General features: G+C 71.6%; 101 protein-coding genes and 1 tRNA gene (1 of these 102 only partly in view). 62 read left to right on the top strand and 40 right to left on the bottom strand.

The window, feature by feature from the left end; genetic code table 11:
• The first annotated feature begins 10 nt into the window (after positions 1-10).
• From ftsW to ACIP94_RS01550, 9 genes are all read left to right on the top strand, one after another.
• Complete coding sequence (gene ftsW / locus ACIP94_RS01590; protein ID WP_402417999.1) at positions 11-1,372, top strand: putative lipid II flippase FtsW; 1,362 nt, start codon at positions 11-13, stop codon at positions 1,370-1,372.
• Between the two features lie 6 nt (positions 1,373-1,378).
• Positions 1,379-2,476, top strand: a complete 1,098-nt coding sequence (murG, locus tag ACIP94_RS01585; protein ID WP_402417997.1) for an undecaprenyldiphospho-muramoylpentapeptide beta-N-acetylglucosaminyltransferase — start codon at positions 1,379-1,381, stop codon at positions 2,474-2,476.
• A gap of 81 nt (positions 2,477-2,557) precedes the next feature.
• Positions 2,558-3,343 carry a cell division protein FtsQ/DivIB gene (locus tag ACIP94_RS01580; protein WP_402417995.1) on the top strand — a complete coding sequence of 262 codons (786 nt, stop codon included), beginning with the start codon at positions 2,558-2,560 and terminating at the stop codon, positions 3,341-3,343.
• Positions 3,344-3,621: 278 nt separating this feature from the next.
• The gene (gene ftsZ / locus ACIP94_RS01575) at positions 3,622-4,815 is read left to right on the top strand and encodes a cell division protein FtsZ (protein WP_402417994.1); all 1,194 of its coding nucleotides are present in this window, start codon (positions 3,622-3,624) and stop codon (positions 4,813-4,815) included.
• Entirely contained in the window at positions 4,812-5,540 is a 729-nt protein-coding gene (pgeF, locus tag ACIP94_RS01570) for a peptidoglycan editing factor PgeF (RefSeq protein WP_402417992.1), read from the top strand. The genes ftsZ and pgeF overlap by 4 nt, the downstream gene beginning before the upstream one ends.
• Before the next feature lie 6 nt (positions 5,541-5,546).
• A complete protein-coding gene (locus ACIP94_RS01565) occupies positions 5,547-6,266 on the top strand; it encodes a YggS family pyridoxal phosphate-dependent enzyme (protein ID WP_402417991.1) in 720 nt (239 codons plus the stop codon).
• Between the two features lie 129 nt (positions 6,267-6,395).
• Positions 6,396-7,037, top strand: a complete 642-nt coding sequence (locus ACIP94_RS01560) for a cell division protein SepF (RefSeq protein WP_402417990.1) — start codon at positions 6,396-6,398, stop codon at positions 7,035-7,037.
• Between the two features lie 48 nt (positions 7,038-7,085).
• Positions 7,086-7,376, top strand: a complete 291-nt coding sequence (locus tag ACIP94_RS01555) for a YggT family protein (RefSeq protein ID WP_234515022.1) — start codon at positions 7,086-7,088, stop codon at positions 7,374-7,376.
• A gap of 52 nt (positions 7,377-7,428) precedes the next feature.
• The gene (locus tag ACIP94_RS01550) at positions 7,429-8,634 is read left to right on the top strand and encodes a DivIVA domain-containing protein (protein ID WP_402417988.1); all 1,206 of its coding nucleotides are present in this window, start codon (positions 7,429-7,431) and stop codon (positions 8,632-8,634) included.
• A 205-nt stretch (positions 8,635-8,839) separates the two neighbouring features.
• Here the strand turns inward: ACIP94_RS01550 and ileS are convergent, their stop codons facing one another.
• A complete protein-coding gene (gene ileS, locus ACIP94_RS01545) occupies positions 8,840-11,977 on the bottom strand; it encodes an isoleucine--tRNA ligase (protein WP_402417986.1) in 3,138 nt (1,045 codons plus the stop codon).
• A gap of 627 nt (positions 11,978-12,604) precedes the next feature.
• On the opposite strand from ileS, the gene ACIP94_RS01540 reads away from it, so the two are divergent.
• From ACIP94_RS01540 to ACIP94_RS01515, 6 genes are all read left to right on the top strand, one after another.
• Positions 12,605-14,503: a TraR/DksA C4-type zinc finger protein gene (locus ACIP94_RS01540; RefSeq protein ID WP_402417984.1), complete on the top strand. Its 1,899-nt coding sequence runs from the start codon at positions 12,605-12,607 to the stop codon at positions 14,501-14,503.
• 80 nt (positions 14,504-14,583) lie between these two features.
• Complete coding sequence (gene lspA / locus ACIP94_RS01535) at positions 14,584-15,261, top strand: signal peptidase II (protein WP_402417982.1); 678 nt, start codon at positions 14,584-14,586, stop codon at positions 15,259-15,261.
• Positions 15,262-15,314: 53 nt separating this feature from the next.
• Complete coding sequence (locus ACIP94_RS01530) at positions 15,315-16,259, top strand: RluA family pseudouridine synthase (protein ID WP_402417981.1); 945 nt, start codon at positions 15,315-15,317, stop codon at positions 16,257-16,259.
• A complete protein-coding gene (locus ACIP94_RS01525; RefSeq protein WP_402417980.1) occupies positions 16,256-16,723 on the top strand; it encodes a GNAT family N-acetyltransferase in 468 nt (155 codons plus the stop codon). Before ACIP94_RS01530 ends, ACIP94_RS01525 begins: the two co-directional genes overlap by 4 nt.
• 86 nt (positions 16,724-16,809) lie before the next feature.
• Entirely contained in the window at positions 16,810-18,396 is a 1,587-nt protein-coding gene (locus ACIP94_RS01520; RefSeq protein WP_402420292.1) for a Na+/H+ antiporter, read from the top strand.
• A gap of 119 nt (positions 18,397-18,515) precedes the next feature.
• The gene (locus tag ACIP94_RS01515) at positions 18,516-19,256 is read left to right on the top strand and encodes an SDR family NAD(P)-dependent oxidoreductase (RefSeq protein WP_402417979.1); all 741 of its coding nucleotides are present in this window, start codon (positions 18,516-18,518) and stop codon (positions 19,254-19,256) included.
• A 12-nt stretch (positions 19,257-19,268) separates the two neighbouring features.
• Here ACIP94_RS01515 and ACIP94_RS01510 read toward each other — a convergent pair whose 3' ends face one another.
• Complete coding sequence (locus tag ACIP94_RS01510; protein WP_402417977.1) at positions 19,269-20,477, bottom strand: mechanosensitive ion channel family protein; 1,209 nt, start codon at positions 20,475-20,477, stop codon at positions 19,269-19,271.
• Positions 20,478-20,581: 104 nt separating this feature from the next.
• Between ACIP94_RS01510 and ACIP94_RS01505 the strand changes: the two genes are divergently transcribed.
• On the top strand, positions 20,582-21,151 hold the full coding sequence (locus ACIP94_RS01505) for a dienelactone hydrolase family protein (RefSeq protein WP_402417976.1): 570 nt from the start codon (positions 20,582-20,584) through the stop codon (positions 21,149-21,151).
• Positions 21,152-21,169: 18 nt separating this feature from the next.
• On the opposite strand, the gene ACIP94_RS01500 is transcribed toward ACIP94_RS01505, so the two are convergent.
• The 4 genes from ACIP94_RS01500 to ACIP94_RS01485 all read right to left on the bottom strand — a co-directional run bounded on the left by ACIP94_RS01500 (position 21,170) and on the right by ACIP94_RS01485 (position 25,885).
• On the bottom strand, positions 21,170-22,831 hold the full coding sequence (locus ACIP94_RS01500; protein WP_402417974.1) for an alkaline phosphatase D family protein: 1,662 nt from the start codon (positions 22,829-22,831) through the stop codon (positions 21,170-21,172).
• Positions 22,832-22,923: 92 nt separating this feature from the next.
• Positions 22,924-23,733, bottom strand: a complete 810-nt coding sequence (locus tag ACIP94_RS01495) for a thioredoxin domain-containing protein (protein ID WP_402417972.1) — start codon at positions 23,731-23,733, stop codon at positions 22,924-22,926.
• A 72-nt stretch (positions 23,734-23,805) separates the two neighbouring features.
• Complete coding sequence (locus tag ACIP94_RS01490; RefSeq protein WP_402417971.1) at positions 23,806-24,492, bottom strand: hypothetical protein; 687 nt, start codon at positions 24,490-24,492, stop codon at positions 23,806-23,808.
• Between the two features lie 67 nt (positions 24,493-24,559).
• Entirely contained in the window at positions 24,560-25,885 is a 1,326-nt protein-coding gene (locus tag ACIP94_RS01485) for a DUF2252 domain-containing protein (RefSeq protein ID WP_402417969.1), read from the bottom strand.
• Between the two features lie 320 nt (positions 25,886-26,205).
• Here ACIP94_RS01485 and dnaE point away from each other — a divergent pair, with 320 nt between their 5' ends.
• On the top strand, positions 26,206-29,745 hold the full coding sequence (gene dnaE / locus ACIP94_RS01480) for a DNA polymerase III subunit alpha (RefSeq protein WP_402417967.1): 3,540 nt from the start codon (positions 26,206-26,208) through the stop codon (positions 29,743-29,745).
• A 111-nt stretch (positions 29,746-29,856) separates the two neighbouring features.
• Here the strand turns inward: dnaE and ACIP94_RS01475 are convergent, their stop codons facing one another.
• Entirely contained in the window at positions 29,857-30,039 is a 183-nt protein-coding gene (locus ACIP94_RS01475) for a hypothetical protein (RefSeq protein ID WP_402417965.1), read from the bottom strand.
• Between the two features lie 225 nt (positions 30,040-30,264).
• Here ACIP94_RS01475 and ACIP94_RS01470 point away from each other — a divergent pair, with 225 nt between their 5' ends.
• The 4 genes from ACIP94_RS01470 to ACIP94_RS01455 all read left to right on the top strand — a co-directional run bounded on the left by ACIP94_RS01470 (position 30,265) and on the right by ACIP94_RS01455 (position 34,196).
• Complete coding sequence (locus ACIP94_RS01470; RefSeq protein WP_402417963.1) at positions 30,265-31,479, top strand: NYN domain-containing protein; 1,215 nt, start codon at positions 30,265-30,267, stop codon at positions 31,477-31,479.
• Positions 31,480-31,590: 111 nt separating this feature from the next.
• On the top strand, positions 31,591-32,562 hold the full coding sequence (locus tag ACIP94_RS01465; protein ID WP_402420289.1) for an ABC transporter ATP-binding protein: 972 nt from the start codon (positions 31,591-31,593) through the stop codon (positions 32,560-32,562).
• A gap of 91 nt (positions 32,563-32,653) precedes the next feature.
• Entirely contained in the window at positions 32,654-33,472 is an 819-nt protein-coding gene (locus ACIP94_RS01460; RefSeq protein ID WP_402417961.1) for an ABC transporter permease, read from the top strand.
• Positions 33,473-33,506: 34 nt separating this feature from the next.
• Positions 33,507-34,196 carry an AAA family ATPase gene (locus tag ACIP94_RS01455; protein WP_402417959.1) on the top strand — a complete coding sequence of 230 codons (690 nt, stop codon included), beginning with the start codon at positions 33,507-33,509 and terminating at the stop codon, positions 34,194-34,196.
• Between the two features lie 214 nt (positions 34,197-34,410).
• Here the strand turns inward: ACIP94_RS01455 and ybaK are convergent, their stop codons facing one another.
• From ybaK to ACIP94_RS01435, 4 genes are all read right to left on the bottom strand, one after another.
• Positions 34,411-34,911, bottom strand: coding sequence for a Cys-tRNA(Pro) deacylase (ybaK, locus tag ACIP94_RS01450; RefSeq protein ID WP_402417957.1), 501 nt, complete (start codon positions 34,909-34,911; stop codon positions 34,411-34,413).
• Positions 34,912-34,937: 26 nt separating this feature from the next.
• Positions 34,938-35,678 (bottom strand): LON peptidase substrate-binding domain-containing protein, encoded by a 741-nt coding sequence (locus tag ACIP94_RS01445; protein ID WP_402417955.1) that lies wholly within the window; start codon positions 35,676-35,678, stop codon positions 34,938-34,940.
• A gap of 11 nt (positions 35,679-35,689) precedes the next feature.
• Positions 35,690-36,727: a hypothetical protein gene (locus tag ACIP94_RS01440; protein WP_402417953.1), complete on the bottom strand. Its 1,038-nt coding sequence runs from the start codon at positions 36,725-36,727 to the stop codon at positions 35,690-35,692.
• A gap of 254 nt (positions 36,728-36,981) precedes the next feature.
• A complete protein-coding gene (locus ACIP94_RS01435) occupies positions 36,982-38,562 on the bottom strand; it encodes an oxidoreductase (protein WP_402417951.1) in 1,581 nt (526 codons plus the stop codon).
• Positions 38,563-39,245: 683 nt separating this feature from the next.
• Here ACIP94_RS01435 and hisD point away from each other — a divergent pair.
• From hisD to hisF, 8 genes are read left to right on the top strand one after another with little or no spacing between them, the layout of a single operon-like run.
• Positions 39,246-40,571 carry a histidinol dehydrogenase gene (gene hisD / locus ACIP94_RS01430; protein WP_402417950.1) on the top strand — a complete coding sequence of 442 codons (1,326 nt, stop codon included), beginning with the start codon at positions 39,246-39,248 and terminating at the stop codon, positions 40,569-40,571.
• Positions 40,568-41,677, top strand: a complete 1,110-nt coding sequence (locus tag ACIP94_RS01425; protein ID WP_402417948.1) for a histidinol-phosphate transaminase — start codon at positions 40,568-40,570, stop codon at positions 41,675-41,677. The genes hisD and ACIP94_RS01425 overlap by 4 nt, the downstream gene beginning before the upstream one ends.
• Complete coding sequence (gene hisB, locus ACIP94_RS01420; protein WP_402417946.1) at positions 41,674-42,267, top strand: imidazoleglycerol-phosphate dehydratase HisB; 594 nt, start codon at positions 41,674-41,676, stop codon at positions 42,265-42,267. The genes ACIP94_RS01425 and hisB overlap by 4 nt, the downstream gene beginning before the upstream one ends.
• Positions 42,268-42,271: 4 nt before the next feature.
• Positions 42,272-42,436: a hypothetical protein gene (locus ACIP94_RS01415; RefSeq protein ID WP_402417944.1), complete on the top strand. Its 165-nt coding sequence runs from the start codon at positions 42,272-42,274 to the stop codon at positions 42,434-42,436.
• On the top strand, positions 42,427-43,074 hold the full coding sequence (gene hisH, locus ACIP94_RS01410) for an imidazole glycerol phosphate synthase subunit HisH (RefSeq protein ID WP_402417943.1): 648 nt from the start codon (positions 42,427-42,429) through the stop codon (positions 43,072-43,074). Before ACIP94_RS01415 ends, hisH begins: the two co-directional genes overlap by 10 nt.
• A gap of 3 nt (positions 43,075-43,077) precedes the next feature.
• Entirely contained in the window at positions 43,078-43,800 is a 723-nt protein-coding gene (gene priA / locus ACIP94_RS01405; RefSeq protein WP_402417941.1) for a bifunctional 1-(5-phosphoribosyl)-5-((5-phosphoribosylamino)methylideneamino)imidazole-4-carboxamide isomerase/phosphoribosylanthranilate isomerase PriA, read from the top strand.
• A gap of 16 nt (positions 43,801-43,816) precedes the next feature.
• Positions 43,817-44,209, top strand: a complete 393-nt coding sequence (locus tag ACIP94_RS01400) for a RidA family protein (RefSeq protein ID WP_402417940.1) — start codon at positions 43,817-43,819, stop codon at positions 44,207-44,209.
• Between the two features lie 25 nt (positions 44,210-44,234).
• The gene (gene hisF / locus ACIP94_RS01395; RefSeq protein WP_402417939.1) at positions 44,235-44,990 is read left to right on the top strand and encodes an imidazole glycerol phosphate synthase subunit HisF; all 756 of its coding nucleotides are present in this window, start codon (positions 44,235-44,237) and stop codon (positions 44,988-44,990) included.
• A gap of 81 nt (positions 44,991-45,071) precedes the next feature.
• Here hisF and ACIP94_RS01390 read toward each other — a convergent pair whose 3' ends face one another.
• Positions 45,072-45,707, bottom strand: coding sequence for a TIGR03085 family metal-binding protein (locus tag ACIP94_RS01390; RefSeq protein WP_402417937.1), 636 nt, complete (start codon positions 45,705-45,707; stop codon positions 45,072-45,074).
• 82 nt (positions 45,708-45,789) lie between these two features.
• Between ACIP94_RS01390 and hisI the strand changes: the two genes are divergently transcribed.
• The 11 genes from hisI (at position 45,790) to lgt (ending at position 55,242) form a co-directional block, all read left to right on the top strand.
• Positions 45,790-46,194, top strand: coding sequence for a phosphoribosyl-AMP cyclohydrolase (gene hisI / locus ACIP94_RS01385; RefSeq protein WP_402417935.1), 405 nt, complete (start codon positions 45,790-45,792; stop codon positions 46,192-46,194).
• Positions 46,195-46,205: 11 nt separating this feature from the next.
• Positions 46,206-47,693: an anthranilate synthase component I gene (locus ACIP94_RS01380; RefSeq protein WP_402417933.1), complete on the top strand. Its 1,488-nt coding sequence runs from the start codon at positions 46,206-46,208 to the stop codon at positions 47,691-47,693.
• A 282-nt stretch (positions 47,694-47,975) separates the two neighbouring features.
• Complete coding sequence (locus tag ACIP94_RS01375) at positions 47,976-48,614, top strand: TIGR02234 family membrane protein (protein ID WP_402417931.1); 639 nt, start codon at positions 47,976-47,978, stop codon at positions 48,612-48,614.
• A 163-nt stretch (positions 48,615-48,777) separates the two neighbouring features.
• Positions 48,778-49,026 carry an HGxxPAAW family protein gene (locus ACIP94_RS01370; protein WP_402417929.1) on the top strand — a complete coding sequence of 83 codons (249 nt, stop codon included), beginning with the start codon at positions 48,778-48,780 and terminating at the stop codon, positions 49,024-49,026.
• A 138-nt stretch (positions 49,027-49,164) separates the two neighbouring features.
• Positions 49,165-49,623 carry a DUF2752 domain-containing protein gene (locus tag ACIP94_RS01365; RefSeq protein ID WP_402417928.1) on the top strand — a complete coding sequence of 153 codons (459 nt, stop codon included), beginning with the start codon at positions 49,165-49,167 and terminating at the stop codon, positions 49,621-49,623.
• Positions 49,624-49,799: 176 nt separating this feature from the next.
• Positions 49,800-50,609, top strand: a complete 810-nt coding sequence (gene trpC / locus ACIP94_RS01360) for an indole-3-glycerol phosphate synthase TrpC (protein ID WP_402417926.1) — start codon at positions 49,800-49,802, stop codon at positions 50,607-50,609.
• Between the two features lies 1 nt (position 50,610).
• The gene (gene trpM / locus ACIP94_RS01355; protein WP_402417924.1) at positions 50,611-50,877 is read left to right on the top strand and encodes a tryptophan biosynthesis modulator TrpM; all 267 of its coding nucleotides are present in this window, start codon (positions 50,611-50,613) and stop codon (positions 50,875-50,877) included.
• 154 nt (positions 50,878-51,031) lie between these two features.
• The gene (gene trpB, locus ACIP94_RS01350) at positions 51,032-52,318 is read left to right on the top strand and encodes a tryptophan synthase subunit beta (protein ID WP_402417922.1); all 1,287 of its coding nucleotides are present in this window, start codon (positions 51,032-51,034) and stop codon (positions 52,316-52,318) included.
• On the top strand, positions 52,315-53,130 hold the full coding sequence (trpA, locus tag ACIP94_RS01345) for a tryptophan synthase subunit alpha (protein WP_402417921.1): 816 nt from the start codon (positions 52,315-52,317) through the stop codon (positions 53,128-53,130). The genes trpB and trpA overlap by 4 nt, the downstream gene beginning before the upstream one ends.
• A gap of 139 nt (positions 53,131-53,269) precedes the next feature.
• The gene (locus tag ACIP94_RS01340; protein WP_402417919.1) at positions 53,270-54,046 is read left to right on the top strand and encodes a DsbA family protein; all 777 of its coding nucleotides are present in this window, start codon (positions 53,270-53,272) and stop codon (positions 54,044-54,046) included.
• 119 nt (positions 54,047-54,165) lie between these two features.
• The gene (gene lgt, locus ACIP94_RS01335; RefSeq protein WP_402417918.1) at positions 54,166-55,242 is read left to right on the top strand and encodes a prolipoprotein diacylglyceryl transferase; all 1,077 of its coding nucleotides are present in this window, start codon (positions 54,166-54,168) and stop codon (positions 55,240-55,242) included.
• Positions 55,243-55,315: 73 nt separating this feature from the next.
• On the opposite strand, the gene ACIP94_RS01330 is transcribed toward lgt, so the two are convergent.
• Genes ACIP94_RS01330 through ACIP94_RS01305 form a run of 6 tightly spaced genes read right to left on the bottom strand, consistent with a single transcriptional unit; the run spans position 55,316 to position 62,195 of the window.
• Positions 55,316-56,161, bottom strand: a complete 846-nt coding sequence (locus tag ACIP94_RS01330; RefSeq protein ID WP_402417916.1) for an HpcH/HpaI aldolase/citrate lyase family protein — start codon at positions 56,159-56,161, stop codon at positions 55,316-55,318.
• Positions 56,158-57,345: a CaiB/BaiF CoA transferase family protein gene (locus ACIP94_RS01325; RefSeq protein ID WP_402417915.1), complete on the bottom strand. Its 1,188-nt coding sequence runs from the start codon at positions 57,343-57,345 to the stop codon at positions 56,158-56,160. Before ACIP94_RS01325 ends, ACIP94_RS01330 begins: the two co-directional genes overlap by 4 nt.
• Entirely contained in the window at positions 57,342-58,703 is a 1,362-nt protein-coding gene (locus ACIP94_RS01320; protein ID WP_402417914.1) for an ADP-ribosylglycohydrolase family protein, read from the bottom strand. Before ACIP94_RS01320 ends, ACIP94_RS01325 begins: the two co-directional genes overlap by 4 nt.
• On the bottom strand, positions 58,691-59,860 hold the full coding sequence (locus ACIP94_RS01315) for an ADP-ribosylglycohydrolase family protein (protein WP_402417912.1): 1,170 nt from the start codon (positions 59,858-59,860) through the stop codon (positions 58,691-58,693). Before ACIP94_RS01315 ends, ACIP94_RS01320 begins: the two co-directional genes overlap by 13 nt.
• On the bottom strand, positions 59,857-60,999 hold the full coding sequence (locus ACIP94_RS01310) for an ADP-ribosylglycohydrolase family protein (protein ID WP_402417911.1): 1,143 nt from the start codon (positions 60,997-60,999) through the stop codon (positions 59,857-59,859). Before ACIP94_RS01310 ends, ACIP94_RS01315 begins: the two co-directional genes overlap by 4 nt.
• A complete protein-coding gene (locus ACIP94_RS01305) occupies positions 60,996-62,195 on the bottom strand; it encodes an ADP-ribosylglycohydrolase family protein (protein WP_402417909.1) in 1,200 nt (399 codons plus the stop codon). Before ACIP94_RS01305 ends, ACIP94_RS01310 begins: the two co-directional genes overlap by 4 nt.
• Positions 62,196-62,465: 270 nt before the next feature.
• Here ACIP94_RS01305 and ACIP94_RS01300 point away from each other — a divergent pair, with 270 nt between their 5' ends.
• The 3 genes from ACIP94_RS01300 (at position 62,466) to ACIP94_RS01290 (ending at position 69,609) form a co-directional block, all read left to right on the top strand.
• Entirely contained in the window at positions 62,466-63,197 is a 732-nt protein-coding gene (locus ACIP94_RS01300; RefSeq protein WP_402417907.1) for a VIT1/CCC1 transporter family protein, read from the top strand.
• A 360-nt stretch (positions 63,198-63,557) separates the two neighbouring features.
• A complete protein-coding gene (gltB, locus tag ACIP94_RS01295; protein WP_402420286.1) occupies positions 63,558-68,153 on the top strand; it encodes a glutamate synthase large subunit in 4,596 nt (1,531 codons plus the stop codon).
• On the top strand, positions 68,146-69,609 hold the full coding sequence (locus ACIP94_RS01290; protein WP_402417905.1) for a glutamate synthase subunit beta: 1,464 nt from the start codon (positions 68,146-68,148) through the stop codon (positions 69,607-69,609). Before gltB ends, ACIP94_RS01290 begins: the two co-directional genes overlap by 8 nt.
• Positions 69,610-69,736: 127 nt before the next feature.
• On the opposite strand, the gene ACIP94_RS01285 is transcribed toward ACIP94_RS01290, so the two are convergent.
• Positions 69,737-70,648 carry a rhomboid family intramembrane serine protease gene (locus tag ACIP94_RS01285; RefSeq protein WP_402417904.1) on the bottom strand — a complete coding sequence of 304 codons (912 nt, stop codon included), beginning with the start codon at positions 70,646-70,648 and terminating at the stop codon, positions 69,737-69,739.
• Between the two features lie 146 nt (positions 70,649-70,794).
• On the opposite strand from ACIP94_RS01285, the gene ACIP94_RS01280 reads away from it, so the two are divergent.
• The gene (locus ACIP94_RS01280) at positions 70,795-71,514 is read left to right on the top strand and encodes a vWA domain-containing protein (RefSeq protein ID WP_402417902.1); all 720 of its coding nucleotides are present in this window, start codon (positions 70,795-70,797) and stop codon (positions 71,512-71,514) included.
• A gap of 21 nt (positions 71,515-71,535) precedes the next feature.
• Here ACIP94_RS01280 and ACIP94_RS01275 read toward each other — a convergent pair whose 3' ends face one another.
• Both ACIP94_RS01275 and ACIP94_RS01270 read right to left on the bottom strand, forming a co-directional pair.
• On the bottom strand, positions 71,536-72,492 hold the full coding sequence (locus ACIP94_RS01275) for an acyl-CoA dehydrogenase family protein (protein ID WP_402417901.1): 957 nt from the start codon (positions 72,490-72,492) through the stop codon (positions 71,536-71,538).
• On the bottom strand, positions 72,492-73,628 hold the full coding sequence (locus ACIP94_RS01270) for an acyl-CoA dehydrogenase family protein (protein WP_402417899.1): 1,137 nt from the start codon (positions 73,626-73,628) through the stop codon (positions 72,492-72,494). The genes ACIP94_RS01275 and ACIP94_RS01270 overlap by 1 nt, the downstream gene beginning before the upstream one ends.
• A gap of 111 nt (positions 73,629-73,739) precedes the next feature.
• Between ACIP94_RS01270 and ACIP94_RS01265 the strand changes: the two genes are divergently transcribed.
• Genes ACIP94_RS01265 through ACIP94_RS01255 form a run of 3 tightly spaced genes read left to right on the top strand, consistent with a single transcriptional unit; the run spans position 73,740 to position 76,373 of the window.
• A complete protein-coding gene (locus ACIP94_RS01265) occupies positions 73,740-74,525 on the top strand; it encodes an SDR family oxidoreductase (RefSeq protein WP_402417897.1) in 786 nt (261 codons plus the stop codon).
• Between the two features lie 42 nt (positions 74,526-74,567).
• Positions 74,568-75,179 (top strand): TetR/AcrR family transcriptional regulator, encoded by a 612-nt coding sequence (locus ACIP94_RS01260; RefSeq protein ID WP_402417896.1) that lies wholly within the window; start codon positions 74,568-74,570, stop codon positions 75,177-75,179.
• Positions 75,180-75,215: 36 nt separating this feature from the next.
• Positions 75,216-76,373: an acetyl-CoA C-acetyltransferase gene (locus ACIP94_RS01255; protein WP_402417894.1), complete on the top strand. Its 1,158-nt coding sequence runs from the start codon at positions 75,216-75,218 to the stop codon at positions 76,371-76,373.
• A gap of 262 nt (positions 76,374-76,635) precedes the next feature.
• On the opposite strand, the gene ACIP94_RS01250 is transcribed toward ACIP94_RS01255, so the two are convergent.
• From ACIP94_RS01250 to ACIP94_RS01235, 4 genes are read right to left on the bottom strand one after another with little or no spacing between them, the layout of a single operon-like run.
• Entirely contained in the window at positions 76,636-77,697 is a 1,062-nt protein-coding gene (locus ACIP94_RS01250) for an NAD(P)H-dependent flavin oxidoreductase (protein ID WP_402417892.1), read from the bottom strand.
• Positions 77,697-78,452 (bottom strand): CoA-transferase subunit beta, encoded by a 756-nt coding sequence (locus ACIP94_RS01245; RefSeq protein WP_402417890.1) that lies wholly within the window; start codon positions 78,450-78,452, stop codon positions 77,697-77,699. Before ACIP94_RS01245 ends, ACIP94_RS01250 begins: the two co-directional genes overlap by 1 nt.
• The gene (locus ACIP94_RS01240; RefSeq protein WP_402417888.1) at positions 78,449-79,393 is read right to left on the bottom strand and encodes a CoA transferase subunit A; all 945 of its coding nucleotides are present in this window, start codon (positions 79,391-79,393) and stop codon (positions 78,449-78,451) included. Before ACIP94_RS01240 ends, ACIP94_RS01245 begins: the two co-directional genes overlap by 4 nt.
• Complete coding sequence (locus ACIP94_RS01235; protein WP_402417887.1) at positions 79,394-80,137, bottom strand: enoyl-CoA hydratase family protein; 744 nt, start codon at positions 80,135-80,137, stop codon at positions 79,394-79,396.
• Positions 80,138-80,277: 140 nt separating this feature from the next.
• On the opposite strand from ACIP94_RS01235, the gene ACIP94_RS01230 reads away from it, so the two are divergent.
• Entirely contained in the window at positions 80,278-81,012 is a 735-nt protein-coding gene (locus ACIP94_RS01230) for an SDR family oxidoreductase (protein ID WP_402420284.1), read from the top strand.
• A 205-nt stretch (positions 81,013-81,217) separates the two neighbouring features.
• Entirely contained in the window at positions 81,218-82,129 is a 912-nt protein-coding gene (locus ACIP94_RS01225) for an SDR family oxidoreductase (protein WP_402417885.1), read from the top strand.
• 264 nt (positions 82,130-82,393) lie between these two features.
• On the opposite strand, the gene ACIP94_RS01220 is transcribed toward ACIP94_RS01225, so the two are convergent.
• Together ACIP94_RS01220 and ACIP94_RS01215 are read right to left on the bottom strand one after the other, a co-directional pair.
• Positions 82,394-83,137: an ankyrin repeat domain-containing protein gene (locus tag ACIP94_RS01220; protein ID WP_402417884.1), complete on the bottom strand. Its 744-nt coding sequence runs from the start codon at positions 83,135-83,137 to the stop codon at positions 82,394-82,396.
• Positions 83,138-83,240: 103 nt separating this feature from the next.
• Complete coding sequence (locus ACIP94_RS01215) at positions 83,241-84,137, bottom strand: hypothetical protein (protein ID WP_402417882.1); 897 nt, start codon at positions 84,135-84,137, stop codon at positions 83,241-83,243.
• Positions 84,138-84,367: 230 nt separating this feature from the next.
• On the opposite strand from ACIP94_RS01215, the gene ACIP94_RS01210 reads away from it, so the two are divergent.
• The 8 genes from ACIP94_RS01210 (at position 84,368) to pyk (ending at position 94,986) form a co-directional block, all read left to right on the top strand.
• Positions 84,368-85,147: a S1 family peptidase gene (locus tag ACIP94_RS01210; RefSeq protein WP_402417880.1), complete on the top strand. Its 780-nt coding sequence runs from the start codon at positions 84,368-84,370 to the stop codon at positions 85,145-85,147.
• Positions 85,148-85,415: 268 nt separating this feature from the next.
• The gene (locus ACIP94_RS01205; RefSeq protein ID WP_402417878.1) at positions 85,416-85,766 is read left to right on the top strand and encodes a chorismate mutase; all 351 of its coding nucleotides are present in this window, start codon (positions 85,416-85,418) and stop codon (positions 85,764-85,766) included.
• A gap of 262 nt (positions 85,767-86,028) precedes the next feature.
• Positions 86,029-86,586, top strand: coding sequence for a response regulator (locus ACIP94_RS01200; protein ID WP_402417876.1), 558 nt, complete (start codon positions 86,029-86,031; stop codon positions 86,584-86,586).
• Between the two features lie 247 nt (positions 86,587-86,833).
• Positions 86,834-89,344 (top strand): aminopeptidase N, encoded by a 2,511-nt coding sequence (gene pepN / locus ACIP94_RS01195; RefSeq protein WP_402417874.1) that lies wholly within the window; start codon positions 86,834-86,836, stop codon positions 89,342-89,344.
• A 216-nt stretch (positions 89,345-89,560) separates the two neighbouring features.
• Positions 89,561-90,925, top strand: a complete 1,365-nt coding sequence (locus ACIP94_RS01190; protein WP_402417872.1) for a pyridoxal phosphate-dependent decarboxylase family protein — start codon at positions 89,561-89,563, stop codon at positions 90,923-90,925.
• Entirely contained in the window at positions 90,922-92,346 is a 1,425-nt protein-coding gene (locus ACIP94_RS01185; protein WP_402417870.1) for a lysine N(6)-hydroxylase/L-ornithine N(5)-oxygenase family protein, read from the top strand. Before ACIP94_RS01190 ends, ACIP94_RS01185 begins: the two co-directional genes overlap by 4 nt.
• A gap of 300 nt (positions 92,347-92,646) precedes the next feature.
• Positions 92,647-93,363, top strand: a complete 717-nt coding sequence (locus ACIP94_RS01180) for an SIMPL domain-containing protein (RefSeq protein WP_402417868.1) — start codon at positions 92,647-92,649, stop codon at positions 93,361-93,363.
• A gap of 186 nt (positions 93,364-93,549) precedes the next feature.
• Positions 93,550-94,986, top strand: coding sequence for a pyruvate kinase (gene pyk / locus ACIP94_RS01175; RefSeq protein WP_402417867.1), 1,437 nt, complete (start codon positions 93,550-93,552; stop codon positions 94,984-94,986).
• A 50-nt stretch (positions 94,987-95,036) separates the two neighbouring features.
• Here the strand turns inward: pyk and ACIP94_RS01170 are convergent, their stop codons facing one another.
• Entirely contained in the window at positions 95,037-95,798 is a 762-nt protein-coding gene (locus tag ACIP94_RS01170) for a transcriptional regulator (protein ID WP_402417865.1), read from the bottom strand.
• A gap of 107 nt (positions 95,799-95,905) precedes the next feature.
• Positions 95,906-95,979, bottom strand: a tRNA-Leu gene (locus ACIP94_RS01165).
• Positions 95,980-96,082: 103 nt separating this feature from the next.
• Here ACIP94_RS01165 and ACIP94_RS01160 point away from each other — a divergent pair.
• On the top strand, positions 96,083-96,733 hold the full coding sequence (locus ACIP94_RS01160; protein WP_402417863.1) for an ANTAR domain-containing response regulator: 651 nt from the start codon (positions 96,083-96,085) through the stop codon (positions 96,731-96,733).
• Between the two features lie 79 nt (positions 96,734-96,812).
• Here the strand turns inward: ACIP94_RS01160 and ACIP94_RS01155 are convergent, their stop codons facing one another.
• The 9 genes from ACIP94_RS01155 to ACIP94_RS01115 form a co-directional block, all read right to left on the bottom strand.
• Positions 96,813-97,529, bottom strand: a complete 717-nt coding sequence (locus ACIP94_RS01155) for an ABC transporter ATP-binding protein (protein ID WP_402417861.1) — start codon at positions 97,527-97,529, stop codon at positions 96,813-96,815.
• The gene (locus ACIP94_RS01150; protein ID WP_402417859.1) at positions 97,526-98,437 is read right to left on the bottom strand and encodes an ABC transporter ATP-binding protein; all 912 of its coding nucleotides are present in this window, start codon (positions 98,435-98,437) and stop codon (positions 97,526-97,528) included. Before ACIP94_RS01150 ends, ACIP94_RS01155 begins: the two co-directional genes overlap by 4 nt.
• A 5-nt stretch (positions 98,438-98,442) precedes the next feature.
• Entirely contained in the window at positions 98,443-100,269 is a 1,827-nt protein-coding gene (locus tag ACIP94_RS01145; protein ID WP_402417857.1) for a branched-chain amino acid ABC transporter permease, read from the bottom strand.
• A gap of 5 nt (positions 100,270-100,274) precedes the next feature.
• Positions 100,275-101,207 carry a branched-chain amino acid ABC transporter permease gene (locus ACIP94_RS01140; RefSeq protein ID WP_402417856.1) on the bottom strand — a complete coding sequence of 311 codons (933 nt, stop codon included), beginning with the start codon at positions 101,205-101,207 and terminating at the stop codon, positions 100,275-100,277.
• Between the two features lie 112 nt (positions 101,208-101,319).
• Positions 101,320-102,552 carry a branched-chain amino acid ABC transporter substrate-binding protein gene (locus tag ACIP94_RS01135; protein WP_402417854.1) on the bottom strand — a complete coding sequence of 411 codons (1,233 nt, stop codon included), beginning with the start codon at positions 102,550-102,552 and terminating at the stop codon, positions 101,320-101,322.
• 287 nt (positions 102,553-102,839) lie between these two features.
• Positions 102,840-103,469, bottom strand: a complete 630-nt coding sequence (locus ACIP94_RS01130) for a Tat pathway signal sequence domain protein (RefSeq protein WP_402417852.1) — start codon at positions 103,467-103,469, stop codon at positions 102,840-102,842.
• Positions 103,466-103,888 (bottom strand): hypothetical protein, encoded by a 423-nt coding sequence (locus ACIP94_RS01125; RefSeq protein WP_402417851.1) that lies wholly within the window; start codon positions 103,886-103,888, stop codon positions 103,466-103,468. The genes ACIP94_RS01130 and ACIP94_RS01125 overlap by 4 nt, the downstream gene beginning before the upstream one ends.
• A 54-nt stretch (positions 103,889-103,942) precedes the next feature.
• On the bottom strand, positions 103,943-104,431 hold the full coding sequence (locus tag ACIP94_RS01120) for a PaaI family thioesterase (RefSeq protein ID WP_402417849.1): 489 nt from the start codon (positions 104,429-104,431) through the stop codon (positions 103,943-103,945).
• Between the two features lie 54 nt (positions 104,432-104,485).
• A complete protein-coding gene (locus ACIP94_RS01115; protein WP_402417848.1) occupies positions 104,486-106,765 on the bottom strand; it encodes an FdhF/YdeP family oxidoreductase in 2,280 nt (759 codons plus the stop codon).
• A 261-nt stretch (positions 106,766-107,026) separates the two neighbouring features.
• Between ACIP94_RS01115 and polA the strand changes: the two genes are divergently transcribed.
• Complete coding sequence (gene polA, locus ACIP94_RS01110; protein WP_402417847.1) at positions 107,027-109,753, top strand: DNA polymerase I; 2,727 nt, start codon at positions 107,027-107,029, stop codon at positions 109,751-109,753.
• A 202-nt stretch (positions 109,754-109,955) separates the two neighbouring features.
• Here polA and ACIP94_RS01105 read toward each other — a convergent pair whose 3' ends face one another.
• Positions 109,956-110,810 (bottom strand): DUF4184 family protein, encoded by an 855-nt coding sequence (locus ACIP94_RS01105; RefSeq protein WP_402417846.1) that lies wholly within the window; start codon positions 110,808-110,810, stop codon positions 109,956-109,958.
• A 269-nt stretch (positions 110,811-111,079) separates the two neighbouring features.
• Between ACIP94_RS01105 and ACIP94_RS01100 the strand changes: the two genes are divergently transcribed.
• The 3 genes from ACIP94_RS01100 to ACIP94_RS01090 all read left to right on the top strand — a co-directional run bounded on the left by ACIP94_RS01100 (position 111,080) and on the right by ACIP94_RS01090 (position 114,150).
• Entirely contained in the window at positions 111,080-112,825 is a 1,746-nt protein-coding gene (locus tag ACIP94_RS01100; protein WP_402417845.1) for a lytic transglycosylase, read from the top strand.
• Between the two features lie 145 nt (positions 112,826-112,970).
• Entirely contained in the window at positions 112,971-113,105 is a 135-nt protein-coding gene (locus ACIP94_RS01095) for an SPW_0924 family protein (protein WP_402417843.1), read from the top strand.
• Between the two features lie 52 nt (positions 113,106-113,157).
• Positions 113,158-114,150: a DUF3068 domain-containing protein gene (locus ACIP94_RS01090; protein WP_402417842.1), complete on the top strand. Its 993-nt coding sequence runs from the start codon at positions 113,158-113,160 to the stop codon at positions 114,148-114,150.
• On the opposite strand, the gene ACIP94_RS01085 is transcribed toward ACIP94_RS01090, so the two are convergent.
• Positions 114,140-115,343, bottom strand: partial view of an ATP-dependent RNA helicase gene (locus tag ACIP94_RS01085; RefSeq protein WP_402417840.1) — the 3' portion only. Its footprint extends 1,349 nt past the window's final position; only the last 1,204 of its 2,553 coding nucleotides appear in the window; its start codon lies beyond the right edge, outside the window — the gene reads right to left on this strand; the stop codon is at positions 114,140-114,142. The genes ACIP94_RS01090 and ACIP94_RS01085 overlap by 11 nt on opposite strands.

The following is a 115,343-nucleotide window of genomic DNA, read 5'->3' as shown; positions in this document are numbered from 1 at the left end:
GTGAGCCTCGATGTCAAGCAGCCGTACGAGCCGTCCGCCCGCCCAGCGCACCTCCAGGCGGCCCTCCGCCGCCCGCACCACCCGGCGTGAGAGTCCCGTCACCCGGCTCGTCACGCGGGCCCGTCGCGCCTGGGACCGGCCGCTCACCGCGTACTACCTGATCCTCGGCGGCAGTCTGCTGATCACCGTGCTGGGCCTGGTGATGGTCTACTCGGCCTCGCAGATCACCGCGTTGCAGATGTCGCTGCCCGGGTCGTACTTCTTCCGCAAGCAGTTCCTCGCGGCCTCTCTCGGCGCCCTGCTGCTGCTCCTCGCGTCGCGGATGCCGGTGAAGCTGCACCGGGCGCTGGCCTACCCGATCCTCGCGGGAGGCGTCTTCCTGCTGGTCCTGGTGCAGGTGCCGGGGATAGGAGTGGCGGTCAACGGCAACCAGAACTGGATCTCCCTCGGCGGCTCCTTCCAGATCCAGCCCAGTGAGTTCGGCAAGCTCGCCCTGGTGCTGTGGGGAGCCGATCTGCTCGCCCGCAAACAGGACAAGCGGCTGCTCACACAGTGGAAGCACATGCTGGTGCCGCTGGTCCCCGTGACCTTCATGCTGCTCGGGCTGATCATGCTCGGCGGGGACATGGGTACGACGATCATCCTGACCGCGATCCTGTTCGGTCTGCTGTGGCTGGCGGGGGCGCCCACCCGGCTGTTCGCCGGGGTGCTGACCGTCGCCATGGTGCTCGCCGCCATCGCCATCGAGACCAGTCCGCACCGCTTGAACCGGCTCGCCTGCATCGGCGCCACCGACCCCGGACCGAACGACATCTGCTGGCAGGGCGTGCACGGCATCTATGCGCTCGCGTCCGGCGGAATCTTCGGTTCCGGACTGGGTGCCAGTGTGGAAAAATGGGGTCAACTGCCCGAAGCGCACACCGACTTCATCTTCGCCGTCACCGGTGAGGAACTGGGTCTCGCGGGGACACTGTCGGTGCTCGCCCTCTTCGCGGCTCTAGGCTATGCGGGTATCCGCGTGGCCGGACGCACGGAGGACCCCTTCGTGAGGTATGCCGCGGGAGGCGTGACGACCTGGATCACCGCACAGGCGGTGGTCAACATCGGTGCGGTGCTCGGTCTGCTGCCGATCGCCGGCGTCCCGCTCCCGCTGTTCTCCTACGGAGGATCCGCCCTGCTGCCGACCATGTTCGCCATCGGGCTGCTGATCGCCTTCGCGCGCGACGAACCCGGTGCGCGGGCGGCGCTTGCGATGCGGCAACCTCGCTTTGGTAGAAAGCGGGCGGGAGGCTCCGGGTCTGACCGGGGGCCTCGGAGATGGAACACGATGCGACGGCGTGCCTCCGCGGCGCGCTCGTCCGGAGAGCGGTGAATTTCGGTGCATGTCGTACTCGCCGGTGGGGGGACCGCCGGCCACATCGAGCCCGCGCTCGCCCTCGCGGACGCCCTGCGCAGGCAGGATCCGACCGTGGGGATCACGGCCCTGGGCACGGAGCGCGGCCTGGAGACCCGGCTCGTACCCGAGCGGGGCTATGAGCTCGCGCTGATCCCCGCCGTCCCCCTGCCACGCAAGCCGACCCCCGAGCTGATCACCGTTCCCGGGCGGCTGCGCGGCACGATCAAGGCGGCCGAGCAGATTCTCGAGCGCACCAAGGCGGACGTCGTCGTCGGCTTCGGCGGCTATGTGGCGCTGCCCGGCTATCTGGCCGCCAAGCGCCTCGGCGTGCCGATCGTGATCCACGAGGCCAACGCCCGGCCCGGCCTGGCCAACAAGATCGGCTCGCGGTACGCGGCCCAGGTCGCCGTCTCCACGCCGGACAGCAAGCTGCGCGACGCCCGCTACATCGGCATCCCGCTGCGCCGCTCCATCGCCACCCTGGACCGCGCCGCCGTGCGCCCCGAGGCCCGCGCCGCCTTCGGGCTCGACCCGAACCTGCCGACGCTGCTGGTCTCCGGCGGTTCGCAGGGCGCCCGCCGGCTCAACGAGGTGGTCCAGCAGGTCGCCCCGTACCTCCAGCAGTCCGGTATCCAGATCCTGCACGCGGTCGGCCCGAAGAACGAACTGCCGCAGGTGCACCAGATGCCGGGGATGCCCCCCTATGTGCCGGTACCGTATGTGGACCGGATGGACCTCGCGTACGCCGCGGCCGACATGATGCTCTGCCGCGCGGGCGCGATGACCGTCGCCGAGCTGTCCGCCGTCGGGCTCCCGGCCGCCTATGTCCCGCTGCCGATCGGCAACGGTGAACAGCGGCTGAACGCTCAGCCGGTGGTCAAGGCCGGGGGCGGACTGCTGGTCGACGACGCGGAGCTGACGCCCGACTGGGTCCAGCAGAACGTGCTGCCCGTGCTGGCCGATCCGCATCGGCTGTACCAGATGTCCCGTGCCGCCAGCGAGTTCGGCCGCCGGGACGCCGACGAGCTGCTCGTCGGCATGGTCTACGAGGCGATCGCCTCGGCACGGGCCGCCCGCTGATCCGGGGTACGTGAGGGGCGAGTGAGCCCAAGGGGTATGTGAACGCCCCGGAGGCCGACACGGCCAGGAAGAGGAGGGCGCGTGGCCGGACCGAGGACCGCCGAGCGTGACAGGCGGCAGCAACGGGAGTCCGGCCCGCCCTTTCCGCCCCGTCTCGGGCGACTCCGTCGCCTTCGTATGCTCATCATCCTTTTGGTTCTGCTGCTGTTGGCGGGCGGCGGCTCCATCTGGCTGCTGTACGGCTCCTCGTGGCTGCGTGTGCAGCGGGTCTCCGTCTCCGGGACGCGGGTGCTGACCCCGGCGCAGGTGCGCGGGGCGGCCGGCGTGCGGCTCGGCGCGCCGCTGATCTCCCTCGACACCGGTGCGATCGAGGCGCGTCTGCGCCGTCGGCTGCCCCGGATCGACACCGTGGACGCCGTCCGTTCCTGGCCCCACGGAATCGCACTGAACGTGACGGAGCGTACTCCGGTCCTCCTCATCCGGGACGGTGCGAAGTATGTCGAAGTGGACCGGGAGGGCATGCGGTTCGCGACGGTGGCACAGGCCCCGAAGGGGGTCCCCGCGCTGGAACTCGCCCCGCCCCCGTCGTCCGGCCCCAGGCGCTTCGGCACCGACCGGCTGGTGCGCGAGGCGGTCCACGTGGCCCAGGCCGTCCCGGCCGCCGTCGCCCGCCAGACCCGCACCGTGAAGGTTCGTACCTTCGACTCCATCTCCCTGGAGTTGGGTGACGGCCGGACCGTGCTGTGGGGCAGTGGCGAGAAGGGCCGTGCGAAGGCGGTGACTCTGACCGCACTGATGAAAGCCGCGCCCCGCGCCCGGCACTTCGACGTCAGTGTTCCCACCGCCCCTGCGTCATCGGGGAGTTGACGCACATCAGCGCAGGCCAGCACCCTGGTTGGGCACTGCTACGGCTGATCACATAGGGTGAAAAGAAAAACGGGAGGTTCGGCGTGTTCGTTGAACGCGCGCCACTTGTCGACTTAGTGTCCTGTTCGGAAGAGTCCAAGGAACAGACACACTGGTAACCCTAAACTTCAGGGTGAGGGTTCGGGTCGGCGTTCGGACCGTCCCATTCGGCATCTGCCGTCGGACCGCGGGGCACCCGTGGGCGACGGCAACGTAATTCGAGGCGAGAGGCCTTCGACGTGGCAGCACCGCAGAACTACCTCGCAGTCATCAAGGTCATCGGTGTCGGCGGCGGTGGTGTCAATGCCATCAACCGGATGATCGAGGTCGGTCTCAAGGGCGTCGAGTTCATCGCCATCAACACCGACGCGCAAGCTCTGTTGATGAGCGACGCCGACGTCAAGCTCGACGTCGGCCGCGAACTCACCCGCGGACTCGGTGCCGGCGCCAATCCGGCCGTCGGCCGCAAGGCCGCCGAGGACCACCGCGAGGAGATCGAGGAGGTCCTCAAGGGGGCCGACATGGTCTTCGTGACGGCCGGTGAAGGCGGCGGCACCGGCACCGGCGGCGCGCCCGTCGTGGCCAACATCGCGCGCTCCCTCGGCGCCCTCACCATCGGTGTGGTCACGCGCCCGTTCACCTTCGAGGGACGCCGCCGTGCCAACCAGGCCGAGGACGGCATCGCCGAGCTGCGCGAAGAGGTCGACACCCTCATCGTCATCCCGAACGACCGGCTGCTGTCCATCTCGGACCGCCAGGTCTCCGTGCTCGACGCCTTCAAGTCGGCGGACCAGGTCCTGCTCTCCGGCGTCCAGGGCATCACCGACCTGATCACCACCCCCGGCCTGATCAACCTGGACTTCGCCGACGTCAAGTCCGTGATGTCGGAGGCCGGTTCCGCCCTCATGGGCATCGGCTCGGCCCGCGGTGACGACCGCGCGGTGGCCGCGGCCGAGATGGCGATCTCCTCGCCGCTGCTGGAGGCGTCCATCGACGGCGCCCGCGGTGTGCTGCTGTCCATCTCCGGCGGCTCCGATCTCGGCCTCTTCGAGATCAACGAAGCCGCGCAGCTGGTGAGCGAGGCAGCCCACCCCGAGGCCAACATCATCTTCGGCGCCGTGATCGATGACGCCCTCGGCGACGAGGTGCGGGTCACCGTGATCGCCGCCGGCTTCGACGGCGGCCAGCCGCCGGCCAAGCGGGAGAACGTCCTCGGCTCGTCCTCGGCGCGGCGCGAGGAGCCCGCGCCGGCGCGTCCCGCCGAGAGCCGCCCGTCCTTCGGCTCGCTCGGCAGCGTCACGCCGAAGGAGGCGCCGGAGCCCGCCCCGGAGCCGGTGAGCGAGCTGCCGGTCACTCCGACGCCGATCCCGCCGTCCCGCACCTACTCGGACAGCGCGGCGGAGGAGCTGGACGTGCCGGACTTCCTCAAGTGATAGGACAGCGCGACACCGCGAGCGGCGCGCACTTCGCCTTCACCGACCGGTGGGGCGGGGTGAGCGCCGCTCCGTACGAGGAGCTCAATCTCGGCGGCGCGGTCGGCGACGCCCCCGAGGCCGTGCGCACCAACCGGGAACTGGCCGCGAGGTCGCTGGGCCTGGACCCCGCTCGCGTGGTCTGGATGAACCAGGTGCACGGCCCGGACGTGGCCGTGGTCGAGGAGCCGTGGGGCCCGAGGCCGGCGCCGGAGGTCGACGCGCTCGTCACCGCCCGGCGCGGCCTCGCGCTCGCCGTGCTCACCGCCGACTGCACGCCCGTCCTGCTGGCCGACCCCGTCGCCGGGGTCGTGGCCGCCGTCCACGCGGGCCGGCCCGGCATGGTGGCCGGGGTGGTCCCCGCCGCCGTCCGCGCGATGATGGACCTGGGCGCCAAGCCGTCCCGGATCCTCGCCCGCACGGGGCCCGCGGTCTGCGGCCGGTGCTACGAGGTACCGGACATGATGCGCGCCGAGGTGGCCGCCGTCGAGCCGGCGGCGCACGCCGAGACGAGCTGGGGCACTCCCGCGGTCGATGTGACCGCCGGCGTGCACGCGCAGCTCGAACGGCTCGGGGTGTGCGACCGGGCGCAGTCGCCGGTGTGCACGCGCGAGTCGGGCGACCACTTCTCGTACCGCCGCGACCGGACCACGGGCCGGCTCGCGGGCTATGTCTGGCTGGACTGATGGGGCATGAGGGATCGTAAGCAGCAAATCTCCGCAAACCTCGCGAAGGTCGAGGGGCGCATCGCGGCCGCCTGCCGGGCCGCCGGGCGCAAGCGGGAGGAGGTGACCCTGATCGTGGTCACCAAGACCTATCCCGCCGACGATGTGCGGATTCTGTCGGAACTCGGTGTCCGTGACGTCGCCGAGAACCGTGACCAGGACGCGGCGCCCAAGGCGGCCGCATGCTCGGATCTGCCGCTTACCTGGCATTTTGTCGGTCAGTTGCAGACCAATAAGGTGCGATCTGTGGTCGGTTATGCAGATTTCGTGCAGTCCGTCGATCGATCGCGGCTCGTCACGGCGCTGTCGAAGGAGGCCGTGCGCGCCGGGCGCGAGGTCGGCTGCCTCATCCAGGTCGCGCTGGACGCGGGCGAGGGCGGACGGGGCGAGCGGGGAGGTGTGGCGCCCGACGGAATCGAAGAGTTGGGCGATCTCGTCGCGAGCGCCCCGGGGCTGCGGCTGGACGGACTGATGACCGTCGCGCCGCTCACCGGGGAGTACGCGGAGCGTCAACGGGCGGCGTTCGAGCGGTTGATGGATTTGTCGACCGCCCTGCGCCGGGCCCATCCGGCTGCAACCATGGTCTCGGCAGGAATGAGTGCGGACCTCGAACAGGCCGTGGCTGCCGGGGCGACACATGTGCGCGTCGGCACTGCGGTACTCGGAGTCCGCCCCGGGCTCGGGTAACGTCGCCAAGAAGTCGGACCACAGCAGAAAATATGGTCATTACCGCTGATAGGCGGGCGAAACGACCTCGTGGATCGCGGGCACTTGGCGGTCGTCAGCCGATCCACCACAGAGCGGAGGACTCAGAGCATGGCCGGCGCGATGCGCAAGATGGCGGTCTACCTCGGCCTCGTGGAGGACGATGGGTACGACGGCCGGGGATTCGATCCCGACGACGACTTCGAGCCCGAGCTCGACCCGGAACCGGAGCGGGACCACCGGCGGCACGAGCCGCCCCGCCCGTCACACCAGACGCTTCAGCCCCAACGGGAAGAATCGGTACGAGTGGTTCAGCCGCCGGCGCAGCGCGATCCGGTGTCCCATTCCCCGTCGCTGCCCGCGGAATCCGGGCGTCCCGCCCGGATCGCGCCCGTGGCATCCATCACACAAGAACGCCAGAGCCTGGAGAAGAACGCACCGGTGATCATGCCCAAGGTCGTGTCCGAACGAGAGCCGTACCGGATCACCACGCTTCACCCCCGGACCTACAACGAGGCCCGTACCATCGGAGAACACTTCCGTGAGGGCACGCCGGTGATCATGAATCTGACTGAGATGGACGACACAGATGCGAAGCGACTTGTCGACTTTGCGGCCGGTTTGGTGTTTGGTCTTCATGGCAGCATCGAGCGGGTGACGCAGAAGGTGTTCCTGTTGTCTCCTGCTAACGTCGATGTCACGGCGGAGGACAAGGCCCGCATCGCAGAGGGCGGGTTCTTCAACCAGAGCTGAGACGCACGACCGGAAGAGCACGGAACAGGGGAGAGGGAAGCACGGATCATGGGCGTGTTCCTGGAGGTTGTCTACATCGCGCTGATGTGCTTCCTCGTCGTGCTTATCTTCCGGTTGGTCATGGACTACGTGTTCCAGTTCGCCCGCTCGTGGCAACCCGGCAAGGCGATGGTGGTCGTTCTGGAGGCCACCTACACTGTCACCGATCCACCGTTGAAGCTTCTGCGGCGGTTCATCCCGCCGCTGCGTCTCGGGGGCGTGGCGCTCGACCTGTCCTTCTTCGTACTGATGATCATCGTCTACATCCTGATCTCCATCGTGGGCAATCTCGCGAGGTGAATGTGGACGATACGGTCTTGCCGACTGCCGATGACTACGTTGAGGTGAAGAGATGCCGTTGACCCCCGAGGACGTGCGGAACAAGCAGTTCACGACCGTCCGCCTCCGAGAAGGCTATGACGAGGACGAGGTCGATGCCTTCCTCGACGAGGTCGAAGCCGAACTGACCCGTCTGCTCCGCGAGAACGAGGACCTGCGCGCCAAGCTGGCCGCAGCGACGCGTGCCGCCGCGCAGAACCAGCAGAACATGCGCAAGCCTCCGGAGCCGCAGGACCAGGGCCAGGGGATGCCTCAGCAGGGCATGCGTGGTCCGGGCGCTCCCGTACCCGCCGGGATATCAGGTCCGCCGCAGCAGCAGATGGGTGGCCCCATGGGCGGCCCGCCCCAGCTGCCGAGCGGTGCCCCGCAGCTGCCTGCCGGCCCCGGCGGCGGTCAGGGTGGTCCCCAGGGGCCCGGCCCGATGGGTCAGGGTCCGATGGGTCAGGGTCCGATGGGTCAGGGTCCGATGGGTCAGGGTCCGATGGGTCAGGGTCCGATGGGCCAGGGGCCGATGGGTCAGGGGCCGATGGGCGGCCCGATGCAGCAGCCGATGGGTGGCCCCATGGGCGGCCCGATGGGCGGCCCCATGGGCGGTCCGGGCATGCCCGGTCAGGGTCCCGGTGGCGACAGCGCCGCGCGCGTTCTCTCGCTCGCCCAGCAGACCGCCGACCAGGCGATCGCCGAGGCCCGCTCCGAGGCCAACAAGATCGTCGGTGAGGCCCGCAGCCGCGCCGAGGGTCTGGAGCGCGACGCCCGTGCCAAGGCCGACGCCCTGGAGCGGGACGCGCAGGAGAAGCACCGTGTGGCAATGGGCTCCCTGGAGTCCGCCCGCGCCACGCTGGAGCGCAAGGTCGAGGACCTGCGCGGCTTCGAGCGCGAGTACCGCACTCGTCTGAAGTCCTACCTGGAGTCCCAGCTGCGCCAGTTGGAGACCCAGGCCGACGACTCGCTGGCCCCGTCGCGCACCCCGGCCACGGCGTCCCTGCCGTCGCCGTCGGCGCCGTCGATGGCTCCGGCGGGCGCGAGCGCCCCGTCGTACGGCGGCAACCAGACGATGGGTGGCGCCCAGGCTCCCTCCGCTCCGTCCTACGGCGGTCAGCAGCAGATGTCCCCGGCGATGACGCAGCCGATGGCTCCGGTGCGTCCGCAGGGCCCCTCGCCGATGGGTCAGGCCCCCTCGCCTATGCGCGGTTTCCTCATCGACGAGGACGACAACTGACGTCCATGCGTCAGCCATAGGTGTCGGCAGCTTTTCAGGGCGGGGCCCCGGATCGAGTGATCCGGGGCCCCGCCCTTGTGCTACGCGCGTTCGGGGTTTTTGCCCCGTCTGTTCGGCCGTGGGAGCGGCTGTGCGTGCGGACACAACGCCGAAGGCCCGGGGCCGCCGGAAAAATCCCGGCGGACCCGGGCCTTCGGGCCGTCCGCTACGCCTTGCGCAGACGGAAGGTGAGGCTCAGGGAGTCGTCGGTGAACGGCTCCCCGTAGGTGTCGTCCGCCTCGCCCTGGACGAAGTCCGTGGCGAGGACCTCTTCCGCGATCAGTTCGGTGTGCTCGCTCAGGGCCGCGATGACCGCCGGGTCCGTCGAGGTCCAGCGAAGCGCGATGCGGTCGGCGACATCCAGACCGCTGTTCTTGCGGGCCTCCTGGATCAGCCGGATCGCGTCCCGGGCGAGGCCGGCCTGGCGCAGCTTCTCGGTGATCTCCAGGTCGAGGGCGACCGTCGCGCCGGAGTCGGACGCCACCGACCAGCCCTCGCGCGGGGTCTCCGTGATGATCACCTCGTCGGGCGCGAGGGTGACCGTCTCACCGTCGACCTCCACCGCGGCCGTGCCCTCGCGCAACGCCAGGGACAGCGCCGCGGCGTCGGCGTTCGCGATCGCCTTGGCCACGTCCTGGACGCGCTTGCCGAAACGCTTGCCGAGCGCGCGGAAGTTCGCCTTCGCCGTCGTGTCGACCAGGCTGCCGCCGACCTCGCTCAGCGAGGCCAGGGCCTCGACGTTCAGTTCCTCGGCGATCTGCGCGTGCAGCTCCCGGTCCAGCGTGTCGAAGCCGGCCGCCGCGACCAGCGCGCGGGACAGCGGCTGACGCGTCTTGACGCCCGACTCCGCGCGCGTGGCCCGGCCCAGCTCGACGAGCCGGCGCACCAGGACCATCTGCTGCGACAGCTCCGGGTCGATCGTGGACAGGTCCGCCTCCGGCCAGGAGGCCAGGTGCACCGACTCCGGGGCGCCCGGGGTCACCGGCACGATCAGGTCCTGCCAGACCCGCTCGGTGATGAACGGGGTGATCGGGGCCATCAGCTTCGTGACCGTCTCGAGGACCTCGTGCAGGGTGCGCAGCGCGGCCTTGTCGCCCTGCCAGAAGCGGCGGCGGGAGCGGCGGACGTACCAGTTCGACAGGTCGTCGACGAACGCCGACAGCAACTTGCCGGCGCGCTGGGTGTCGTAGCCCTCCAGGGCGTCGGTCACCTGGTCGGTGAGCGCGTGCAGCTCGGACAGCAGCCAGCGGTCCAGGAGCGGGCGGTCGGCCGGGGCCGGGTCCGCCTCGCCGGGCGCCCAGCCCGACGTACGGGCGTACAGCGCCTGGAAGGCGACCGTGTTCCAGTACGTCAGCAGCGTCTTGCGGACGACCTCCTGGATCGTGCCGTGGCCTACGCGACGGGCCGCCCAGGGGGAGCCGCCGGCGGCCATGAACCAGCGGACCGCGTCCGCGCCGTGCTGGTTCATGAGAGGGATCGGCTGGAGGATGTTGCCCAGGTGCTTGGACATCTTGCGTCCGTCCTCGGCGAGGATGTGGCCGAGGCACACCACGTTCTCGTACGAGGACTTGTCGAAGACCAGGGTGCCGACCGCCATCAGCGTGTAGAACCAGCCGCGGGTCTGGTCGATCGCCTCGGAGATGAACTGCGCCGGGTAGCGGCTCTCGAACAGCTCCTTGTTCTTGTACGGGTAGCCCCACTGCGCGAACGGCATCGAGCCCGAGTCGTACCAGGCGTCGATGACCTCCGGTACGCGCGTCGCCGTCTTGCCGCAGCCGTCGTGGCGGCAGGCGAACGTGACGTCGTCGATGAACGGGCGGTGCGGGTCCAGGCCGGACTGGTCGGTGCCCGTCAGCTCGGTCAGCTCCGCCCGGGAGCCGACGCAGGTGAGGTGGTCGTCCTCGCAGCGCCAGATCGGCAGCGGGGTGCCCCAGTAGCGATTGCGGGACAGCGCCCAGTCGATGTTGTTGTTCAGCCAGTCGCCGAAGCGGCCGTGCTTGACCGTCTCCGGGAACCAGTTGGTCTTCTCGTTCTCCTGGATGAGGCGGTCCTTGATCGCCGTCGTGCGGATGTACCAGGAGGGCTGCGCGTAGTAGAGGAGCGCGGTGTGGCAGCGCCAGCAGTGCGGGTAGCTGTGCTCGTACGGGATGTGCTTGAAGAGCAGGCCGCGCTGCTGGAGGTCCTCGGTGAGCTTTTCGTCCGCCTTCTTGAAGAAGACGCCGCCGACCAGCGGGACGTCCTCCTCGAAGGTGCCGTCCGGGCGGACGGGGTTGACCACCGGCAGGCCGTACGCGCGGCAGACCTTGAGGTCGTCCTCACCGAAGGCGGGGGACTGGTGGACCAGACCCGTGCCGTCCTCGGTGGTCACGTACTCGGCGTTGACGACGTAGTGGGCGGGCTCGGGGAACTCCACCAGCTCGAACGGACGCTGATACGTCCAGCGCTCCATCTCGGCGCCGGTGAAGGTCTGCCCCGTGGTCTCCCAGCCCTCGCCGAGCGCCTTGCCGACGAGGGGCTCGGCGACGACGAGCTTCTCCTCGCCGTTCGTCGCGACGACGTAGGTGACCTCGGGGTGCGCGGCTACGGCCGTGTTGGAGACCAGGGTCCACGGGGTCGTCGTCCACACCAGGAGCGCGGCCTGGCCGGCCAGCGGACCGGAGGTGAGCGGGAAACGGACATAGACCGACGGGTCGACGACCGTCTCGTAGCCCTGGGCCAGCTCGTGGTCCGACAGACCGGTGCCGCAGCGGGGACACCAGGGGGCGACGCGGTGGTCCTGGACCAGCAGACCCTTGTTGAAGATCTCCTTCAGGGACCACCAGACCGACTCCACGTACTCGGGGTCCATCGTCCAGTAGGCGTCGTCCAGGTCGACCCAGTAGCCCATGCGGGTCGTCAGCTCGGCGAAGGCGTCGGTGTGGCGGGTCACCGACGCGCGGCACTTGTCGTTGAACTCGGCGATGCCGTACGCCTCGATGTCCTGCTTGCCGTTGAAGCCGAGTTCCTTCTCGACCGCCAGCTCCACCGGCAGGCCGTGGCAGTCCCAGCCGGCCTTGCGGGCCACGTGGTACCCGCGCATGGTGCGAAAGCGCGGGAAGACGTCCTTGAAGACACGGGCCTCGATGTGGTGGGCACCCGGCATGCCGTTCGCCGTGGGCGGGCCCTCGTAGAACACCCATTCGGGGCGGCCCTCGGACTGCTCCAGGCTCTTGGCAAAGATCTTCTGCTCGCGCCAGAAGTCGAGCACGGCGTGCTCGAGCGCGGGCAGGTCGACCTGGGCGGGCACCTGGCGGTACTGCGTCATGGATCTTCCTCCGGCGGACGTGCTGCCTTCCGTCGGAGGGACGAGAGCCGGGAATTCGGTGAATTCTCCGTACGCCGTGTGCGGCGCGCTCCCGCGGTACCACCCTCCTTGGCTCCCCGGTGCGCCCTACGCTCCGGTGAGCCCCCTCATTGGGATCGCGATGCCGGTTCTACCGGCCCTGGGAGGTTCCTGGGCGGAGCCCACGGTCCAAGGCTTTCTTCCGGCGGCTCCGGGGTGATCTTCGCGCCGCGCTCGCCCCCGGGCTCCCACCGTCCCCGGGTCGCTCTGGGCTGCGTACGCCGCTACTCGTCCCCATCCACGCTTTTCGCTCCGCCCAGTGTACGGCGCCGCGCGCACGGCGGCCGACCGGTTTTTCCTCCTTCCCGGGCCGGAGGCTGCCGGGGGTGCCGGATGACCCGAATGGCGAGGCGCGGGAATCCGGATCCCGGGGTACCGGTCCCGGCGGATTACCGGGTGGAGAGCGGGGCACAACGGATGCAGGCTCGTCACGCGGCACGCGCGTGGCGGGCGAATCGCTGGCGTGCCCTGTTGCCGCGGGCCAGAAGTCGATTTATCGTCCCAGCACGATTCGCGCGCGAGATCACAATATGTGAAGGGGCCGCGGCCATGGTGGCGAAAAAGACCGCTGTACAGCAGTCGGCATTCGGCGGATCCACGGCTGCGGCTGCCCCCGGCGGTGTGGCGGCCAGGGATGTGAACGGCACGAAGAACGCCCGCAGCGCCTCGGCGAGGCGTACGGCCAGGCCGGTGAAGGCGCTGCGTACCGCTGCCGCCGGAGCCGGGCGCACAAGGACGGCCGCGACCCCGGGGACCGCCGGGAGCGCGACGGCCGCCGGAGTATCGGCTCGCACGGAGGCGGAGGGCGGCGCGGAGAGTGCCCCGGCGGCGGGCACCGCCGGGACGCCGGACACGGCGAAGGCTCTCGTCCACGGGTCTGCCGCCGGGAAGACCGCTGCCATGAGGACGGGCACGACCAAGCCGGGCGCCACGACGGCGCCTCGGGGAACCGCCTCCAGGAGGAAGAACACCAGGGGGAAGGCCGCTGAGGGGGCGGTCGCCTCCGAGGGGGTCGCCTCCGAGGGGCGACCGGAGGAGACGGCCGCGGGGAATGCGGTGGTCGAGGGGGCCGTCGGCAGGAAGTCGGCCGCGGGGAAGGCGGCGGTCAGGAAGGCGGCTGGGAAAACGGCCGCGGTCAAGACCGACGCCGGGGAAACGGGCGTCAAGAAGACGGCCGCCGGGGGAACGGCGCTCGAGAAGACGGCCGCCGAGAAAGCAGCCGGCAAGAAGACGGCCGCCGGGACGGAGGGCGGCAAGAAGACGGCTGCCGGGACGGAGGGCGGCAAGAAGACGGCTGCCGGGAAGACGGGGCCTGGCAAGGCAGTGGCGGGCAAGACCGCGGCAGGAAAGACGGTTGCTACGGAGCCTGCTGCGAAGAAGGCGGCTGCGAAGAAGGCGGCCAAAAAGGAGGCTGACAAGGAAGTCAAGAAGCCGCCCGCCAAGACGGCCGGTGCCCCGCGGTCACGCGCCGGGAAGGCCGTGTCCGCGAGGGAGAAGGCCGGGTCCGGGAAAGCGCCTTCCTTCAAGGCGGCCGGGAAGGCCGCTCCTCCCAAGGGGACGGCCGCCCGGAAACCCGTCGCCGGGAAGGCTGCGGCGAAGACGGTCTCCCCCACCCGGGCGGCCACGGAGAAAGGCGGTCCCGAGCGATCGGCGGCGCGGAAGGCCGCAGCCGGAAAGAGGGCGTCGGCGACCGGCACGGTCACCAGGAAGGCGGCGGGCAGGACCGTCGCCGAGAGGGCGGCGACCGGCGCCGCCACCGAGAAGGCGGTGCTCCGGGAGGCCGCCACCGAGAAGGCGGTGGTCCGGAAGGCCGCCACCGGGAGGGTGGCGGCCAAGGCCGCCGCCGGCAAGGGCGCCGCCGTGAAGGGCGGCGCCGCGAAGAGCACCCCCACACAGAGTGCGGCCAAGAAGAGCACGGCCAAGAAGGCGGGCGCTGGCAAGGCCGCGGAGCAGACGGGAGCCACGACGGTGGTTGCGAAGAAGACTCCTGGCACGGCCACGGCGGCGACGACCCCCACGGCGGTCCCCAAGGCACGGATCGCCGCGGCGGAGCCCGGCGAACTGGCGGTGCGCTCCGGCGAGGCCCCGTGGACCCCCGAGGAGGTCGCCGAGGCACGCGCGGAGCTGGAGAGCGACGCGGCGCGCCTGAGCGGCGAGATCGACGCGTCCGAGCAGGCGCTGGTCGGCCTGATGCGCGACTCCGGGGACGGCGCCGGCGACGACCAGGCCGACACCGGCACCAAGAACATCACGCGCGAGCACGAGATGGCGCTCGCCGCCAACGCACGCGAGATGCTCGAACAGACCGAGCGTGCGCTGGACCGCCTCGACTCCGGCACCTACGGCCTGTGCGAGAACTGCGGCAATCCCATCGGCAAGGCCCGTATGCAGGCATTTCCCCGCGCCACCCTGTGCGTGGAGTGCAAGCAGAAACAGGAACGCCGGTAATCGTGCTTCCTGAACACCGGGTCCCGCCGGGCCGTGCCGTAGTCTCGTCCTCAGTCAGGCACCTAGGTTGAGGGATTCACGTGGCAGAGGCGGAGCGCATCATCGGTACGCCGGATATCCCAGACGCGGCGGGGGCCGGGCCCGAGCAGTCCGGCGCACGGGCGCTGTCCGGCGAGCGATCCGCCCCGGACCCGGCGGGCACGCCCGAAGGAGCCCCGGCGCAGGGTGCCGGCGCGCGGACGCCGGGAGCCGACGCCGCCGAGGCCCCGAAGGGCAGGCGCCGGATGGCGGTCCTGTTCGCGGTCGCCGCCATCGCCTATGTCCTCGACCTGGTCAGCAAGCTGATCGTGGTCGCGAAGCTGGAGCACCACGTGCCGGTCCGGATCATCGGGGACTGGCTGCGCCTGGAGGCGATCCGCAACGCGGGCGCCGCCTTCGGCTTCGGCCAGGCCTTCACCGTGATCTTCACGGTGATCGCCGCCGCCGTGATCGTGGTGATCGCCCGTCTCGCCCGCAGGCTCTACAGCCTGCCCTGGGCGATCGCGCTCGGCCTGCTGCTCGGCGGCGCCCTCGGCAATCTGACCGACCGGATCTTCCGCTCTCCGGGCGTCTTCAAGGGCGCGGTGGTCGACTTCATCGCGCCCAAGGGCTTCGCCGTCTTCAACCTGGCCGACTCGGCGATCGTCTGCGGCGGCGTCCTGATCGTGCTGCTGTCCTTCCGCGGCCTGGACCCCGACGGAACGGTCCACAAGGACTGACCACCGGGGACTTTGGTACGGCGTTGTCGGACCCGTCCGGCATACTCGACGAGGTGAGCACCCTTTCCGAGATCCGTACCCTGCCCGTACCCGACGGCCTGGAGGGCGAGCGCGTCGACGCCGCCATCTCCCGCATGTTCGGCTTCTCCCGTACGAAGGCCGCGGAGCTGGCCGCGGCGGGCAAGGTGCAGGTCGACGGCACCGTGGTCGGCAAGTCGGAGCGGGTCCGCGGCGGTGCCTGGCTCGAGGTGGAGATGCCGCAGGCGCCCGCGCCGGTGCAGGTGGTCGCCGAGCCGGTCGAGGGCATGGAGATCGTGCACGACGACGAGGACGTGGTCGTGATCGTCAAGCCGATCGGCGTGGCCGCACACCCCTCGCCCGGCTGGTCGGGCCCCACCGTGATCGGCGGTCTCGCCGCCGCCGGGTACCGCATCTCGACCTCCGGCGCCTCCGAGCGCCAGGGCATCGTGCACCGCCTCGACGTGGGTACCTCCGGTCTGATGGTGGTGGCCAAGTCGGAGCGCGCGTACACGTCGCTCAAGCGCCAGTTCAAGGAGCGCACGGTCGACAAGCGCTACCACACGCTCGTCCAGGGCCACCCCGACCCGACCAGCGGCACCATCGACGCGCCCATCGGCCGCCACCCGAACCACGACTACAAGTGGGCGGTCACGGCCGAGGGCAAGCCCTCCGTCACGCACTACGACCTGATCGAGGCCTTCCGCTCGGCCTCCCTGCTCGACGTCAAGCTGGAGACCGGGCGCACCCACCAGATCCGCGTCCACATGGCCGCCCACCGCCACCCGTGCGTCGGCGACCTGACGTACGGCGCGGACCCCACGATCGCCAAACGGCTCGGCCTGACCCGGCAGTGGCTGCACGCGGTGCGTCTCGGCTTCGAGCACCCGGCGGACGGACGGTGGGTGGAGTTCGAGAGCCCCTACCCCGCCGACCTGCAGAAGGCGCTGGACAAGGTGCGTGAGGAGAGCTGGGCATGACGGCGGCGTTCGAGGTGCGCCTCGCCGGGGACCCAGCCGACCGCGAGGCGTGCTTCGCGGTCCGCAAGGAGGTCTTCGTGCGCGAGCAGGGCGTCCCCGAGGACATCGAGTACGACGCCTACGACGCCGAAGCCGTCCATGTGCTCGCGATACGGCAGGACGGGGTGCCGCTCGGCACGGGCCGGCTGCTGTACGGGGAGGCGGCCGCGGCGAAGAACGGCGGCGATGCGTCCGTGGGCTCCCTGGGGCGGCTCGCGGTCACCAAGGAGGCACGCGGTCTGGGCGTCGGCGCCGCGCTGGTGCGGGCGATCGAGGACGCGGCACGCGTGCGGGGGCTGGCCGCGGTGGACCTGCACGCGCAGACCCACGCCCTGGGCTTCTACGAACGGCTCGGCTACACGGCGTACGGCCCGGAGTTCCCCGACGCCGGGATACCCCACCGGGCGATGCGACGCCCTGTGTGACCTGGGGCGCCGGGGGCAGCCGACAGGGGTGAGATGGCAGGCTGGACCCCCGCCGTGTGAACGTCGAACCTCCCGGAGCGCTGACCGTGGATCAGTTGGCCCTGTTGCTCCTGCTGCTGCTCGGGGCCGTGATGAGCGTCCCGGTCGGCGACCGGTTGGGGCTGCCCGCCCCGGTGCTGATGACCCTGCTCGGGATCGCGCTCTCGCTGCCCGACTTCGTGCCCAATGTGAACATCCCGCCGCAGCTGATCCTGCCCGCCCTGCTGCCGCCGCTGCTGTACGCGGCGGTGCGCCGGACCTCCTGGCGGCAGTTCGCGGCCAACAAACGGCCGATCTTCCTGCTGGCCGTGGCGCTGGTGTTCGTCACCACCGTGTGCGTGGCCGCCGTCGCGCACACCGTCGTGCCGGGTCTGCCGGTCGCGGCCGCGGTGGCGCTCGGCGCGGTGGTCGCGCCGCCCGACCCGGTCGCGGCGACCGCCGTCGCGGGCCGGCTCGGACTGCCCCGCCGGCTGGTGTCGATCCTGGAGGGCGAGGGCCTGTTCAACGACGTCACGGCGATCGTGCTCTACCACGTCGCGATCGCGGCCGCCGTCACCGGGACCTTCTCGCTGCCGCGGGCCCTGCTGGAACTGGCGCTCTCCGCGGTCGTCGCGCTGCTCGTCGGCCTGGCCCTCGGCTGGGTCGCCAACAAGCTGATCGGCCTGCTCGAGGACGCCACCCTGCAAGTGGGCCTGACGCTGCTGGTCCCGTATGCGTCCTATGTGCTGGCCGAGGAACTGCACGGCTCCGGTGTGCTGGCCGTGCTCGTCACCGCGCTGTTCCTGGCGGAGTACGCCAGAGACCCGGACGATGTGCTGATGCGCCTGGCCGGGCACACGTTCTGGGACGTGGTGGACACCCTGGTCACCGGGGTCGCGTTCGGGCTGATCGGGCTCGAGCTGCACCATGCGATCCGGACCGCGGCCGGGCGGTGGAGCCAGATGCTCGGCTGGGCCGCCGCGATCGTGGCCGTCGTGGTGCTCGTACGGCTTCTGTGGCTGCTGCCCGCGACCTGGCTCACCAAGCGGCTGCACGCCCGGCGGGACTACGACGAGGAGATCCCCACGTCGTGGCGGGAGACCATCGTGATGTGGTGGTCCGGGATGCGGGGCGTGGCCTCCGTGGCGCTGGCCCTGGCCGTCCCGCTGACCATGGACGACGGTTCGCCCTTCCCCGACCGGGACGAGATCGTCTTCATCGCCTTCGGGGTGATCATGGCGACCCTGGTGCTCCAGGGCCTGACGCTGCCGTGGCTGGTGAGGAGGCTGGGCGTACGCGCCGACACGGTCAGCGAGAAGGAGTTCGAACGGAGGCTGGCGATCCGTGCGGCCAAGGCGGCGAAGCGACGGCTGAAGGAGATCGAGGAGGTCGAGGAACTGCCGGAGGAGCTGTCCGAGCAGCTGCTGCGGAGGGCCTTCGACATCGGTGCGCGCATCAGCCCGGATCTGGGGGACGAGGAACGACGGGAGGCGCACCTCCAGCGTGCCCAGCGCCTGAAGAGGCTGCGCAGGCTCCAGGGGGAGATGCTGAGCGCGGCGCGGCACGAGGTGCTCGCCGCCCGCAGCGAACCGGGTGCGGACCCCGAGGTCGTCGACCGGGTGCTGCGCCATCTGGATGTGCGCAGCCTGCGCTGACACCGCCGCATCCGCCCGGCCCCGGCACGGCGACCGCCCCGGCACCGCTCACGGCGACCCGGCGAAAGCCCGGCGGCCGGCAACCGCCCGTCCGCTCCCCGGCTTTGTACGATCGGATCATGGCACGCAACGTGGTGATCAGCGGAGGCGGCACGGGCATCGGGCTCGCGGCGGCGCGGGCCTTCGCCGCCGACGGGGACCGGGTGCTGCTCGTCGGCCGGAGGGCGGAGGTGCTTCAGAGGGCAGAGGTGCCCGGGGCGCTCACCTACGCGGCCGATCTGAGCGATCCGCACGCCGTGCGCGGAGTCGCCCGCCATGTGGCGGACCGGTTCGGCACCGTGGACGTCCTCGTCAACAGCGCGGGCGGCGCCGGGCATCTGGAGCCCGAGGCGGAGGCCCACGACCCGCTCGCGGCGGTCGCGCACACCTGGACCGTCAACTTCCGGCTCAACGTGCTCACCGCCGCCCTGCTCACGGAGGCGCTCAGGGACCGGCTCGCCTCGCCCGGCGGGCGCGTGCTGTTCCTCAGCTCCATCGCCGCCTACCGGGGCTCAGGCAGCGGGGCGTACGCCGCGTCCAAGGCCGCGCTGCACCCCTACGCCTTCGATCTGGCCCGGCAGCTCGGGCGGCGCGGCATCACGGTGAACGTGGTCGCGCCCGGCTATGTCGAGGACACCGGTTTCTTCGGTGGCACGATGGACCCCGAGCGGCGCGACCGGCTCGTCGCGGAGACATCGACCGGGCGCGCCGGAACGCCCGGGGACATCGCCCAGACCCTGCACTGGCTGGCGTCCCCGGGCGCCCGGCACATCACCGCGCAGGTGATCCAGGTCAACGGCGGCGCCGAGCGGGGGCACTGACGGGCCCGCGACTCAGCGCCGGCCGCTCCGTGAGGACTCGTAGGCCTTGCGGAACCGGCCGTCGGGCGGCTCGTGCGCCCCGCGCGCCGGGTCCGCGTGCGGCTCGTGCGCCCCGCGCGGCATGTCCCCGGGGGACTCGTGCGCCCCTCGGGCCGTGTTCTCGGCCCAGGCGTGGTCGTCCCGGCTCGGCGGGGGCACCGCGCTCGCGGTGTTGACCCGGGGCAGCGCGTAGGGATGCTCCTCGTTCAGCCAGCCGATCATCCGCTCGCGGACCTCGACCCGCACCGTCCAGATGTCGTCCGAGTCCTTCGCGGTCATCAGCGCCCGCACCTGCATGGTGTTGGGCGTGGTGTCGGTGACCTGGAGTCCGTAGGCGCGTCCGTCCCAGGCCGGGCACTCGCGCAGGACGTCGCGGAGCTTGTCGCGCATCGCCTTCACGGGCGCGGAGTGGTCGACATGGAAGTAGACGATCCCGGTCATCTGCGCGCCGCCACGGGACCAGTTCTCGAACGGCTTCGAGGTGAAGTACGACACCGGCATGGTGATCCGGCGCTCGTCCCAGGTCCGTACCGTCAGAAACGTCAGGGTGATCTCCTCGACGGTGCCCCACTCGCCGTTCACCACGACCGTGTCGCCGATCCGGACCATGTCTCCGAACGCTATCTGGAGCCCCGCGAAGAGGTTCGCCAGTGTGGACTGCGCGGCGACACCGGCGACGATGCCGAGGATGCCGGCCGAGGCCAGCAGCGAGGCGCCGGCCGTTCGCATCGCCGGGAACGTCAGCAGCATGGCGCTGGCCGCCACCACCCCGACGACCGCCGCCACCACCCGCATGATCAGCGACACCTGGGTGCGCACGCGCCGGACCCGGGCCGGGTCGTGGTGGAGGCGGGCGTAGCGGGAGTACGACGTCTCGACCACGGCGCCCGCGATCCTGATCACCAGCCAGGCGGCGGAGCCGATGAGGATGAGCGTCAGAGTGCGCCCGACGGCCACCCGATGGGCCTCCAGGAGCTTCGCCTGGTCGTAGGAGCCTCTCAGCAGGGCCGCGCACAGGACGAGCTGGTAGGGGATGCTGGCGCGGCGGAGCAGTTGCCACAGCGGTGTCTCGGGATGCCCGGCGTTCGCCTTGCGCAGCAGGAGGTCCGTGGCCCACCCGACAAGCACCGTGAGCACGACCGAGGCACCGACGACGATCACCGGGCGCAGTACGTTCTCCATGCCTTCGCGCCTAACCGGCTGACGGCGTCATGAACCTGTGTCCCGTGTCTCCCTGAGAACCCGCTGTTCACAGCGTTGTCCGTCCCTGCTGGCACCATGGGCTCATGAACATCATCCTCTTCCACTCGACGTACGGACCGCGGCCCGCGGTCAGGGCCGCCGCCGACCGGCTCCGGGCCGCCGGGCACGAGGTGTGGACCCCCGACCTGTTCGAGGGCCGCACCTTCGAGACGGTCGAGGAGGGCATGGCCCTCAAGGACGAGATCGGCAAGGAGGAGCTGCTCAAGCGGGCTGTCCTGGCCGCGGCGCCGTACTCGGAGCGGGGCGTGGTGTACGCGGGGTTCTCGCTGGGCGCGTCCATCGCGCAGACCCTGGCGCTCGGCGACAGCAATGCGCGCGGGCTTCTGCTGCTGCACGGCACGTCGGACCTCGCGCCGAGCGCCTCGGTGGACGGGCTGCCGGTCCAGCTGCATGTCGCCGAGCCGGACCCGTTCGAGACGGACGACTGGCTGAGCTCCTGGTATCTGCAGATGGGCAGAGCGGGCGCGGACGTCGAGATCTACCGGTACGCGGGCGCCGGCCACCTCTACACCGACCCGGGGCTGCCGGACTACGACGAGGAGGCGGCCGAGGCCACCTGGCGGGTGGCGCTCGGCTTCCTCGACAGCCTGTAGGCGTCCGGCCCCCGGGGACTACACCGGGTCGTACGTCCGCTCGACCTTCTGGGTGCCGCTGCGCGTGCGGTACGAGCGCTCCCAGGAGGAGGTGGCGTTCGCGTTGGTGCGGTCGGACAGGACGTAGTAGTCCATCTGCGCGCGCTCGGCGGTGATGTCGAGCACGCCGTAGCCGTGGCGGTCGGTGTCCACCCAGTGGACATGCCGGTTGGCCGCGCGGATGAGGGGCGAGGCCAGCGCCGAGACGGTGCCCTCGGGAGCCTTGACGATGTCGTCGAGGTTGTCGGAGGTCACCGACGTGATCACGAACTCGGTGCCGGCCGACGCGGACAGCGGGTAGGTGCCGGCGTCGATCGGCACGTCGTTGGCCCACGACATGTGGATGTCGCCGGTCAGGAAGACCGTGTTCCTGATCGCGTTGTCCCGCAGATGGGCCAGCAGCTCACGGCGGTCGTCCGTGTAGCCGTCCCACTGGTCGGTGTTGACGGAGATACCGTCCTGCGGCAGCCCCAGGAGCTTGGCGAGCGGCTTGAAGAGGTCCGCGGTGAGGGAGCCGACGACGAACGGCGCGATCATCACCGAGTTGCCGACCAGCCGCCAGGTGGTGTCGGACGCCTTCAGGCCCGCCTTGAGCCAGTCGAGTTGGGCGCGGCCCGTGATCGTACGGTTCGGATCGTCGACCGAGCCGCTGGTGCCGGACACCTGCTGGGAGCGGAAGGAGCGCAGGTCCAGCAGGGAGAGGTCGGCGAGCTTGCCGAAGCGCAGCCGGCGGTAGGTGGTGCCCTCGATCGCGGGGCGCACCGGCATCCACTCGAAGTACGCCTGCTTCGCGGCCGCCTTGCGGGCCGTCCAGGTGCCCTCGGCGCCCTCGGTGTGGTTGACCGCGCCGCCCGACCAGGCGTTGTCGGCGAACTCGTGGTCGTCCCAGATCGCGATGACGGGCGCCTTGTGGTGCAGGGCCTGAAGATCGGGGTCGGTCTTGTACCTGGCGTGCCGGATGCGGTAGTCGGCGAGTGTGATGATCTCGTTCGCCGGGGAGTGCGGGCGGACCACCGTGCCGCGGGTGCCGTACTCGCCGCTCTTGTACTCGTAGATGTAGTCGCCCAGGTGCAGCCAGGCGTCGAGGTCGTTGCGGGCCGCGAGGTGACGGTAGGCGGAGAAGTAGCCCGCCTCCCAGTTGGCGCAGGTCACCACGCCGAAGCGCAGTCCCGGAACGGCGGCGTCGGCGGCCGGGGCCGTGCGGGTGCGGGCGACCGGTGAGTCGGTGCCGCCGGCCGAGAAGCGGAACCAGTAGTCGGTGGCCGGCTGGAGCCCGCGCACGTCCGCCTTGACGGTGTGGTCGGAAGCGGCGGTCGCGGTGACGGACCCCTTGGCGACGATGTTCGTGAGCGCCTTGTCCTGGGCGACGACCCACTCCACCCGGGTGTCCGGGCCGAGCCCGGAGCCGGGTATCGCCTCCGCGGTGGGGGTCACCCGGGTCCACAGCAGGATGCCGTCGGGCAGCGGGTCGCCGGAGGCCACGCCGTGCAGGAAGGCGGGGGCGTCGGAGGCGGCCCGGGCCGGGAGGGCGGCGGCGAGCGGGACACCGATCACGGCCGTCGCGGCGGCGGCCTTGACGACCGTACGGCGGCGCGGGGAGAAGGAGCCGGAGCTCTCGGATGCTCTGAATCGACTGGTCACGGCCGATCAGGTTACTGATCGGTATGCGCAAGAGCGGGCGAACTCCGAAAGTTCGCCCGCTCTTCATGTGGGGGCAGGATTCCTCCTCGGCGTCAGCCCTTGAGGGCCGCGTCCACCACCCTGTTGAAGTCGGCCACCGTCAGGAGCGGGGTGCCGCCGTTGAGCTGCTTGCCGTCCATGACGAAGCCCGGGGTGCCGGTCACCCCGTCCTTGTTCTTGTCGAAGGTCTTCGACATGGCCATCGCCCAGGCGTCGTAGGTGCCCTTCTTGACCGCGTCCTGGAACTTCGTGTTGTTCTTCAGCGCGGGGACCGTGTCGGCGACCTTGATCAGGTAGCTGTCGTCCTTGAACTTGTCGGTCGTCTCGTCCGGGTGCCACTTCGCCGAGTACAGCGCCGACTTGTACTCCAGGAACGCCTCGGGGCTGACGTTCAGCGCGGCGCCCAGGGCGCTCAGCGCGTTCTTCGAGCCCTCGCCGTTGTCATGGCTGTCGATGAACGTGGCGCCGACGTACTGGAACTTGAACTTGCCGCTGTCGATGTCCTGCTTCACGGTCGAGCCGACGGTCTGCTCGAACTCGGCGCACACGGGGCAGCGCGGGTCCTCGTAGACCTTGAGGGTCTTCGGGGCGCTGTCCTTGCCGATGACGACCGTGGTGCCGTTCGTGCCCGTCGTGTTGGCCGGGGCGACGACCTTGGCGCTCTTCGCGGCCTCCCAGTGGCTGGGCTTGTTGTTCTGCACGACGGCGTAGCCTATGCCGCCCGCCGCCGCCAGCACGGCGACGACCGAAGCGGCCACGATGATCTGCCGCTTCGCCTTGTCGCGCTTGGCCTGCCGCTCGCGCTCGATACGCAGCCGCTCACGGGCCGCCGTTTTCGCCGACTGGCTGTTCCGCTTGCTCATGGTGTTCTCCTGTGGGACGCGCACGCTCGTGCGCCGGATACGGGTGAGGGGTGGTCGTGCTCGGGATGCCGCTCAGATCAGAGCGACCGAGCACGGCGGTCCACGCCGTCCCAGGGAGTGCACGAAGAGACGGGTACGCAGCGCGGTGATCCGGGGCGCCGGGCGCGGCGCCCGAGAGACCGGGGCGATCCGTACCGTCACCGCGGCGACCGCGAACAGCAGTGGTCGGAACGTGGTCGCGGCCACCGCGCGCAGCAGCTGGCCCAGCGCCCGCTCGCCGCGGCGCAGCCAGGCGGCGGCCAGCATGCCCACGCTCACATGGGCGGCGAGCAGCAGCCAGGCGGTCGCGGGGTCGGCATGGGCGAGGAGCGCGGCGATCCGGTCGGTACCGGTGCCGCCGGCCGGGCTCAGGGGGGTGCCCAGGGGGCCGCCGCTGCACAGCACATCCAGGCCGACCGAGCGCAGCGGGCCGGTGACCGGGCCGCCCGCCCTGCCGTAGCAGGCGTGCTGGCCGGTGGTGAACACCGTGTCCGCGGTCAGCTCCAGCGGCACCAGCAGGGCCGCGATCTGCCCGAAGCCGCGCTCACGGCCCGCCAGCGCGTACGCGACGACGAAGACGGCGGCGGCTATGACGGCCACCGTCCCCATCGGCAGCGGGACCTCGGACAGCAGCACGTGCGACGCGGTGCCGAGCGTCACGACCAGTGCCGTGAACAGCGCCGCGCGTACGGCTCTGAGGTGGGTCCCGGATATGTCCATAGCAGAGGAGAGTGTGTCATGTGCTCCCGTAAGGGAGCACTAAAGGTTTACTGTGCCGGTCCTTCCGTCACAGACCTGGAATCCGGCCGTTGCGGAACAGGTCCACGAAAATCTGGTGGTCGGTACGCGCGCGTGTCCCGTAGGTGTGCGCGAAGTCCACCAGCAGCTCGGAGAATCCGGCCTCGTCGGCGGCGATCGCCGCGTCGATGGCCCGCTCCGTCGAGAAGGGCACGAGCGACTCGCCGGACTGGTCGTCCGCCGCCGCGTGCATCGCGGCCGTGGCGCGGCCGAGGTCGGCGACGACCGCGGCGATCTCCTCCGGGTCGTCGATGTCGCTCCAGTCCAGGTCCACGGCGTACGGCGACACCTCGGCGACCAGCTGGCCCTGGCCGTCCAGCTCCGTCCAGCCCAGCCAGGGGTCGGCGTGCGCCTGGAGGGCGCGCTGGGAGATCACCGTGCGGTGGCCCTCGTGCTGGAAGTAGCCGCGGATCGCGGGGTCGGTGATGTGGCGGGAGACGGCCGGGGTCTGGGCCTGCTTGATGTAGATCACCACGTCGTTCTCCAGGGCGTCGCTGTTGCCCTCGAGAAGGATGTTGTACGACGGCAGGCCCGCGGAGCCGATGCCGATGCCGCGGCGGCCCACCACGTCCTTCACGCGGTAGGAGTCCGGGCGGGCCAGGGACGACTCCGGGAGGGTCTCCAGATAGCCGTCGAAGGCCGCGAGCACCTTGTAGCGCGTGGCCGCGTCCAGCTCGATGGAGCCGCCGCCGGGCGCGAAGCGGCGCTCGAAGTCGCGGATCTCGGTCATCGAGTCCAGCAGCCCGAAGCGGGTCAGCGAGCGGGCGTCACGCAGCGCGTCCAGCAGCGGGCCCTGGGCGGTGTCCAGGGTGAAGGGCGGGACCTCGTCGCTCTTGGCGCCGGTCGCCAGGGCGTGGACGCGCTCGCGGTAGGCCGCCGCGTAGACCCTGACCAGCTCGGTGATCTGGTCGTCGCCGAGCGCCTTCGCGTACCCGATCAGCGCCACGGAGGCGGCGAAGCGCTTCAGGTCCCAGGTGAAGGGGCCGACGTACGCCTCGTCGAAGTCGTTCACGTTGAAGATCAGGCGGCCCGTGGAGTCCATGTAGGTGCCGAAGTTCTCGGCGTGCAGATCGCCGTGGATCCACACGCGCGAGGTGCGGTCGTCCAGGTAGGGGCCGCCGCGCCTGTCGGCGTCCAGGTCGTGGTAGAAGAGGCACGCCGTGCCCCGGTAGAACGCGAAGGCGGAGGCCGCCATCTTGCGGAACTTCACGCGGAACGCGGCCGGGTCGGCGGCGAGCAGCTCGCCGAAGGCGGTGTCGAAGACGGCGAGGATCTCCTCGCCGCGTTGCTCGGCGCTGAGCTGCGGAACCGACATCGCGGGGTGCCTCCAGGTGCAGGTGGTGCGTGACGTGTGGGGACCGGATCGCCCGTTCCCTTCCAACGGACGACGGTACGCGGAAAGTGCCCGTGTCCCCCGCACGGAGGCACGGACGGCAGCGTCCGTGTCCATCGCGCGAAGGGACGGACGCGCGCTCCGTATCCCTCCGGATGAAGGTACGTGGGGAAGCCCGCCGGGTGTCAGTCCCGAGGCATAGACTTCGACGCTGTCCCCCCAGACTGTCCGCAGCCGGTCGGGCACCTGTCCACATGGGGCGCCCGCCACCGACCACCGCCCCTCAATTGGAGGCCGAAGCCGTGTCAAAGCCGCCGTTCACGCACCTGCACGTCCACACCCAGTACTCGCTGCTGGACGGTGCCGCGCGGCTGAAGGACATGTTCAACGCGTGCAACGAGATGGGCATGACCCACATCGCCATGTCCGACCACGGCAACCTCCACGGGGCGTACGACTTCTTCCACAGCGCGAAGAAGGCCGGAGTCACCCCGATCATCGGTATCGAGGCGTATGTCGCCCCCGAGTCCCGGCGGAACAAGCGCAAGATCCTCTGGGGCCAGCCGCACCAGAAGCGGGACGACATCTCCGGTTCGGGTGGTTACACCCACAAGACGATGTGGGCCGTGAACAGGACCGGCCTGCACAACCTCTTCCGCCTCTCCTCGGACGCGTACGCCGAGGGCTGGCTCCAGAAGTGGCCCCGTATGGACAAGGAGACCATCGCGCAGTGGTCCGAGGGGATCGTGGCCTCCACCGGCTGCCCCTCCGGCGAGGTGCAGACCCGGCTGCGCCTCGGCCACTTCGAGGAGGCCCTGAAGGCCGCCGCCGACTACCAGGACATCTTCGGCAAGGACAAGTACTTCCTGGAGCTGATGGACCACGGCATCGAGATCGAGCGCCGGGTCCGCGACGGACTGCTGGAGATCGGCAGGAAGCTCGGCATCCCGCCGCTGGTCACCAATGACTCGCACTACACCTACGCGCACGAGGCGGGCGCCCACGACGCCCTGCTGTGCATCCAGACCGGCAAGAACCTCTCCGACCCCGACCGCTTCAAGTTCGACGGCACCGGCTACTACCTGAAGTCCACGGACGAGATGTACGCCATCGACTCCTCGGACGCCTGGCAGGAGGGCTGCGCCAACACGCTCCTCGTCGCCGAGATGGTGGACACCACCGGCATGTTCGAGAAGCGCGACCTCATGCCCAAGTTCGACATCCCCGAGGGCTACACCGAGGTCACCTGGTTCCAGGAGGAGGTCCGCCGCGGCATGGAGCGCCGCTTCCCGGGCGGCATCCCCGAGGACCGCCAGAAGCAGGCCGAGTACGAGATGGACGTCATCATCCAGATGGGGTTCCCGGGCTACTTCCTCGTGGTCGCAGACTTCATCATGTGGGCCAAGAACAACGGCATCGCGGTCGGCCCCGGCCGAGGCTCCGCGGCGGGCTCGATCGTCGCCTACGCCATGGGCATCACCGACCTCGACCCCATCCCGCACGGCCTGATCTTCGAGCGGTTCCTCAACCCCGAGCGCATCTCCATGCCCGATGTCGACATCGACTTCGACGAGCGCCGTCGCGTCGAGGTGATCAGATACGTGACGGAGAAGTACGGCGCGGACAAGGTCGCCATGATCGGCACCTACGGCACCATCAAGGCCAAGAACGCGATCAAGGACTCCGCGCGCGTGCTGGGCTACCCGTACGCGATGGGCGACCGCATCACCAAGGCCATGCCCGCCGACGTCCTCGGCAAGGGCATCCCGCTGTCCGGCATCACCGACCCGAACCACCCGCGCTACTCGGAGGCGGGCGAGGTGCGCGGGATGTACGAGAACGAGCCGGACGTGAAGAAGGTCATCGACACCGCCAAGGGCGTCGAGGGACTGGTGCGCCAGATGGGTGTGCACGCGGCCGGCGTGATCATGTCCAGCGAGACCATCACCGAGCACGTGCCCGTCTGGGTCCGGCACACCGACGGCGTGACCATCACCCAGTGGGACTACCCGAGCTGTGAGTCGCTCGGCCTGCTGAAGATGGACTTCCTCGGCCTGCGCAACCTGACGATCATGGACGACGCCGTCAAGATGGTGAAGTCCAACAAGGGCATCGACATCGACCTGCTGGGCCTCCCGCTGGACGACCCCACGACCTTCGAACTGCTCCAGCGCGGCGACACCCTCGGCGTCTTCCAGTTCGACGGCGGCCCCATGCGCTCCCTGCTGCGCCTGATGAAGCCCGACAACTTCGAAGACATCTCCGCCGTGTCGGCCCTGTACCGCCCGGGCCCGATGGGCATGAACTCCCACACGAACTACGCGCTGCGCAAGAACGGCCAGCAGGAGATCACGCCGATCCACCCGGAGCTGGAGGCACCGCTCAAGGAGGTCCTCGACGTCACCTACGGCCTGATCGTCTACCAGGAGCAGGTGCAGAAGGCCGCCCAGATCATCGCGGGGTACTCGCTCGGCGAGGCCGACATCCTCCGCCGTGTGATGGGCAAGAAGAAGCCCGAGGAGCTGGCGAAGAACTTCACCATCTTCCAGGCCGGCGCCCGCAAGAACGGCTACAGCGACGAGGCCATCCAGGCCCTGTGGGACGTGCTGGTCCCGTTCGCAGGCTATGCGTTCAACAAGGCCCACTCCGCGGCGTACGGCCTGGTCTCGTACTGGACCGCCTATCTGAAGGCGAACCACCCCGCCGAGTACATGGCCGCGCTGCTCACCTCGGTCAAGGACGACAAGGACAAGTCGGCCGTCTATCTGAACGAGTGCCGCCGCATGGGCATCCGGGTGCTCCCGCCGAACGTCAACGAGTCGGAGGCGAACTTCGCCGCCCAGGGCGACGACGTGATCCTCTTCGGCCTCTCCGCCGTGCGCAACGTCGGTACGAACGTCGTCGAGTCGATCATCAAGTGCCGCAAGGCCAAGGGGAAGTACACGTCCTTCCCGGACTACCTCGACAAGGTCGACGCGGTGGTCTGCAACAAGCGCACCACGGAATCGCTGATCAAGGCGGGCGCCTTCGACACGATGGGGCACACCCGCAAGGGCCTCACCGCGCAGTACGAGCCGATGATCGACAACGTGGTCGCAATCAAGCGCAAGGAGGCCGAGGGCCAGTTCGACCTCTTCGGCGGCATGGGGGAGGAGCAGAGCAGCGAGCCCGGCTTCGGCCTGGACGTCACCTTCACCGACGAGGAGTGGGACAAGACCTATCTGCTCGCCCAGGAACGGGAGATGCTCGGTCTCTACGTCTCCGACCACCCGCTCTTCGGCCTGGAGCACGTGCTGTCCGACAAGGCCGACGCGGGCATCGCCCAACTCACCGGAGGCGAGCACGCGGACGGCGCGGTCGTCACCATCGGCGGCATCATCTCGGGCCTTCAGCGCAAGATGACCAAGCAGGGCAACGCGTGGGCGATCGCCACGGTCGAGGACCTCGCCGGCTCCATCGAGTGCATGTTCTTCCCGGCGACCTATCAGCTGGTGTCGACCCAACTCGTCGAGGACGCCGTGGTGTTCGTCAAGGGCCGCCTCGACAAGCGCGAGGACGTACCCCGGCTGGTCGCGATGGAGATCATGGTCCCGGACCTGTCGAACGCGGGCACCAACGCGCCCGTGGTGCTCACCATCCCCGCGGTGAAGGTCACCCCGCCGATGGTGAGCCGCCTCGGTGAGATCCTCAGCCAGCACAAGGGCGACAGCGAGGTGCGGATCAAGCTCCAGGGACCGCGCAAGACGACCGTCCTCAGGCTGGACCGCCACCGCGTCAAGCCGGACCCCGCGCTCTACGGTGATCTGAAGGTCCTGCTCGGACCCTCCTGCCTCGCGGGCTGACCGCTCGCGGCGACGGCGTACGCGAGGGGCGCACCCATCAAAGGGTGCGCCCCTCGGTGCATATCCGGGCTCCCCTGGCCACGCGGGGCTTCAGGTTCCCTGATGCGGGCTTCAGTTGTGGCCGAAGCTCTTCTGCTTCTTACGGGCAACGTCCGCGGGGCTGCCCTGGACCTGCGCTATCGGGGACTCGTGGGTCTCCGTGGCGGAGGACCTCTGCCCGTGCTCCTGGGCCTGCTCGGCCTTGGCGGAGCGGTTCTGCGGGCCGGCCTGCTTGCGGTTCTTGTTCTTGGCCATGGTGATCTGCCTCCTGTGGGGGATCTGAGGGCCAGAGTCGGGACCAGATTCACATAGGCTGACAACAGCCGCATGTCGGATAATTACCGTGTGTGACAACGCCTGTTCGCGCGGAGGCATCCCGATCCGCCACGCCGAAGATCGAGTTCGGGCCGTTAACCTCCCCGTGGTCGGGCAGACTCGAAGGAAGCCCGAAGCAAACCTCCCGGAAAGAGGGTGGATCGCGTGGACCGCTGCATCGTCCTGGTGGACGCCGGGTACCTGCTCGGGGCTGCCGCGAGCCTGCTCGCCGGGGAGCCCTCGCGGTCCCGGATCACCGTCGACCACGCCGCCCTCATCCAGGGGCTGCGCGAGCGCGCCGAGTCCGACACGCAACGGCCCCTGCTGCGCATCTACTGGTTCGACGGCGCCCCCGACCGGGTCCCGCAGCCCGAACACCGCAGGCTGCGCGTGATGCCCCGGGTGACCGTGCGGCTGGGTGCATTGACCCGCAGCGACGGGCGCTGGGCGCAGAAGGGCGTCGACGCCGCGATGCACGCCGAGCTGACCGAGCTGGCCCGCAACCGCGCCTGCTCGGACGTGGTGCTCGTCACCGGCGACGGGGACCTGCTGCCGGGCATGATGGCCGCCAAGGAGCACGGGGTCGCCGTACACCTGTGGGCCGTGCAGGCCGCGGACGGGGACTACAACCAGTCCGAGGACCTGGTCGCCGAGGCCGACGAGCGGCGGGTGCTCGACCGAGCCTGGATCACCCAGGCCGTACGCGCCAAGGAGCAGGGCGGGGTGTGCGCGCCCCCGCCGGCCCCCCGTCCGGAGATCGCGGCGATCCTGTCCGCGCCCCTGCCCGAGTCGGCGCTGACGGCCACGACGGACCGCCCCGCCCCGGAGCCGGAGCATGTCGTGGCGACCGCGTCGCGGAACGGCACCCAGGAGCGTGTGCCGGTGCCCAAGGGGGTCCCGACGCCGAAGGACCTGGCCGCGCTGCGCGCACCTGGGCCGCAGACCGCGCAGCAGGCCGCCGGGGCGACGCTGCGCTGGTCCTCCGACAAGGGGTGGGTTGACCGGCCGGTCGCGGCCGAGTCGGCGGAGGCAGCCTCCCTGCCCACGCTGGCGCAGCTGACAACCGCGGAGCAGCGGTGGGCCGACCGGGAGGAGGACATCACCACGGTCGGCGGCGATCCCTACGAGGTGGGGCAGGTGTTCGCCCGGCGCTGGATCGAACGCCTCGCCGACGCCTCCCATCTGGACAGGCTCTCCGGCATGTATCCGCGGGTGCCGCACCGCATCGACGGGGAACTGCTGCGCTACGCGGCGCGCTTCGGCCTCCTCGCCCACAAGGACGACCAGATCGACGAGCAGGACCGGTACGCGATCCGGGCAGGGTTCTGGCGGGAGATCGACCAGCGCACCTCGACGGAACACGCGTCCGGCGGCCAGTAGCGCGCCGACGGCTCGGGCGGGCCCCGAGGGCCGCCCGGCGGCCGCCACCCCTTACCCTCGTCCTTTGTGAACACGCGCACCGCACAGGCACCACGGCAGGACGGCGATGTGGTGTGCGCCGTGCGCGGACTGAGCAAGACCTATCCGGCGGTACGAGGCCGGCGCGGCGCGCCCGGGACGCCCGAGGTGCGGGCCACCGACGGCGTACGGCTGGACGTCCGGCGCGGGGAGGTCTTCGGGCTGCTCGGGCCGAACGGCGCCGGCAAGTCCACCCTCGTACGCCAGCTGACCGGACTGATGCGCCCCGACCGCGGCAGCGTCGAGATCCTCGGCCATGACATCGTGCGCCACCCCGAGCGGGCCGCGCGCATCCTCGCCTACCTCGGCCAGGAATCCACCGCCCTCGACGAGCTGACCGTCTCCCTCGCCGCCGAGACGACGGGGCGGCTGCGGGGCCTCGAACTGCGCCAGGCCCGTGCGGAGCGGGACGCGGTGCTCGACGAACTCGGGCTCACCCCGATCGCCGGGCGGCCGCTGAGGAAGCTCTCCGGCGGTCAGCGCCGGCTCGCCTGCTTCGCCGCCGCCCTGATGGGGGAGCGGCCGCTGCTCGTCCTCGACGAGCCGACCACCGGGATGGACCCCGTGGCACGGCGCGCCGTATGGGCGGCCGTGGACCGGCGGCGGGCCGAGCGCGGCACGACGGTGCTGCTGGTCACCCACAACGTCATCGAGGCCGAGACCGTCCTGGACCGGGTCGCCGTCCTCGACCGGGGGCGGGTCATCGCCTGTGACACCCCGGCCGGGCTCAAGGAGCGGGTCGCGGGCGAGGTGCGGGTCGAACTCGTGTGGCGCGAGCGGGCGCCACTGGAGGTCCCGGAGGTCGCGGCGCTGCGCGCCCGCGCGGTGGAGTCCGGACGACGCTGGTCGCTGCGCATGGCCCCGGAGGAGGCACGCGCGGCCGTCGCCACGGTCACCGGGGGTGCCGCCTTCGCCGCCCTCGACGACTTCACCCTGGCGACGCCCAGCCTGGAGGATGTCTATCTGGCGCTCGGCGGCAGCACCCACGGTCTGGTGAAGGCATGAGCGCCCGGTGCGCCGGGTCCGTATGGAGCGCAAGGGGTGCCGTGTCCGCGGGGGACGGGGCGGCGGCACGAACGAAGAGGAGCAGCACGACGTGAGTGTCGTACCCGCCGGGATTCTGCCCGGCGCCCGGGCGGCGGAGGACGGCGTCCGGGGCGAGGCCGCCCTGGGGCCGCGGGCACGCCTGTGGCCGTCGCTCGCCGCCGTGTACCGGGCGCAGCTCTCCCGGGCCCGGGTCGCGCGGATTCCGCTGCTGTTCGTGGCGACCTTCCAGTCCATCGGCATCATGATCATGATGCGTGGGGTCGTGGACGGCGGGGGCGACGCCCGCTCCGTGGTCGCCGGGGCGTCCGTGCTGGTGGTCGCCTACGTCGGTCTGAATCTGCTGGCGCAGTACTTCGGGCAGCTGCGCGGGAGCGGCGGGCTCGACCACTATGCGACGCTGCCGGTCCCGGCCGCCGCGGTGGTCCTGGGAGCGGCCGGCGCCTACGCGTCCTTCACCGTGCCCGGGACCGTGGTGACCGCGGTCTTCGGATGCGTGCTGTTCGGGCTGCCGTTCGCCCATCTGTGGGTGCTCGCGGCGGTGATCCCGCTTTCCGGGGCCGCGCTGTCCGGTCTCGGCGCCGCGCTCGGGCTGCTCGCGCCGCGTCCCGAACTGGCCACCCTGCTCGGACAGCTGGGTATGTCTGCCGCGCTGCTGCTCGGGGTGCTGCCGGCCCATCGGATGCCGGAGGCCGTCCAGGCCGTACGGGATCTGCTGCCGTCCACCTACGGGGTCGAGGCGTTTGCGCGGACCTTCGGGGGACACCCGGACTGGCCGTTCGTCCTCGGCGACCTGGCCGTGTGCGCCGCGGTCGGAGTGGCCTCGCTGGCCCTGGCGACCTGGGCGTACCGCCGGGCGGCCGTCCGGTGACGCGGTTGACAGACCCGACTGGCAGGATGTGAAGGTGACCGCTCCGTTGACTCCGCCTCCGCCGCCACATGAACAGCCCCCGCACTCTGCGCACGACGGGTGGCAAGCCGTCTTCGCCCCTCCCGGGGCGGGCCCCGCTCCGCACGGTGCCACGGCCCTGTACGGCGCGGACGGACCCGGTATGAAGACCGAACTGCGGGAGGCCGCCGTGATCACGGTGGCCGTCGCGCTCGCCGGGGCGCTGCTCGGGGTGCTGTGGTCGTGGCTCTCGCCGCATGTGCCGCTGGTGGGGGACGTGGTCGACAACGCCTGGGTCGTCTATCTGAAGGACACCGAGGGGGAGCAGGCCATCGGGGTGGACGGCACGTTCACGCTGCTCGCGCTCGGGTTCGGGGTGATCAGTGCGCTGGTCGCCTTCCTGCTGCGCAAGCGGGGCGGGGTGCCGCTGGTCGCGGCGCTAGCCCTCGGCGGGCTGCTCGGCTCCCTGCTCGCCTGGCGGGTGGGCGTCTGGCTCGGGCCCCCGCAGGACGTGCTCGCGCACGCCAAGGCCGTGGGCAAGGGCGTGACGTTCTCCGCGCCGCTGAAGCTGGGCGCGAAGGGGGCGCTGCTGGCCTGGTCGGTGGCGGCCCTGGTGGTGCACCTCGGCCTCACGGCGCTGTTCGGTCCCCGGGACCCGGACCCCTACGCGACGCCGTACGAACCGGCCGCGCCGCCGGTGGCGTAGGCCGCGCACACGGGGGCAGGCGCCCCGCGCGCGGGTGGTCACCCCTGGTGGGGCGCCGGATCAGCCCCGTGAGGCTGCCCGGCGCCGGGTCGGGGCGTGGTCACGCCGGACGGTGGCCGTGATTCGAGTGGCCCTTCTTCGTGCGCCATTTGCGCTTGCGTGTCCTCTTCGACATATTTCCGTACTAGCCGAGGACGGGCCGTTAGTCGAGCGGTCAGGCCCGGCCGATGGGGGCGAGCGTCGCGTCGGTGAGGGCCGCCAGGTCCTGAGGGGACACCTCCACCTCCAGTCCCCTGCGGCCCGCCGACACGCAGATCGTGGTGTGGGACGACGCCGACGCGTCCAGGACCGTGCGCAGCTTCTTGCGCTGGCCCAGCGGGGAGATGCCGCCGCGCACGTATCCGGTCGTGCGCTCCGCCAGGGCAGGGTCCGCCATCGCCGCCCGCTTGCCGCCCACCGCCGTCGCCAGCGCCTTCAGGTCCAGCGTGCCCGCCACCGGGACCACCCCGACCACCAGGGCGCCGTCCACGTCGGCCACCAGCGTCTTGAAGACCCGGTCGGGGGAGACCCCCATCGCCTCGGCGGCCTCCTCGCCGTAGGAGGGGTGGGACGGGTCATGGTCGTAGGAGTGGACCGTGAAGTCCACTCCGGCGGCCGTCAGCGCCACCGTCGCCGGGGTTCCCCCCGGCTGCTGCTTCTTCGCCTTCTTCGCCATCCGGGCCGTTCCTCGAAAGTCGTCTGTCAGTTCAGACTCGTCGGAGCCTGCGTCAGGTCCGACGCCGGCAAGGACGGCAGGTTACGGATGATCGCGGTCTCCGCGCGAAGGAGTTTCAGCTCGTCCCGCAGGCGAGAGGCGGTGTCCGGGGCCTGGAGCAGCCGCTGTTTCGTCGGCGTGTCCAACATCACCGCGGCCGCCACCAGGTAGGACACCACCGCCGGTTCGTCCGGCAGGTCCGCGCCCGTGGACAGGGATCTCTCCCGCGCGCCCGCGAGCCGCTTCTGGTACTGGCGGAACGCCCGCAGCACGCCCTCGGCGAGGGCGCCGGCCTCGTCTCCCGGCTCCTCCGGCAGCTCCTCCAGCTCGGCTGTCAGATAGGGGCCCGACGTGTCCACCGAGAGCAGACGAACGCGTGTCGTGCCCGTAGCGAGCACCTCGAACGTGCCGTCGGCCCGCTCCCGGATCGTCGCCGCGTCCGCGACGCAGCCCACCCCGTGGAACGCCTTGGCCGGGTCGGAGCCGAAGCCCGCCGTGGGCCCGCGCTCGGGCAGGGCCGTGGGATCGGGCATGCCCGGGGCGCTCGCCGCCACCTCGTGGCCGTCGCGGATGGCGACGACGGCGAAGCGCCGCGGTTCGTCCTCGGGGGTCTTCAGCAGATCGCGCATGAGGGCGCGATAGCGCTCCTCGAAGACGTTCAGCGGGAGCACGAGCCCCGGGAACAGTACCGAGTTCAGTGGGAAGAGCGGGAGCCGGACGGTGGTCACGACCGGAAAGCCTAATGGTCGCGGGCGGGCGTGCGTCCGGCGCGTTCACTCCGTGGGAGAACTGGCCCCTTCGCGGGGGCCGCTCTCACCGCCGTCGGCTCCCGGCCAACCGCCGTGCGCAGCTCCAGAAAACGGCCCAGCGGATCGTCCGAGAACCGGTCCCAGGGAAACGAGGTGGCGTACGGGCCGATCAGGCGCAGTTGCGTCAGCGCGTCCGGCCTGCGCCCCAGCGCGACCAGGACGTAGGCGAGGAGATTGCGGACCTCCGCCGGCCGGGGATCGGCGGGCGCGTACCGGGACGACAGCGCGATGGCCCGGTCCGCCGCCGCGTCCAGCCGGTCGCGGGACACCACCGCTCCGCCGTGGTCCGTCAGATACGCGAAGGCCGCGCGCAGGGGCAGGGCCTGCATCAGGGAGCCGGGCGGCGTGTCGTGCGCGGCGGTCTCGGCGAAGTCGAAGCACTCGCCGTGTGAGCCGTGCCAGACGGCCGAAAGATACGCCAGGGCCGCGGCATGGCAGCCGTAGTGGTGCGGCGAGCGGCGCACCGCCTCCCCCCACAGCCGCCCGAACTCGGTGTGGTCCGCGTCGATGCCGCGCGCGTGGTCGAGCGCCACCCGCCACGGCACGGGATCCTTGGGAGCGCGCTCGGCCGCCGCCGTGATCAACGGGCCGACTTCGCGCAGGAGTTCGGCACGGGCGGGTGACTCCCAGCCGCGGGCCACCGCCAGCTCCGCCGCGACGAGCAGCGCGTCCGGATCGTCCGGGGCGACGGCGCGCCAGTGCGCGAACCACTCGCCCCGGGAGCGCGCGAAGGCGGCGAGCCGTGTCACATACCGGTCGCGGTCCTCCCACTCGCCGGTCTCCCGGGTGGCCGTGAGCAGCCTGGCCGCCGGGCCGTGGTCGCCGAGCCCCGCCGCCACCAGCGCGGGGGCCAGTCGCTCGTCGGGAGCGTCGAGCAGGACCTCGTCGTCCGCGAGCAGCCCGTCGACGGGGCGGGGGGACGTGACGGCCATCCGTGTCGGCCGCAGGAGCGTGCGCAGCAGTGCCATGGTGTCGACCATTGAAAAGGCGCAGGTCCGGGCGCGCCAGCACGTTTCCGTAACCGACATTTAGTTGTACTCTCAACAGTCAAGAGTGGGTAAAGGTGATGGTTTGTAGCTGTTGGGCGCCAATGCGGTGGCTGTGTCGATGTCCTGCGGTTTCGCGGGCCCGCGCTCTTGCCGTGGTCCGCTGTCCCGCTGTCGCATGTCCGCATGTCCGCATGTCCGCATGCCCGCATGCCCGCATGTCCGCAGCGCGCGCCTCAGCCGCGCCGCAGCAGCCGGGTCGCCCCCGCCGCGACCGTCGTCGCCAGGACCCAGCCGAGCAGGATGACCACCGCCGCCAGCCACTGCCACGCGCCGCTCAGCTGCCACTGGCCCACCTGGCCGAGGTCGATGACCGGCAGCAGCAGATCCAGGGCGAACAGGGAGGGGTTCCACGTCGGGTGCCCGTCCTTGTTGACCGGCGGATGGCTCGCGTGCGAGAAGGCGAGCGAGGTCGCCGCCCACAGCACCGCCATCCACACCGCCGCACGGCCGGGCCGGTAGCCGTAGGCGACCGTCCAGTCCTGGACGTACCCCCACAGCTTCGCCGCGAGCGGCAGTGTCTCGCGCCGCCGCCGCTGCTTGGCGAGCAGCACCTCGCGGGCGTCCTCGTCTTCCCCGGAGTTGCGCAGTACGGTCGCGAGCCGCTCGTACGGTTCGGGGTTGTACTCGGCGGTCGCCGCCGCCACCCACTCCAGGCGCCGGGCGAGCGGGAAGGCGTCCTGCGGCACGAGGTTCTCGTAGGTGAAGCCGCCCATGTGCAGATCGCCCGGGGCCGGCCAGCTGGTCCACCGGTCGACCAGGCTCACGATCCGCGCGCCCGAGAGAACCACCTTGCCGCGCTCGGGCCGCTCGCCCAGGAAGCGCAGCTCGGGGGCCTGGACCCGGAGCAGGGACAGCTCCTGGCCCTCGTCGAGGACGAACCGGGCCCGGTCCAGGTCCACCGCGTCCCCGAACCGCCCGTCGTCCAGCCGGATGCCGCCCCGGCACTCGAACGGCTGCACCCGTGTGCCGCGCGCGGGTGTGGTGCCGCTGGTCAGCAGGGGGTTGCCGACGCCCGCGGGGGTCAGATACAGCGTCCGCTCGACCGTCAGCTGCGGGGCGTTCAGCGCCAGCCGGGTGTACGGGTTGGCCAGCCGGGCGCCACGCAGGCTCAGCGAGACGCCGACGGTGGCGCTGCGCAGGGACAGCTCGCCGTACGACTCCAGCATCTCGGCCTGGAGGTCCTGCCCGACGCTCAGCCCGTCCGCGGTGATCGAGCGGCCGCGCCGGTCCCGGTAGACGACGGCCTGGTTGAGCAGCAGATCGGTGCCGATGTGCGCGTCGGTGAGCCGTACCCCGCCCTGGAACCGGCAGCGCGGCAGATGCAGATCACCCTCCGTGTGCACCCGTGCCGCCTCCAGGCGCGGCACCGAGCAGTTCACCAGGCGCAGGGTCGTGAAGCGGGCCTCGGGCAGCAGGACCTCCTTCTCGAAGCGGCAGCCCTTCAGCTCCACGAAGGGGACGATCCTGCCGCCCGCGAGATCCAGCACGTCCCTGATCTGCACACCGGTCAGCTTGAGCGAGGACACGCGCCCCGCCAGCGCGGGCGGGCCGTCCAGCAGCAGCCAGGCCACGATGCGCGCCCGGACGCTGCGCTCGGGCCCCCAGGGGTGGCCGCCGTGCGGATCGTCCACGGCGGCGTCCCCGCTGCGCAGGTCGTACGCGCTGCCGTTGCGGAAGGCCTGCCACATGCCCGCCTCCGTGGCGGTGAGGTCGTCCGGCAGGTCCCCGGCGCGGATGCCGGCACCCTCGGTCACGGCTTTCTCCTCCCTCCCCGGCTACTCGCGAGTTTCGTACGACCGTTCATGCCCGCTGGGTGAGGGGCCGAACGCGATAGGTGACGGTGATCTTCCGCATGCCGTCCGAGCCACCGGATCCGGCCATTCCTGGCGGCTCCCGACGGCCGCCAAACCACTCGATCCGGCCATCACCCGCCCGGCGAGCACCGCACCGGGTCCCGGGCCGGGGGGCGCCGGGTGGCCGGACGGTGCACGGCGGGGCGGACAGGCGCGCGCCGCACACGACGGCCCGGCGGGCGGGCGCCGGGGCGGACGGAACAGCGCGCGACGGGCACTGACACACCGTCCCGCCCCTCTGCGCGGACCCGAGGCACCGTCCCGCCCCTCTGCGGAACCGACACACCGTCCCGCCCCCCTCGCGGTCTCGACACGCCATCCCGCCCCCGGCGCGGTGTCGACACGCCGACGTCCCGCAGGCTTGGCGACGGCCCGGGCCGCCCGCCCCGCGGGTGGGCGCGGTGCCCGCTCACCGCGCGCCCGCCGCCGCCCGGCCCAGGTCGTCCTGGGTGCCTCGCCCCTCCGCCGTAAGGAACCGGCCCCGTCGCGCACTTCGCCACGGATTCCGTCCGTCCGCACACGCTCCGTATCAGCCATTGATACGGCCGTCCGCCGTCTCCTCGCCGTCTGAGAGAATTGGCCCTGTGATCTCCCGAATCGACCTGCGCGGCGACGCCCTTCCCGAGGGCCCCGCCCTGCGTGACCTGCTGCCCCGAGCCGACTTCGACGTTCAGGCCGCCCTGGAGAAGGTGCGTCCGATCTGCGAAGCCGTGCATCATCGCGGCGACGCGGCGCTGATCGACTTCGCCGAGAAGTTCGACGGTGTGCGTCTGGAGTCGGTGCGGGTGCCGGCCGAGGCCCTCAAGGACGCGCTGGAGCAACTCGACCCGGCCGTGCGCGCGGCCCTGGAGGAGTCCATCCGCCGCGCCCGGCTCGTTCACCGCGCGCAGCGCCGCACCACGCACACCACCCAGGTGGTGCCCGGTGGCTCGGTCACCGAGAAGTGGGTGCCGGTCGAGCGCGTCGGGCTCTACGCGCCGGGCGGCCGGTCTGTCTACCCCTCGTCCGTGATCATGAACGTGGTGCCCGCCCAGGAGGCCGGGGTCGAGTCGATCGCGCTCGCGTCCCCCGCCCAGGCCGAGTTCGACGGGCTGCCGCACCCGACGATCCTCGCCGCGTGCGCGCTGCTCGGCGTGGACGAGGTGTACGCGGCCGGTGGCGCGACCGCCGTCGCGATGTTCGCGTACGGCACCGAGTCCTGCCCGCCCGCCGGCATGGTCACCGGCCCCGGCAACATCTGGGTCGCCGCCGCCAAGCGCTACTTCACCGGCAGGATCGGCATCGACACCGAGGCCGGTCCCACCGAGATCGCGATCCTCGCGGACGACACCGCCGATCCGGTGCACGTGGCCTCCGACCTGATCAGCCAGGCCGAGCACGACCCGCTGGCCGCCGCCGTCCTGGTCACCGACTCGGTGGAGCTGGCCGACGCGGTGGAGAAGGAACTCCGGCCGCAGGTGGAGGCCACCCGGCACGTCGAGGACCGGATCCGTCCGGCGCTCGCGGGCAGGCAGTCCGCGATCGTGCTGGTCGACGGCGTCGAGGAGGGCCTCAAGGTGGTCGACGCGTACGGCGCCGAGCACCTGGAGATCCAGACCGCGAACGCCGCCGCCGTGGCCGACCGGGTGCGCAACGCGGGCGCGATCTTCGTCGGCCCCTGGGCCCCGGTCTCCCTGGGCGACTACGCGGCCGGCTCCAACCATGTGCTCCCGACCGGCGGCTGCGCCTGTCACTCCTCGGGCCTGTCCGTCCAGTCCTTCCTGCGCGGCATCCATGTCGTCGACTACACCAGGGACGCGCTGGCCGAGGTCGCGCACCACGTGGTGACGCTGGCGGAGGCGGAGGACCTGCCCGCGCACGGCGCGGCGATCAAGGCCAGGTTCGGCTGGAAGGTACCGGCGAGCAAGTGAGCTTCGGAATCGACGATCTTCCCGTACGGGACGAGCTGCGCGGCAAGTCCCCCTACGGCGCGCCCCAGTTGGACGTCCCCGTACGGCTGAACACCAATGAGAACCCCTACCCGCTGCCCGAGCCGCTGGTCGAGCGGATCGCCGAGCGGGTGCGCGAGGCCGCCCGCGGCCTGAACCGCTACCCGGACCGTGACGCGGTCGAGCTGCGCACCAGGCTCGCCGAGTATCTGACGAAGACCGGCGGGCACCGGGTCGGCGTCGAGAACGTGTGGGCGGCCAACGGCTCCAACGAGGTCATCCAGCAGCTGCTGCAGACCTTCGGCGGCCCCGGCCGCACGGCGATCGGCTTCGAGCCGTCGTACTCGATGCACACGCTGATCGCGCGCGGGACGGGCACCGGCTGGATCTCGGGCCCACGCAACGAGGACTTCACGATCGACGTCGGTGCCGCCGAGAAGGCGATCGCCGAGCACCGGCCCGACGTCGTCTTCGTCACGACCCCGAACAACCCCACGGGCAACGCGGTCCCGGCGCAAACGGTCCTCGCCCTGTACGAGGCCGCGCAGGCCGCGCGGCCGTCCATGGTCGTCGTGGACGAGGCGTACATCGAGTTCAGCCACGGCGACTCGCTGCTGCCCCTCCTCGAAGGTCGGCCGAATCTCGTCGTCTCACGGACGATGTCGAAGGCGTTCGGGGCCGCCGGCCTCCGCCTCGGCTATCTCGCCGCCCACCCGGCGGTCGTGGACGCCGTCCAGCTCGTCCGGCTGCCGTACCACCTGTCGGCGATCACCCAGGCGACCGCCCTGGCCGCCCTGGAGCACACGGACACGCTGCTGAAGTACGTCGAGCAGCTGAAGTCGGAGCGGGACCGGCTGGTCGCCGAGCTGCGCGCGATCGGCTTCGACGTCACCGCGTCCGACGCCAACTTCGTCCAGTTCGGCCGTTTCGAGGACGCCCACGCCGCCTGGCGGAAGATCCTCGAACGGGGCGTCCTGGTCCGCGACAACGGCGTACCGGGATGGCTGCGGGTCACCGCCGGAACCCCCGAAGAGAACGACGCGTTCCTCGACGCGGTCCGTGAACTGAAGAAGGAGCAGAGCGCATGAACCGCGTTGGGCGCGTGGAGCGCACCACCAAGGAGACCTCGGTGGTCGTCGAGATCGACCTCGACGGCACCGGCAGGAGCGACATCTCGACCGGCGTCGGCTTCTACGACCACATGCTCGACCAGCTCGGCCGGCACGGTCTGTTCGACCTGACCGTGAAGACCGAGGGCGATCTGCACATCGACTCGCACCACACCATCGAGGACACCGCCCTCGCCCTCGGCGCCGCCTTCAAGCAGGCGCTCGGCGACAAGGTCGGGATCTACCGCTTCGGCAACTGCACGGTCCCGCTGGACGAGTCCCTCGCCCAGGTCACCGTCGACCTGTCCGGCCGCCCGTACCTCGTGCACACCGAGCCCGAGAACATGGCGCCCATGATCGGCGAGTACGACACCACGATGACCCGGCACATCCTGGAGTCCTTCGTCGCTCAGGCCCAGATCGCGCTGCATGTGCACGTGCCCTACGGGCGCAACGCGCACCACATCGTGGAGTGCCAGTTCAAGGCGCTCGCCCGGGCCCTGCGCTACGCGAGCGAACGCGACCCGCGCGCGGCAGGCATCCTCCCGTCCACGAAGGGTGCGCTGTAAAGCCATGAACAGCACCTCGACCGTCCTCATCGTCGTCGGGCTCTTCCTCGTCGGCGGGATCGTCTCCTTCGTCAAGCAGAAGATGCCGAAGAGTCTCGTCGTCCTGCTCTCGATCGGTGCCGGCATGTGCCTGGTGGCCGGCGTCATGCGGCTGGGGGTGTGGAGTTGACCATCCCGAAGAAGGTCGTGGTCTTCGACTACGGCTTCGGCAACGTCCGATCCGCCGAGCGCGCCCTCGCACGCGTGGGCGCGGACGTCGAGATCACCCGCGACTACGAGCGGGCCATGAACGCCGACGGCCTGCTCGTGCCGGGCGTCGGCGCCTTCGCCGCCTGTATGCAGGGCCTGCGCAGCGCGCGCGGCGACTGGATCATCGGCCGCCGGCTGTCCGGCGGACGTCCGGTGATGGGCATCTGCGTCGGCATGCAGATCCTGTTCTCCCGCGGCATCGAGCACGGCGTCGAGACCGAGGGCCTCGACGAGTGGCCCGGCACGGTGGGGCCGCTCCAGGCCGACGTCGTGCCCCACATGGGCTGGAACACGGTCGAGGCACCGGCCGGCTCCGAGCTGTTCGCCGGACTGGACGCGGACACGCGGTACTACTTCGTGCACTCCTACGCCGTCCACGACTGGGCCATGGAGACGCTCGGCTCACGGCTGCACGCCCCCAGGGTGACGTGGTCGACGCATGGCAAGCCGTTCGTGGCGGCCGTGGAGAACGGGGCCCTGTGGGCCACCCAGTTCCACCCCGAGAAGTCCGGCGACGCCGGAGCGCAGCTGCTCACCAACTGGATCGGAACCCTGTAGACCATGGCCAAGCTCGAACTCCTCCCCGCCGTCGACGTCCGCGACGGCCAGGCCGTACGGCTCGTCCACGGCGAGTCCGGCACGGAGACCTCCTACGGCTCCCCGCTGGAGGCCGCCCTCGCCTGGCAGCGGGCGGGCGCCGAGTGGCTGCACCTGGTCGACCTGGACGCCGCGTTCGGCACCGGTGACAACCGCGCGCTGATCGCCGAGGTCGCCCAGGCCATGGACATCAAGGTGGAACTGTCCGGCGGCATCCGCGACGACGACACCCTGGCCGCCGCCCTGGCCACCGGCTGCACACGCGTGAACCTCGGCACGGCCGCGCTGGAGACCCCGGAATGGGTCGCCCGGGTGATCGCGGAGCACGGCGACAAGATCGCGGTCGGTCTGGACGTACGCGGCACGACCCTGCGCGGCCGCGGCTGGACCCGCGACGGCGGCGACCTCTACGAGACGCTGGAGCGCCTGAACAAGGAGGGCTGCGCGCGGTACGTCGTCACCGACATCGCCAAGGACGGCACCCTTAAGGGCCCGAACCTCGAACTCCTGAGGAACGTGTGCGCCGCCACCGACCGCCCGGTCGTGGCCTCCGGCGGTGTCTCGTCGCTGGACGACCTGCGGGCGATCGCCGGCCTCGTCCCGCTCGGTGTCGAAGGGGCGATCGTCGGGAAGGCCCTGTACGCGAAGGCGTTCACGCTCGAAGAGGCCTTGGAGGCTACGTCGTGAAAAAGGACGTGGTGTCATGACACCGGAAGCCGTGCGGCGGGTGCAGAGCGGAAGTCCCTGGGAGGAGAGCTTCGGCTTCGCGCGCGCCGTCGCGGCCGGCGACCGTGTGCTGGTGGCCGGCACGACGTCCTTCCGTGGGCAGGTGCTGTACGGGGAGGGCGACCCGTACGAGCAGGCGAAGGTGGCGTTCACCAGCGCGCTGGAAGCGATCGCCGAGTTCGGGCTCGGTCCCGAATCGGTGCTCCGGACCCGGATGTATCTGACCCATCTGCGGGACGTCGACGAGGTGGGCCGGGCCCACAAGGAGCTGTTCGACTCCGTGCGCCCCGCCTCGACCCTGCTGGTCGTGGAGGGCTTCGTGGACCCGCGCATCCTGGTCGAAGTGGAACTGGAAGCCTTCAGAGGCTAGAAGCAGCAAGAGGAGCCGTGGATTCATGACCCTGGCGGTCCGAGTCATCCCCTGCCTGGACGTGGACAACGGCCGGGTCGTCAAGGGAGTCAACTTCCAGAACCTGCGTGACGCGGGCGACCCCGTCGAGATGGCCAAGGTGTACGACGCCGAGGGCGCCGACGAGCTGACGTTCCTCGACATCACCGCGTCCTCCGGCAACCGCGAGACGACCTACGACGTGGTGCGCCGCACCGCCGAGCAGGTCTTCATCCCGCTGACGGTCGGCGGCGGGGTCCGCACGGCCGAGGACGTGGACAGGCTGCTGCGCGCGGGCGCCGACAAGGTCGGCGTGAACACGGCCGCGATCGACCGCCCGGACCTGATCCGGGAGATCGCCGAGCGCTTCGGACGACAGGTGCTGGTGCTGTCGGTCGACGCGCGCCGCACGGAGACCGGTGCGTTCGAGGTGACCACCCACGGCGGCCGCCGGGGCACCGGTATCGACGCGGTCGAGTGGGCGCACCGGGCCGCCGAGCTGGGCGCGGGTGAGATCCTGCTCAACTCGATGGACGCGGACGGCACCAAGGACGGCTACGACCTGGAGATGATCGCGGCCGTACGCAAGCATGTGACGGTCCCTGTGATCGCCTCGGGCGGTGCCGGCAAGGCGGCCCACTTCCCGCCGGCCATCGCGGCGGGCGCGGACGCGGTGCTCGCGGCCTCCGTGTTCCACTTCGGCGACCTGCGCATCGGCGAGGTGAAGGCGACGCTACGGGAGGCAGGCCACCCGGTCCGGTGACGCCGCCCCCGGCCTGAGCCCCGGTCCCGCCTCGCGGAGGCGGGACCGGGGCCGCGCCGAGCTCCCCCGCCGAGCGCACCCTCAGATACCGAGCTCCTTGGCGTCCTGCACCTTCGCGACCGCCTCCTTGTCGCCCTCCAGCTCCACGTCCGCCACCCGCTGCCGCCCGAGCGAGAACATCAGCAGTTCCGAGGGCTCGCCGGTCACCGTCACCACGGGGGTGCCCCGGTGGGCGACCGCCGTCTGCCCGTCCGGGCGGCGTAGCACCAGCCCCGTCGGCGCCTTGCGGGCGGTCAGCCGGGCCGTGCGCTCCAGGCGCGACCACAGGGCGTCCTGGAAGACCGGGTCGAGCTCGCGCGGTGTCCAGTCGGGCTGGGCACGGCGGACGTCCTCCGTGTGGACGTAGAACTCGACCGTGTTCGCCGCCTCGTCGAGCTGCTTGAGCTGGAAGGGCGAAAACCGCGGCGGCCCGGTGCGGATCAGCTGGATCAGCTCCTCGTAGGGCTTCGCGGTGTACTCCTCCATCACCTTCTCCAGCCGCGGCGCGAGCTGCTTGACCAGCACGCCGCCGGCGGCGTCGGGGCGCCGCTCACGGACCACCACGTGCGCGGCGAGGTCCCGGGTGTTCCAGCCCTCGCACAGCGTAGGCGCGTCCGGGCCCGTGGCCTCCAACAGATCCGCGAGGAGAAGGCGTTCACGCTTCGCATGGGTCGACATGCAGTCAGCGTACGGCCGCCGGCACGGTCCGCCCACCGGACGGTGACCTGTGATGACGGTGGGGCGCGGCACAATGGTCGTCATGACCGGTACGTCTGACACCGCCAGGCCCAGCGGCCTGGACCCCGCGATCGCCGCGCGCCTCAAGCGCAGCGCCGACGGCCTGCTCCCCGCGATCGCCCAGCAGTACGACACCGGCGAGGTGCTGATGCTCGGCTGGATGGACGACGAGGCGCTGCACCGCACGCTGACCACCGGGCGCTGCACCTACTGGTCGCGCAGCCGCCAGGAGTACTGGGTCAAGGGCGACACCTCGGGCCATGTCCAGCGTGTGAAGTCGGTCGCCCTGGACTGCGACGCGGACACCCTGCTCGTCAAGGTCGACCAGGTGGGCGCCGCCTGCCACACCGGCGACCGTACGTGCTTCGACGCCGATGTGCTGCTCGGGGACGCCGTGACCGGCGCCGCGTCGGCCCTGGATCAGTAAGGTCGGCCGCCATGGACCTCGAGACGTTCCGCAAGCTGGCCACCGACCGCCGGGTCATCCCGGTCACCCGCAAGCTCCTCGCCGACGGCGACACACCGGTCGCGCTCTACCGCAAACTCGCCGGGGAGCGCCCCGGCACCTTCCTGCTGGAGTCGGCGGAGAACGGCCGCGCGGCCTACAAGTGGTCCCGCTACTCCTTCGTCGGAGTCCGCAGCGCCGCCACCCTCACCGAGCGGGACGGCGAGGTCCACTGGCTCGGCACCCCGCCGGTCGGCGTCCCGGTCGAGGGCGACCCGCTGGCCGCCCTCCGGGCCACCATCGAGGCCCTGCACACGCCCCGCCAGGACGGTCTGCCGCCGTTCACCGGCGGCATGGTCGGCTATCTGGGCTATGACATCGTGCGCCGGCTGGAGAAGATCGGCCCGGGCGAGCGGGACGAGCTGCGGCTGCCCGAGCTGACCATGCTCCTGACCAGCGACCTCGCGGTGATGGACCACTGGGAGGGCTCGGTTCTGCTGATCGCCAACGCGATCAACCACAACGACCTCGACACGGGCGTCGACGAGGCCTACGCCGACGCCGTGGCCCGCCTCGACGCGATGGAGGCCGACCTCTCCCGCGCGGTCCCGCAGCCGGCCGCCGCCCTCCCGCCCTCCGAGCTGCCCGAGTACACCGCCCGCTGGGGCGGCGCGGACTTCCGGGCGGCCGTCGAGGACATCAAGGAGCGCATCCGCGCGGGGGAGGCCTTCCAGGTCGTCCCGTCGCAGCGCTTCGAAACTCCGTGCCCGGCAAGCGCGTTGGACGTCTACCGGGTGCTGCGGGCCACCAACCCCTCGCCTTATATGTACCTGTTCCGCTTCGACGGCTTCGACGTCGTCGGGTCCAGCCCGGAAGCGCTGGTGAAGGTGGAGGACGGCCGGGCCATGGTCCACCCCATCGCGGGCACCCGGCACCGCGGCGCGACCCCGCAGCAGGACCAGGCGCTCGCCGAGGAACTGCTGGCCGACCCCAAGGAGCGGGCCGAGCACCTGATGCTCGTCGACCTGGGCCGCAACGACCTGGGGCGGGTCTGCGAGCCCGGTTCGGTGGAGGTCGTCGACTTCATGTCCATCGAGCGGTACTCGCATGTGATGCACATCGTCTCGACCGTGACGGGGCGGGTCGCGGAGGGGCGCACGGCTTTCGACGTCCTGACCGCGTGCTTCCCGGCGGGCACGCTCTCCGGCGCGCCCAAGCCGCGCGCGATGCAGATCATCGACGAACTGGAGCCGTCGCGACGGGGGTTGTACGGCGGCTGCGTCGGCTACCTCGACTTCGCGGGCGACTCCGACACCGCCATCGCCATCCGCACGGCACTGCTGCGGGACGGCACGGCGTACGTCCAGGCGGGCGCGGGCGTCGTGGCCGACTCCGACCCGGTCGCCGAGGACAACGAGTGCCGCAACAAGGCGGCCGCCGTACTGCGGGCGGTCCATACGGCCAATCGGCTGGGACGGTGAGCGGGTCCGGGCGGGTGGATGAGCCGGTCCGGGCGGGTGGATGAGCCGGTCCGGACGGGTGGATGAGCCGGTCCGGACGGGTGGATGAGCCGGTCCGGACGGGTCCAGGGCTCGGTTCCGGGTGGGTCCAGGGCTCGGTTCCGGGTGGGTCCATGACCCGTTTCCGGCCGGGTTGGCGAGCCGTTCCGGGCGGGTCCGCCGGCGGACCGGCATGCCGTTCCGGGCGGGTCGATCATCCCATCAAGGGGCCCGGGTGACGGTTCGCCCGGCGTTCAGGCGATAGTGGGGTACGTGACTGCCGTACCTCACCCTCGAACCGAGGCCGCCGCACCCGTCCGCTCCGGCCGCCGCAGCCTCGCCCTCGCCCTGCTGTGCGGGGCGGTCGGCGCGGCCGTGGCGCTGCTCGCCTCCCGCCAGGGCTGGTCGGCGGGGACCGTGACGGTGGCCGGCGGCGACTTCCCGCTGACCGCCAAGGGGAGCGAGGTCACGGGCGTGCCCGCGGCGCTCGCCATAGTGGGCCTCGCCGCGCTCGTCGCCGTCTTCGCCGTCCGCAGGGCCGGGCGCCTCCTCGTCGCGGGGCTGCTCGCGCTCTCCGGCGCCGGCGTCGTCGCCGCGGCGCTCCTCGGCGCCACGGACAGCTCGGCGCTGGACGAGAAGGCGGCCCAGGCGGCCGGCGACACCTCCGCGACCGCCTTCGCGCTCACCCACACGGCATGGCCGTATGCGGCGGCGGCCGGCGGCGCGCTCCTCCTCCTCGCCGGACTGCTCGCCCTGCGCTACGGGCGCCTCTGGCCCGCGATGTCCGGCCGCTACGAGCGCGACGGCACCCCCCGGCCGCGCAAGGCGAAGCCCCTCGACCCCGACCGCCCCGAGGACCTCTGGAAGGCACTCGACCGGGGTGAGGACCCCACGGGCGCCTGACGGTGCCCAGCGTCCCCCGGCGAGCGCGTCGAAGGGGCGTGACGGAGGCGGATCCGGCCGTCCCGGGAGTGACCCCGCGCTCATCCCCTCCACGCGGGTGCGGGACAATGGGCGCCGAGCGTCCGGCTCACACCACGCACATACAGCCAGCAAGGAGCAAGTCATGGCGGGCAACAGCCACGGTCACACCCCGGCCGCCTGGACCGGTGTCATCATCGCCTTCATCGGTTTCTGCGTCGCCGGCGCCTTCACCGTGATGGCCCAGCCGGTCGGCTTCTGGGCGGGCTTGGTGATCGTCGTCCTCGGTGGCGTCGTGGGCGGCGTGATGCGCCAGATGGGCCTCGGCCAGCCGAAGACGCCGGAGCACTCGGCGCACCAGCCTGCCAGCGCGGGCGCGAGCACGGGCAGCTGAAGCCCTCCGCGACCTCGTACCTCGGACGTCGTACGTCCTGCACGTCTCGTACGGTCTCGCACGTGAGGCGGCTCCGCCCGGACGGACCGGCGCCCGCCTCACGTGCTTCCCGCGCGCGGGGGTGACCGGGCAGGCAGAATGCCTCCCGTGAACGCCGAATTCCCCAGCGCGGTGCCGCCCCGCACACAGACCGGGGCCGCCGCCGTGCTCCGGCGGATCGCCACGCCGGCGGGGGTGCTCGCGGGCGTCGTCGGCGCCTTCGCCTACGTCGCGGCCGTGGACCCCAACCAGCCCGGCCACTACCCGGTCTGCCCGCTGCTGCGCTACACGGGCCTGTACTGCCCCGGCTGCGGGGGACTGCGCAGCGCGCACGCCTTCGCGCACGGGGACTTCCTCACGGCGCTCCATGACAACGCTCTCGCCGTCGCGGGCTATCTGGGGTTCACGGTGGTGTGGACCCTGTGGGCCGTCCATGCGGTACGGGGGCGGCGCCTGCGTTTCGACCCCGGCCCGGTACCGCTGTGGGGCCTGGGCGCCCTGCTGCTGGTCTTCACCGTTGTCCGCAATCTGCCCTTCGGCGGCTGGCTGCACCCTTGACCGACCGTGAACGTCCAGGTAGTGGGACCGGCGTCAACCGGATGCGAGGTCTACGCCTTCCTCCGGATACCATCGCAGTGACCAGTGGTTCCGCCCGCGAGGCGGTCCCGGTGGACCGAGCCTCGAGGCGACGTCAGCTTCTACAATCCTCAACCGTCAGGAAGGGGGCCGCTCGCGTGAGTGTGCTCGACGAGATCATCGACGGAGTCCGTGCCGACCTCGCGGAGCGGCAGGCACGCGTCAGCCTCGACGAGCTCAAGGAGCGCGCGGCGAAGGCCCGCCCCGCCAAGGACGGGGTGGCGGCGCTGCGGGGCGACGGCGTCAAGGTGATCTGCGAGGTGAAGCGGTCCAGCCCCTCCAAGGGCGCGCTCGCCGCGATCGCCGACCCGGCGGTCCTTGCCGCGGACTACGAGGCGGGCGGCGCGGCCGTCATCTCCGTGCTGACCGAACAGCGCCGCTTCGGCGGCTCGCTGGCCGACCTGGAGGCCGTCCGTGCCCGGGTCGACATCCCGGTGCTGCGCAAGGACTTCATCGTCACCTCGTACCAGCTCTGGGAGGCCAGGGCCTACGGCGCCGACCTCGCGCTGCTGATCGTGGCCGCCCTCGACCAGCCCGCCCTGGAGTCCCTCATCGAACGCGCCGAGTCCATCGGGCTCACGCCGCTCGTGGAGGTGCACGACGAGGACGAGGTCGAGCGGGCGGTTGACGCCGGCGCCAAGGTGATCGGCGTCAACGCGCGCAACCTGAAGACCCTGGAGGTCGACCGCACGACGTTCGAACGGATCGCCCCCGAGGTCCCCGAGGGGATCGTGAAGGTCGCCGAGTCCGGCGTCCGGGGGCCGCACGATCTGATCGCGTACGCCAACGAGGGCGCCGACGCGGTGCTCGTGGGCGAGTCCCTGGTGACCGGGCGCGACCCGAAGGCCGCGGTCGCCGACCTGGTGGCGGCGGGCGCCCACCCGGCGCTGCGGCACGGGCGGGACTGAGATGACGCCGGGACCGTCGACTTGGCCCGCGCCGCGCGCGGTCACCCGGACGGCCCCGGTCCCGGTAGGGTTGGCCTCGATGATGCTTTCGATCACCATGGCGACCAGGGATCCGTATGCCCGGCTCGCCCGCGGATGCCGGCCGCGTGGCTGCCGGGCGCCCGCGCGGCGGGTGCACGGGCGACGGGTGCGGTATGTCATCGGTGATGAGCCGGGGCAAGTGAACGGGATGCGATGGCGTCGCCCGCGTGCGCGCCACCAGTGGTGAGCTGAACCGGGTTCCCCCGTCGGCCGGGTGCCTTCATGGCACCGGGCCTTGAGGGGATGTCCCGGCCGGCCCGCGTCGCTGACGGCCGGCGCACGCGACCGCATGCGATTCCGTTCCGACCAACCCGGGGCTTCGCCCCTGTGAGGTATTCCGTATGCCCAGCGAGTTCTTCATTCCCGACCCCGAGGGCCGGGTTCCCAGCGCCGAGGGATACTTCGGCGCGTTCGGCGGCAAGTTCATCCCGGAGGCCCTCGTCGCCGCCGTGGACGAGGTCGCCGTCGAGTACGACAAGGCCAAGGCCGACCCCGAGTTCGCCCGCGAGCTCGACGAGCTGCTCGTCCACTACACCGGCCGGCCCAGCGCCCTGACCGAGGTGCCGCGGTTCGCCCGGCACGCCGGTGGCGCCCGGATGTTCCTCAAGCGCGAGGATCTCAACCACACCGGATCCCACAAGATCAACAACGTCCTCGGGCAGGCCCTCCTGACCAAGAGGATGGGCAAGACGCGGGTCATCGCGGAGACCGGCGCCGGCCAGCACGGCGTCGCCACCGCCACGGCCTGCGCCCTCTTCGGGCTCGACTGCACCATCTACATGGGCGAGATCGACACGCGGCGGCAGGCCCTCAACGTCGCCCGCATGAGGATGCTCGGCGCCGAGGTCATCGCCGTGAAGTCCGGCTCCCGCACCCTCAAGGACGCCATCAACGAGGCGTTCCGCGACTGGGTCGCCAACGTCGACCACACCCACTACCTCTTCGGCACCGTGGCCGGACCCCACCCCTTCCCGGCCATGGTGCGCGACTTCCACCGGGTGATCGGCGTCGAGGCGCGGCGGCAGATCCTCGAGCGCGCCGGGCGCCTGCCCGATGCCGCCGTCGCCTGTGTGGGCGGCGGCTCGAACGCCATCGGGCTCTTCCACGCCTTCATCCCCGACACCTCCGTCCGCCTCATCGGCTGCGAGCCCGCCGGCCATGGTGTCGAGACCGGCGAGCACGCCGCGACCCTCACCGCCGGCGAACCGGGCATCCTGCACGGCTCCCGGTCCTACGTCCTCCAGGACGACGAGGGCCAGATCACCGAGCCGTACTCGATCTCCGCGGGCCTCGACTACCCGGGCATCGGCCCCGAGCACGCCTACCTCAAGGACAGCGGCCGGGGCGAGTACCGGGCCGTCACCGACGACGCGGCGATGCAGGCCCTGCGCCTGCTGTCCCGCACCGAGGGCATCATCCCGGCCATCGAGAGCGCCCACGCCCTCGCCGGAGCCCTGGAGATCGGCAGGGAGCTGGGTGAGGACGGACTGATCGTCGTCAACCTGTCCGGGCGCGGCGACAAGGACATGGACACGGCCGCCCGCTACTTCGGCCTGTACGACACCGACGCGTCCGTCGCCGCGGACGCCGACAGCGACGCCGCGGAGATCGAGGGGGACGTCAAGTGAGCGGGAACATCCGACTGCTGTCCGACACCCTCGCCGCCGCGAAGGCGGAGGGACGGTCCGCGCTCATCGCCTATCTGCCGGCCGGCTTCCCGACCGTCGACGGCGGCATCGCCGCGGTCAAGGCGGTTCTGGAGGGCGGCGCCGACATCGTCGAGGTCGGCCTGCCGCACAGCGACCCGGTCCTCGACGGCCCCGTCATCCAGACCGCCGACGACATCGCCCTGCGCGGCGGCGTCAGGATCGCCGACGTCCTGCGCACGGTCCGTGAGGCGCACGAGGCGACCGGGAAGCCGGTGCTCGTCATGACGTACTGGAACCCCATCGACCGCTACGGCGTGGAGCGCTTCACCGCCGAGCTGGCCGAGGCGGGCGGCGCCGGCTGCATCCTGCCGGACCTGCCCGTGCAGGAGTCGGCGCTGTGGCGGGAGCACGCCGAGAAGCACGGGCTCGCCACGGTCTTCGTGGTCGCGCCCAGCAGCAGGGACGAGCGGCTCGCCGAGATCACCGCGGTGGGCTCCGGCTTCGTCTACGCGGCGTCCCTCATGGGTGTCACCGGCACCCGTGAGTCGGTCGGCACCCAGGCCCAGGACCTGGTCCGGCGCACCCGGGCGACCACCGATCTGCCCGTCTGCGTCGGCCTCGGCGTCTCCCACCGCGCCCAGGCCGCCGAGGTGGCGGGCTTCGCCGACGGAGTGATCGTCGGCTCCGCGTTCGTGAAGCGGATGCTGGACGCCGGTGACGAGGCGGCGGCCCTGGAGGCCGTACGGGAGCTGGCGGGCGAGCTGGCCGAGGGCGTGCGCGGCATCGCGTAGCGCGGTCCGGCACGGCGGGACACCTGGAGGAATTCACTCGAAGGGGTGAATTTCGGGAGGGCCCGCCTTGTTCTCGCCCGAACGGGTGGACCTGGGACCGGGGAGGCGCGCTGCGCCTCCCCGGTTCGTTCTGCCGGATGTGAGCGAGAAGAACCGTGAAGGAAAGCGCACCGCCCGTGAGCGGCTGGCGGCCGAGCGACAGAGGCAGAAGTCCGCGGACAGGCGCCGCCGGGCGCTGATCGTGAGCGCCTCGGTCGTCTGTGTCCTGGGCCTGGCGACGGTGGTGGGCCTCCTGGCGGCGAACGCCGGGAAGAGCGGCAAGAGCGGCGCCGCCGGTCCCGCCGTGGCGCCCTCGGGTGCGACAGGGAAGGACAGTCTCGCGATTCCTGTGGGCCAGGGCTCCGCCAAGTCCACCCTCACGGTGTGGGAGGACTTCCGCTGCCCGGCCTGCCGGGCCTTCGAGACCGCCTACCGCCCGACGATCCACCAGCTGGTCGACTCCGGAAAGCTCAGAGTCGAGTACCACCTGGCGACGCTCATCGACGGAAACACCGGCGGCAGCGGCTCCCACCGCGCGGCCAACGCCGCCGCATGCGCCCAGGACGCCGGCAAGTTCCCCGACTACCACGATGTGCTGTACGAGAACCAGCCGAACGAGACCGAGGACGCCTTCTCCGACAAGGCGAAGCTGATCGAGCTGGCGGGCAAGGTCCCCGGTCTCGACACACCCGCCTTCCAGACGTGTGTGAACCGCGGCACGCACGACGGCTGGGTGGTGAAGTCCAACGACGCCTTCCAGAGCGGCGGCTTCAACGGCACCCCGACCGTGCTCCTCGACGGCAAGAACATCTACGCGGACCGGACGATGACGCCCGCGAAGCTGAAGCAGATGGTGGAGGCGGCGAACAAATCCTGAGCAGCGGGCCCCCGCCGGCGCGCCCCCGGCCCCGCCACGCCGGGGGCGGCGTACGTTATGGACCCGTAGCCCGGCGGGTTGCCAGGCTGCGTGTCCGGCACGGTAGCGTCGTTCCTGCCATGGAACTTGCCTACATCCCCAGCCCGTCGCGCGGAGTGCTGTATCTCGGCCCCATTCCGCTGCGCGGCTACGCGTTCTGCATCATCATCGGTGTCTTCGTGGCCGTGTGGCTCGGCAACAAACGCTGGATCGCCCGCGGCGGCCGGCCGGGCACGGTGGCCGACATCGCGGTCTGGGCGGTGCCGTTCGGCCTCGTCGGCGGACGGCTCTACCACGTGATCACGGACTATGAGCTGTACTTCAGCGACGGCCGCGACTGGGTGGACGCGTTCAAGGTCTGGCAGGGCGGACTCGGCATCTGGGGCGCGATCGCCCTCGGGGCGATCGGCGCCTGGATCGGCTGCCGCCGCCGGGGCATCACCCTGCCGTCGTACGCCGACGCCGTCGCGCCCGGCATCGCCTTCGCGCAGGCGATCGGCCGCTGGGGCAACTGGTTCAACCAGGAGCTGTACGGCCGGCCGACGAACCTGCCGTGGGCGCTGCACATCACGTCGTCGGAGGGCGGGCGGGTGCCCGGCTACTACCACCCCACGTTCCTGTACGAGTCGCTGTGGTGCGTCGGGGTCGGGTTCCTGGTGATCTGGGCGGACCGCCGCTTCCGGCTGGGGCACGGCCGGGCCTTCGCGCTGTATGTGGCCGCGTACTGCGTCGGCCGCGGCTGGATCGAGTACATGCGGGTCGACGACGCGCACCACATCCTCGGCCTGCGGCTGAACGACTGGACCGCGATGCTGGTGTTCCTGTGCGCGGTCGCGTACATCGTGGTCTCGTCGCGGCTGCGGCCGGGCCGGGAGGAGATCCTGGAACGGGGCGACTCCGACGGCGAGGCCGAGAAGGACGGCGCCTGCGCGGTTGCGGAGCAGCAGCCGGAGCAGTCCGACAAGAAGGCCGAGCAGCCCGAGAGGCCCGAGCGGTCCGGCGAGCAGCCGGAGCCGGCCGACGACGAGCCGGCGGCCCGGGAGGCGGCCCGCACGCCGGGCGCATCCGGGGAGGCGGAGATCACCGAGGACCCCGGCACCCCGCAGGACGCGAAGGCTCCGGGGGCGGACGAGGCCCGGTCGGCGAAGAAGAGCTGAGGCACGCGTGCACACCGTCGGGGGCGCCGTATCACCGGATACGGCGCCCCCGACGCGCTGCGGGGCGCCGCCCTCAGCGTCTGCGGCGGGCCAGGGACAGCGTGGTGCAGGCCTCCCTCACCACCGCCGTGTCGACGAAGCGCCCGTCGGGGAGGGCCTGGGCGCCCGGATCCCGGGCCGCCGCCTTCAGCACCTCCTCCGCCCGTGAGATCTCCTCCGCGCTGGGCGCGTAGGCCCGCTCGATGACCGGGAGCTGGCGGGGGTGGATCGCCGCGCGCCCCAGGAAGCCCAGGGTCCGGCCGTGGGCACAGGAGGCCGCCAGGCCCTCCAGATCCCTGGTGTCCGGGTAGATCGACTGGGCGGGCGGCGGCAGCGCGGCCGCCCGTGCGGCCACCACCACCCGGGCCCGCGACCAGTCGAGGCCCGCGTCCTCCCGTACGCCGAGATCGGCCCGCAGATCCGCCTCGCCCAGCGCGATGCCCCGCAGCGCCGGGTGCGACGACGCGATCGCGTACGCGTGCTCCACGCCCAGGGCGGTCTCCAGCAGGGCGTACAGGGGGACCGTCCCTCCCGCCGCGCGAGCGGCCCACTGCGCCACCTGGACCACATCCGACGGTGATGTCACCTTCGGCAGCCTGAGGCCCGACAGGCCGGGCAGGGCCGACAGCGCCGCGAGGTCCGCCGCGGCCCACGGACTGTCCAGCGCGTTCACCCGGACATGGACCGGCACCGGCGGGCGCTCCGACAGTCGTTCCGCCGTCGCCGCCCGCGCGAACTCCTTGCGGTCCGGGGCGACCGCGTCCTCCAGGTCGACCAGCACCGCATCGGCCCCCGACCGCAGCGCCTTGCCGACCACCTCCGGCCGGTCCCCGGGGGCGTACAGCAAGGTCAGCGGGGGAAAGCCCGGGCCCGCGCTCACAGGGCGCCCTCCGCGGCGAGCGCGGCGATCTCCCCGTCGGTGAGGCCCAGCTCGCGCAGGATCACCCGGGTGTCCGCGCCGTGCGGACGGCCCGCCCAGCGGATCGCGCCGGGCGTGGCGGACAGCCGGAACAGCACGTTCTGCATGCGCAGCCGGCCGAGCTCAGGGTCGGGGACCGTGGTGATCGTGTCCAGTGCCGTGTACTGCGGGTCGGTCATCACGTCCCGTACGTCCTGCACCGGGGCGACGGCCGCCTCCGCCTTCTCGAACTCCTCCAGCACCTCCGCCCGGGTGTGACGGGCGATCCAGCCGCCGACCGCCTCGTCGAGCACATCGGCGTGCCGGGCCCGGTCCTCGCCGGTCGCGAACCACGGCTCGTCGGTCACCTCCGGACGGCCCACCAGGCGCATCACCCGCTCGGCGACGGACTGTGCGGAGGTGGAGACGGCGACCCAGCCGCCGTCGGCGGTGCGGTAGGTGTTGCGCGGGGCGTTGTTCTGGGAGCGGTTGCCGGTGCGGCCCTGGACGTGACCCAGCTGGTCGTACCAGATCGGCTGCGGTCCCAGGACCGTGAGGATCGGCTCGATGATCGCCAGGTCCACCACCTGTCCCGCGCCGGTGCGGTCCCGGCCCGCGAGGGCGGTCAGCACCGCGTACGCCGTCGTCAGGGCCGCGATCGAGTCGGCCAGCCCGAACGGCGGCAGCGTCGGGGGCGCCTCCGGTTCCCCGGTGATGGCCGCGAACCCGCTCATCGCCTCCGCGAGCGTGCCGAAGCCCGGGCGGTGGGCGTAGGGCCCGAACTGGCCGAAGGCGGTCACCCGGGCGAGGACCAGCCGGGGGTTCGCGGCCGACAGCTCCTCCCAGCCCAGGCCCCACTTCTCCAGCGTGCCCGGGCGGAAGTTCTCGATCACCACGTCGGCGGTCGCGGCCAGACGCAGCAGCGTCGTCCGCCCGCCGGGCCGGGACAGGTCCAGGGTCATCGTGCGCTTGTTGCGGCCCAGCAGCTTCCACCACAGGCCCACCCCGTTCTTCGCCGGGCCGTGACCCCGGGAGGGGTCCGGCCGGGCCGGGTGCTCGACCTTGATGACCTCGGCACCGAAGTCACCGAGCAGGGTGGCGGCGAGGGGACCGGCGAAGAGGGTCGCGAGATCGAGGACGCGGAGGCCGGTGAGGGGCGCGGTCATGAGCGGTGGGCTTCCCGGTGGGTGAGATGGGCCAGGGCGTCGAAGCCGACGCCGTTGAAGTCGCCGACGGACGTGGTCAGCCGGTTCTTGAGCGGGGCCGTCCAGCGGTCGGGCAGCGCGCCGGGGTGTCCGGCCAGCAGGCCCGCGACGCTGCCCGCCGTCGCGCCGTTCGAGTCTGTGTCCCAGCCCCCGGACACCGCCCGGCAGACGGAGCCGGTGAAGTCGCCGTCGGCGTGGGTGAGGGCGGCGGCGATCAGGGCGGTGTTGGGGACGGCGTGGACCCAGTGATAGGCGCGGTGGCCGGCGTGGAGTTCGTCCACGACCGCGTCGAAGTCCCTTGTCTCGCGCGCGAGCCGGATCGCGTGGCGCACGGCGCGGGCCAGCCGGGAGCCGGGCGGGACCACGGTGAGGCCGGTGCGCAGGCAGTGGTGGACGTCATGGGCGCCGGTGGCCGCCTCGGCGAGGGCGGCGGCCGTGAACATGGCCGCGTAGACGCCGTTGGCGGTGTGGGTGAGGGTGGCGTCGCGGTGCGCCTGTTCGGCCGCGGCGGCCGGGTCGCCCGGGTTGGTCCAGCCGTGGACGTCCGCGCGGATCAGGGCGCCGATCCACTCACGGAAGGGATTGCGGTGGCGCGCCGTGCGTGGAGGTTCGATGCCGCAGAGCAGATTGCGGTAGGCGACGCGCTCGGCGGTGAAGGTGCGCCCGGCGGGCAGCTCGTCGAGCCACACCCGCGCGACGTCCCCGGTGGTGAAGGTCTTGCCGTGGCGGCGGAGCAACAACAGGTTGAGCAGCGGGTAGTTGAGGTCGTCGTCCTCGGGCATTCCGTCGATGTTCTCGGCGAGGGAGTTCGCCGCGGAGCGGCGGTTCCAGGGATACCGCTCGGCGAGGTCGTCCGGTACTCCGCGGGCCGTGAACCAGGTGCGCAGGGGCCAGTTGCCCGTGGCGCGGGCGAGTGCGCGGACGCCGTCCAGGGGGAGCTTCTCGACGGGCTTGCCGAGGAGGCAGCCTGCCGCCCGGCCGAGCCAGGAGGCCTCCAGGCGGGCCTCGGCCGGGGCCCTCGCGCTCCCGGGCCGGTCGGGCCAGTCCGGACACAGGGCCTTGATGCGCTCCAGGCAGGTCGGCTCGCGCTCCGCCGACCGGCGGGGCAGATCGGCCAGTTCGTCCAACAGGTCCTTGGCCAGCACCCGCAGATACGGGGACACCGGCTCCGGGGACGCGCCCGCCCGCGACGGGGCCTCGGCGCCGCCCGCCCGGTACCACCGCGCCGCGACGGCCGATGTCTCGCGGCCCTCGTGCTCCGCCTGGCGCAGCTCGTGGCCGAGGAGATCCTCCGGCTGGACCCAGGTCAGTCGAAGCACCTCGGGCCTCCCATTCCGGCGAACGCCGCCTCATGGGCACGGCGGCGGCAGAGGTCCCGGGCGAAGATCTCCCGCGTGACCTCCGTCAGCGTCCGTGCCGGGGCGTGCAGGTCCAGCCGGCTGGCCTCGGCGACCTCCTTCGCCCAGTACGACGGCACCTCCGACCCCAGCGCGCCCGTGATCGCGCCCGCCATCGTCGCGATCGAGTCGCAGTCCCGGCCGTAGTTGACCGAGCCGAGCACCGCGTGCCGGTAGTCGCCGCGTGCCACCACCACCATGCCGAGCGCCACCGGGAGTTCCTCGATCGCGTGCAGCCGGGAGGGCCGGCGGGCGCCCAGGGACGGGGAGCGGTAGTCCGGGCCGACCGTGTCGTAGGGGGCCACCGCCTCCCGCAGCGGACGCAGCGCGGACTCGAAGTCCGAGTAGCGGGAGGCCGTGTCGCAGACCGTCTCGATGGCGGCGCGCGTCCCGTCCTTCGCCAGGGACAGGCACGCGCCCACGACCGAGTCGGCGGTCGCGCCCGGCGCGCACGCGGCCGCCACCGCCGCCGCGAACACCCCGGCCGCCTCCCTGCCGTACGACGACTGGTGCGCCCCCGCCACATCCAGCGCCTCGGCGTACGCGCCCGCCGGATGGGCCGCGTTGACCAGGCCGACCGGTGCCATGTACATCGCCGCACCGCAGTTGACGATGTTGCCGGTGCCGGCCTCGCGCGGGTCGACATGGCCGTAGTGGAGCCTGGTCACCAGCCACTTCTCCGCGAGGAAGATCCGCTGGAGGGGGATCGTCTCCGCCTCCAGCTCCGGGATCCAGCGCGGGTTGGTCATCAGGTCGGGGACCAGATGCTCGGCGATCGCGTACGCGTCGAGGTGGTCGCGTACGGCCGCGTAGACCCGTACCAGCGCATGGGTCATCAAGGTGTCGTCGGTGACATGTCCGTCGCCCTTGTGGTACGGGGCCACGGGACGGGCGGTGCGCCAGTCGTCGCCGTCCCAGGGTCCGACGATTCCGTGCACGCGTCCGCCGTGCCGTTCGACGATCTGCGCGGGGGAGTGGCCCTCGAGGGGCCCGCCGAGGGCGTCGCCGACGGCGGCGCCGACCAGGGCGCCGGTGATGCGTTCGTCGAGAGGGGTCGTCTCGTCAGAAGTGGGCGTCATGTCCCGAATGATCCACCTGGAGCGGTCAGTTCCGTTGCCTCCAGCAGTTCGGCGAGGTGTACGAGGTCGGTACCGGTCAGCCGGGGGAGCGCGCAGCCCGACAGGGTGCGGCAGGCGTCGCGCCAGGCGGGCGGGATCGCCGCGCCGCCGCCGATCGCCCCGGTCAGCGCGCCGGCCAGGGCCGGGGCGGAATCGGCGACCCGCGACAGACACGCGGCGGCGGGCACGGCCTCGCCGATCCGGCCGCCGGCCGCCGTCGCCAGGGCGAGCGCGACCGGGACGGTCTCCGCGGCGGCGACACCGTAGCTGTAGACGTGGTCGACGATCTGGTGCTCGAGCAGCGGTACGACCCAGAAGGCACGGTCGCCGTCCCGGGCCAGCGTCAGCGCGTGCCGGGCGTTGCGGCCGATCTCGGTGGACTGCGGAAGTTCGGCCAGGGCGGCCGCCACGCAGGCCTCGACCGCCTCCCCGGCCAGGGCGAGCGAGAGGGCCGCGGCCATGGCCCGCGCCCCGTGCACCCCGTCGCCGTCCTGGGTGTAGCGGGCGTCGAACTCCGCCAGTTCCGCGGCGAGCCGGGGATCCCCCGGGTGTGCCACGGCCAGCACACAGGCCCGTACACAGGCCGCGTCGTCGAAGTAGTGCGGGTTGTCGTGGCCGGTGGCGGGCGGGCGCAGACCGGTGGCGAGATTGCCGAGTCCCGCGCGTACCGAGATACGGGCGCGCAGCGGCAGCACCGCCGACTCGACCTCGGGCGCGCGGTCGGCTGCGGCGGCGACCTCGGCGGCGACGGCGTTCCACGACAGATCGATGGCCGCGCGCAGGCGGCGCTGCCGGTCGAGGTCGCCGAGCGCGCTGCCGTCCCCGGCCCGCAGCACGGCCTCCGCCGCGAACGCCGCCCACTCGGCGTCGTCCGAGGGCCCGAGCCACAGCGGCTCCGGCGGCTGGTTCAGCGCGATCGGCACGGGCAAGGTGGTGGTCGCGTTCTGCTCGGCGAAGGTGTCCAGTTCCCGGGTCAGCCGCCGGGTCCACTCGGGCATCCGGGCGGCCCGGTGCCGGGCGGCCGGCCATCCGGCGGCATCGCCCGAGGCGAGCCCGAGCAGCAGCCCCTCGACCCGACGGGCACCGGCGCCCGCGCTCATGACTCCGCCTCGCCCTCGTCCACAGCGGCCTCCGCATAGGCCGCGGGATCGGGTTGCGCCCGGGCGTCCTGAAGCGGGGGACCGTTGCGGCGCGTCGGGCGGTGGCCGGGCGCGGGGGGCGCGGGTGCCCGACCGTCCACGGCGGGCACGGGCCGGTCCGGGCGCGCCCATCGTGTCGTCCCCGTTGCCGGCGTCCCGCGGTCCTCCGGCGTCAGCAGGTCCGCCACGTCGAGTACATGGTGGCCCGCCATGGAGGGCAGGCACCGGCCGCGGACCGGGCCGATCGCCGCCGCCCACGCGGCCGGGATCGCCGACACTCCGCGGGTCGCGCCCGCCAGCGCGCCCGCGACCGCCGCCGTGGTGTCGGCGTCGCGGCCCATGTTCACCGCGGTGAGCACCGACTCCTCGAAGTCGCCGTCCGCCACCGCGTACGCGCCGAAGGCCAGGGCCACCGCCTCGGGGGCGAGGTCCGTCCAGGGATAGCCGCCGATCACCACCGCGGAGCGGACCGCGCGTGCGCCCCGGCGCGCCGCGGTCACCGCGCGGCGCAGGGAGCGGGCCGTCCACGAGTCGTCGGGGACGACCGCGAGGGCCGAGGCCACCACGGCGGTCGTCGGCGCGCCCGCCATGGCCGCCGCCACCCCGGCGGCGACCGCCTGGCCGCCGTAGATGCCCTCGCCCTCGTGGCTCACCGAGCCGTCGACGGCCACCAGCCGGGCCGCCTCCACGGGGCGGCCCGCGGCGAAGACACCGAAGGGAGCCGCCCGCATGGCCAGGCCGTCGCTCCAGGCGTGCCGGTGCTGCGCCGAGATGGGCGCCGCGAGACCCCGGCGGAGGTTCTCCAGCGTGCCCCGCTCGCTGAAGCCCGCCCCGCGGAACGGGCCCTCGTCCCGGTCCGCGATCCACCGGTGCCAGGCCGCCTCCACCTGCGCCACGGTGAGCCCTGAGCCGTACCGGGCCAGCAGCAGTCCCGAGAAGACCGCGTACTCGGTGTCGTCGGTGCCGGAGGGCTGCTCGACGACGTACCCCGTGATGCGGCCCCAGCGGGCGCGGATCTCGGATGGCCGCATGTTCTCGGCGGGCGCGCCCAGCGCGTCCCCGACGGCGAGGCCGAGCAGCGCGCCGCGGGCCCGTTCCCGCAGGCCGCAGGCGTCCTTGGGAGCCGGGGCCGGGGGAGTGCAGGCGGTGGATGCCATACGGAGCCTCTCCTCTCAGGACGCCCCGTCCCGGTCCGGGGCACGGAACCGCTTTGCGGATCTGTGCCACCGCAGCCGTCCCGCAGAGCCTCGCCGACCTCAGCATCACCCTTCCGACATCTGCGCGGACCCATACACGGATGAGCGCTCAGCGTTAAAAGCGCAGGTTAGCCGAGCCTTTCCTTGCTGGCGGCCGAACCATATACGACGTACTTTGAGTGCTGTCGAAAAGTGGAAAGAGTCCAATCAAGCACACCTGGGGGACCGGGCATGGCCATCATCGAGACCGAGGCGACGCTGCACGAGGCGCACCGGGACAACCACACCCACCGCGATGTGAACGGCGGCTGGCTGCGTCCGGCCGTCTTCGGCGCCATGGACGGACTGGTGTCCAACCTTGCCCTGATGACCGGAGTGGCCGGCGGATCCGTCGGCCAGCAGACCATCATCCTCACCGGCCTCGCGGGCCTGGCCGCCGGGGCCTTCTCCATGGCCGCGGGCGAGTACACCTCCGTCGCCTCGCAGCGTGAGCTGGTGGAGGCCGAGCTGGATGTCGAGCGGCGCGAACTGCGCAGGCACCCGGAGGACGAGGAGGAGGAACTGGCGGCGCTGTACGAGGCCCGCGGGGTCGAGCCCGCGCTCGCCCGCGAGGTCGCCCGGCAGCTCTCCCGCGACCCGGAGCAGGCCCTGGAGATACACGCGCGCGAGGAACTCGGTGTCGACCCGGGCGACCTGCCCTCCCCGCTGGTGGCCGCCGTCTCCAGCTTCGGCTCCTTCGCGCTCGGCGCCCTGCTGCCCCTGCTGCCGTATCTGCTCGGCGCCCACGCCCTGTGGCCCGCGGTGCTGCTCGCGCTGCTCGGGCTCTTCGCCTGCGGCGCGGTCGTGGCCCGGGTGACGGCGCGGACCTGGTGGTACAGCGGGCTGCGGCAGCTGGCCCTCGGTGGTGCGGCGGCGGGTGTGACATTCGTCCTGGGCGGCCTGTTCGGTACCGCCGTAGGATAGGGAGCACGCTGCTTATACGAGGGACCGTATAAGTAGTTGTTACTCGACGGTTTCGACTGCTTGACGACCGGGCATGAGCCGTTAGCACCGCGGGCAATGACGCCTGCGCCGCGCGGTGGGCGACGACGCCCGCCCCGCTCCTGGCCCGACGGACACCGATCTGTCCGCTTGCGCCCCCTGACTCCATCGCCGTGCGTGGAACCCGCGCCGCGCCCCGCTGATGTCCGCATGCTGGAACGGTCTATCCGCTTCCCGAGAACCGCTCCATCATGTAACCTGCACGAAATTTTGCACCTGACGCAGAGGGCCAACGTCGTCCCTCGGCACTGCATATGCCACATGACGACGACGGGAGAGCCGATGCGTACGCCGCGCCAGCCGTCCCAGCACTCCACGAATGGCCAGAACTGGTCGTTCATGGATGCTCGCCCTGCTGCGCAGGGTATGTACGACCCCCGCAATGAGCATGACGCCTGTGGCGTCGGCTTCGTGGCCACCCTCACCGGTGAGGCGAGCCATGCGCTGGTCGAACAGGCGCTCACGGTTCTTCGCAATCTCGAGCACCGCGGTGCCACCGGCTCCGAGCCCGACTCCGGTGACGGCGCCGGCATCCTCTCCCAGGTGCCCGACGCCTTCTTCCGCGAGGTGGCCGGTTTCGAACTGCCCGAGGCGGGCGGCTACGCCGTCGGTATCGCCTTCCTGCCCGAAGCGACGACCACCGAGGCCGTCTCACAGATCGAGACGATCGCCGCGGACGAGGGCCTGACCGTCCTCGGCTGGCGTGAGGTCCCGGTCGCTCCCGACCTGCTGGGCGCCACCGCCCGCTCCACCATGCCCGCCTTCCGGCAGCTGTTCGTCACGGACCACGCGAGCAAGGGCATCGAGCTCGACCGCAAGGCGTTCGTGCTGCGCAAGCGCGCCGAGCGCGAGGCCGGTGTGTACTTCCCGTCGCTGTCCGCGCGCACGATCGTCTACAAGGGCATGCTGACCACCGGCCAGCTCGAGCCCTTCTTCCCGGACCTGTCCGACCGCCGCTTCGCCACGGCCATCGCGCTGGTCCACTCGCGCTTCTCCACCAACACCTTCCCGAGCTGGCCGCTCGCCCACCCGTACCGCTTCGTCGCCCACAACGGCGAGATCAACACGGTCAAGGGCAACCGCAACTGGATGCGCGCCCGCGAGTCGCAGCTCGTCTCCGACCTGTTCGGCGCCCCGGAGAAGCTGGAGCGGATCTTCCCCGTCTGCACGCCGGACGCCTCCGACTCCGCCTCCTTCGACGAGGTGCTCGAACTCCTGCACCTCGGTGGCCGCTCCCTGCCGCACTCCGTGCTGATGATGATCCCGGAGGCGTGGGAGAACCACGACTCCATGGACCCGGCCCGGCGCGCCTTCTACCAGTTCCACTCCACGATGATGGAGCCCTGGGACGGTCCCGCCTGCGTCACCTTCACCGACGGCACCCAGGTCGGCGCCGTACTCGACCGCAACGGTCTGCGCCCCGGCCGCTACTGGGTCACCGACGACGGCCTCGTCGTCCTCGGCTCCGAGGTCGGCGTCCTCGACATCGACCCCTCCAAGGTCGTCCGCAAGGGCCGGCTGCAGCCCGGCCGGATGTTCCTCGTCGACACCGCCGAGCACCGCATCATCGAGGACGACGAGATCAAGGCGACGCTGGCCGCCGCGCAGCCGTACCAGGACTGGCTGGAGGCCGGCGAGATCGAGCTGGGCGACCTGCCGGAGCGCGAGCACATCGTGCACACCCACGCCTCCGTCACCCGCCGCCAGCAGACCTTCGGCTACACCGAGGAGGAGCTGCGCGTCATCCTCGCGCCGATGGCCAAGACCGGGGCCGAGCCGATCGGCTCCATGGGCACCGACTCGCCGATCGCCGCGCTGTCCGAGCGCCCGCGCCTTCTCTTCGACTACTTCACCCAGCTCTTCGCGCAGGTCACCAACCCGCCGCTGGACGCGATCCGCGAGGAACTGGTCACCTCCCTGCGCTCGTCGCTGGGCCCGCAGGGCAATCTGCTGGAGCCGACCGCGGCCTCCTGCCGCAGCGTCCTGCTGCCCTTCCCGGTGATCGACAACGACGAGCTGGCCAAGCTCATCCACATCAACGCCGACGGCGACATGCCCGGCATGAAGGCCGCCACCCTCTCCGGCCTGTACCGGGTCTCCGGCGGCGGTGACGCGCTCGCCGCGCGCCTGGCGGAGATCTGCGCCGAGGCCGACGCGGCCATCGACAACGGCGCCCGCCTGATCGTGCTCTCCGACCGCCACTCGGACGCCGAGCACGCGCCGATCCCCTCGCTGCTGCTCACCGCGGCCGTCCACCACCACCTCATCCGCACCAAGCAGCGCACCCACGTGGGCCTGCTGGTCGAGGCCGGCGACGTCCGCGAGGTCCACCACGTCGCCCTGCTCATCGGCTACGGCGCCGCCGCCGTCAACCCGTACCTGGCGATGGAGTCCGTCGAGGACCTGGTCCGCGCGGGGACGTTCCTGCCGGGCATCGAGCCCGAGAAGGCCATCCGCAACCTGATCTACGCCCTCGGCAAGGGCGTCCTGAAGGTCATGTCCAAGATGGGCATCTCGACCGTCGCCTCCTACCGCGGCGCCCAGGTCTTCGAGGCCGTCGGCCTGGACGAGGCCTTCGTCGAGAAGTACTTCGACGGGACGGCCACCAAGATCGGCGGCGTCGGCATCGACGTCATCGCCCGAGAGGTCGCCGCCCGCCACGCCAAGGCCTACCCGGTGTCCGGCATCGCTCCCGCGCACCGCGCGCTGGAGATAGGCGGCGAGTACCAGTGGCGCCGCGAGGGCGAGCCGCACCTGTTCGACCCGGAGACGGTCTTCCGCCTCCAGCACTCGACGCGCACCGCGCGCTACGACATCTTCAAGAAGTACACCTCCCGGGTGAACGAGCAGTCCGAGCGCCTGATGACGCTGCGCGGCCTGTTCGGCTTCAGGAGCGGCCGCGCGCCGATCCCCGTCGACGAGGTCGAGCCGGTCTCCGAGATCGTCAAGCGCTTCTCCACGGGCGCCATGTCGTACGGCTCCATCTCCAAGGAGGCGCACGAGACGCTCGCCATCGCCATGAACCAGTTGGGCGCCAAGTCCAACACCGGTGAGGGTGGCGAGGACCCCGAGCGCCTCTACGACCCGGCCCGCCGCTCGGCGATCAAGCAGGTGGCCTCCGGCCGCTTCGGCGTGACCTCCGAGTACCTGGTCAACGCCGACGACATCCAGATCAAGATGGCCCAGGGCGCCAAGCCCGGCGAGGGCGGCCAGCTCCCCGGCCACAAGGTCTACCCGTGGGTGGCCAAGACCCGGCACTCGACGCCCGGTGTCGGCCTGATCTCCCCGCCGCCGCACCACGACATCTACTCCATCGAGGACCTGGCCCAGCTGATCCACGACCTGAAGAACGCGAACCCGCGGGCGCGGATCCACGTGAAGCTGGTCTCGGAAGTCGGCGTCGGCACGGTCGCGGCCGGTGTGTCCAAGGCGCACGCGGACGTCGTCCTGATCTCCGGCCACGACGGCGGAACGGGTGCCTCCCCGCTCACCTCACTGAAGCACGCCGGCGGTCCCTGGGAACTCGGCCTCGCCGAGACCCAGCAGACCCTGCTGCTCAACGGCCTGCGCGACCGCATCGTCGTGCAGACCGACGGCCAGCTCAAGACCGGCCGCGACGTCGTCATCGCCGCGCTGCTCGGCGCCGAGGAGTTCGGTTTCGCGACCGCGCCGCTCGTCGTCTCCGGCTGCGTCATGATGCGCGTCTGCCACCTGGACACCTGCCCGGTCGGCATCGCCACCCAGAACCCGACCCTGCGCGACCGCTTCACCGGCAAGGCCGAGTACGTGGTGAACTTCTTCCGGTTCATCGCCGAAGAGGTCCGCGAACTGCTCGCCGAGCTGGGGTTCCGCTCCATCGAGGAAGCCGTCGGCCACGCCGAGGTCCTCGATGTGACCCGGGCCGTCGACCACTGGAAGGCGCAGGGCCTGGACCTGGAGCCGCTGCTCCACGTGCCCGAGCTGCCCGAGGGCGCGGTGCGCCACCAGGTCGTCGCCCAGGACCACGGTCTGGAGAAGGCGCTCGACAACGAGCTGATCAAGCTCGCCGCCGACGCCCTGGCCGCGAACTCCCAGGCCGAGGCCCAGCCGGTGCGCGCCCAGGTCGCGATCCGCAACATCAACCGCACGGTCGGCACCATGCTCGGCCACGAGGTGACGAAGAAGTTCGGCGGCGCGGGCCTGCCCGACGACACGATCGACATCACCTTCACAGGGTCGGCCGGCCAGTCCTTCGGCGCCTTCCTGCCGCGCGGTGTGACCCTGCGCCTGGAGGGTGACGCCAACGACTACGTCGCCAAGGGCCTGTCCGGCGGCCGGGTCATCGTGCGCCCGGACCGTGCGGCCGAGCACCTCGCCGAGTACTCCACGATCGCGGGCAACACCCTCGCCTACGGCGCGACCGGCGGCGAACTGTTCCTGCGCGGCCGTACCGGCGAGCGGTTCTGCGTCCGCAACTCCGGCGCGCTGGTGGTGGCGGAGGGCGTGGGCGACCACGGCTGCGAGTACATGACCGGTGGCTACGCGGTCGTGCTCGGCGAGACGGGCCGCAACTTCGCGGCCGGTATGTCGGGCGGCATCGCCTACGTCATCGACCTGGACCACGACAACGTCAACGCCGGCAACCAAGGCTCCGTCGAGGCCCTGGACGACACCGACCGGCAGTGGCTGCACGACGTGGTGCGCCGCCACGCCGAGGAGACCGGCTCGACGGTCGCCGAGAAGCTGCTCGCCGACTGGGACACGGCCGTGAACCGCTTCAGCAAGATCATCCCCAGCACCTACAAGGCAGTGCTCGCCGCCAAGGACGCCGCCGAGCGAGCCGGTCTCACCGAGACCGAGATCACCGAGAAGATGATGGAGGCGGCGACCAATGGCTGATCCCAAGGGCTTCCTGACGCACGGCCGCGAGGTCGCCACGTCCCGCCCGGTGGGCGAGCGCGTCAAGGACTGGAACGAGGTCTACGTTCCCGGCTCGCTGCTGCCGATCATCAGCAAGCAGGCCAGCCGGTGCATGGACTGCGGCATCCCGTTCTGCCACAACGGCTGTCCGCTCGGGAACCTCATCCCCGAGTGGAACGACTACGCCTACCGCGAGGACTGGGCCGAGGCCTCCGAGCGGCTGCACGCCACGAACAACTTCCCGGAGTTCACCGGCCGGCTCTGCCCGGCTCCGTGCGAGTCGGCGTGTGTGCTCGGCATCAACCAGCCGCCCGTCACGATCAAGAACGTCGAGGTCTCGATCATCGACAAGGCGTGGGACAGCGGCACCGTCAGGCCGCAGGCCCCCGAGCGCCTGTCCGGCAAGACGGTCGCGGTCATCGGCTCGGGCCCGGCCGGTCTGGCCGCCGCCCAGCAGCTCACCCGGGCCGGTCACACGGTCGCGGTGTACGAGCGCGCGGACCGCGTCGGCGGCCTCCTGCGCTACGGCATTCCCGAGTTCAAGATGGAGAAGCGGCACATCAACCGCCGTATCGAGCAGATGCGCGCGGAGGGCACCCGCTTCCGCACCGGCGTCGAGATCGGCCGCGACCTCAAGGCGACCGACCTGCGCAAGCGCTACGACGCCGTGGTGATCGCCGCCGGCGCGACCACCGCACGCGATCTGCCGGTCCCCGGCCGCGAGCTCAAGGGCATCTACCAGGCCATGGAATATCTGCCCCTGGCCAACAAGGTGCAGGAAGGCGACTACGTCACCTCGCCGATCTCGGCCGAGGGCAAGCACGTGGTCGTGATCGGCGGCGGTGACACGGGCGCGGACTGCGTGGGCACGGCCCACCGTCAGGGCGCGGCCTCCGTCACCCAGCTGGAGATCATGCCCCGCCCGAACGACGAGCGGCACCCGGTCAGCCAGCCGTGGCCGACCTTCCCGATCCTCTACAAGGTCACCTCGGCCCACGAGGAGGGCGGCGAGCGCATCTACGCGGCCTCCACGACCCACTTCGAGGGCGACGAGGACGGCAACGTGCAGTGGCTGCACCTGGCCGAGGTCGAGTTCGTGGACGGCAAGCTGACCCAGAAGCCGGGCACCGAGCGGAAGATCCCCGCGCAGCTGGTCACCCTGGCCATGGGCTTCACCGGCACCGACCAGCAGAACGGCCTGGTCGAGCAGTTCGGCCTGGAGCTGGACGCGCGCGGCAACATCGCCCGCGACGCCGACTTCCGGACGAACGTCCCGGGCGTGTTCGTGGCGGGCGACGCCGGCCGCGGCCAGTCCCTGATCGTGTGGGCGATCGCCGAGGGCCGCTCGGCCGCCCGCGGCGTCGACCGCTTCCTCACGGGCGCCAGCGACCTGCCGGCCCCCATCCGCCCGACGGACCGCGCCCTGACGGTCTGAGGCACCCGGAGGTGACCTGACGGTCACTCACCCACGTCCCGTACAAAGGCGTACGGAACACAGACGGCGCCTGCCCGCCAGTCCCCGACCGGACCATGGGCAGGCGCCGTCGCATGCGCCGAACCGCTCAGCCCGTCAGCGCCGTGATCTTGCCGACCGTGAGCAGCACCAGCAGGACCAGCAGTCCTCCGCAGGCGGCCGCCTGGATCAGGCCGCGGCGCGGGCCGCGGGGGACGTACGCGTACGCCAGCGTCACCACCCCGCCCGCGAGCAGGCCGCCGAGGTGCCCCTGCCAGGAGGTGAGCCCCGCGGAGATCAGCAGCCACAGCAGCAGCCCCGCCATATAGCGGTTGACCGTGCTCATGTCGGCGCCGAGACGGCGGGCCATCACGTAGTAGGCGGCGCCCAGACCGAAGATCGCGCCGGACGCACCGATCGTGGGGTTGCCGGGCGCGATCAGCAGGACGAGCACGGAGCCGCCGAGCGCCGACAGCAGATAGAGCGTGATGTAGCGGACACGGCCCAGCTGCGCCTCCACCACCCGGCCGATGTTCCACAGCGACACCATGTTCATCACGATGTGCAGAATGCCGAACGTGCCCTGGGCGGGCGGCAGATGCAGGAACGCGCCGGTCAGCAGCCGCTCCCACTGCCCGCCGACCACACCCTCCGCATGCAGCTCCGGGGGATAGGGGTACTGCCACAGGTAGTGGCCGCCGTCCGGTCCCCGCAGACCGGCGCCCAGCATCGCGAACCGGTCCACGATCGCCGGGCGCACCAGCTCGCCGAGGTAGGCGAGGACATTGAGGCCGATCAGCACATACGTCACGACAGGTGCCGTGGTGATCCGGCCGCCGAACGCCGTGCGCGCCTGACGGATCGACCGCGCGCCCTCCTTGACGCACTCCACGCACTGGTGGCCGACGGCCGCCTCACGCATGCAGTCCGGGCAGATGTAGCGGTCGCAGCGGGTGCAGCGGACGTAGGACTCCACCTTGGGATGGCGGTAGCAGGTGGTGACGGCGGATTCGGGCTCCACGTCCGGCTCCTCGGTCGGGGGTTGGATGAAGGTGAGCCGGTGGGGGCGGCGGCGAACAAAATAGCGAACTTATGGGAACGGTGATCGGCGAGGGGGAGCGGTGGCGTAACGTCGGCCCCCCGCCACCGCAGTTCAAGGGAGCCCGTATGCCCGCGATCAGCCTCCGCAAGGTCGAGGAGACCGCGCCCGCGCTGGTCGGTCTGTACAAGACCGCCGGGGTGTCCCTCGCCAAGCACGGGCTCGCCGGGCAGCGGGCCGCCGTCTATCTCGTCGTCGACTACTCCGGATCCATGCGGCCCTTCTACAAGGACGGCAGCGTGCAGGCGCTCGCCGAGCGGGTGCTCGGGCTGTCCGCGCACCTCGACGACGACGGGAGCGTGCCGGTCGTCTTCTTCTCCACGGACATCGACGCCGTCACCGACATCTCCCTCGCCGACCACCACGGCCGGGTCGACCGGATCGTGGCCGGGCTCGGGCACATGGGCAAGACCAGCTACCACCTGGCGATGGACGCGGTCATCGATCTCCACCTGGACAGTGGCGCCACGGACCCCGCCCTCGTCGTCTTCCAGACCGACGGCGGTCCCAGCAGCAAGTTCGCCGCGGAACGCTATCTGTGCAAGGCGGCCGGGCTGCCCCTGTTCTGGCAGTTCATCGGGTTCGGGGACCCGGGCGGCAAGCAGTTCGAGTTTCTGCGCAGACTGGACGAGCTGCCGGTGCCGCAGCGGCGGGTCGTCGACAACGCGGGTTTCTTCCACGCCGGACCGGACCCGCGCACGGTACCCGACGCCCAGCTGTACGACCGGCTGGTGGGCGGGTTCCCGCAGTGGCTGACGGCGGCGCGGGCCGAGGGCATCGTGCGGTGACCCCGCCGGCCGCGCCCCTCCTCAAGGGCCCGCACGCCGGCCGCTGAGGACGGCGGCCCGGCACTCGGCCGGCGTCCCCCACGCCCCGCGCAGCACACGGGCCTTCGTCAGCCACAGGGACAGGTCGTACTCGGCGGTGTAGCCGATCGCGCCGTGCAACTGGAGCGCGGTCCGGGCGGTTGCGTACGCCGCCTCGCACGCCGCGACCTTCGCGGCGGCGATGTCCGCCGAAGCCATCGTCAGCGCGGCCCCGAAGAGCAGCGGCCGCGCGAACTCCAGGGCGATCGCGGCGTCGGCCAGCCGATGCTTGACCGCCTGGAACGAGCCGATGGGCACACCGAACTGGACCCGCTGCCCGGCATACCCGACGGTCCTCTCGAGGAGGGCGAGACCCACCCCCAGGGCCTGCGCGGCCGTGGCCAGACGGGCCCAGTCGAGGGCGCCCGGGGGGACGGCGGAGCACAGCAGCTCCCCGCCGGGCAGCGGGGCGGCGAGCCGGCGGGCGGGATCCAGCGACGGCCGCACCCCGGGACGGCAGCCGGGCGACAGCCACACCTTCCCGTCCGCGAGCACCAGGACGACGTCCGCCGCGTCCCCGTCCAGCGCATACGCCCCGCCCACCGTGGCCATGACCTTGCCGGAGACCAGCTGGGGCAACAGCCGCGCGGCATGCCCGGGCACCCCGGCCAGCAGGGCCGCCGCGAGCACCGTCTCCGCCAAGGGCCCAGGCACCGCGTGGCGCCCCAGTTCCACGAAGGCCACGGCGAGTCCCACGGGGAACGGGCCCATCCCCTCGTACTCCTCCGGGACCGCCGGCGCGAAGACACCGGCCTCGGCGATCCGCGACCACAGCGCCCGCCCGGCCGTATGCTCGCCCGCGCCCCAGGCCCGGGCGACCGACGGTGTGCCGGCGGCGGTCAGCAAGGCGTCCAACGACCGTGCGAACGCGCGCTGTTCTCCGGTGAGCAGAAAACGCATCAGCGTCGGCCCTTCGGCAGGCCGAGCAGCCGCTCGGCGATGATGTCGCGCTGGATCTCGTTGGTGCCCGCGTACAGAGGGCCGGCCAGGGAGAAGACGTACCCCTCCGCCCAGGCCGAGTCCGCCGGCTCACCCTCCTCTAGGAGATCGAGCGCGGTCTCGTGCAGCGCGATGTCGTACTCGGACCAGAACACCTTGTTCAGGCTGGCCTTCGGGCCGAGCGGGGTGCCTTCCAGGAGGCGGCCGGCCGCCGCGTAGGCGAACAACTGGTAGGCGCGGGCGCCGATCAGGGCGTCGGCCACCCGGTCGCTCAGCGACGCCGGACTGCCCTGGTCCCGCCAGAGCCCGAACAGCCGGTCGGCGGCGGCCAGATAGCGGCCGGGGGAGCGGAGGGTGAGCCCGCGCTCGTCGGCCGCCGTCGACATGGCGATCCGCCAGCCCCGGCCCGGGGCGCCGATCACGTCCTCGTCGGGGACGAACACATCGTCCAGGAAGAGTTCGGCGAAGGCGGGCTTGCCGTCGAGACGGCCGATCGGACGGACTGTCACCCCAGGGGCGCGGAGGTCGAACATGAGGTACGTCAGGCCCTGATGGGGTTTCGGGGCGTCCGGATCACTGCGGAACAGCCCGAACGCGCGGTCCGCGAAGGCCGCCCGCGACGACCAGGTCTTCTGCCCCCCGAGCAGCCAGCCGCCCCGGGTGCGCACGGCCCGGGACCGCAGGGCGGCCAGGTCGGAGCCGGCCTCGGGCTCCGACCACGCCTGCGCCCAGATCACCTCGCCGGTGGCCATCGGCGGAAGCACACGGGCGCGCTGTTCCTCGGTGCCGTGGGCGAACAGGGTCGGCGCCAGCAGGCCGATGCCGTTCTGGCTGACCCGGCCCGGGGCGCCCGCCGCGTAGTACTCCTCCTCGAAGATCAGCCACCGCACCGGATCCGCGTCCCGCCCGCCGTACCCGGCCGGCCAGGACACCACCGACCAGCGGTCCGCGGCGAGTTCGGCCTCCCATGCGCGATGGGCCGCGAACCCCTCCGCGGTCTCCAGGGAGGGCAGTGGCACCGGCGGCACATGCGCCGCCAGCCAGGACCGGGCCTCGGCGCGGAAGGCCTCGTCGGCGGGCGAGGGGGTGAGATCCACGGGCGGCACCCTTCGACGGCGGAGTCGGACGGATCGACGGCGGAGTCGGACGGATCGACGGCGGAGTCGGACGGCTTCCCTAACAAGTGTTTGGTAGGTTAGCGTGGGCCTATGACAGGCGTCGAGAGTCCGGGCTATGTGCCCGGCCACGGGCTGCTCGAGGGCCGCACCGCCGTCATCACCGCGGCCGCCGGTGCGGGCATCGGGGGCGCGACGGCGCGGCGGTTCCTCGAGGAGGGCGCGCGCGTACTGATCAGCGACGCCCACGCGCGCCGGCTCCAGGAGTACACGGCCGAACTGGGCCGGGAGTTCACCGGGGCGGTGGCCTGTGCCCTCTGCGATGTCACCGACGAGGCACAGGTGGGCGCCCTCTTCGAAACGGCCGTCCGGCTGCACGGCCGGCTCGACATCGTCGTCAACAACGCCGGCCTCGGCGGCACCGCCGCGCTCGCCGACATGACCGACGAGCAGTGGTCCAGAGTGCTCGACGTGACGCTCAACGGCACTTTCCGGTGCACCCGGGCGGCCCTCAGGTCGATGAGGGAGACGGGCGGCGGAGTGATCGTCAACAACGCCTCCGTGCTCGGCTGGCGCGCCCAGGCCGGACAGGCCCACTACGCCGCCGCGAAGGCAGGCGTGATGGCCCTGACCCGCTGCGCGGCCATCGAGGCCGCCGCGTACGGCGTCCGGGTCAACGCCGTCTCACCGAGCCTCGCCCTGCACCCCCACCTGGCGAAGGTGACGACCCCCGAACTGCTGCGGGATTTGACCGCCCGGGAGGCCTTCGGGCGCCATGCGGAACCATGGGAGGTGGCCAACGTGATCGTCTTCCTGGCCTCCGGCTACTCCTCCTACATGACCGGCGAGGTCGTCGCCGTCAGCAGCCAGCACGCCTAGCGCCGTGCGATGGACCAGCGCCCCCGGGATCACAATGGATCCGTGCCGACCAAGAAGACACCCCAGGTGACCGCCGCGCCCGCGCGCCGCCGCGAACTCCTCGACACCGCCGCCGAGGTCTTCGCCGAACAGGGCTACAACGCCACCACCGTACGCACCATCGCGGACCACGCCGGGATGCTCGCGGGCAGCCTCTACTACCACTTCGACTCCAAGGAATCGATGCTGGAGGAGATCCTGCGCACGTTCCTCGACGAGCTCTGGAACGGCTACGACACCGTCCTCGAGTCCGAACTCGGCCCGCGCGAAACCCTGGAGGCGCTGGTCACCGAGTCCTTCAGGGAGATCGACCGGCACCGCGCCGCCGTCGCGATCTACCAGAAGGAGTCCCGGCAGCTTGCCGCGCAGGAACGGTTCACGTTCCTCGCCGAGTCACAGCGCAAGTTCGAGAAGGCGTGGCTGTCGACGCTGGAGCGCGGGGTCGCCGCCCGGGTGTTCCGGTCCGACCTCGACATCCGGCTCACCTACCGGTTCGTGCGCGACACCGTGTGGGTCGCCGCGTCCTGGTACCGGCCCGGCGGACAGCACAGCCCGGAGGAGATCGCCCGGCAGTACCTGTCGATGGTCCTCGACGGGATCGCCGTGCGCACCTAGCCCTGTGTGAGATGCGTCCACTGTGAGGAGTTGACCATGGCCGAGGCCTACGTCGTCGAAGCGGTCCGCACGCCCGTCGGACGGCGCCGGGGCGGATTGAGCGGCGTCCACCCCGCCGACCTGGGCGCACATGTGCTGAAGGCCCTGATGGCGCGCTCCGGCGTGGATCCGGCCGCCGTGGAGGACGTCGTCTTCGGCTGCCTGGACACGGTCGGGCCGCAGGCCGGGGACATCGCCCGCACCTGCTGGCTCGCGGCCGGGCTGCCCGAGGAGGTACCGGGCGTCACGGTCGACCGGCAGTGCGGATCCTCCCAGCAGGCCGTGCACTTCGCCGCGCAGGCCGTGCTGTCCGGCACCCAGGACCTCGTGGTCGCGGGCGGTGTCCAGAACATGTCGCAGATCCCCATCGCCTACGCCTCCCGCCAGGCCGCGGAACCGCTGGGGCTCACCGAGGGGCCCTTCGCGGGCAGCGAGGGATGGCGGGCCCGCTACGGCGACCGGCCCGTCAACCAGTTCCACGGCGCCGAGCTGATCGCCGCGAAGTGGGGCATCAGCCGCCGCGACCAGGAGGAGTACGCGCTGCGCTCGCACCGCAGGGCGGTCCGCGCGATCGACGAGGGCCGTTTCGACCGGGAGACCGTCGCCTACGGGGATGTCACGGTCGACGAGGGCCCCCGCCGGGACACCTCCCGGGAGAAGATGGCCGAGCTGAAGCCGGTCCTGGAGGGCGGCACCGTCACCGCCGCCTGCTCCTCGCAGGTCTCCGACGGCGCGGCGGCCCTTCTACTGGCCTCAGAACGGGCCGTACGCGAACACGGACTGACGCCGCGCGCCCGGGTCCACCATCTCTCGGTGCGCGCAGAGGACCCCATCCGGATGCTGACGGCGCCGATCCCGGCGACCGCGCACGCCCTGAAGAAGACCGGACTCACGATCGATGACATCGGCTTCGTCGAGATCAACGAGGCCTTCGCCCCGGTCGTCCTGGCCTGGCTCAGGGAAACCGGAGCCGACCCGGAGAAGGTCAACGTCAACGGCGGCGCGATCGCCCTCGGCCACCCCCTGGGCGCCACCGGCGCCAGACTGATGACCACCCTGCTCCACGAACTGGAGCGCACCGGCACCCGCTTCGGCCTCCAGACGATGTGCGAGGGCGGAGGCCAGGCCAATGTGACGATCATCGAACGCCTCTGAGCGGGCCCGATCACCGCCGGGGCGGGTGGCGGGGGTGGCCGGGGTCGGCCGGGGTCGGCCGGGGTCGGCCGGGGTCGGCCGGGGATGGCCGGGGATGGCCGGGGGTGGCGAGGGTGGCCGGGGGTGGCGTGGGTGGTGAGGGTGGCGGGGGCCGGCCGGGGGTGGCGGGAGTGGCCGGGGGTTGGCGGGGGTGGCCGGTGGGGCCGGGCATGGGGTCCGCCGGTCTCGACGACCGCCCCTCCGCCTCCCCGGGCGCCGGCCGTCAGTGGCCGGGGTCGTCGGACCGCGCCAGGGTCTTGAGCACCTCCTCCGCCTCCGTCATGATCCGGTCCACCAGAACCGCGCACGACGGCAGATCGTCGATCACCCCGGCGACCTGGCCCGACGCCATCACTCCGAGGTCCGTACGGCCGTCCACCATCGCGGCCTTCAGCAGCATCGGCGTGTTCGCGGCCAGCAGGACCTGGCTCCAGGCCAGACGCCTGCCGTGCCTCAGGGCCAGGCCGTCGCGGACCATGTCCGGCCATGTCAGTCCCGACAGCTTCCGGAAGCCCGCCGCCCGGCGCACCGCGGACACCAGCGCCCGGACACGGCCCGCGCGCTCCAGCGAGTCGACGAACGGGGTGCGGAGCATACGGTGCGGCAGACCGTCCACAGCCGTCGTCACCGTGACGTCCCGCACCGTCGCCGCCAGATACCGCGCCTTCACCGCGTCCGGGACCGTGGAGTCCGAGGTCAGCAGGAACCGTGTGCCCATCGCGACCCCCGCCGCCCCGTACGCCAGCGCCGCGACCAGGCCCCGCCCGTCGTGGAAGCCGCCCGCCGCCACCACCGGGATGTCCACGGCGTCCACCACCTGCGGCAGCAGCACGCTCGTCGCCACCTCGCCGGTGTGACCGCCGCCCTCGCCACCTTGGACGACGACCGCGTCCACACCCCAGCCGGCCACCTTCTCCGCATGCCGCCGGGCGCCCACCGACGGGATCACGACCACCCCTGCTGCCTTCAGCTCGGCGATCAGTTCACGGGACGGCGCCAGCGCGAAGGACGCGACCCGCACACCCTCCTCGATGATGATCCGCACCCGGTCGCCCGCGTCCTGGGCGTCCGCGCGCAGATTCACCCCGAACGGCGCGTCCGTCCGCGTCCTCACCTCCCGTATCGCCCCCCGCAACCGGTCGGCCGTCATGGTCGCGGAGGCCAGGACCCCCAGCGCCCCCGCGTTCGCCGCGGCGGAGACCAGGCGTGGCCCCGCCACCCAGCCCATCCCCGTCTGAACCACCGGGTGCCGCACCCCGACCAGCCGGGTGAGCGCCGTCTCCATCAGCGCCCCCCGCCCTCGGCGAGGCGATCCGGGACCTCGCGCTCCCGTATCCCCTCCGGATCGATCACCTCGCGGATCAACCGCAGCTCCCCCTGCGTCGGTTCCCGTGTGCGGGGCACCTCGTCCGGGACCGCCGGCTCGAAACCCGTCGCCGCCCGGACCTCCTCCACCGTCACCCCCGGGTGCAGCGAGGCCAGCCGCATCGAGCGGTCCGGGGTGGCGAAGTCGAAGACGCCGAGATCGGAGACCACACGCCGGAGGTCATGGAAGCGGGCCGAGCCGGGATTCCGGGCCACGCGGTCGTACCCCACCCCGCAGACCATGTCGACCCGCTCCACGAACACCCGCCGTGAGTGCCGCGGTATCCAGTAACTGGTCGGGTTGTTCAAAGTGTTGACCGGTGCCCCGCGCACCCCCAGCAGCTGTCGCCGCGGCCGCGCCCAGTCGCCGACGCACGCGATGTTCTGGTTTCCGAAGCGGTCGATCTGGCTCGCGCCCATCATCACGTGCCGTCGGCCGGCGGTGACCAGCGCCAGGTGCTGACGGTAGGGCAGCCAGCCCTCCACCGTCCCGTCGACGCCCACGAGCATCGCCTCGCCGTCGGTGAGCAGCAGGTCCGGCGAGAAGGTGCCCCGGGCTAGCCGCGCCCCGACGGAAGGGACCGCACCCATGGGGCTCGCGAGGATCTCGCCCGCACCGCGCCAGGCCTCGGCGCAGGCGATGACGCAGTACTCGGCGCGGGAGACGTCGCTCATGGCCGCTCCCGGTGCCAGGCCCGAACCGACGACTGGTACGCGCGTTCGTCGCCGCTGAGGAACCGATCGGCGAACTCGGGCCATGGCGTGGTCGCGTAGTACCGCTGGAAGGCCTCGTCGCGTTCGTGGTCGGGCGCGCAGGACGTGAAGTGCGCGCCGTTGGGAGCCTCGACCACACCGGCCACGGTGTGCCGCTTGACCAGCAGGGTCTGCGGTGCGGCCTCCTTCGTCAGCTCCGCCGTGTCCACGATCCGCTCGCACGAGACATACGCCGCGTCGGCCGCCTCGCAGAACAGGTCGTCGAAGTACGGGTCCGGGCCCAGATACTGGCCGTTGCCCCGCCGGTCGGCACGGTTGACGTGGACCAGGGCGGCGTCCAGCCGCAGCGCCGGCATGGCGACGAACTCCTCGGCGCCGCCCGGCTCCCGCGCACCCGCGCCGATGGCCTCCCCGGTGGCGTGCTCCGGCCGCCCGGGACCGCCGGCCGGCCGCTCACCGAACGGCCACCCGTCCCCGTACGGCGAAGTGACGGTCCGCAGGCCGGGGTTGACCCGCAGCACATCCGAGCCGACGCCTGCCCGCACCGGCAGGAACGGCAGCCTGTTCGCCGCCGCGTGCAGCCCCCACATGAACATCGCCTCGTCGACCTCCACCAACTCCAGCGCGCCGCCCTCACGTGCCGCGCGGTAGTGCGGCTCCAGCGGGATCGAGTCGAGGGTCGCGAACGCGGCGACCAGTGTGCGGACCCGTCCCGCGGCGGCGAGCATGCCGACGTCAGGGCCGCCGTAGGAGACGACCGTGAGATCGGTGATCCGGGAGCGGAGCAGCGCCCGCACCAGGGCCATCGGCTTGCGGCGCGAGCCCCAGCCGCCGATGCCGAGGGTCATTCCGCTCTCCAGCCGCGAGACGACCTCGTCCGCGGTCATCGTCTTGTCCTTCACCTAAGTCCCCTCCTTCCCAAAGGTGTTGCGGACCCGGTCGGCGACGCCGCCGGTCTGTGCCTCGAAGGTGAAGCCCTGCTCGAAGCGGTAGCTGCGGCGTACGTCGACCGGATCGATGCCGTTGATGGCCTCCTTGGCGAGCCGCAGCAGCTCTCCGTCCTTGGCGGCGATCTCGCGGGCCAGCTCCAGCGCCGCGGCGCGCAGGCCGTCCCGTGACACGACCCGCCACACCGAGCCGTGCGCCCGCAGCTCGGCCGCCGTCGCCGTGCGCGATGTGTAGTACAAGGTGCGCATCAGATGCGGGGGCACCAGCCGGGCCAGATGCGTGGCCGCGCCCAGCGCACCGCGCTCCAGCTCGGGCAGCCCGAAGACGGCGTCCTCGCTCGCCACGATGGCGTCCGCGTTGCCCGCGAGCCCTATGCCGCCGCCCAGACAGAACCCCTGTACGGCCGCCACGACCGGCACCTCGCACTCGTACACCGCCGCGAAGGCCTCGAAGCATCCGCGGTTGGCCCCGATCAGCGCACGGCCGCCCTTCGCCCGTATCTCCTTGATGTCCACACCCGCGCTGAAACCGCGACCCTCGGCGGCCAGCACGACACAGCGGACCTGTGTGTCGCGGCCCGCCGACCGCACCGCGTCGGCCAGGGAGAACCAGCCGGTCACCGGGAGTGCGTTCACCGGCGGGAAGTCGACCGTCACGACGGCGACCCCTTTTTCCGGGGACGAGGTGGAGACACCCATGGGCTCATCAGCTACCTTTCCACCAAACATTTGTTAGGTGCCTCGAAGCTAGCAGTGATCGGATCCCGCCGGGAGGCCCTGTGGACAACTCGAACGGCACGCCCGGCACGCCCGGAACGCCCGGAACGCCCGGCGCGAGCCTGCGCGGCAGGGTCGTCCTCGTCACCGGTGGCACGCGTGGTGTCGGGGCGGGGATCACCCGGGCGTTCGCCGCGGCCGGCGCCGATGTGCTGGTGTGCGCCCGCCGGCCACCCGGGACACCCCTGCCGGGAACCCGGTTCGCCCGGCTGGACGTCCGCGACCCGGCCGCCGTACGGCACTTCTTCGACGCGCTGCCCCGCCTCGACGTCCTGGTCAACAACGCGGGCGGCGCCCCCTACCGGCTCCTCGCCGACGCCGGACCCGAACGGCATGCCCGGGTCCTCGACCTCAACCTCGTCGCACCGCTGACCGTCTCCCTCGCCGCGTACCCCCACCTGAGGCGGGGCCGGGGATCGATCGTCATGATCGGCAGCGTGAGCGGGGGCCGCCCCTCGCCGGGCACCGCCGCGTACGGCGCGGCCAAGGCAGGCCTTGAGAGCCTGGCTCGCTCGATGGCCGTGGAATGGGCGCCTCTGGTGCGGGTCAACACTCTCGTCGTCGGCATGGTCCGCACCGAGCTGTCCCCTCTCCACTACGGCGACGAGGACGGCATCGCGGCCGTCTCCCGGACCGTCCCGCTCGGACGGCTCGCCGAGCCGTCCGACATCGGCGAGGCCGCCGTCTTCCTCGCCTCGGATGCCGCCGCCTACATCACCGGCGCGAGCCTGCTCGTGCACGGGGGAGGGGAACGGCCGGCGTTCCTCGACGCGGCGACGGTCAACAAGGGCCCTTGAGGCGGCGGGGTGACAAGGCACCGTTGAGAGAGGGCGCACCGAGGCAGCGCGCTGAGACGGCAGGCGGAGACGAAGCTGAGACGGCGGGCGGAGACGAAGCTGAGACGGCAGGCGGAGACGACATGGAGACAAGTCGATCCATCACCACGAAGCACTCGCCACGGCCCCGAAGGAACGCGGGCGGCGGCGGAGGAAGGGGTACGACGTGACGGGTATCGCCGAGGGCCGGGTGGTGATCGTCACCGGGGCGGGCCGGGGCCTGGGCCGTGCGCATGCCCTCGCGTTCGCCGCCGAAGGCGCGAGAGTCGTCGTCAACGACCTCGGGGTCGGCCTCGACGGCGCGCCCGGGGCCGGCAGTCCGGCCCTGCGGGTCGTCGAGGAGATCCGCGCGGCCGGCGGCCAGGCGGTCGCGCACGGCGGCGACATCGCGACCGGCGCCGGGGCGGCCTCCCTGGTGGCAACCGCCCTGGAGGCGTACGGACGCCTCGACACCCTCGTCAACAACGCCGGATTCCTGCGGGACCGGATGCTGGTCAACCTCGACGAGGACGACTGGGACGCTGTTCTGCGCGTCCATCTCAAGGGCCACTTCCTGGCGCTGAAACACGCGGCGGCGCACTGGCGGGCCGAGGCGAAGGCGGGGCACGCGCCGTGCGCCCGGGTCGTCAACACCAGCAGTGGCGCGGGACTGCTGGGCTCGGTCGGGCAGGGGAACTACAGCGCCGCGAAGGCCGGGATCGTCGCCCTGACCCTGGTCGCGGCGGCGGAGCTCGGACGTTACGGCGTACAGGTCAACGCCCTCGCGCCCGCCGCGCGCACCAGGATGACCGAGCGCACGTTCGCCGAGACGATGACCGCCCCCGCCTCCGGCTTCGACGCGATGGCCCCGGAGAACGTCTCGCCCCTGGTCGTCTGGCTCGGCTCCACCGCGAGCGCCGGCGTCACAGGCCGCGTCTTCGAGGCCGAGGGCGGACGGATCACCGTGATGGAGGGGTGGCGACGGGGTCCGACGGCCGACGAGGGGGCGCGCCGGACCCCGGCCGAGGCCGGCGAAACGGCCCGGAAGCTGCTGGCACGGGCCGAGTCGCCGACGGCGGTGTACGGGGCGGAGTCATGAGGGCCGTTCCGTGACGGTTGCCTCGGCGGGCGACTCCGCTCGGACTCAGGGCACCACCGTTCCCTCGGCGATGCCCGGCATCCGACGCGTCCGGGGCGATGAATGTGGTCAAGGGGACCTCTCGGATGCGGAAGCCGCGAAGGGAAGTGACCAGGCGCGGTATTGACACACTGTCAAGGCTCCGTTGCTGTCTCCGTCCGGCCCCCGCGAAGGTCCAGGGTGAGGCGAGTCGACGATCCCAGCCGTCGCTGCCGGACCGGTCGGCTATCCCTCGAGCGCGCCGGGATCCTTCTCCAGCAGGGTCACTATCGTGCGGTGACCCGTCTGCCGGTTGTTGCCTGCCGTCGGCCGGCCGTCGCGCAGGAGCGCCACCTCCACGGTCACCGTGCCGGGCTCGTCCTCCCGGCGGCTTGTGACGTACTCGTAACCGGGTCCGTACGCCGCCTCCAGGCCGGCGCGGAGTTCCTCCTCGACGTCCAGCGCCAGCCAGCGCCGCGCCTCGGCCAGGGCCTCCCGCCGGGCCCGCGCCCCGTGGGCCAGCAGCTCCCGCACACAGCCGGGAGAGCCGCGGCGGGCGGCCGCCACCAGCGGGGGTTCGTCGCCGGGACCGGGCAGGTCAGGGTCCGCGCCCGCCGCCAGCAGCGCGCGTACGACGGCCACATGCCCGCCGTGCACCGCCCAGGTCAGTGCCCGGAACTCGTACTCCTCCGTCAGGTCCGGCGCGGCCCCGGCCGCCAGCAGCGCCCGTACGACCTCGGTGTGGCCCCCGCAGGCGGCCCCGCACAGCGGCGCGTCGGCGCCCGAGCTGAGGCGGTCGGGGTCGGCGCCCGCCGCCAGCAGCAGCCCTACGATGCCCGCTGCGTCGCTCACGGCCGCCAGGTACAGGGCGGTCTGGCCGTCGGCGTCCACCGACTCCGGGTCGGCGCCCGAGCGCAGCAGCCGCAGGACCGCGTTCTCGTCCCCTGCGTACACCGCCGCGAACAGTCCGGGCGGTTCGTGCGTGTTCATGCCTCGACCCTCGCTCGCCAAGGGGTCCGCGGGCAAAGGGGTTTCGGGTGTTCTGTGCCACCTCCGGGGTGTCTCCCCGGCCCGCTCCGGCGGCGGCCGGACCTCAGGTGTCGCACTCCAGCACGGTCCGGCACAGCCCGCAGCGGGCCCGCACCCGCCCCCGCACGGGCACTCTGATCCGCTGGTGGCAGGTCGGGCAGGGGAAGCAGACGCCCAGCGGGCCGCGAGCGGTCGAGGTGAAGGAGTAGAGCGCGCCGGGATACGGGCCGGGTTCGGAGTGGTCCTGGGCGTGCCGGCGGTCCCTGGCGTAGCGGCGCCGGCCCGCCCAGCCGGCCGCCGTCAGCGGGGGCTGCTGCTCGTCGCGGCGGGCCTGGGCCAGGCCCTTGGTGTACGCCGTGTACGCCTGCGGGCTGGTGAACCAGATCGCGGGATCCTCGCCGAACAGCAGCGCGCGCTTGGCGAGGACGTAGCCGAACTCCTCCGGGGTGAGATAGCCGAGCTTCTGCGACGACGCCCCGTCCTCGCGGAAGGCGTCGAGGAGCAGCCAGCCCGCGCCCAGGTAGGTCGCCGCCGTGTCGGTGAGGATCTCGTTGTCGCGCGTGCCGGGGAAGGACAGGTCGAGGCGGTGCAGATACACATGCATCACCTCGTGCGCGAGGGCCGCGCCGATGTCCCGGCGGTGGCTGCGGAACCGGTCGTTCAGCTCCACGAAGTACTCGGGGCCGGCTGCGAGTTCGACGTTCGCCGCGTGGGTCATCTCGCGGAAGCTGACGATCATCCGGGCGTCCGGCAGCCGGTAGTGGCGCACCATCTCGTGCGCCACGCGCTGCGCGCGCAGATGCAGGTCGTCCTGGTCGGAGAAGGCCACGTCGGCCGGGGCCACGCTGGTCGCGAAGGTGCGGATGGTGTCGTACGAGAGCCGCCTGTACAGCGCGGTGATGGCGGCCCGCACTGTGTCCAGATGCGGATAGCCGTGCTCGACCGGTCCGCCGTTCGCCACGTCCGCACCCCCTGAAGACACCGGCTCCGCCTCCACTGTATGCGCGCTTCCCCCCGGGGAGGAGCGGGCGCGGGCGCGTGGCCGTCGCGGCGTACGCCGGCTGGCCGGAAAGCGGCCCTTGCCGCCCCGCCCGGCTCTTCCAATAATCGGTAAAGACTTGGCGGGAGCATGTCATGCGCGCCCGTCACGCGCTTCCGCCGGGCGATCAACCCCCCACGAAAGGAAGCACGGTGAAGCTTCTGAAGAAGACCGGCGGCCTCAAGAGAGCCCTCGCGACCCTCACGGTGGTCCTCGCCGCCCTCTCGCTCCAGCCCCTGTCGGCGCAGGCCGCTCCCCGGCCGGTCGTCGGCGGGACGCGTGCCGCCCAGGGAGAGTTCCCGTTCATGGTGCGGCTCTCCATGGGCTGCGGCGGGGCCCTCTACACCAAGAACATCGTCCTGACCGCCGCGCACTGTGTGAGCGGATCCGGCACCAACACCTCCATCACCGCGACCACCGGGGTCGTGGACCTCCAGAGCAGCAGCGCGATCAAGGTGAAGTCGACCAAGGTCCTCCAGGCCCCGGGCTACAACGGCAAGGGCAGGGACTGGGCGCTGATCAAGCTCGCCCGGGCCGTCGACCTGCCCACGCTGCCGATCGCCACCAGCACCGCGTACAACAACGGCGACTTCACCGTCGCCGGCTGGGGCGCGGCGCGCGAGGGCGGCGGTCAGCAGCGGTATCTGCTCAAGGCGCAGGTGCCCTTCGTCGACGACGCCACCTGTCAGCGGGCATACGGCAACGACCTGGTGCCCGGCGACGAGATCTGCGCCGGATTCCCGCAGGGCGGCGTCGACACCTGCCAGGGCGACTCGGGCGGCCCCATGTTCCGCAAGGACACCACGGGCGCCTACCTCCAGGTCGGCATCGTCAGCTGGGGCGAGGGCTGCGCCCGGGCCGGCTACCCCGGCGTCTACACCGAGGTCTCGACCTTCGCGGCGGACATAGCCGGGGCTGCCGCGGGCCTCTAGCGGAGCCTTCGGGCGCGCTCGCATCCGGCAGATGGACGACAGGCGCATGACGGCGCCCGCGGCCCGACCGCGTGCCGCGGGCGCTCTTGCGCCGACCGCCGCGCGCCCGGCCCGCGGACGCCTACCGAACGGCTGCCACGCACGCGTGCCCGTCCGGTCGGGCGCCCGGAGGGGATCCGGGCGGCGGGGCTCCGGGCGTCCCGGGGAGACGGTCCGCAGTCCGGACAGGAAGGGGAGGGCGCCCGTGCGCCCCGTAGGGTGGTCGCCCATGACCACCCGCAACATCGCCACCGGCGATGCCGACCCGGCCGTCCGTGCCGAACTCGCCCGGCTTCGCGACAGCATCGACAACATCGACGCCGCCGTCGTCCATATGCTCGCCGAACGCTTCAAGTGCACCCAGCAGGTCGGCCACCTCAAGGCCGCACATCACCTGCCGCCCGCCGACCCGGCTCGCGAGGCCGCCCAGATCGCCCGGCTCCGCCGACTCGCCGAGAACGCCAAGCTCGACCCCGCCTTCGCGGAGAAGCTGCTCAACTTCATCATCGCCGAGGTGATCCGCCACCACGAGCGCATCGCCGACGACGCCACCTCCACCGCGGACACGCCGGGGATGTGACCACCGGGTGCCGGTCGGGGCGCCGACGGGTGCGGAGCCGGCGCCGGCGAGGCCCCCTCGCGCGGACGGCTGTCCCGCGTCGACCGGGCTCCTGTGCGGACGGCTGTCCCGCGTCGACCGGGCTCCTGTGCCGACCGGCCCCCGCCGGCCCGCCGGACGCGCGCTCGCCCGTTCGGCCGAGTGACTCTTTGTCAGGTCATAGGGACACGCGGTAGGACGGTTCGGGCATAAGCTGGTTGCCCAAACGAGGGGACGTCGGGCCATGCCGTCTGATGCGAGGATTCTCATCGTCGACGACCACGAGGACACGCTCTACGCCCTGGAGAGCGCACTGGCCCCGCTGGGCTACCGGCTCACCCGTGCGACCAGCGGGGACGACGCGCTCAAGGAGGTCCTGCGCGGCCAGGTGGGCCTTCTGCTCCTCGATGTGCGCATGCCCAGGGTGAGCGGACTCGACGTCGTGCGGTACATGCGGCGCGTGGAACAGACCCAGCACATCCCGATCATCCTGCTCACCGGCTTCGGCACCGACGCCGAACTCACCTCCGCCGCCTTCGGCCTCGGCGTCGCCGACCTGCTGCTGAAACCCGTCGACCCGTGGGCCCTGCGCACCAAGGTCCGCTACCTCTACGACGCCCACCAGCGCTCCCAGGCGCTCGAACAGGAGGTGCGCGCCCTGCGCGCCCGGCTCAAGGCGTCCGGAGCGCCCCCGTCCCGCGCCCTTCCCCATCCGGACGCACATGTACCCGGCCAGCGCGAGGACGCCTCCGCCGACCCGTCCCCCGAGCCCACCTCGGCGCGCCACGACGGGCGCGCGTAGCCCGCACCAGGAGCGCGGGGCAGCGCGGCACGACGAGGAAAGGCGTTGCGGGCCGTTTGAGGGAGAGTGCGGGCCATTCGAGGGAGCGTTCGGGCCATTCGGGGGGGCGTGCGGGCCGTATGAGGGGGGCGTACGGGCCGTACGACGAAACATATGGGCGCACGAGGGACGCGAGCGGGTGGTACCCGGGGCGGACAAAGCGCGTGTACCGTCCCGCCTCTGTGCGCTGTCGGCGGCATCAGGCAGCATGTCCCCCATGTCCGTACTGACGCGCGACGAAGCGCAGACCCGTGCCCGGCTCCTCGATGTCCATCGCTACGAGATCGCACTCGATCTGACCCGCGGCGACGAGACCTTCGACTCCCGTACCGTCATCCGCTTCACGGTGCGCGGCGACCGGTCGGCCGCGGACACCTTCGTCGAGCTCAAGCCCACCGAACTGCGTTCGGCCACGCTGGACGGACAGCCCCTCGACCCGGAGACCCTGGACGACAACCGGCTGCCGCTCAAGAATCTCACCCCGGGGCACCACGAGCTGCGCATCGACGCCGCCATGCGCTACTCGCACACCGGCGAGGGCATGCACCGCTTCACCGACCCCACCGACGGTGAGACCTACGTCTACACCCAGCTGTTCCTGGACGACATCCAGCGGGTCTTCGCCGCCTTCGACCAGCCCGACCTCAAGGCGGTCTTCGACCTGACCGTCCAGGCACCCGACGGCTGGAGCGTCCTCGCCAACGGCATCACCACCCACGAGGGCGACGGCATCTGGCGCGCCGCCAAGACCCCGCTCATCTCCACCTACCTCGTCGCCGTCGCCGCCGGCCCCTGGCACTCCGTGCGCACCGAGCACCGCGGACTGCCCTTCGGCATCCACTGCCGCCGCTCCCTCGCCCCGTACCTCGACACCGACGCGGACGAAATCCTCGAGATAACCCGCCAGTGCTTCGACCGCTACCACGAGAAGTTCGAGGAGCCCTACCCCTTCGACTCCTACGACCAGGCGTTCGTCCCCGAGTTCAACGCCGGAGCCATGGAGAACCCCGGCCTCGTCACCTTCCGCGACGAGTTCGTCTACCGCTCCGCCGTCACCGACGCCCAGCGCCAGACCCGCGCCATGGTCATCGCCCACGAGATGGCCCACATGTGGTTCGGCGACCTCGTCACCCTGCGCTGGTGGGACGACATCTGGCTGAACGAGTCCTTCGCCGAGTACATGGGCTACCAGACCCTCACCGAAGCCACCCGCTTCACCGACACCTGGACCGACTTCGGCGTCGCCCGCAAGTCCTGGGGATACGACGCCGACCAGCGCCCCTCCACCCACCCGGTGGCCCCCGACTCGGTCGACGACACCGCCTCCGCCCTCCTCAACTTCGACGGCATCTCCTACGCAAAGGGTGCCTCCGCACTGCGGCAGCTGGTGGCCTGGCTCGGCGAGAAGGACTTCCTCGCCGGCATCAACACCCACTTCACCCGCCACCGCTTCGGCAACGCCACCCTCGCCGACTTCGTCGACTCCCTGGCCGCCGCCACCGAACGGGATGTGCACGCCTGGGCCGAGTCCTGGCTGCGCACCACCGGCGTCGACACCCTCACCCCGCACCTCGCCCTGGCCGACGACGGCACCTGCTCCCTCACCGTCGACCGCGACGGCAGCCGCCCCCACCGCATCGCCGTCGGCCTCTACGACCAGGACCTCGCCGACGACGGGGGCCTCACCCTGCGCGAACGCATCGAGCTGGACCTCCCGCAGAGCGCACCGCAGCCCCTCGGCAAGCGCCCCGCCCTGCTCCTGCTCAACGACAGCGACCTCACCTACGCCAAGGTCCGCTTCGACCCCGACTCCTTCAAGGCCGTCCAGAGCGCCCTGTCCGCCCTGCCCGAGCCGCTCAGCCGCGCGGTCGTGTGGAACGCCCTGCGCGACGCCGTGCGGGACGGCCGCCTCCCCGCCACCGCCTACCTGGAGGCCGCCCGCACCCACCTTCCGCAGGAAACCGACCTGGCCCTCACCGAAGCAGTCCTCGCCTTCGCCTCCGCCCAGGTCGCCGACCGCTACCTGCCCCCCGAGGAGCGGCCCGCCGCCCTCGCCACCCTCGCCCGCCTGTGCCGCGACCTCATCCGCCGCACCGAGGACGGCTCCCACCCCGGGCTGCGGCTGATCGCCGTACGCCACTTCATCGACGCCGCCGCCCACCCCGACACCATCGCCGCCTGGCTCGCCGACGGCACGGTGCCCGGCGGACCCGAACTCGACCCCGAGCTGCGCTGGCGCATCCTGGGCCGCCTCGCCGTCCTCGGTGCCGTCGACGAGACCACGATCGACGGGGAACTCGAGCGCGACCCCAGCGCCACCGGCAGGGAAGGCGCCGCCCGCTGCCGCGCCGCCCTGCCCGACCCCGAGGCCAAGCGGCGCGCCTGGGACGCGATGTTCGCCGGCGACGACCGGAGCGATCTGTCCAACTACCTCTTCACGGCCACCGCACAGGGCTTCTGGCAGCCGGAGCAGGCCGACCTCGTCGCCGAGTACGTCGACCGCTACTGGACCGACGCGCCCGCCCTCGCCGCCCGCCGCGGCCCCGCCATCGCCGTCGCCGCGGGCCGCTGGGCCTTCCCGCGCTACGCCGTGGACGCGGACACCCTCCGCCGGGGCGAGAAGTGCCTGCGCAAGAAGGACCTCGTCCCGGCCCTGCACCGCAGGCTCGTCGACGAACTCGACGACCTGGCACGCGCTCTGCGCGTCCGCGAGGCGTAGTCCGAGCTGTGCCGGCCCGCGCCCGTCACCGGGCACCGGCCGGCACCGGCACTCCCACCCGGCGTCTCACTCTGGCAGCACACCCCGGCACTTCACTCCCGACGTTTCCCGCCCACGGCGACACCCCCTCCGGGTCGGATCGTTGTCCTCTGCGGGCGGCCGAACTCCCTCGCGTGCAGGCCCGATTGCCCCCGCCCCGTGCCCGGAGGACGTCCCATGAGCTTGCCACCCCTCGCCTCAGGGCCCGACGGCCCCAGCGCCCTCGAGCCGCTTCTCGCCACCGTCCTCGACGCCCTCCGGGAAGGCGTACGGCTGCGCGGAGGGCCGCTGCCCGCGGGCGGTCCCGCGGTGGTCGCCGCCCGGGTCCGCGACGCCGTCGGCGACGTACTGCCGGAGAAGGGCGACCCCGACGCCGTACACGCCCTCGTACGCGCCTTCGCCGAGGGCGCCGCAGATCCCGCCGACCCCCGGTGCGCCGCCCATCTGCACTGCCCGCCCCTCGCCGTCGCCACCGCCGCCGACCTCGCCGCCTCCGCCCTCAACCCCTCCCTCGACTCCTGGGACCAGGCCCCGGCGGCATCCGAACTGGAGTCCCTGGTCACCGCGGCTCTCGCCCGGGAGGCCGGTGCGGCCACCGCCCTCGTCACCACCGGCGGCACCGAGTCCAACCAGCTCGCCCTCCTCCTGGCCCGGGAAACCCACGGCAGGGTCCGGCTCGTCTGCGGATCAGCCGCCCACCACTCCCTGACCCGTGCCGCCTGGCTCCTCGGCCTGCCCGAACCCGTCGTCCTCCCCACCCCGCGCGGCACCCTCGACCCCGCCGCCCTCGCGGAAGCCCTCAGGAGCCTGCCCCAGCCGCGCGGACCGGTCCTCGTCGCCGCCACCGCGGGCACCACCGACGCCGGACTCATCGACCCCCTGCCCGCCCTCGCCGACGTGTGCGCCGCCCACGGCGCCCGCCTCCACATCGACGCCGCGTACGGGGGCGGACTCCTCTTCAGCGACCGCCACCGCCCGAAGCTCGCCGGCCTGGACCGCGCCCATACGGTCACCCTCGACCTGCACAAACTCGGCTGGCAGCCGGTGGCCGCCGGCCTCCTCGCCGTTCGCGACCCGCACGACCTGCGGGCCCTGCGTCACCGCGCGGACTATCTCAACGCCGACGACGACACCGAGGCGGGCCTGCCCGACCTCCTCGGGCGCTCCCTGCGCACCACCCGGCGCCCCGACATCCTCAAGATCGCCGTCACCCTCAAGACCCTCGGCCGCACCGGGCTCGGCGCCCTCGTCGACCAGGTCTGCGCCCGCACACAGGAACTCGCGCAGCTCATCTCGGCACACCCCGCCTTCGAGCTGTACACCCCGCCCACCATCAGCACCGTCCTGTTCCGGCCCGCCGGAGCCCGCGACGACACCGTCGCCGCCGTCCGCCGCACCCTCCTCCACGCCGGCCGCGCCGTCCTCGGCCGCGCCCGGCTCGACGGCCGCCTCTGGCTCAAGGCCACCCTCCTCAACCCCCACACCCGGCCCGGCGACCTGGCCGCGCTCCTGAACCTGGTGGAAGGAAGCACGCCCCGATGACCCCCCGCCCGCCCCACGACCTCCCGCCGCACGACCTCCCGGCCCCCCGCGACCTGGTCGGCATCGGCATCGGCCCGTTCAATCTCTCCCTCGCCGCCCTCGCCCACCCCCTCGCCGAACTCGACACCGCGTTCTACGAGCAGCGCCCCGGCTTCGACTGGCACCCCGGCCTCCTCATCGACGGCGCCACCCTCCAGGTCCCCTTCCTCGCCGACCTGGTGACCCTCGCCGACCCCGCCAGCCCCTGGTCCTTCCTCAACTACCTCAAGAGCCGCGACCGCCTCTTCCCCTTCTATTTCGCCGAGCGCTTCCATATCCAGCGCGCCGAATACGACGCCTACTGCCGCTGGGTCGCGGGCCACCTCCCCGGTCTCCACTTCGGCCACCAGGTCGACACCGTCCGCTGGAACCCGGAGCACGAGGTCTTCGAGGTGGACTTCACCCGACTCGGCCCGGACGGGGAGGCCGAGGCCCTCGGCCGGACCCGGGCACGCGCCATCGTCCTGGGCGTCGGCACGGAACCGCACGTCCCCGAACCGCTGGCCCCCCTCGTCGACGCACCCGGTGTGCCCGTCATCCACGCCGCCGACTACCTGCGGCACCGTGAGCAGTTCCTCGCCGCCGGACACATCACCGTCGTCGGCGCCGGCCAGTCGGGCGCCGAGGTCTTCCTCGACCTGCTGCGCCACCGGCCCGTCGGGTGCGAACGGATCCACTGGCTCGCCCGCACCGAGGCGTTCGCCCCGATGGAGTACTCCAAGCTGGGCCTGGAACACTTCACACCCGACTACACGCGCTACTTCCACGCCCTCGCCGAACCCGTGCGCGACCGCCTCGTCTCCGCGCAGTGGCAGCTCCACAAGGGCATCGACGCCGGCACCAGCGCCGCCATCCACGACGAGTTGTACCGCCGCACCCTGCACGGCGGCTGGCCCGACGCCGTCCTCACTCCCGGCGTGCACGTCCGCACCGCGGAACACCTCGCCGGCGGCACGATCCGGCTTCACCTGGAACACACCCAGCAGAACACCCGCTCCGGCCTGACCACCGACGCCGTCGTCCTCGCCACGGGCTACCGCGAGCGCCCCCTGGACGGCATCCTCGCCGGACTCGCCCCCTACCTGTGCCGCGACAGCAGCGAACGGCCGTACATCGACGACCAGTTCCGCATGGTCCTCGACCCCTGTGTCACCGGCCGCATCCACGTCCAGAACGCCGAACTCCACACCCACGGCGTCGGCACCCCGGACCTCGGCCTCGCGGCCTGGCGCAGCGCCACCATCCTCAACTCCTTGACCGGCAAGGAGCCCTACCCGCTGCCCCGGCGCACCGCCTTCACCACCTTCGGACTCCGTGAGCCCGGCCCGAGGCCGTCCGTCCCGGCGGCCCGAGGCCTCATCCCGCTCGCCGAGGGGCGGTAGGCCGACGGGAAGCCTTCGGGAGCCGGCGGGGAGCACGGTCCGCACCGAGTCCGTCTCCCCTGCCCCCGAACGCCGGGGGCGCCGACGCGAAAACCGCGCCGGCGCCCCCGATCCGTCCCCTTCGAGGCCCTGGAGGATGCCGGAGCCTCAGAAAACCGGAGTGCCGTTCTTGCACTCCTCGGTGAACGGTCGACGACGCGCGTAGACCCGTTCATGGCCAGCCGAAACAGACCCCAGAGGTTTCCCTCCAGTGACCGGTATATGACTTGGCGTCAGCTCATCGGTGACAGAGTGGGACGTATGACCTCCACCCCCGTGGAAACCCAGCCGGCGCCCGTCCCCTACGGCACCCCGGACGCCCCCCGCCTCGCCGTCCGCGGAGAGGCCCACCTCGAGGTCGCCCCCGACATCGCCCGCCTCGGCATCACCGTCAGCGCACGCGGCACCGACCGCCGCACCACCCTCGACGACCTCACCCGGCGCAACACCACGGTCCTCGACCTCGTCCGCACCTACGCGGACGCCGTCGGGCGGCTGGAGACCGGACACCTCACCCTCAGCCCCGAACTGACGGAAGGCGGCCACGGCGAACGCGTCCACGCCCACCACGGCCGCGTCCACGTCACCGCCGAGCTGACCGACTTCACGGCACTCGGCGAACTGACCACCCGCCTGGCCGCCCTGGAGCTCACCCATGTCGAGGGCCCCTGGTGGGACCTCAGCCCCGACTCACCCGCCCATCGCGAAGCCCGCCGGCAAGCCGTGCACGAGGCGGTCCGACGCGCTCGCGAATACGCCGACGCCCTCGGCACCACCCTGACGGCCCTCGTCGAGCTCGCCGACATCGGCGCCGAGAACGCCGAGCGGCCCTCCTCCGCGCCCCGGTCCGCGCACCGGACGGCCCTCGACGGCACGGTTTCCGCGCACGGACCCGCCGCCCTCGCCCTCGAACCCCAGCGGCAACATGTATACGCCCGGATCACCGCACGATTCACCATGGCACCGCCGCGGCTGTAGCCACCGGCGTCACACCCGTCACCGAAATGCGGGGCACGAGGGAAAACCATCCGTATTTCGCTCCGGATGCTCATCGGAGCGCGCCACCGCACAATTCAACACTTGTCAATAAGGCTTCACGCAAAGGTTGTTGAGTGGTCACGCCGAACGAATTCTCTACCCACCGGTAAGGCATACGCTCGACGCATGCGCCGAGCGAAGATCGTTTGTACATTGGGGCCCGCCACCGACTCGTACGACCAGATCAAGGCACTGGTCGAAGCCGGAATGGACGTCGCCCGATTCAACCTCAGCCACGGCAGCTACGCCGATCACGAGAAGCGCTACCAGCGCGTACGCAAGGCTTCCGAGGAAACCGGCCGCAGCGTGGGAATCCTCGCCGACCTTCAGGGCCCGAAGATCAGACTCGGCCGCTTCACCGAAGGCCCCGTACTCCTTGAACGCGGGGACACCTTCACCATCAGCGTGGAGGAAGGCGTCGAAGGGGACCGCCAGACCTGCGGGACCACCTACGCCGGCCTCGCCTCCGACGTCACCCCGGGTGAACGCATCCTCGTCGACGACGGCAAGGTGTGCCTGGAGGTCACCTCCGTCGACGGCCCCCGGGTCCACACGACGGTCGTCGAGGGCGGCATGGTCTCGGACCACAAGGGGCTGAACCTGCCGGGCGTCGCCGTCTCCGTCCCCGCGCTCTCCAAGAAGGACGAGGACGACCTGCGCTGGGCCCTGCGCACCGGCTTCGACGTCATCGCGCTCTCCTTCGTCCGCAGCGGCCGGGACGCCAGGGACGTCCACCGCATCATGGAGGAGGAGGGCCGCCGCCTCCCCGTCATCGCCAAGGTGGAGAAACCGCAGGCCGTCGAGAACATCGACGAGATCGTGGCGGCCTTCGACGGCATCATGGTGGCCCGCGGCGACCTGGGCGTCGAAATGCCGCTCGAACAGGTGCCCATCGTGCAGAAGCGCGCGGTCAAGCTCGCCAAGCGCAATGCCAAGCCCGTCATCGTCGCCACCCAGATGCTCGACTCGATGATCGAGAACTCGCGCCCGACGCGTGCCGAGGCCTCGGACGTGGCGAATGCCGTCATCGACGGCACGGACGCCGTGATGCTCTCCGGCGAGACCAGCGTCGGCAACCACCCCGTCGAGACGGTCAGGACGATGGCCCGCATCGTCGAGGCGGCCGAGGAGGACATCCTCGCCAAGGGCCTGCCGCCCCTGACCGAGAACAGCAAGCCGCGCACCCAGGGCGGCGCCGTCGCCCGCGCCGCCGCGGAGATCGGAGACTTCCTCGGAGCGAAGTTCCTGGTCGCCTTCACCCAGTCGGGCGACACCGCCCGTCGGCTGTCCCGCTACCGCTCCCCGATCCCGGTCCTCGCCTTCACCCCGGAGCCGGCCACGCGCTCCCAGCTGAACCTCACCTGGGGCGTGGAGACCTTCCTGGGGCCGCACGTCGACTCCACGGACGCGATGGTCGACCAGGTCGATGAGCTGCTGCTGAAGTACGGCCGCTGCGAGCGGGGCGACATCGTGGTGATCACGGCGGGCTCCCCGCCCGGGGTCTCGGGCTCGACGAACATGGTGCGGGTCCATCACATCGGCGAGGACGACAGTCCCCGGTAGACGACGGAGCGCGTGACAAGGGCCCCTCTCGAAGGGGCCCTTGTGCGCAGTCAGTACTTCGGGCCCACGTGCTCGTCGAGGAGCGCGACGGAGGCCTTGCGGGCGACGGAGATGTTGCGTGCGTTCGCCAGTCTCCATTCGACGCCTATGCGGTCCAGGGTGTCCGTGAAGAGCTGGACGATGTCACGGGACAGGTTGCTGAAGAAGTACCGCGGATACTCGTAGCGCCTGCGCTCACCATCGACGAGCCGGGTGGTCCAGTTGGTGGTGCGACAGCCGTCGGAGTGGATGAGGCCGCGGATGAACTCCCAGGGGTGAGCATCGACGACGTCCTGCTGCCAGGGTTCGAGGGCGATCCGGCGCTCGTGCTTCTTGCCGGGGCCGTGCTGGGGGAAGAGGCAGGGCCAGTGCTTGCTGGAACTGCTGACCGCTATGCAACCCTGTCTCCCCACACGGAAGACGCTGTTCGACGGGCGCACAGCACGCATTGCCTCCTCACATGCGTCGATGATGCCCGGCCAGGCCCTGTCCAGGACCACGCGCAGGAAGTAGACGCCTCTGCGGTGAGGACTGATGCAGCCGTCGCCGAGATAGAGGCCGAGAAGGTAGGCGTACGCCGCAGGGGCTTCCGGTGACCTCGGGACGTCCTGACACCTGGGGCAGGGATTGCCCGCGCGCGGCCCGGTTTCGCCGTGCGTCCGCCAGGAGCGGATCGCATACCGAGAAATCCCCGTCTCCCTGCTGACGGAGTTCAGACTGCGCCCCTCGGCCACCAGAGCCAGGGCTCGCTTGCGCGTACCCATGTCGTACATGGGTCCACTCTCCGCGACCGATCGTTCCTGTGCGCAGCAAGAAGCGGACGTTCACGAGAATGAGAACGTCCACCTCTGGAATGGTGACCTTGGAATCTTAAGAAAAGTGCCCCGGGTGGGATTCGAACCCACACCGTATGCTGTTTGAGAGCACTGCCTCTACCGATTGGGCTACCGGGGCCCAACGAATCGAAGGTTGACCTCGACCCGCTGCCTGTCCACCATACCGTAGCTAGGTAGGCTTCTGGGAGCAGTACTTGCCTGCCCTGGAACAAGGAGCCCGCGTGACCGCCCCCGAGTCGCCCCAGCCCGTTGCCGACGACGACAAGTCGCACGTGCCCCCGCTGACGACCCGTGTCGTCATCGCGGAGGACGAGGCGCTCATCCGGCTCGACCTCAAAGAGATGCTCGAGGAGGAGGGCTACAACGTCGTCGGGGAGGCCGGCGACGGCGAGCAGGCCGTGGAGCTGGCCCGTGAGCACAAGCCCGACCTGGTGATCCTCGATGTGAAGATGCCGAAGCTCGACGGCATCTCGGCGGCCGAGAAGATCGCCGAGGAGCGCATCGCCCCGGTGCTGATGCTGACCGCCTTCTCGCAGCGCGACCTCGTAGAGCGGGCGCGCGACGCCGGTGCCATGGCGTACCTGGTGAAGCCGTTCAGCAAGAGCGACGTCGTCCCGGCGATCGAGATGGCCGTCTCGCGGTTCAACGAGCTGAAGACGCTGGAGAAGGAGGTCGCGGACCTCACACAGCGGCTGGAGACCCGCAAGCTGGTGGACCGCGCGAAGTCGATCCTCCAGACGGAGTACGGGCTGACCGAGCCGGCCGCCTTCCGCTGGATCCAGAAGACCTCCATGGACCGGCGGATGTCGATGCAGCAGGTCGCCGAGGCGGTCATCCAGGACGCCGAGGAGAAGAAGGCCTCCAAGGGCTGAGCGGCGCGTACGCCATACGGTGAGGCCCGCACCCCCGGCACAGGGGTGCGGGCCTTGCCGTATCGGTCCGTGGGAGCGGTCAGTCCTCGCCGAGGTACGCCTTCCGCACCGACTCGTCGTGCAGCAGATCCTGCCCGGTGCCGGAGAGCACGATGTTCCCGACCTCCATGACATGACCGTGGTCGGCGAGCGACAGGGCCGCCTGGGCGTTCTGCTCGACCAGGAGGATCGTCGTGCCCTGGGACTTCAGCTCGGCGATGGTCGCCATGATCTTCTGCATCATGATGGGGGAGAGACCCATCGACGGTTCGTCGAGCATGAGCAGCTTCGGCTGGGACATCAGGGCCCGGCCCATCGCCAGCATCTGCTGCTCACCGCCGGAGAGGGTGCCCGCGGCCTGCTTCCTGCGCTCCCCGAGGATGGGGAAGAGGTCGTAGGCGCGCTGGATGTCCTTCTCGATGCCCGGCTTGTCGCTGCGCAGGAACGCCCCGAGTCGCAGATTGTCCTCGATGGTCATACGGGGAAAGATGTGCCGCCCCTCGGGGGAGTGGGCGAGTCCCAGGGAGACCACCTGGTGTGCGGGGACCTTCTTGAGCGATCTGCCGTTGAACTTGATCTGGCCGCCGACCGGCTTGAGGAGGCCGGAGAGCGTGCGCAGGGTCGTGGTCTTGCCGGCGCCGTTGGTGCCGATGAGGGTGACGACCTCGCCGGCGTCGACCTTGAAGGAGATGCCCTTGACGGCTTCGATCTTGCCGTAGGCGACCCTGAGGTCCTCGACTTCGAGCAGTGCGGTCATCGGTCGTTCTCCTTGCCGGGCGCGGCGTCCGTCGTGGTCTCGGCCTGTGCCTCGGCGGCCTCGACCTCGGCGAGCTCTTCGTCGCCGGGGGCGTTCTCGAACGGTTCTCCGAGGTAGGCGGCGATGACCCGTTCGTCGCCCTGGACGGTCGCGCTGTCGCCCTCGACGAGTTTCTCGCCCTGGACGAGGACGGCGACGCGGTCGCAGAGGTTGAAGATGAAGCGCATGTCGTGCTCGATGACGAGGACGGCGATGCCCTTGTCCCGGATGGCGAGGACGAGTTCCTCGGTGGCCCGGGTCTCCTGCGGGTTCATGCCGGCGGTGGGTTCGTCGAGGAGCAGCAGGCCCGGCTCGCTGGCGAGGGCGCGGGCGATCTCGAGCTTGCGCTGTTCGCCGTAGGGGAGGTTGCGGGCGAGGTGTTCGGCCTTGTCGGCGAGGCCGACGAACTCCAGGAGTTCCATGGCGCGTTCGCGGGAGGCGGTCTCCGCGCGGTGGAAGCCGGGGCCGCGCAGCACGGCGGACCAGAAGCCCTCCTTGGTGCGGGTGTGCCGGCCGACCAGCACGTTCTCCAGGACCGTCATATTGGAGAAGAGACGGATGTTCTGGAAGGTGCGGGCGATGCCGGCGGCGGTGACCTTGAACGACTTGGGCGGCAGGACGCTGCCCTTGTAGCGGACCTCGCCCTCGGTGGGGACGTACAGGCCCGTGAGGCAGTTGAAGAAGGTGGTCTTGCCGGCGCCGTTGGGGCCGATGAGGCCGACGATCTCGCCGCTGTTGACGGTGAGGTCGACGCCGCGCACGGCGGTGAGGCCGCCGAAGCGCATGGTGACGCCGCGTGCGTCGAGCACGACCTCGCCGGGGGCGGTGGCGCCCGGGGTGGCGTCCTGGGTGGTGGTGTCGGTGGTCATCGTGGTCAGGCCCCTGTCGTGCTGAGGACTGTGGGCGCTTCGGCCTCTTCGTGGAATTCCAGCTGACGGCGCCGGTTGGGGATGAGGCCCTCCGGACGGAAGCGCATCAGCAGGATGAGTGCGACACCGAAGGCGAAGAGCTGGTAGTCGCCGAGGAACTGGAGCTTGTTGGGGATGAGGAAGAGCAGTGCGGCGCCGATGAGGGGGCCGCTGATGGTGCCCATGCCGCCGAGGACGACCGCGGCGAGCAGGAAGGCCGAGTTGGGCGGGATGGGGCCGGCGAAGAGGTACTGCTCGGGGGTGACCGTGTAGGTGACGTGCGCCTGTACGGTGCCGGCGAGACCGGCGAGGGAGGCGCCGACGGCGAAGGCGATGAGCTTGACCCGGAAGCCGTTGATGCCCATGGCGAGTGCGGCGGTCTCGTCCTCGCGGATGGCGACCCAGGCCCGGCCGATGCGGGAGTTGCCGCTGCGCCGGAAGACGAGCACGACGACGGCGGTGATGATGAGCATCAGGAAGAAGTAGTTGGCGAAGCGGCCGATGGTGAAGCCGGCGATGTTGTGCTGGGCGCCGAAGTCGAAGCCGAGGATGTCGAGGTTGGGGATCGACGCGATGCCGTTGGAGCCGTTGGTGAGGTCGGGTCCGGAGGTGCCGTCGAGGTTGTTGGCCGTGATGCGGAAGATCTCACCGAAGCCGAGGGTGACGATGGCGAGGTAATCGCCGCGCAGGCGCAGCGTGGGGGCGCCGATGAGGACGCCGAACACGAGGGAGGCGGCGGCGCCGATGAGGACGGCGGCCCAGAAGGGGAAGTGGACGTGGAAGGGGGAGTTGGGGGAGCCGGAGACCAGGGCCGCGGCGTAGGCGCCGACGCCGAGGAAGGCGACGTAGCCGAGGTCGAGGAGGCCGGCGAGGCCGACGACGATGTTCAGGCCGAGGGCGACGGTGGCGAAGATGAGGATGTAGACGCCGATGGTCGCGTACTGGTCGTCGGTCTGGGTGAAGGGGAACAGCGCCGCCGCGACGAACGCGCCGCAGATGGTGATGTTCTGGTGGCGGGCGGTGAGCTGGGAGGCCTGGCTGATCAGGCCGGCCTTGTTGAGGGCGGCGAAGCCGAGGCCGGCGGTGAGCAGGAAGCCGATGAAGAGTTCGTCGTACTCGGTGCCGATGCCGTAGGTGAAGACGGTCAGCCCCAGCGCCATGATCGCGACGATGATCAGGATCTCGGCGTAGGCGGGCAGCTTGCCGAGGGGACGCGGGGTGCCGGAGGCGAAGGCGGCCTTGACCGTCTCCCACTGGTGGGCGGCCTTGCGCCGGAAGCGTTCTCCGGAGGTCTCGTCGGGGTCGGCGGGGTCGGGCACGGGCCGCTGGAAGGGCAGGGCCAGGGCGCCGATCAGGGCGGCGAGGCTGGTGACGGCCACGAGGTAGCCGCCGGGCTCGAGGTTGACGAGTCCGCCGAGTTCGACGCTGATCGCCAGGACCGTGTACCAGGCGGTGGCGAAGGTGGTGAGGGCGGCGAACTTGAGGGCTCCGTCGGCGCCGGCGGGGACGAGCCAGCCAAGGCCCTTGATGCCGTAGGAGGCGAGGGCGAACAGGGTGGTGAGGACGCCGCCGATGAGGACGAGGACCTGGAGGCCGCCCGGGTAGCCGTAGACGGTGAGGTCGCCGGGGAAGTCGGCGGTCCACGTCCAGGACAGGAAGGTGGAGATGATGGTGAGGACTCCGCCGGCGGTGGCGAGGGCGCGGCCGATGTGCGGCGGGATGCCGATGAGACCGGACGGGGCGCCGGTGGCGGGGGTGCTCGGGGTGTCGGGTGCGGTGGTCTGTGTGGTCATCGGTGTCACGCCCTGTCCGCGACGCGCTCGCCGAGCAGGCCCTGTGGCCTGAACAGCAGCACGAGGATGAGGAGTACGAACGCCCAGACGTCTGCCCAGGACTGGCTGCCGAACTTGCCCATGCCGGGGAGGTCGGCGATGTAGGCGGTGGCCAGGGTCTCGGCGACGCCGAGGACGATGCCGCCGATCATGGCTCCGTAGATGTTGCCGATGCCACCGAGGACGGCCGCGGTGAAGGCCTTGAGGCCGAGGATGAAGCCCATGCGGAAGTCGATCTGACCGTACTTCAGGCCGTAGGCGACACCGCCGACGGCGGCGAAGGCGGCGCCGAGGGCGAAGGCGACCACGATGATGCGGTCGGTGTTGATGCCCATGAGCTTGGCGGTGTCGGGGTCCTGGGCGGTCGCCTGCATGCCGCGTCCGGTGCGGGTCTTCATGACGAAGTAGGCGAGGACGGCCATGCTGATGGGGGCCGCGAGGATGAGGAAGATGTCACCGGTCTGGATGGTGACACTGCCGAGGTGGAAGGGGCCTCCGCCGATCTGCGGGAAGGTGCGGGCGGACTTGGCGTCGGGGTACCAGGCCCAGACCGCCTGCTGGAGGGCGAGGGAGAGGCCGATGGCCGTGATGAGGGGGGCCAGGCGGGGTGCGTTGCGCAGGGGCCGGTAGGCGAACCGCTCCGCTCCCACGGCCACGATGACGGCGACCAGGATGGCGCCGATGAGCATCAGCGGCAGGGCGACCCACATGGAGGTGCCGTCGGGCAGGATGTACGCGTAGACCGTGAGGGCGCCGAAGGCCCCGGTCATGAAGATCTCGCCGTGGGCGAAGTTGATGAGCTGGACGATGCCGTAGACCATTGTGTAGCCGATGGCGACCAGCCCGTACATGGATCCTAGTAGCAGGCCGTTGACCAGCTGCTGCGGCAGTTCGTTCACCGCATGTCCTCCGAGACTTTCGGACGTTCGACGGATGTGGCCGGATGCGAGTGCGCGCGGGGCGCCAGTGGAACAGCGCCCCGCGCGGCTCGTGGGTGGTGCGGGGTGGGGATCAGCCGGTGTAGGTACCGGACTTGACCGGCGCCCAGGCACCGTTCTTCACGGCGTACACGGTGAGCTGCTTGTTCGTCGTGTCACCGAACTCGTCGAAGGAGACCTTGCCGGTCACACCGTCGAAGGAGACGTTCTGCATCGCGGCGGTGACCTTCGCGCGGGCGTCGGAGGGAAGCTTGCCGCCGTTGTCGTCGACGACCTTCTTCACGGCCTCGATGACGGCCCACGCGGAGTCGTAGGAGTAGCCGCCGTACGCCGCGTAGTCCTCCTTGTATCCGCCGGCCTTGTAGTTGGCCACGAAGTCCTTGGCGGAGGGGAGCTGGTCGACCGGGGCGCCGACCGAGGTGGCGAGGTCGCCGGTGCTGTCGGCGCCGGCCAGCTTGATGAAGGTCGGGTCGTAGATGCCGTCGCCGCCGACGACCGGGATCTTGGCGCCCGCGGCCTTGATCTGCTTGCTGAGCGGGCCGGCCTGCGGGTACTCGCCACCGTAGTAGACGACGTCCGCGCCGGAGTTCTTCACCTTGGTGGCGACCGCGGAGAAGTCCTTGGTGTCGGGGTTGATGTGCTCGGTGCCGGCGACGGTGCCGCCGAGCTTCTTGAACTCCTGGGTGAAGGTGGCTGCGAGGCCCGCGCCGTAGGTCTTCTTGTCGTCGATGACGAAGACCTTCTTCTTCTTGGCGTCGTTGTAGACGTACTGCGCGGCGAACGGGCCCTGGATGGCGTCCGTGGTCGCGGTACGGAAGTACGACTTGTATGTGCGGGCCTTCTTGGTCTGCCAGTTGGTGCCCTGGGTGAGGGCGGGGTTGGTGTTGGCCGGGGAGACCTCGACCAGCTTGGCGTCGTCGAAGACCTTCTGCATGGACTCGGCCACGGAGGAGTTGAGCGGGCCGACGGCGCCGAGGACGCTGCTGTCGGCGACGAGCTTGGTGGCGTTCTGCTGGCCTGAGGAGGGCTGGGCCTGGTCGTCGAGGGCCTCGATCTTGAAGGTGACGCCCTTGACGTAGTTCTGCTTGTTCGCGGTCTTGACCGCGAGGTCCACCGAGTTCTTGATGCCCAGCCCCAGCGCGGACAGGTCGCCGGTCAGCGGCGCGTCGACTCCGATGGTGACGGTGGTGCCGCCGCCGTTGGCGGAATCCGAGCTCTTGCCGTTGTCGCGCGAGCCGCAGGCGGTGAGGGTCAGTGCACCCGCCGCCAGCGCGGCGGTGATGGCGATGAGCGAACGATGACGCACGATCAGTCCTTTCCCTGGCACGGCCCTCCCCCCTGGAAGAGGCCGAGTCGAGCGCTGGGCCGAAGTGACATTCAGACCGCGCGGTGACTGGCCGTGACTCTAAGCGTGGGCAGGGAACATCGAGGAGGGTCTGACCGAGGCTGTGACGCTCTTGTTATGACACGAGGTAATGCAGAGCGGTACTGCACGGGCGGAAGGGCGGAATTCCAGCCGATTCGCCCGGTCCACATAGTGAGAATCCGCAGGACGAGCGTAGCTGCGTTCAGGCGTGTCGGCCGTTTTGGTGATTACCGGGAATGGTTGCCACAGGCGACGTGCAGGGCCGCAGAGAGGTCGTGGGCATAGCGTGAGCCGAGGATGTAACTGTGGGCCTCTATTGCGCGCGTATTACGCAGAGTTACGTCCAGGAAAGGGAGTCCGGCGTTCTCAGGTACTTTTCCGCATTCGGTCACATGCATGGTGATCGCGATCTTGCGGGCAGCGCCCGCCTCTGTGCGGAAAGGGGGGCGCGGGGACGAGGTCACGGAAAGCCCCGCGTAGGGCTGCCCCATTCGGGCCACGGTGACCGGCGGGCCCGACTGCACGCTCAGTACCACCGACAGGCTGAAGCTTCGGGGCGGAGCGCTGCGGGGCGTGGGCTCCGGGTTCAGGTAGGCGATGTCGACGACCTGGGAGGGGTACGGCGGCGGGGGCGCCGGCGGAGGCGGAGGCTTCCGCGGGCGGGTGGCGTAGAGGGAGCCGCCGCCCGCGAGGAGGGCGGCCACCGTTGCCGTCGTGAGGAGCACCCGGCGGTGGCGGCCGTACAGCCGGGCGAGGGACCCGGGGGAAGAGCCCGGTGGGCGCGGGGGGTCCGGGTTCCGGTCGTCGTCCCACGCGCGCGTGCCCTCGCCGGGCTCGACGGGACCGACGCCGCTCACTGCCAGGGGCCCTTGCTCGGGCCGCCGGTGCGATACCAGCCGGCACAGCCCTCACGCGCCTGACGGCCTATCAAGTGGCGTGCGGCGGAGGCACCCTGACGCCGCTTCACGACCCGGGCGGCGTCCACGACCGCCCGTAGGACCTCGTACTGCCCGTTGGACAGCCCCATCGACTGGTAGTCCCCGTAGGTGCCGCTGTCCAGCACCTTGCGGGACCAGTACGCGACGACCCGCGCGCACAACTCGTCGGGAGGCGTGGCCCCGGGGGACGCCGAGGCGGAGACGGCCGCCTCGGCGTCCCCCGGGCCGGTGGAGCCCGAGTGGCCGCAGGCGGCCGTCGTCACACCCGTCACAAGGGCCAGTCCGAGCCATAGCCCACGCACCGTCAGCCCCGGCCTGGGGGCTCTGCCCGTCGCCATGCCATGACGCTAAGGCGCCGGTCGCCCAGGATCAACGGCGGTGCGGACGCCGGCTCAGCCCCCGCTGGGAAGGTGGTCCCCGTCGCCCGGCCGCACATCGCGCAGGAGGCAGGTCAGACGGGCCGTGCACACCCGCTTGCCGTCCTCGTCGCTGATCACGATCTCGTACGTCGCCGTCGAGCGCCCCCGGTGGACGGGCGTGGCGACGCCGGTGACCAGACCTGAGCGCACCCCCCGATGGTGGGTGCAGTTCAGGTCGACGCCGACGGCGATCTTGGAGCTGCCGCCGTGGAGCATGGAGCCGACCGAGCCGAGGGTCTCGGCGAGCACGGCGGACGCGCCTCCGTGGAGCAGTCCGTACGGCTGGGTGTTGCCCTCCACGGGCATCGTGCCGACGACCCGCTCCGCGGAGGCCTCGATGATCTGGACGCCCATACGCGTGCCGAGGTGTCCGGCGGAGAAGAGGGCGGGCAGGTCGACGCCGAGCGCGGCGTACTCGTCGACGACTTCCTGCGGGAACTTCACGGTCTGCTGCTCGCCCATGGGGCACGGCTCCGTTCGTCGGGATCGGTCATTCGCCTCAGGCTGAGCAAACGCTCAGTCGGCCGCCGATTGTTCCAGGCGCACCACGACGGACTTGCTCGCGGGGGTGTTGCTGGTGTCCGCGGTGGCGTCCAGCGGGACCAGGACGTTCGTCTCCGGGTAGTAGGCGGCCGCGCAGCCGCGGGCCGTGGGGTAGTGGACGACTCGGAAGCCCGGGGCGCGCCGCTCGACGCCGTCCCTCCACTCGCTCACCAGGTCGACATACGACCCGTCGGCCGCGCCCAGGACCCGGGCGTCCTCCGGGTTCACCAGTACCACCCGGCGGCCGTTGGTGATGCCCCGGTAGCGGTCGTCGAGGCCGTAGATCGTGGTGTTGTACTGGTCGTGCGAGCGCAGGGTCTGGAGCAGCAGCCGGCCCTCGGGCAGTCTCGGGTACTCCACGGCGGCCGCCGTGAAGTTGGCCTTGCCGGTGGCGGTGGGGAAGCGGCGCTCGTCGCGCGGCGCGTGGGGGAGCGCGAAGCCGCCGGGGCGGGCCACGCGCGCGTTGAAGTCCTCGAAACCGGGGATCACACGGGCGATGCGGTCGCGGATGGTCGCGTAGTCCTTCTCGAACTCTTCCCACGGCACCGTGCTGCCGTCGCCGAGCACGCGGCGCGCCAGGCGGCACACGATGGCCGGCTCGGACAGCAGGTGAGCGCTCGCCGGATCCAGACGGCCACGGGAGGCGTGCACCATGCCCATGGAGTCCTCGACGGTCACGAACTGCTCGCCGCCGCCCTGGAGATCGCGCTCGGTGCGGCCGAGGGTGGGCAGGATCAGGGCATGCGCCCCCGTGACGGTGTGCGAGCGGTTCAGCTTGGTCGACACGTGCACGGTGAGACGGGCCCGGCGCATGGCCGCCTCGGTGACCTCGGTGTCGGGCGACGCGGACACGAAATTGCCGCCCATCGCGAAGAAGACCTTCGCCTCACCGTCCCGCAGCGCGCGGATGGCCCCTACGACGTCGTAGCCGTGCTCGCGTGGCGGGGCGAACCCGAACTCCTTCTCCAGGGCGTCCAGGAAGGCGGGCGCGGGCCGCTCGAAGATGCCCATCGTGCGGTCGCCCTGCACGTTCGAGTGGCCGCGCACCGGGCAGACGCCCGCCCCCGGGCGGCCGATGTTGCCGCGCAGCAGCAGGAAGTTCACGACCTCGCGGATGGTGGCCACGGCGTGCTTGTGCTGGGTGAGACCCATGGCCCAGCAGACGATGGTGCGCTTCGAGGCGAGGACCATCCGCAGGGCCTGCTCGATCTCGGCGCGGGTCAGACCGGTCGCGGTGAGCGTCTCGTCCCAGTCGGCGGCGCGCGCGGCCTCGGCGAACTCCTCGAAGCCATGGGTGTGCTCGCGGACGAACTCCTCGTCGACCGCGCCCTCCGTCTGGAGGATCAGTTTGTTGAGGAGGCGGAAGAGGGCCTGGTCGCCCCCGATGCGGATCTGGAGGAACAGATCCGTCAGGGCGGCACCCTTCAGCATGCCCTGGGGGGTCTGCGGGTTCTTGAAGCGCTCCAGGCCCGCCTCGGGCAGCGGGTTGACGCTGATGATCCTCGCCCCGTTCCCCTTGGCCCTCTCCAGGGCCGACAGCATGCGGGGGTGGTTGGTGCCGGGGTTCTGCCCGGCGACGATGATCAGGTCCGCCTGGTGGAGATCCTCGAGCAGGACGCTGCCCTTGCCGATGCCGATCGTCTCGGAGAGCGCGGAACCGGACGACTCGTGGCACATGTTCGAGCAGTCCGGCAGGTTGTTGGTGCCCAGTTCGCGGGCGAAGAGCTGGTACAGGAACGCGGCCTCGTTGCTGGTGCGGCCCGAGGTGTAGAAGACGGCCTCGTCGGGGGAGCCCAGCGCGGCGATCTCCTCGGCGACGATGTCGAAGGCGCGCTCCCAGGTGACCGGCTCGTAGCGGTCCGCCCCTTCGGGGAGGTACATGGGGTGCGTGAGGCGCCCCTGCTGCCCCAGCCAGTAGCCGCTGCGGGCGGCGAGGTCGGCCACGGGGTGCGCGGCGAAGAACTCCGGGGTGACCCGGCGCAGGGTGGCCTCCTCCGCGACCGCCTTCGCGCCGTTCTCACAGAACTCCGCCGTGTGCCGGTGGTCGGGCTCCGGCCAGGCGCAGCCCGGGCAGTCGAAGCCGTTCTTCTGGTTGACCCGGAGGAGGGTGAGCGCGGTGCGGCGCACACCCATCTGCTGCTGGGCGATGCGCAGAGTGTGTCCGATGGCGGGCAGCCCCGCCGCCGCGTGCTTCGGCTCGGCGACCCGCGGCGCGTCCTGAACCGGGTCCCCCTTGGGCGCCTTGCTGGCCATCGCGGTCCTCCCCTTCGCGTCCCACCTGTGAGGTGTGTCTCCGATCCTCGCACGGGCCGCCGACAAGGACGGCGGCCGGTCGCGCGAAGAGCGTGCTGGCTCCGCCATGTACACGCTTTCCCGACGCTTCGTCGCCCGGAGGGCGCGTACTGTCACGCCGTCTACTCGCGGCGGGCCCTCAGGCCGCGGGAGTCACGAGGCCGGGTCGCCCTCGGACCGAGGCGGGCCCGAGTGTCAGTGGAGCGTGGCAGGATCGGGGACGTGGCAGAAACAGCATCGAAGAAGACCGAGAAGACCTCCGGCGGCGGCCGTCCCCGGCTGATGCTCATGGACGGGCACTCACTGGCCTACCGCGCGTTCTTCGCGCTGCCCGCGGAGAACTTCACGACCGCGACGGGCCAGCCGACGAACGCGATCTACGGCTTCGCGTCGATGCTGGCGAACACGCTGCGCGACGAGGCGCCCACGCACTTCGCCGTGGCGTTCGACGTCTCCCGCAAGACCTGGCGCTCCGAGGAGTTCACGGAGTACAAGGCGAACCGCTCGAAGACCCCGGACGAGTTCAAGGGCCAGGTCGAGCTGATCGGCGAGCTGCTGGACGCGATGCAGGCCCACCGCTTCGCGATCGAGGGGTACGAGGCGGACGACGTGATCGCCACGCTCGCCACCCAGGCCGAGGCCGAGGGCTTCGAGGTGCTGATCGTCACCGGGGACCGCGACTCCTTCCAGCTCGTCACCGAGAACACGACGGTGCTGTACCCGACGAAGGGCGTCTCGGAGCTGACCCGGTTCACCCCGGAGAAGGTGTTCGAGAAGTACGGGCTGACGCCCGCGCAGTATCCGGACTTCGCGGCGCTGCGCGGCGACCCGTCGGACAACCTGCCGGGCATCCCCGGCGTCGGCGAGAAGACGGCCGCGAAGTGGATCAACCAGTTCGGGTCGTTCGCGGAGCTGGTGGCGCGCGTCGACGAGGTCAAGGGCAAGGCCGGGCAGAACCTGCGGGACCACCTGGAGGCGGTGAAGCTGAACCGCCGGCTCACGGAGCTGGAGCGGCACGTCGAGCTGCCGAGGGCGGTCACCGACCTGGAGCGGGCCGCGTACGACCGCAAGGCCGTCTCCATGATCCTGGACACCCTGGAGATCAGGAACCCCTCGCTGCGCGAGCGGCTCTTCGCCGTCGACCCCGGGGCCGAGCAGGCCGAGACGACGCCGGTCCCGGCGGACGGCGTCGAGCTGGACGGCGCGGTGCTGGGCTCGGGCGAGCTGAAGCCGTGGCTCGCCGAGCACGGCGACCGGCTCCTCGGCCTGGCCACGGTCGACGCATGGGGACTGGGCGTGGGCTCTGTGGCGGAGATCGCGCTCGCCGCGGCCGACGGGGCGGCGGCGTGGTTCGACCCGACGCAGCTGGACGAGGCGGACGAGAAGGCCTTCGCGCGGTGGCTCGCCGACCCGGCCAGTCCCAAGGTGCTGCACAACGCCAAGGGCGCGATGCGGGTCTTCCCCGAGCACGGCTGGTCCCTGGAGGGCGTGGCCATGGACACGGCGCTCGCCGCGTACCTGGTGAAGCCGGGCCGCCGTTCGTTCGCGCTGGACGCGCTGTCGCTGGAGTACCTCGGCAGGGAGCTGGCGCCCGCGGCCACCGCGGACGGTCAGCTCGCCTTCGGTGCCGACGAGGGCGCCGAGGCCGAGGCGCTGATGATCCAGGCCCGCGCGATCCTCGACCTCGGCGAGGCGTTCGAGGAGAAGCTCCGGGAGGTCGGCGCGGCGGACCTGCTGCGCGACATGGAGCTGCCCGTCTCCGCGCTGCTCGCCCGCATGGAGCGGCACGGCATCGCGGCGGACCGCGCGCATCTGGAGGCCATGGAGCAGCTGTTCGCGGCCGCCACCCAGCAGGCGGTGAAGGAGGCGCACGCGGCGGCGGGCCACGAGTTCAACCTGGGCTCGCCGAAGCAGCTTCAGGAAGTCCTCTTCGGTGAGCTGGGTCTGCCCAGGACCAAGAAGACCAAGACGGGCTACACCACGGACGCGGACGCTCTCGCCTGGCTCGCCACCCAGACCGACAACGAGCTGCCGGTGATCATGCTGCGCCACCGTGAGCAGGCGAAGCTGCGCGTGACCGTCGAGGGCCTCATCAAGACGATCGCGGCGGACGGCCGGATCCACACGACGTTCAACCAGACGGTCGCGGCGACCGGCCGGCTGTCGTCGACGGACCCGAACCTCCAGAACATCCCGGTGCGCACGGACGAGGGCAGGGCGATCCGCCGTGGCTTCGTGGTCGGCGAGGGGTTCGACTCCCTGATGACGGCGGACTACAGCCAGATCGAGCTGCGCGTGATGGCGCACCTGTCCGAGGACGAGGGCCTGATCCAGGCGTTCACCTCCGGTGAGGATCTGCACACGACGGTCGCGTCCCAGGTGTTCGGGGTGGCCCGGGACGCGGTCGACGCGGAGATGCGGCGCAAGATCAAGGCCATGTCGTACGGCCTGGCCTACGGTCTGTCGGCCTTCGGCCTGTCCCAGCAGCTGAACATCGAGGCGGCGGAGGCCCGGGCCCTGATGGACACGTACTTCGAGCGCTTCGGCGGAGTACGGGACTATCTGCGCCGGGTGGTGGACGAGGCCCGGGCGACCGGCTACACCGAGACGCTCTTCGGCCGCCGCCGCTACCTCCCGGACCTGAACAGCGACAACCGTCAGCGCCGGGAGATGGCGGAGCGCATGGCGTTGAACGCCCCGATCCAGGGCACGGCGGCGGACATCGTCAAGATCGCCATGCTGAACGTGGACCGGGCTCTGCGCGAGGCCGGCCTCGCCTCGCGCATGCTCCTCCAGGTGCATGACGAAATCGTCCTGGAGATCGCTCCCGGCGAGCGCCGGAGGGCGGAGGAACTGGTCCGCCGCGAGATGGCGGGCGCGGTCCGGCTGAGGGCACCGCTGGATGTGTCGGTGGGTGACGGAGGGGACTGGGAGTCGGCGGCGCACTAGCCCGCCGGGCACCTGCGCCGCGCCCCCGTCGACGACGACCTTCACCACCGGCGCCCCGGTGTGCGCCCTGCGGCCCCACAGCCGTGGCCCCGTCCCGCGCCGGCGGTTCGGGCCACGGCGCCCGTGGTCGGCGGCCGGGCGGCCGGGGTCGGCGGGCGTGGGTCGGCGGTCGGGGTCAGCGGGCGTCGGCCGGCGGCCGGGGTCAGCGGGTCGGCGGCCGGCTTCGTTCCGGCTGGGGGGCCGACGGGTCGGCGGGAGCGGGACGCAAAGCCCTGATCCCCGCCACATACACCGCCAGCCCGACGGCGAGCCCGGCGCCCGCCCCGAAGCACAGCGGGGGGATCACCTCCCAGGGCTTTGCGGCCGCCCCCCAGTACGCCCACCAGCGGGACGCCCGCTGCACCGCACCCACGGCCGCGCAGCCACCGATCACCGCACCCGCCAGCCACCGGTCGGCCCAGGACAGCAGCGGCACCCCCGGCCCCGCGGCCGGAGCGGCCGGCATACGCCGGAGCTGGACCGTCACGAACGCCGCGATCACCACGGCCGCCACCGCGGAGCTGCCGTACTGCGCATAGGTGTACAGGGGTGTTCCCGCGACCGGCCTCCCCAGCGCCGGGACCAACCGCATCCCCCAGCGGTCGAGATGGGTGAACGCATCCCAGACGACATGGGTCAGCGCACCCAGCGCCGCGGAGACGTACCACTGGGCGAGCAGCTCAAACGAGACCTTGCGGCGCGGTGTGCCACAGCGCACCAGGGCCGCCACCCGCCCCTGTGCCGCCGTCGGCAGCAGCGCCACCACCGGCTCCCGCAGCAGCAGCCACGCCCCCACCAGCGCCCACGCGATGAGCACGTCGACCGTGAACACTCCGGTGAAGGAGTGGGTGACGGCACCGAAGTCCATCGCCCCGGACACCGCGCTCGCCGCGAAATAGGTCATGTCGGGCGCGAACGAACCCGCGACGAGGACCGAGGGCACCAGTCGTCCGCGCCCGGATCCGTCTCCGCGTACGGCGGGCAGTACCGCCGCGGCATGGCTGAGGGTGAACGGCAAGTCGGCTCCCTCGGCAGACGTCGGCCGGGCACAACCACCCGGCGATCACAGACGTCCAGTATGAGGGACGCATGAATCGGGTGAGGCGAGCCGCCCGGTTCCTGTGTCCCGGCCCAAGGGCACATGACCAACTGGTGAAAACCGGGCGCCAACGGGTGCCGGGGCGATGGAAGTTGTCGTAGGGTCACTTGGTCGCCGTGCCGGGAGCGCGGTCATCCGGGCAGAGGGCGCACCACTACACAGGGTCGTCGACGGGAGGGATTCACTCAATGGCGGCGCATTTCGGCAGGAGGCTGCGCAAGGGGGCGGCCAGCACGGCTGTGGCCGCGGCCGCGGTCGCGGCTCTGGCGGCGTCCCAGGCTCCGGGAGTCACCACCGACGACCAGGGCAGACAGACCACCGGTGCGCAGGCCACCCCCGAAGCGGACGCCACCGCCCCCGCCGGCGGTGAGGGCACGGCCACCGGCAACGGCGGTTACTACACGGACCTCCCGCCGCTCAACAGCCCCACCGAGTCGCCCAGCCCGACCGTCGGTCCCACCCCCGGCGGCCCCGTCGGCACCGCGGAGGCCGGCATTCCGGCGACGGTCCTGGATGCGTACAAGAAGGCGGCCGAGGAACTCCGGCAGTCCAAGCCGGGCTGCAATCTGCCCTGGCAACTGCTCGCCGCCATCGGCAAGGTCGAGTCCGGCCAGGCCCGTGGCGGCGAGGTCGACGCGAACGGCACGACGTACTCCAAGATCCTCGGCCCGCTCCTGGACGGCAACGGCTTCGCGAACATCAGGGACACCGACCACGGTGCCTACGACGGCGACACCACCTACGACCGCGCCGTCGGCCCCATGCAGTTCATCCCGTCCACCTGGGCCTGGGCGGGCCGCGACGGCAACGGCGACGGGGTCAAGGACCCCAACAACGTCTACGACGCCGCCCTCGCCGCCGGTCACTACCTGTGCCGTTTCGACCGTGACCTGTCGGTCCAGTCGGACATGAACGAGGCGATCCTCGGCTACAACGCCTCGCAGGATTACCTGCACACCGTTCTGTCCTGGTACGAGTACTACCTCAAGGGCACCCACTCGGTCCCGGACGGCACGGGCACGGTGCCCCGGCGCCGCAGCGACTCCGGCGCGAGCCCCCGCCCGAAGCCCGGCGGGACCAAGGAGTCCGGCACCCACAAGCCCGGCCGCCCCCACAAGCCCGGCGGCACCACTCGTCCGCCCTCGGACCCGTCGACGCCGGCCACGCCCCCGTCAAAGCCGCCCACCGCGAGCGACACGGTGGACCGTCTGGCGGACGCCGGTACCGGCAAGCTCTCGGCCAGGACGGGCGACACCTTCGACCGGAAGATCGCGGTGACGGCCGTGACCAAGGCCGGCAAGGCGGTGCCGAAGGTCCGCGTGCGGTTCACCATCGTCGGCGGCACGGACGCCACCTTCACGGGCGGCGAGACCACGGCGACCGTCATCACCGACGGTTCGGGCAAGGCCACCGCACCGGCGCTCGTCGCCGGCCAGAAGACCGGCGACTTCAAGGTCCGCGCCCTCCTCGTGGGCCGCAAGGTCACCGCCGAGTACACGGCCACCGTCACCGAACGCCAGGCCGACACCCTCGCCCGCACCAGCGACACCGCGCTGACCTGCACCCCGGGAGGCGGGTTCGCGGACCAGGTCGAGGTGAAGGCCACGGACAAGGGCGCCGTCGCGGACGGCGTCGCCGCCACCGCGACCCTCGTCAAGTCGGCCGACGACCCGACCGAGAACGACAAGGGCCCCTACTTCAAGGACGCCGACGGCAAGACCGTCCGCACGCTCACGGACCTGAAGACCGACGCGAAGGGCCTGCTGAAGCTCCCGAAGCTGTATGCCGACGACACCACCGGCACGTTCCTGCTCCGCATCACCACCGCGGGCGGCGCGACCCTCACGGTCGAACTGAACGTCGCGGAGGCCCCATCGTCGCCCACCCCGAGCTCCTCGGACAGCAGCCCCTCGCCGAGCCCCAGCGCATCATAGGGCCGCACCGGCCCGCGGACGACGGCGGCGCCCCTCCATCCCGGAGGGGCGCCGCCGCCTTGTGCGGAACGTGTTCTCATCTCGCGCGCCCGTTGCTACGGTGCCGCACCTGATGGCTCGTCAGTTTTGCCCCGGGGAGGCCCCTATGCGCGCCCTCGCCGCCGCCGCGATCGGTCTCGTCGCGGCGCTCGCCCTGGTGTTCGCCCTGTCGGCCCTGGGTCCGCCGCCCGGCAGGACATCCCCGAAACCGCTGCTGACGACCGTCCCCAGCCATCCCTGACGGACGAGCAGGCCCCGGACGCCCACACCGCACGCACAGGGAGGACACCGAGATGCGACGCAAGGCCGGCCTGATCCTGCTCGCCCTCGCCGTGTTCTTCACGGCGCTGTCGCCCCTGCTGCGCTGGTACATCTTCCCGCGCCTGGTCAAGGTTCCCGCGAACCAGTACCAGACCATGGTCCTCGAGGCGAGGAACGCCACCCTCCTCGACTACGCCACCATGACCTCCCGTACGGTCCCGGAGGTCACCGTCGTGCAGACCCTCAAGGGCAACGTGGAGGCCGCGCGGAAGATCCGGAGGACGACGGGCCGGGACGTGGTGGTCTGGGACGGCCTGTCCTACGCCCAGGGCCCCGACGGGCAGATGGTCTCCCGCATCCCCGAGCGCTACATCTTCGACGCGCACAGCCAGCAACCCGTCCATGCCACCGGCGAGTCCGTCGACCAGGACCCCGTCCGGCGCGACGGCATCGAGTTCAAGTGGCCGTTCCTCACCCAGAAGAGGGACTACGAGTACTTCGACGCCCAGGCCCGCGTCACGGCTCCCATCCACTACGAGGGCACCCGGAGTTTCCGCGGTGTGACGGTCTACTACTTCGAACAGACCATCCCCTGGACGAAAGTTCCCTTCCCCAAGGTCATGCCCGTCAAGGGCGTCACCCCCGAGTGGGTCGCGAAGACCGGCACCACCCGCTGGTACACCACGGTCCGCAGATTCTGGGTCGAACCCCTGACCGGGGCGCCGGTCTACGGCGAGGAGATCCACAGGGAGGAACTGCGCGGCGGCACGCTCCTCGGGGGCCGCGCCAAGGTCACGGCGTTCGCGGGCGACGTGAAGATGCGCGAGGACTACATCCGGTCGACCGTCGCGCTCGTCAAGCACAACCGCCTGCCGATCCTGCTGTTGACGTCCTATCTGCCCTGGGGCTTCCTCTCCCTGGGCCTCTGTCTGCTGGCGCTGTCGCTCTGCCTGGAGGCGCGCGGCCGCCGCCCGGCCGGCCCGGCGCCCGCTGAGCCGGCCGAGCCCGAGCCGGTCAGCGCCTGAGCCGCGCGTTGGTGTGCCGGGTCGGCTCCGCGGAGGCGGGGTCCTCGGGCCAGGGGTGCTTGGGATACCGGCCCCGCAACTCGGCCCGTACGGCCCGGTAGCCGTCCCGCCAGAAGGAGGCGAGATCGGCGGTGACGGCAACCGGCCGCCCTGCGGGGGACAGCAGATGCACCAGCACGCGCACGCCGGCGATCCTCGGTGACTCCTGGAGCCCGAACATCTCCTGGAGCTTCACGGCGAGGACGGGCCGCTCCGGGTCGCCGTAGTCGACCCGCACGGCGGACCCGCTGGGGACGGTGATCCGCTCCGGCGCCAGCTCGTCGAGCCGGGCGGCGTCCCCGGTGGACCAGGGCAGCAGCCGGGAGAGAGCCTGTCCCGCGTCGATCCGCGCGAGGTCGGCGCGCCGCCGCGCACGGCTCAGCTCGGGCTCCAGCCACTCGTCCCCGCGCGCGTGGAGCGCGTCGTCGCCGACGTCCGGCCAGGGCTCGGCCAGGTGCAGCCGCAGGAAGGCGAGCCGCTGCCGCAGCACCCGGGCCCCCGGCGACCACCGCAGCAGGCCGAACCCCTCCTCCCGCAGCCCTGTCAGCAGGGCCTCCCGTACGAGGCCCGGGGCCGGGTCGCGCAGTGAACGGACCGTCAGCTCCACGGCGCCGAGCCGCTCGACACGGCGGGCCACGACGTCCCCGTCGGCCCAGCCGACCTCCTCGCCCTCGTCGTGCAGGGCGGCCGCGGCCCCTCGTGCCGCGTCCTCGTCCACCACCGTGGCGAGCCCCACGCGCGCGTGGACCGCGCCGACGGGCCGGTCGGCCACGGCGACCGCGAGCCAGGGGGCACCGCGCAGTCCCGAGCCGTCCCCCAGCTCGGCACGGGTGCCGTTCACCATGAGGTAGGAGCCGCCGTCGAACCGCGCGAGCCGCTCGGGGAAGGCGAGGGCCGCGACGAGACCGGCCACCTGATCGTCCGGCGCGCTCGTCGGCCTTGTCGGCTTCGTCGGTCGCGGCGCGTGGGGGAGGGCTCCGTCGGCATGGGTGGGGCGGTCGACCGGGACGACGCGGACGCGGTCTGGGTCGGCGGGGCGGCTGTCGGTGTAGGTGGGGACGCGGTCTGGGTCGGCGGGGCGGCTGTCGGTGTCGGCGGGGCCGCGGTCTGGCTCGGTGGGGACGCGGTCTGGGTTCGTGGGGTGGCCGTCGGTG

Source organism: Streptomyces sp. NPDC093261 (assembly GCF_044753645.1).
In the GTDB taxonomy this organism is placed as follows: Bacteria; Actinomycetota; Actinomycetes; order Streptomycetales; family Streptomycetaceae; genus Streptomyces.
Note: the sequence above shows the minus strand (reverse complement) of the source record. Positions and strands in the feature narration are given on the sequence as shown.

Bases quoted from the DNA above. Each gene is read 5' to 3' on its own strand.
- ftsW (WP_402417999.1), top strand. From the start codon at position 11: ATGTCAAGCAGCCGTACGAGCCGTCCGCCCGCCCAGCGCACCTCCAGG.
- ACIP94_RS01565 (WP_402417991.1), top strand. From the start codon at position 5,547: ATGAGGGATCGTAAGCAGCAAATCTCCGCAAACCTCGCGAAGGTCGAG.
- ACIP94_RS01560 (WP_402417990.1), top strand. From the start codon at position 6,396: ATGGCCGGCGCGATGCGCAAGATGGCGGTCTACCTCGGCCTCGTGGAG.
- ACIP94_RS01555 (WP_234515022.1), top strand. From the start codon at position 7,086: ATGGGCGTGTTCCTGGAGGTTGTCTACATCGCGCTGATGTGCTTCCTC.
- ACIP94_RS01550 (WP_402417988.1), top strand. From the start codon at position 7,429: ATGCCGTTGACCCCCGAGGACGTGCGGAACAAGCAGTTCACGACCGTC.
- ileS (WP_402417986.1), bottom strand. From the start codon at position 11,977: ATGACGCAGTACCGCCAGGTGCCCGCCCAGGTCGACCTGCCCGCGCTC.
- ACIP94_RS01540 (WP_402417984.1), top strand. From the start codon at position 12,605: ATGGTGGCGAAAAAGACCGCTGTACAGCAGTCGGCATTCGGCGGATCC.
- ACIP94_RS01525 (WP_402417980.1), top strand. From the start codon at position 16,256: ATGACGGCGGCGTTCGAGGTGCGCCTCGCCGGGGACCCAGCCGACCGC.
- ACIP94_RS01515 (WP_402417979.1), top strand. From the start codon at position 18,516: ATGGCACGCAACGTGGTGATCAGCGGAGGCGGCACGGGCATCGGGCTC.
- ACIP94_RS01510 (WP_402417977.1), bottom strand. From the start codon at position 20,477: ATGGAGAACGTACTGCGCCCGGTGATCGTCGTCGGTGCCTCGGTCGTG.
- ACIP94_RS01505 (WP_402417976.1), top strand. From the start codon at position 20,582: ATGAACATCATCCTCTTCCACTCGACGTACGGACCGCGGCCCGCGGTC.
- ACIP94_RS01495 (WP_402417972.1), bottom strand. From the start codon at position 23,733: ATGAGCAAGCGGAACAGCCAGTCGGCGAAAACGGCGGCCCGTGAGCGG.
- ACIP94_RS01490 (WP_402417971.1), bottom strand. From the start codon at position 24,492: ATGGACATATCCGGGACCCACCTCAGAGCCGTACGCGCGGCGCTGTTC.
- ACIP94_RS01485 (WP_402417969.1), bottom strand. From the start codon at position 25,885: ATGTCGGTTCCGCAGCTCAGCGCCGAGCAACGCGGCGAGGAGATCCTC.
- ACIP94_RS01475 (WP_402417965.1), bottom strand. From the start codon at position 30,039: ATGGCCAAGAACAAGAACCGCAAGCAGGCCGGCCCGCAGAACCGCTCC.
- ybaK (WP_402417957.1), bottom strand. From the start codon at position 34,911: ATGGCGAAGAAGGCGAAGAAGCAGCAGCCGGGGGGAACCCCGGCGACG.
- ACIP94_RS01440 (WP_402417953.1), bottom strand. From the start codon at position 36,727: ATGGCACTGCTGCGCACGCTCCTGCGGCCGACACGGATGGCCGTCACG.
- hisB (WP_402417946.1), top strand. From the start codon at position 41,674: ATGAACCGCGTTGGGCGCGTGGAGCGCACCACCAAGGAGACCTCGGTG.
- ACIP94_RS01415 (WP_402417944.1), top strand. From the start codon at position 42,272: ATGAACAGCACCTCGACCGTCCTCATCGTCGTCGGGCTCTTCCTCGTC.
- priA (WP_402417941.1), top strand. From the start codon at position 43,078: ATGGCCAAGCTCGAACTCCTCCCCGCCGTCGACGTCCGCGACGGCCAG.
- ACIP94_RS01400 (WP_402417940.1), top strand. From the start codon at position 43,817: ATGACACCGGAAGCCGTGCGGCGGGTGCAGAGCGGAAGTCCCTGGGAG.
- hisF (WP_402417939.1), top strand. From the start codon at position 44,235: ATGACCCTGGCGGTCCGAGTCATCCCCTGCCTGGACGTGGACAACGGC.
- ACIP94_RS01390 (WP_402417937.1), bottom strand. From the start codon at position 45,707: ATGTCGACCCATGCGAAGCGTGAACGCCTTCTCCTCGCGGATCTGTTG.
- hisI (WP_402417935.1), top strand. From the start codon at position 45,790: ATGACCGGTACGTCTGACACCGCCAGGCCCAGCGGCCTGGACCCCGCG.
- ACIP94_RS01380 (WP_402417933.1), top strand. From the start codon at position 46,206: ATGGACCTCGAGACGTTCCGCAAGCTGGCCACCGACCGCCGGGTCATC.
- ACIP94_RS01370 (WP_402417929.1), top strand. From the start codon at position 48,778: ATGGCGGGCAACAGCCACGGTCACACCCCGGCCGCCTGGACCGGTGTC.
- ACIP94_RS01365 (WP_402417928.1), top strand. From the start codon at position 49,165: ATGCCTCCCGTGAACGCCGAATTCCCCAGCGCGGTGCCGCCCCGCACA.
- trpM (WP_402417924.1), top strand. From the start codon at position 50,611: ATGACGCCGGGACCGTCGACTTGGCCCGCGCCGCGCGCGGTCACCCGG.
- trpB (WP_402417922.1), top strand. From the start codon at position 51,032: ATGCCCAGCGAGTTCTTCATTCCCGACCCCGAGGGCCGGGTTCCCAGC.
- lgt (WP_402417918.1), top strand. From the start codon at position 54,166: ATGGAACTTGCCTACATCCCCAGCCCGTCGCGCGGAGTGCTGTATCTC.
- ACIP94_RS01325 (WP_402417915.1), bottom strand. From the start codon at position 57,345: ATGACCGCGCCCCTCACCGGCCTCCGCGTCCTCGATCTCGCGACCCTC.
- ACIP94_RS01315 (WP_402417912.1), bottom strand. From the start codon at position 59,860: ATGACGCCCACTTCTGACGAGACGACCCCTCTCGACGAACGCATCACC.
- ACIP94_RS01310 (WP_402417911.1), bottom strand. From the start codon at position 60,999: ATGAGCGCGGGCGCCGGTGCCCGTCGGGTCGAGGGGCTGCTGCTCGGG.
- ACIP94_RS01305 (WP_402417909.1), bottom strand. From the start codon at position 62,195: ATGGCATCCACCGCCTGCACTCCCCCGGCCCCGGCTCCCAAGGACGCC.
- ACIP94_RS01300 (WP_402417907.1), top strand. From the start codon at position 62,466: ATGGCCATCATCGAGACCGAGGCGACGCTGCACGAGGCGCACCGGGAC.
- gltB (WP_402420286.1), top strand. From the start codon at position 63,558: ATGCGTACGCCGCGCCAGCCGTCCCAGCACTCCACGAATGGCCAGAAC.
- ACIP94_RS01290 (WP_402417905.1), top strand. From the start codon at position 68,146: ATGGCTGATCCCAAGGGCTTCCTGACGCACGGCCGCGAGGTCGCCACG.
- ACIP94_RS01280 (WP_402417902.1), top strand. From the start codon at position 70,795: ATGCCCGCGATCAGCCTCCGCAAGGTCGAGGAGACCGCGCCCGCGCTG.
- ACIP94_RS01275 (WP_402417901.1), bottom strand. From the start codon at position 72,492: ATGCGTTTTCTGCTCACCGGAGAACAGCGCGCGTTCGCACGGTCGTTG.
- ACIP94_RS01265 (WP_402417897.1), top strand. From the start codon at position 73,740: ATGACAGGCGTCGAGAGTCCGGGCTATGTGCCCGGCCACGGGCTGCTC.
- ACIP94_RS01255 (WP_402417894.1), top strand. From the start codon at position 75,216: ATGGCCGAGGCCTACGTCGTCGAAGCGGTCCGCACGCCCGTCGGACGG.
- ACIP94_RS01250 (WP_402417892.1), bottom strand. From the start codon at position 77,697: ATGGAGACGGCGCTCACCCGGCTGGTCGGGGTGCGGCACCCGGTGGTT.
- ACIP94_RS01245 (WP_402417890.1), bottom strand. From the start codon at position 78,452: ATGAGCGACGTCTCCCGCGCCGAGTACTGCGTCATCGCCTGCGCCGAG.
- ACIP94_RS01235 (WP_402417887.1), bottom strand. From the start codon at position 80,137: ATGGGTGTCTCCACCTCGTCCCCGGAAAAAGGGGTCGCCGTCGTGACG.
- ACIP94_RS01220 (WP_402417884.1), bottom strand. From the start codon at position 83,137: ATGAACACGCACGAACCGCCCGGACTGTTCGCGGCGGTGTACGCAGGG.
- ACIP94_RS01205 (WP_402417878.1), top strand. From the start codon at position 85,416: ATGACCACCCGCAACATCGCCACCGGCGATGCCGACCCGGCCGTCCGT.
- ACIP94_RS01200 (WP_402417876.1), top strand. From the start codon at position 86,029: ATGCCGTCTGATGCGAGGATTCTCATCGTCGACGACCACGAGGACACG.
- pepN (WP_402417874.1), top strand. From the start codon at position 86,834: ATGTCCCCCATGTCCGTACTGACGCGCGACGAAGCGCAGACCCGTGCC.
- ACIP94_RS01190 (WP_402417872.1), top strand. From the start codon at position 89,561: ATGAGCTTGCCACCCCTCGCCTCAGGGCCCGACGGCCCCAGCGCCCTC.
- ACIP94_RS01185 (WP_402417870.1), top strand. From the start codon at position 90,922: ATGACCCCCCGCCCGCCCCACGACCTCCCGCCGCACGACCTCCCGGCC.
- ACIP94_RS01180 (WP_402417868.1), top strand. From the start codon at position 92,647: ATGACCTCCACCCCCGTGGAAACCCAGCCGGCGCCCGTCCCCTACGGC.
- pyk (WP_402417867.1), top strand. From the start codon at position 93,550: ATGCGCCGAGCGAAGATCGTTTGTACATTGGGGCCCGCCACCGACTCG.
- ACIP94_RS01170 (WP_402417865.1), bottom strand. From the start codon at position 95,798: ATGTACGACATGGGTACGCGCAAGCGAGCCCTGGCTCTGGTGGCCGAG.
- ACIP94_RS01155 (WP_402417861.1), bottom strand. From the start codon at position 97,529: ATGACCGCACTGCTCGAAGTCGAGGACCTCAGGGTCGCCTACGGCAAG.
- ACIP94_RS01150 (WP_402417859.1), bottom strand. From the start codon at position 98,437: ATGACCACCGACACCACCACCCAGGACGCCACCCCGGGCGCCACCGCC.
- ACIP94_RS01145 (WP_402417857.1), bottom strand. From the start codon at position 100,269: ATGACCACACAGACCACCGCACCCGACACCCCGAGCACCCCCGCCACC.
- ACIP94_RS01125 (WP_402417851.1), bottom strand. From the start codon at position 103,888: ATGGCGACGGGCAGAGCCCCCAGGCCGGGGCTGACGGTGCGTGGGCTA.
- ACIP94_RS01120 (WP_402417849.1), bottom strand. From the start codon at position 104,431: ATGGGCGAGCAGCAGACCGTGAAGTTCCCGCAGGAAGTCGTCGACGAG.
- ACIP94_RS01115 (WP_402417848.1), bottom strand. From the start codon at position 106,765: ATGGCCAGCAAGGCGCCCAAGGGGGACCCGGTTCAGGACGCGCCGCGG.
- ACIP94_RS01100 (WP_402417845.1), top strand. From the start codon at position 111,080: ATGGCGGCGCATTTCGGCAGGAGGCTGCGCAAGGGGGCGGCCAGCACG.
- ACIP94_RS01095 (WP_402417843.1), top strand. From the start codon at position 112,971: ATGCGCGCCCTCGCCGCCGCCGCGATCGGTCTCGTCGCGGCGCTCGCC.
- ACIP94_RS01090 (WP_402417842.1), top strand. From the start codon at position 113,158: ATGCGACGCAAGGCCGGCCTGATCCTGCTCGCCCTCGCCGTGTTCTTC.